Here is a 115,343-nt window from a genome sequence, read left to right as displayed (position 1 = left end):
TAAATCATATAGGTTTCCCTGCCTTTTATATTTACAGTATCGAGGATCTTATAATTATAATTTGTGATAGCGCTATTCGAGATAGGATTTTCATATTTAGTTTCGAATAATTCATATTTGTTGTCATAAATCGAAATCGACTGTAAATTAAAAGCAATAACTTCATAAATAGGGTTCTTGAAGCCCGCCATTTTGGTCCCCAGAATTGTTTCTTTGAGTTTATTGTCTGCAAACTGATATTGCGACACTTTTTCGGTTTGAAACAAATGCTGTTTGCTGATTATTTCTTTGAATTTATAATCAGATGAATCGATGTTGATACGCTTTTTGTTTAAATCTTTGTAGGCTGCAGTAGAATCAATTCTGCCATCAATAGAATCCGGGTTGGCTGTTACAATAAGTTTATTGTAGCTTTTGTATTCGAAAGTGCTCAGCTTTTTTTGCGGATCGTTCCTGCTTTTGTTTGCAATTACTTTTTTTATAATTGTTAAGGCAGGATTTTCATTAGAAATAACAACTTCTTTTAAGTCATCTGTTTTTTGAGAAAGTGAAACGGGATAAAATTTCTTGTTCGCTATAATAGCAATGCTTTTGGTTTGAAAACCGATATACGAAACAGAAAAATTGTTTGCTTTTGCCGAAGGCGTAAAAATGAATTTCCCGTCAACATCTGTAATCGTATTGATGTTGTCAGAAGTGGTTATGGTAGCAAAAGGGAGAGGCTTATTGCTGGAGTCTGTTACAATTCCGTTTATTTGAAATTGCGCCTGAATCGTAAGCGTGAAAAACAAAGTCAATAAACAAAATAGCTTCATACAGAATGTTATAGTTTCAAAAACGAAAAGAATTTGATTTTGGTATGCAAAAATAAGAATAAAAAAATCCGTCTGGTATAATTTAACCAAACGGATTCTTTATTTTGTCTTAAATACAATTAAACTTTCATAATTTCGGCCTCTTTTGCGGCCAATAATTCGTCAATTTTTTTGATGTATGTGTTCGTCAGGTTCTGAACTTCTTCTTCTGCAGATTTGCAAATGTCTTCAGAAGTCCCTTCTTTTTCCAACTTTTTAATATCTGTATTAGCATCTTTACGCACATTACGTACCCCAATTTTAGCATCTTCGGCCTCAGATTTTGCCTGTTTAGCCAAATCTCTACGGCGCTCTTCTGTCAAAGGCGGAACGCTAATAATGATAACATCACCATTGTTCATTGGGTTGAAACCAATATTGGCGACCATAATTGCTTTTTCGATAACTTGTAACATGTTTTTTTCGAAAGGCTGCAATGTAATTGTTCTGGCATCAGGAACACTAATTTTAGACACTTGCGAAAGTGGTGTTGCTGATCCGTAATAATCTACAAAAACGCTTCCCAGCATTGCCGGAGAAGCTTTTCCTGCACGAATGTTAAGAAACTCTTTCTCTAAATGCGCAATCGAACCATTCATAGATTCTTCTGTACTATCTAATATAAATTCTATTTCTTCAGTCATTTCTTTTAGATTTTTAGATTTTTAGATGATTCGATTTTTAGATTTTTAAAAATGCCAGCATCTAATTTACTAACTAATATAGTTTTTTGTTTTTTTAATGTTGTACGATTATCAAAATTTAGAGAAATCTAATGATCTAAAAATCTGATAATCTAAGGAGTCTATATGTTTACTACTGTTCCTATATTTTCGCCTTCACAGATTTTTAGTAAATTTCCAATTTTGTTCATATCAAAAACAACGATTGGTAATTTGTTTTCCTGACTTAATGTAAAAGCTGTTGTATCCATTACATTTAATCCTTTTTTAAGGACATCATCAAAGGAAATCATATCGAATTTTACTGCTGCTGCATTTTTTTCAGGATCAGAATCGTAAACACCATCAACCCGGGTTCCTTTTAAGATCACATCTGCATTGATTTCGATTCCTCTTAAAACAGCTGCAGTATCAGTGGTGAAATAGGGATTTCCTGTTCCTGCGCCAAAAATTACAATTCTTCCTTTTTCAAGATGACGATCTGCTCTTCTTTTGATGTATGGTTCTGCAATAGATTCCATTTTTAAAGCAGTTTGCAAACGGGTTTTCATTCCTTTGTCTTCCAGCGCGCCCTGTAGTGCCATACCATTAATTACGGTAGCAAGCATTCCCATATAATCGCCCTGTACTCTATCCATTCCAGCACTTGCTCCTGCAACGCCTCTAAAAATATTTCCTCCTCCAATAACAATAGCAATTTCTACTCCTTTACTGTGAATTTGCTTAATTTCTTCGGCATATTCGGCTAGTCTTTTAGGGTCGATTCCGTATTGTAAATCACCCATTAATGCCTCGCCGCTAAGTTTTAGAAGAATTCTTTTATATTTCATGTGTGTGTTGCGTTAATTTGTGCAAATATAGACATATTCTGATTTTTAAAAATAATGTTTGCAAAAATAATTTCTGTCTATATTTGAATTGGATTTTTTGTTCTTGTAAGAATTAATTGAAGTAAATAATGTTTGCAGGTAAAAGCAAAAAATAGTTACGAATTGATACCGTTAATCGTTGCAAAAACATACAGGTTAAACCGAATATAAAATAACTTTAAATATAGAATGTCAGATATGATTTGTACCCTTTATTCGCATCACATTGGTTTTGATAAAATAACCCTGATACTTCAAAACAGGTACCCCAAAGCGGTTCTTAAATTCAGTAATCAAAATGATTCCCAAATTGTTGAAATGGAAACAAAAGACGGCTTTTTTGGTTCCGGAAGTACATTAACAATACAATACAGAGAAAGAAAAGAACCCTCTTATCAGATTCCTGAAATTGACGGTTGTGCCCTAACAGGTAATTTGAGAGGTTTGTATGGATATGTAGATTCACTGCAATCAAAAAATGAAAAAGTAAAGTCTTTGTTTTTACATAAAATCCAGACCTTAAATTCAGAGTTTTCAATACAACAGGAAAAAGGGCAGACTAAGGACTTAAAAGATCTTATAAGGCAACTGGCAAATGATTTTGAAGCAGTTCTTTTTGTACAGCCCAAAACCATTATAAGTAAGTCTGATGGTCAGCATTTTTTAGATCAGCATCTTAACTTAATTTTAGATACTAACGGAGATTGTGAAATTGAGAATCTGGACGTAAACATTAACAGCATTTATTACGATAAAAACCAGACCCAAATAAGCGAGTCACAATTGGCCTGGAAAGTACAAAGTGAAAAAATCCTCGAAGAACGAAATATAAAGATCAATCAATACCTGCCATATATTGAAGCTGAAAATGAAGTTGTAATCAGAACTCCAAAAGAAATAGCAGAACGAGTATGTGTTTTAGCCATGACGAATTTGGTTGCTTTTAGTACAATTTCAGGCGAAGAAGCAAGCGAATACCTAAAAAGTTATAATCTATGGGATCTTGTTACCCCGAATGAAAAGGATTTTTTGACGAATCCCACTGATCAGAAAAAGAGCAATGAATCCTGGAAATGTGAATGTATATGGACTTTGATGTTTGCATTGAATAAAATTGATGATTTAGGTTTCCCGAATGAGTTATGTAGTTTAAATGATATTCCTGCAGATGATTATCCGGTGAGCCCCGATAAAGATCCAAATGATTTTATTAACTCGGTCTCTGAAGCAAGAAGCAAAGCAGAAATTTTAGCTTTAAACGATTTGTATTATCGACTGGATTGGGCTTGTGTTGATGCAAGAATAAACGGAATAGAAATGACAGAAGTGCATCCGGGTGTTGTTTACGAACGCCATTATGCCCTGAATTGGCTGATAAATTATAATGAAGCAGCCTGGGACGATGTAACTTGCGATACCTAGAATTTATAATTTTCTCCTGTTTAGGGAAGTTTTCTAAAAACAGGCATAATGACTTTTGTGAAGAGGGATTTGTTTCTCTTTTAATTATGACAAAAGTCATTATAGCGTTTCTGTAAAATGCTTAAATTTGAGTACCAAAACAAACATATATGAAAAGCACTGTAGCCAAAGCATTGTTCAATAGTCATTCTTATGCTGAATATCGAAAATTAGTTACCGATTTACTGTTTGAAGGAAAATCAACAGGAAACGACCAGTCTGAAAGCCTCACTAATTATTCTAAACTGAACGAAGCCAGAATGAACCGACTGGATAAAACCATTACGGTTTCTGAAGATGTTATTTCAAAATTAAGAAGTTTGGAAAATCATTATATCTGGCTGGTAATTTCGGAAGGATGGTGTGGTGACGCAGCACAGATTCTGCCCATTTTAAATAAAATGGCTCTGGCGTCTGATAAGAAGATTGATTTAAGAATTGTACTGCGTGATGAAAACGAGGACCTGATGAATCAGTACTTGACAAATGGCGGAAGGGCAATTCCCAAAGTAATTGTTATTTGTAAAGAAGCCGGAATTGTTCGCACGGATTGGGGACCAAGACCAAAAGGCGCTGCCGAATTAATGGCAAATCATAAAAGGGATTTTGGCGCTATTGATGAAAAAATAAAAACCGATTTGCAATTATGGTATTTGGCTGATAAAGGTGCTTCAGTACAGCAGGAATTGGTTGAGATTATGGAAAACATTAAATATAACCGACTGTAGCCTAATATTTTTTTTGTAATAAATGTCTGAAATCATTGGCAGGTAAAGCCTTGATTGCAAATGGTATAAGGTTTTAAAAAATTCGATAAAATATTTTTTTTAAAAGAATTTTTTGTATCTTGCTATAGCAATCCCACTTCTATTATATACTTTTTGATTTACTCTTTTTATTGGTGTCTATTTAATGTTTAACAATTAAAAAATACACTGCTATGAAAAAGTTATTCGAAAGGTTTTACGATTTTTTCTCAACATTTTTATTTGGAGGAAAAAATGTTCCTCATTATTAATTCCAAAAATAAAGTATGGAGTAACATTATTTTTAGAAGTTGGCACATTATATTTTTTATATAATGTGCTTCTTGTTTTTAGAAGTAACTAATCCGTTTTTTGTTTGTAATAAAAAAAGTCCATTAAGGTAATTCCAATAGAAATAGTTCCAACACTTTTGTCATTATGAACAGGAAAGGCATAGTCGCTGATTTCTGCAAAAAGTGTAAAATCATCAGAACCAATTCCTAGTTTTATCTTTTTATATTCCCCGTTTAAGTTGCCCCGGCCTATTGCGAAACCTTTTCCGTAGCCGGCTTGCAGCATGATTCTGGTTTCCTGACCAACCCTTGGATTTAAGCCAAAGTTTAAAAAGACAGGAACTGCCACCAGTTTATCGTCCCATTTCCAGTCGATTCCGCTGTGGATTCCCAAAGTAATCCATTTTTTATAGTGAATTCCGTATCCCACTTTTGTTCCCAAACCATTCGGAACAAAAAAAGCATTAGATGAAGCTGATCCGTCATTATTCTGGACATTATCTCTGTCCGGATTACCTGTTATGGATGCCGCAATATCAAATTGCAGGTAAGTGATTTTTTTCGCCTGAGCGTAAAGCGATGTGTTGAAATAAAAAAAGGCAAGAAAGATAAGTAAATAATATCTCATAAAATTGATTTAGGTGCCTCTTTGCTATGAAATACTACTAATTCAGTGAGCTAAGAATTCGTAAAATAATTTTTGAAAGATATTTAAAATAATCTCGATAATTCGTACAAAAAGAAGTTTATTTTTTTACTAAAAAAAGAAGTGTTTTACTGCAGGCTTTCTTCAAACAAAGTAATATCGATGGCATTTTTTACATCATAGTCGCCAATTTTAGTTCGGCGTAAAACAGTTAAATGCGATCCTGAATTCATCGTCTTTCCAAAATCAAAAGCCAGTGATCGAATGTATGTTCCTTTGCTGCATACTACCCTGAAGTCAATTTCAGGAAGTGCAATTCGGGTAATTTCAAATTCGTGGATCGTTGTTTTTCGGCTCGCAATTTCTACAGTTTCTCCGGCACGCGCATGTTCGTATAAACGAACTCCGTCTTTTTTAATAGCTGAAAAAATAGGTGGTTTTTGATCGATTTCACCCAAAAACTGTTTTACGGTTTCATGAATCAAGGTCTCGTCAATATGCGAAGTTGGAAAAGTTTCGTCGATTTCTGTTTCTAAGTCATACGATGGAGTAGTGGCCCCAATATAAAAAGTTCCTGTATATTCTTTTGCCTGGCCCTGAAGCTCAGAAATTCTTTTGGTAAATTTTCCGGTACAAATCAATAATAATCCCGTCGCCAGCGGATCTAAAGTTCCTGCGTGGCCAATTTTAAACTTTTTAGGAAGTCCAACTTTGTTGATTAAAAGATATTTTAATTTATTGACAGCTTGAAACGAACTCCATTTTAAAGGTTTGTCAATCAGTAAAACCTGTCCGTCTAAATATTCTTCAGGTGTCATTATATAATCGTAAGAGGATGAATAAAAAAGTGAATCACTAATAAAATGATTCCGGCAATGATTCGGTAATAACCAAAAACTTTAAAGCCATTTTTAGTCAAAAAGCCAATAAAAGTTTTAATTGCCAAAAGTGCTACAATAAAAGCCACTATGTTTCCGATAACTAATAAATTAATCTGATCGTGAGATAATTCAAATCCGGCTTTATAGTAATCGTAACATTTTTTTGCCGTTGCGCCCAACATTGTAGGAACGGCTAAAAAGAATGAGAATTCTGCTGCAGTAGTCCTGCTTAATTTTTGCGACATTCCCCCTACAATACTTGCTCCGCTTCGTGAAACTCCCGGAATCATGGCAAGACATTGAAATAAACCAATTTTAAAAGCCTGTAAGTATGTAATTTCCTGAGATGTTTCGGCAGTATTGGGTTTGTTGAACCATTCGTCAACTTTCAATAAAATTAAACCTCCTATTAAAAGTGAAACGGCAACCGTAACCGGATTTTCTAATAAACCATCAATAAAGTCGCTCAGTAATAATCCTAAAACTACGGCCGGAATAAAAGCAACCAAAAGTTTAAAGTAAAAATCAAAACTCTGAAAGAAACGTTTGAAGTATAAGATTACGACAGAAAGTATGGCGCCAAGCTGAATAACGATAGTAAAAAGTTTGGTAAAATCTTCGTGGGCAATCCCAAAAAAGGAAGAGGCAATAATCATGTGCCCCGTTGAAGAAACAGGTAAAAATTCTGTAATTCCTTCAATAATGGCAAGAACAATAGCTTGTAATGTATTCATTTAATTTAGATTGTTAGAGTATTAGACTTCTTAGATGTCAGACTTTTTGAAGAGATCAATCTAAAGATCTAAGTGGTCTAAGCAGTCTAAGAAAGCCTACTTAGATTTTTTGAAGATAGAATAAATCGTGATTCCAAAACCAATTAAAACAGTTGTTGGAGCTAAACGAATACGTCTGAAACTAAAAACATCCTCACTAAAAACATTTGGATCATCACTTCCGCCACCGGACATTAAGATGAAACCCAGTGCAATAACACCAATTCCGATTAATAAGATTTTATAATTGATCCCATCAAAAAGGAATTCCTGTTTTTGTGGTTGTTGATTTTCTTCTTTATAATTACTTTTCATTTTTATTTTTTTGTGTCCCTAAACCTAAGTGAAAGGGAATTGTATTTTTTTAAATCTTAAATCTAAAACCGGTGATCTGAAAATTAATAAAGATCGTCAGTTCTCAAATTCAGGAAACGTTGTGTTGCAAAGTGTGTGCTTACCCAGGTAATTAAAACGCCTAATCCGAAAACGGCTAGTAAAACCAGTCCAATTAAAGCTTTGTCTTCTAATATGCCTAATCCCGGAAAGTTGGTTTCTACATAAAATAAAACCCCAATTAAAGCCACAATTGCTAATCCCGCGCCCAACATTCCTAATTTTACACTTCGCATTACAAAAGGTTTACGGATAAACGATTTTGTTGCACCAACCATTTGCATGGTTTTTATGATAAAACGATTAGAGTGAATAGACAAACGCAATGAACTATTGATTAATAAAACGGCAATTATCGCAAGAAAACCGCTGATAATTAAAATCCACATACTTACTTTTTTGATGTTGTCGTTTACCAGATTGACCAATTGTTTGTCGTAAACAATATCTTCGATCATGGTGTTTTGACGCAAACGGCTTTCAATTTTAGTAATACTGTCTCTTTCTACATAATCAGCTTTTAAGTGAATATCGTAGGAATTCAATAACGGGTTTTCTCCTAAAAAGGTCAGGAAATCTTCGCCAATAATATCAGTATGTTCTTTTGCCGCTTTTTCTTTAGACACATAAGCATAAGATCTTGCGAAAGGCGCTCTTTTCAATTCTGTATCAAAGGCCTTCATTACACTGTCATTGGCTTCATTTTTAAAGAAAACCGTCATGGCGATTTTTTCTTTAAAGTCATTAGCCAGTTTTTTAGAATTAATAATGAATAATCCCAGCACTCCTAAAAGGAATAATACCAGAAAAACACTTAATACAACCGAAAAATAAGAGGAAATTAACCTGCGCTTTTGAAATTTATCAAAGTTAGAACTCATAGTTTGCTTAAATTATGTGGTAAAAATAATAAAGAATTTCTTTATTTGAAGTTAATAACGGCCAAACTTTTAACTTTCGTACAATAAATGTAAATTTGCGGACTTAAAACTTAGAAACTTAGTTACTCAGTAGCTTAGCAACTCAAAAAAAAATGACTCGAGTAAGCGAAAGCCTGACTCCATTAAAATAAAAATATAAACACGGAATGAAATATAATCCAATCGAAATAGACGCTAAATGGCAAAAATATTGGGCTGAAAACCAAACTTTTGCGGCAAAAAACAATTCTGAAAAACCTAAACATTACGTTTTAGACATGTTTCCGTATCCATCAGGAGCCGGATTACACGTTGGGCATCCGCTCGGTTATATTGCTTCAGATGTTTATTCCCGTTTCAAAAGACATCAGGGGTTCAATGTTTTGCATCCAATGGGTTATGATAGTTTTGGATTGCCTGCAGAACAATATGCAATTCAGACCGGACAACGTCCGGAAGATACAACACGCGTTAATATTGACGGTGGAGTGGATAAAGAAGGGAAACAAATTGCAGGTTACAGAAAACAACTGGACAAAATTGGATTTTCATTTGACTGGAGCCGTGAAGTGCGAACTTCAAATGCGGATTATTATAAACATACACAATGGATTTTTATCCAGTTATTCAATTCCTGGTATTGCAGAAAACAAGGAAAAGCTTTTGAGATTTCAGATCTTGTAACCGTTTTTGAAGAAGAAGGAAATAAATTAGTTGAAGCCGTTTGCGACGACAATGTGGCGATTTTTACTGCTGCAGAATGGAAATCCTATTCTGAAGAACAAAAAGAAAAAATCCTGTTGCAATACAGAATGACCTATTTGGCTGAAACCGAAGTAAACTGGTGTCCCGGTTTAGGAACTGTTTTGGCAAATGACGAAATTGTAAACGGAGTTTCAGAGCGCGGAGGATATCCTGTTATTCGTAAAAAAATGACACAATGGAGCATGCGAATTTCGGCTTATGCAGAACGTTTGCTGCAAGGTTTAAATGATATCGACTGGAGCGAATCTATTAAAGAATCACAAAGAAACTGGATTGGAAAATCGGTAGGTGCTTTGGTGAAATTCCAAGTCAAAAGTCAAAAGTCAAAAGTCGAAAGCGAAGCTACACTTTCAGACTTTGGACATTCGACTTTAGACTATTCTATTGAAGTTTTTACGACTCGCCCTGATACCATCTTTGGAGTCACATTTATGACTTTGGCACCGGAACATGATTTGGTGGCTAAAATTACAACTCCTGAGCAAAAAGCGGCAGTTGAGGCTTACATCGAAAAAACAGCAAAACGTTCAGAGCGTGAGCGTATGGCCGATGTAAAAACCATTTCTGGCGTATTTACCGGTGCTTATGCTGAACATCCTTTTACAAAGGAAGCAATTCCGGTTTGGATTGGTGATTACGTTTTGGCAGGTTACGGAACAGGTGCTGTAATGGCGGTTCCTTGCGGAGACGAAAGAGATTATGCTTTTGCTAATTTCTTTAAAGGTCAGAATGGTATGCAGGAAATCAAGAATATCTTCGCTAATGTTGATATTTCTGAAGCTGCTTACGGTTCGAAAGACAATGTTGAAATCGCAAATTCTGATTTCTTAAACGGATTAAATTATAAAGAAGCAACTCAAAAAGTAATTGCTAAACTAGAAGAAATAGGACAAGGAAAAGGAAAAACAAATTACCGTTTGCGTGATGCTGTTTTTTCCCGTCAGCGTTATTGGGGAGAACCTTTCCCTGTTTATTATGTAAATGGTTTGCCAAAGATGATCGATGCGCACCATTTGCCAATTATTTTACCTGAAGTAGAGAAATATTTGCCAACCGAAGATGGTTTGCCTCCGTTAGGAAATGCAACAATCTGGGCTTGGGATACTCAAAACAATGAAGTTGTCAATACTGATTTGGTTGATAACAACACCATTTTTCCGCTTGAATTGAACACAATGCCGGGTTGGGCAGGAAGTTCATGGTATTGGATGCGTTATATGGATGCACACAATGAAGACGAATTTGCAAGTAAAAAAGCATTGGCGTATTGGGAAAGCGTAGATTTATACATTGGCGGAAGCGAACACGCAACCGGACATTTATTGTATTCTCGTTTCTGGAACAAATTCTTAAAAGACAAAGGTTTCGCTCCAACCGAAGAACCATTCAAAAAACTGATTAATCAGGGAATGATTTTGGGAACAAGTGCTTTTGTTTATACAATTCCAAAATTTCATTTTTATATCTCAGAATGGTATGTTAATGATTTAGATGAAAGAAAAGTTAAGTTTAATAATATTGATGCTTTTATGGCTGAAGTTAATTTAAGAACTGATATTGATGAGTATAAGAGGAATTTATATTCATATATGTTAGGATATTTAAAGGCACATTTAGTTCCAAATCATGAATTAATCGTTGATAATCTTTTAAAGACTCATGTGGATGTCTCTATTGTTAATAGTAGTAATGAATTAGATTTAGAGAAATTCCAAAAATGGAGATATGAGGCTGGTACTATGTATGAGTTTATGGATGAAGGTAATGCTGTATTCAAAGTTGCTCGTGAAGTCGAAAAAATGTCTAAATCAAAATATAATGTAGTAACTCCAGATGATATTTGTAATGAATATGGAGCCGATACGTTGCGTTTGTACGAAATGTTTTTAGGTCCGTTAGAACAAGCAAAACCTTGGAATACTGCCGGAATTTCTGGAGTTTTTGGTTTCCTGAAAAAACTTTGGCGTTTGTATTTTGACGAAAATAACGGTTTAATCGTAAACAACGACGAACCAACAAAAGACAACTTAAAATCATTACACAAAACCATCAAAAAAGTGGCCGAAGATATTGAGAGTTTCTCTTTTAATACCTCAGTTTCTCAATTTATGATTTGTGTAAATGAATTGTCGACTCAAAATTGTCATTCAAGAGCAATCTTAGAACCGTTAGCCATTTTGGTTTCGCCTTACGCACCGCACATTGCCGAAGAATTATGGTCACAGTTAGGACATACAACTTCAATTTCAACTGTTGCTTTTCCTGTTTTTGAGGCGAAACATTTAGTGGAAACGAATAAAGAATATCCGGTTTCTTTCAATGGGAAAATGCGTTTTACTATCGAATTGCCTTTAGATTTAACTGCAGCACAAATTGAAGAAATTGTGATGAAAGATGAAAGAACACTAAAACAGTTAGATGGTAAAATACCAAATAAAGTGATTATTGTTCCCGGGAAAATTATCAATTTGGTTGGGTAACCCAATAAAATTCCAATATTTTAAAAATTCCAAATCCCAGCTTTTGTTGGGGTTTGGGATTTTTTTTATCTATTTTTTCCTCCTGAATAACGAAGGATCACACAAGACATTCCGCAAACAGAATCTCCAGCCTTAAATGTATACTATTTTCTCCGCCCCAATTTGTCCTCCTGAGGCACGAAGGATCACACAAGACATTCCGCAAACAGAATCGCCAGTCTTACATGCATACTATTTTCTCCGCCCAGTTTCTCCGCCCCAGTTTGTCTTCCTGAGGCACGAAGGATCACACCAGACATTCCGCAAACAGAATTTCCAGTCTTACATGCATACTATTTTCCCCGCCCAGTTTCTCCACCCAGTTTGTCCTCCTGAGGCACGAAGGATCACACAAGACATTCCGCAAACAGAATCGCCAGTCTTACATGCATACTATTTCCTCCGCCCAGTTTCTCCGCCCCAGTTTGTCCTTCTGAGGCACGAAGGATCACACAAGACATTCTACAAACAGAATCTCCAATCTCTGTCGGGTTACATGCTAAACAATCTCATCACTAAATTTAAAGAAGTAAACAATCAGTTTCAGTCATAAAAAAAGCTTTGTATTATGTACAAAGCTTCTTTTTAAATTAAATGAGGTGTGGTTTCTTATAGAGGGAATGCATAAGCACCAGGGACCGCTACAATAATTCCGTCACCATTTGCAGTTGCGGTTAAATCTTTAACCACTTTTCCGCCAACATATATTTTAACAGTCAGTTTTTGTCCTGAAACTCCGCCATAACCACTTGCGCTTAATCCTACTCCAAGAGTACTTGCAGCAACGGTAATATCTTTGGTCCATGGTAATGCTGTGATGTCTTCGTTAAGTGCCCCGCCTCCGGCTTCAGTATAAGTTACATCAAGTTTTCCTGTGTAATTTCCTGTTACTTCATATTTTACATCTCTTGAGCTTGATCCGGAGTTATTATCGTCGTCGCTACTGCATGATCCTGCTGTAAAAGCAAGAGTCAGTACAATTGCCATGGTTTTTAAAATTGATTTCATAATAAAATTCTTTAATAATTAATATTCGTTTATAACAAAATTAAGTGCTTATTAAAGAGAGGTCAATACCTGATAAAAGGCATTTTGCGCTACCTGATATCAGGTAAAAGAGCATATTTTTTTTTCGAATCGTTTTTTAATTTGATAAATTTGAGGAAATAACACTTTATGAAGAAAATCTACTTTTTTATACTTTTTTTATTTTTATCTGCCGTTACACATGCACAAGTTATTCTTTCCTTAGAAAATCATTCTGCTTACATTGACAGTATTGCTGAAGTCACTAAAAACATAAAGTCAGACAGTTTGAAAAGTCTTTATAGTTTTAGGTTGTCAAAAATGTATTTAATCGTTCAGGATAGTGAAAAATCTAAAAAGTACCTCGCCCAGGCAAACAGGCTCAAAAGTAAATTTCCGTACTTAAACGACATATCGCTTTATTATAACTCTTTTATCTTTATGGATGAAGGTGATGAAGACGGATTTGAGCGCGCGCTTCTTGAGGCCAATAGAAAACTTAAAAAATATAATAATACTGACGCTTACAGATTCCGCGCAAGCATTCTGCACAATTACGGCATTTTGCAGCAGCGAAGAAATAATGGGAAGGGTTATATGAAACTGATGGTCAATGAAGCTATTCCTATTGCTAAAAAAAGCCGTGATTATGAACTTATAAGCGGTTTATATAAAGCAGTTGCTGTTATTTTTATGACTACCGGTGAACGTGAAAAGGCAAGTGAATATTTAAATGAAGCGCAAAATTATATTGAAAGAGCAATAACAAAAACACCAACGGTCGCAGAGTCAAAAATGGAAACTTATATTATGAATGCGGAGAATCTCGTTGAGCTTAAACATTTTTATGATGCGAAAAAAGTATTGGACAAGGCATTTTCTACTTTGAAAAATTTTCCGGAATCTAATCTAAACGATTCTTATTTTTATTCGGAAGGATTGTATTATGCAAAACAGAATAAGAATTCTAATGCTTTGGAAAGTTATAAAAAGGGAATGGAATCTGCGGAAAAACATCAGAATGCCGTTGCTTTGAATCGCTTGAAATTTGCCGAGTATGAAGTGCTTTTTAAGCTAAAAAACTATGAAAAGGCCAAAAGTAATTTAGAATATCTTATAGAAAAAACGCCTTTTATTGTAGAGAAGAAGAATTACTATAAGGAACTGGCTAAAGTGTATAATGCGACAAAAGACTATGATAAAGCTTATTTTTATTCAAACAAATACAATACTATAAATGACAGTATAAACAATACGAAGTTTCAAAGCGAAATTGTAGAACTCGAAGCAAAATACAAAAAAGCCGAAAGTGAGAAAAAAATCAGTTTACTGCAATCGCAAAATGAGAAGGCAGTTTTAATGGTAAATAATACCCGTTTGAATACAATTCTGTTTGCGGTGCTTTCGTTTCTCTTATTTCTGACAGTATTGTTTTTGTGGATTTTTAATAAAAACCAAAAGAAACTAAGTGCCCAAAAGGAAATTAATTTAAAACAGGATTTAATCGCTTTTGAAAACCGCCATAAACTTTCGGTTTCCAAAGCTTTAATTCAGGGCGAGGAAATGGAACGAAAAAGGGTTGCCAGGGACTTGCACGATGGCCTTGGAAGCATGCTTTCGGGTGTAAAAATTCATTTGAACCTTGCAAGAAAAGAAAATGCTGAAGCGGTCAGCAATGTCGATGTCCTGTTGGATAATTCAATTAAAGAACTTCGAAACATATCACAAAATTTAATGCCCGAAAGTTTGTTGGAACTCAGTCTGGAGCATGCCTTAAGAGATTTGTGCGCGGCAAATTCAAATACCGCTACTAAAGTTGAATTTCAATATCTAATTAAAAAATCAAAACTGCCAAAAAACTACGAGATTATGATCTACAGGATTATTCAGGAGTTGCTGAACAATGCTTTAAAATATGCCCATGCCTCGCAGGTCCTGGTTTCGTGTTCTCAAAATAAGGATGTGTTTTTTATTACGGTTGAAGATAACGGACTTGGGTTTGATGTTGCACATCCGGGAAACAAAAACGGAATGGGTTTGAAAAATATTCATAACCGTGTGGAATTTCTGAACGGAAAATTAGAAATTGACAGCAAAATAAATCAGGGAACATCAGTTTATATTGAATTGAATGTAATTAATGAAAATCAGGAAAATGAGTAAAAAATATAAAATGGTTGTGGTTGATGATCATCCTATAGTGATTTCAGGCATTTCGGGATTGCTTTCAGATTTAGAGAATGTGGAGATTGCAGAGAAAATGCAATCCGGAATCGGTCTGCTTGATTATATCGAAAAGAATGGGGCAGATTTAATTTTAATGGATATTTTTTTGCCTGTAATAACCGGAATCGATTTGTGTAAGGCTATTAAACAGAAATACCCGCAAGTGATAATCATTGGTATGAGCAGCCAGTCTGAAAGAAGTCTCGTTATGCAGTTTATTCAGAACGGTGGAAATGGTTACATTCTTAAAAGTGCATCGTTTGAAGAATTTAAAAGATGTATTTATAAAGCCATAGAAGGCGAAATTGTGTTTAGTGATGAGGTGAAAACTATTATTAGCCAGCCTTTATCTGAAGATTTGGAGAAAGTACCAAGTCTGAGTCGCAGAGAAAAAGATATTGCGCTTTTGCTCTCAAAAGGAAAACAAACACAGGAAATTGCTGATGAATTGTTTCTGAGTTTTTTAACCGTTCAAACCCACAGGCGTAATATTCTGCAGAAGTATAAAACTAAAAATGTAGCGGAATTAATTACATTATTGCTGAAAAACAATTTGTTAGATTAAATGTCAAAATGTCATTTTTTTTGAATTGGTTCATAAATTGCGATTTGTTTTGTAAATTTAAGTTCAATCAAAAAAAATATAAAGATATGGGAGGCGGATATATAATTATTGCGGGACTAATTATGCTTAGCAGCTGGTTGGTTAGCGCAAGACTAAAAAGCAAATTCGAATTATACTCTAAATTGCAGTTAAGGAACAATATGAGCGGTGCCGAAATTGCTGAAAAAATGCTGGCTGATCACGGAATTACAGATGTACGCGTTATTTCGACTGCAGGTCAGTTGACGGATCATTATAATCCGGCAGATAAAACGGTCAACTTAAGCGAGGTCGTGTATTATCATCGTAATGTAGCGGCTGCAGCTGTTGCGGCTCACGAATGTGGACATGCCGTTCAGCATGCAATTGGGTATGAATGGCTAAACATGCGTTCTAAATTAGTGCCTATTGTAAGTATTGCATCAAATTACATGCAATGGGTTTTATTGGCAGGGATTTTAATGATTCAGGTGTTTCCTCACTTATTGTTAGTCGGAATAATCCTTTTTGCAGTAACAACCCTGTTTTCGGTTATTACTTTACCGGTCGAATATGATGCAAGTAACAGAGCGCTGGCCTGGTTAGAAAATAAACACATGTTAACGCAGGAAGAACAGGCCGGGGCAAAAGATGCTTTAAAATGGGCAGCAAGAACTTACCTGGTGGCAGCATTGGGTTCAATTGCAACGTTGTTGTACTATATCTCGATTTACGCAGGAAGTAATAATAGAAGAGATTAAGTTTTTTAATTTACGGATTAACTAATTAGCGAATAAGTCAATTTAGGCAAGCCCAACAGATTTTTAAAATCTGTTGGGCTTGTTTGTTTTTAGTTACAATATTTCAGCAATAAGAAAGATTGAAACCCATATTGCGGAGATGATCAAAACAGAGTTTAAATATTGTTTGTTCCCGGATTTGTAATACTTAAAAAAAAGAACCAAAGTGTAAATTATGCTTATCGGAATTAATAGTAAAAAAAGAATAGTGCTCAATCCGGGACCGTGTGGACTACTTCTTTCAATGCTTCCGGTAAAACAGGTTATGGCGATAAAACCTATATAAAATAATAGAGTTTTAATCTCGGTTCTAATGTTAATCATGGTGTTTTTCAAATGATCTCATTTTCAAATTGACACTGTTATAATTCTAAAGCTGAATTTGCCTGTCTATTTGCTGGTCTAACGAAATAAAGGTTTCAGTTCTTGAAACGCCTTCAATAGCCTGTATTTTAGTATTGAGGAGCTGCATTAAATGTTCGTTGTCCCGACAAATGATTTTGATCAAAACCGACCAGTTTCCGGTAGTATAATGGCACTCTAAAACCTCCGGAATCTTTTTTAAATCTTTTACAGCCTCAGAGTTTCTGGAAGCTTTGTCTAAATAAACACCAATAAATGCCATTGTGTTATAGCCCAGTACTTTTGGGTTTACTGTAAATTTCGAACCCGAAATTACTCCGGATTGTTCCAGTTTCTTTAAACGCTGATGAATTGCAGCTCCGGAAATGCCTATTTTATTGGCGATTTGCAAAATAGGTTTTCGGGCATCATCCATTAAGTAACGTAGAATTTCTTTGTCGATACCGTCAATTTCAATTATTAGGGAGTTGATTTTCATTTGAGTTGTAATTTGAAACTAATTATAGTTGTTTGGGTTTTAGTTAGAAATCAAATGTAGTTAAAATGCTGTAAAAAATAAAACTTCAAATTTTTTTAAATTCCAAGCTTTCACTGTAAACCAGGAAAATCAAAATTTAATATTTCTTACCATTTGAAAATCAATGTTGTTTCAATATCCCGGGGTTTCAGGCTTGCGGGACTGATGGTGATACTAGAAGGTTGTACTAATGGCGTTCTAATGGTTGAAGTCATTGTGTAGTTCTTTCATCTTTTGGGATGGTAACAAATACGAAGACTAACTTTGGTAAGATGCTTTTGATAAGGATCTTTTGCAGAATTTAATTAAAAAAAGAAAAATTCCAAATCTCAACCATAAAGTTGAAATTTGGAATTTCTAATCCCGAAGCGACGGGAATATTTTTTTAAGGATTATTTTCCTTTGTTTGCTTCGCTAATGTATTTTTCTAAAGCCATTGTCATTGAAGGGGTTTCAGGAGTTGGGGCAAGAATGTCAATTCTTAAACCATGGTCAAGAGCCTCTTTTTGAGTTGTGCTTCCAAAAACAGCAATTCTGGTGTCGTTTTGTTTAAAATCAGGGAAGTTTTTAAACAATGATTTGATTCCGGTTGGGCTAAAAAAGGCTAAAACATCATAATAAACATCTGCAAGGTCAGATAAGTCGCTCATTACAGTTTTGTAAAAAACAGCTTGTGCCCAGTCTACTTTTAAGTTATTTAATGTAATAGGTGCGTCAGCATTTAATTGATCAGATGCCGGCAACAGGAATTTTTCGTCTTTGTATTTTTTGATAAGAGGAGATAAATCTGCAAAATCTTTTGCTCCCACATAAATTTTTCGCTTTCTGTACACTACATATTTTTGCAGGTAAAAAGCAACTGCTTCAGATTGACAAAAATATTTCAATCCTTCAGGAACTTTATAACGCATTTCATCTGCTACTCTAAAAAAATGATCCACCGCATTACGGCTGGTCAAAATTATTGCAGTATAATGATTAAGATCGATTTTTTGTAATCGGATCTCTTTTGCATTAACCCCTTCCACATGAATAAATGGTCTGAAATCAATTTTTATTTTGTGTTTTTGTTGGAGCTCAAAGTAAGGAGAATTTTCCACTTTAGGTTCAGGCTGTGACACCAAAATTGTTTTCACTTTCATATTATAAACATTTACTAAGCCACCTCTTTTGTAATCCAATAATACATGAAATAATAAGGGGCTATTTCAAGAGCGCAAAGATATAAAATAAAATAAAATAACTTACCGATTATTGCATTTTGATACGTTTTTATTGAAATAAAATACGAGTATAGGCTGATAGACAGCGAAATACCTATGATTGCAAGCGGTATAATTTTGGGAATATTGTCATAATAAAACAAAATAGCATTAATAGGGAGGATTAAAACGCCAATATATGTTCTGTAAGTGACTTTTTGTAGGTTAAAAAGGTCTGCAAATTCATCAATATTAAATGAAGTCGCCACAATTTTTTCGATTAAAAATTTTCCCAAAATAAAATAAAGTAAAAACGTAGCAATCCGAATGAATAAAATATAATCAGTTTTATCTGTTTTTCCCGGATATTCAAGAATATGCATCGCAAGCTGAATGAAAAAAGCATACGAAACAATTTGTACAAAGAATAAACCAACCGTAAAACTACTTTTTAAATGGTTGTTATCCCGGTAAATTTTGGCGTATTTGTCTGAAAATATAAGTTTGCTAAATTCGCTAAATCTGGTTTCATAAGCTGATTTTGTCATAGCCACAACAGCAAAGGTCAACACAAATAAAAGCGTTGCCCAGTCTTTGTTTTCCAGAATTCGGGGGTGAAGTTGTTCAATCATAACGATGCAAAATTAGTAATTTTTTGTCTCAATAGTTTTATTATAAATTTATTATGAATCAAATGCTATAAAAAGTTTACTTTTGCGGTGAAATTACTCCGAAAAATGAATGATTGTATTGTCATAATTCCCACTTATAACGAAATTGAAAACATAGAAAGTATAGTTAGAGCCGTACTTTCACAACATAAGCCTTTTCATCTCTTAATTATTGATGATAATTCTCCTGATTTTACTGCCAATAAGGTAGTTGCACTGCAGGAAGAATTTCCGGACCGGTTGTTTTTAGAAAAAAGGGCAAAAAAATCCGGTTTAGGTACTGCCTATGTTCATGGCTTTAAATGGGCATTGGAACGCAAATATGATTTTATTTTTGAAATGGATGCCGACTTTTCGCATAACCCCAATGATCTTGAAAAATTGTTTGATGCTTGTCATTTTGGCGGAGCCGATCTGGCCATCGGATCTCGTTATGTGACTGGCGTAAACGTGGTAAACTGGCCTTTAAGCCGTGTTTTAATGTCCTACTTTGCTTCGGTTTATGTGAAATTTATTACCGGCATGAAAATTCATGATGCAACAGCAGGTTTTGTTTGTTATAAAAGGGAAGTGCTGGAAAAAATTAACCTGAACAAAATTAAATTTGTAGGGTATGCATTTCAAATTGAAATGAAGTACAGGACCTATTGTGCTAAATTTGAAATTACAGAGGTTCCGATTATCTTTACAGACAGAACAAAAGGTGTTTCGAAAATGAGCAATGCCATTATCAAAGAAGCTATTCTGGGTGTAATTTCACTTCGATTAAAAAAATTAGTCAATACATTATAAAGTAATGAAGATGAACAGGATTTTAATAAAAAATGCTAAGATTGTAAACGAAGGATCTATTTTTGAAGGTGATGTTTTGATTGAAAACGACTTAATTGTCGAGGTTTCTGACAGCATTAGCTTAAAAACATCCGATTGTAAAGTGATAGATGCCGAAGGAAGTTATTTAATTCCCGGAGCAATCGATGATCAGGTTCATTTTAGAGAACCGGGATTAACATATAAAGGTGATATAGAATCAGAATCAAGAGCGGCAGTTGCAGGGGGAATTACCTCTTTTATCGAGCAGCCTAACACAGTTCCAAATGCTGTAACTCAGGAGATCCTTGAAGATAAATATCAAATTGCAGCCGTAAAATCATTTGCGAATTATTCGTTTATGATGGGAGCAACCAATGATAATCTGGAAGAAGTTTTAAAAACAAATCCAAAAAATGTTGCCGGAATCAAGATTTTTCTGGGTTCGTCAACAGGAAATATGCTGGTAGATAACGAAGCAACTTTAGAAAAAATATTTTCAAGTACGCCTATGTTAATTGCAGTACATTGTGAAGATGAAACGACCATTAAAAATAACCTTGCAGAGTTTAAAGAAAAATACGGCGAAGATGTTCCGGTAACGGCGCATAACCTGATCCGTAGTGCTGAGGCTTGTTATATTTCATCTTCAAAGGCGGTTGCTTTGGCTAAAAAAACGGGAGCACGTTTGCATATTTTTCACCTTTCGACAGCAAAAGAAATGGAGTTGTTTACCAATAAAATTCCATTAGAAGACAAAAAAATTACAGCAGAAGTTTGTGTACATCACCTTTGGTTTACTGATGAAGATTACAAAACAAAAGGGAATTTCATTAAATGGAATCCTGCGGTGAAGACGGCTGAAGACAGAGCGGAACTTTGGAAAGCTTTGAATGACGGACGTATTGATGTAATTGCTACAGATCATGCGCCCCATACCAAAGAAGAAAAAATGCAATCCTATTTAAACGCATCGTCCGGAGGTCCGTTGGTGCAACATGCTGTTGTCGCAATGTTTGAGGCGCATCATCAGGGAAAAATTTCGGTGGAGAAAATCGTAGAAAAAATGTGCCACAATCCGGCAAAAATTTTTAAAATCGAAAAAAGAGGTTTTGTAAAAGAAGGCTATTTTGCCGATTTAGTAATAGTGAACCCAAGCTTACCCTGGAGTGTTAAGCCGGAAAATATTCTGGCGAAATGCGGATGGTCCCCTTTTGAAAATTATACCTTTAAATCGAGAATTACACATACTTTTGTAAATGGCGAAATGGTGTATAATAACTTTAAGGTAAAAGACATTCGTGCAGGAAAACGATTATTGTTTGATAGATAAAAAACTGAAATGAGAAATTGTGTAGTAATAGTATTGGTTTTGTTTCTTTCTGTAAGTTGTAAAAAAGAGTTGGTCAAACAACCTGCAAAACTTATTGAGAAAGGAAAAATGATTGATATTATGTATGATTTATCGCTTTTGGAAGCCATGAAATATCAAAATCCAATCTCTTTAGATTCAAATGAAACAAATCCTACGAAGTTTATTTTAAAAAAATACAAAGTCGACAGCTTGCAATTTGCAGAAAGCAATAAATACTATGCTACTGATTATGAAAGTTATAAAGATATGTTTGACGAAATTGGAAAACGGCTGGCTATCAAACAGAGAGCAACAGATTCAATAGTAAAAATAGAAGAGAAAAAAGCAGCAAAAGCAGCTAAAAAGAAAGGGAAAGACACTGTTAAAGATGCGGTTAAGAAACCTTTGACACAGGCAGAAATTGATGCAATAAACAGACAGCAGCCATTAGACAGGTAGTTTACAACTTCGAAACGTCTTTTATGTATTGATGCACATCCAGAAAAACCGTTCCAAGAGCGGTTTTTATCTTTTCATTCGTATACAGGTTTTTGGAATAAGAAGCTTTGGCGGTTGCTTTTGTAAGGCGTCTTTTTTGAAAAAATAAAGTAGAGAATATCCCGTCAGCAATCCAAAGGAAATTCATGAATAAGGGCTTTGCGTGAATGCCTGGTCTTTTTACTTTTAAAGTATCGGCAATGGTATTCAGGATATCCCTAAAAACAATATTGTCGGCAATCAATGTAAAACGTTCGTTTTTAATGTCGCTTTTCATTAGCTCAAAAGCAATTTTTACCACATCGTTTATAGCAATAAAGCCAGTGTTTCCAAGCGTATAAAACGAAAGTCCGTTTGCCACTTTTTGGTAGAGTTCTGCACTTCCCTGTTCGCAAATTTTTGTTTTTGGAATTGGTCCTAATATGACTCCCGGATTTAAAATGATCACATCTAAACCCTCCTGAAGTCCCCGCCAAACCTCCATTTCGGCACCATACTTAGAAATGGCATAATCACTATGGGGTTTCTCCGGATTCCAGTCTGTTTCTTCGGTGATATAAGTTTCATGTGAAGCCAGGTCGCCTAAAGCTGCTATAGAGCTTACAAAGCAAAATTTCTTTATGCCTCTCGCAATAGAAAAGTTAACCATATTCGCTGTTCCTTCAATATTGGTTTTTCGAAGGGCATCTTCATCTTTGGGATCAAATGAAATTAAAGCAGCACAATGGTAAACGTAGTCAATGTTGTCAAAAGCTATTTCTAACGAAGGAACATCCAGAATGTCGGCTTCAAGCCAGTTGATTTTTTCAAATAAGCCTCCTTTTTGATACAATTCAAAAACCGTTTTTGTTTTTTGAATGTTATTTGGGTTGCGGTAAACAGCCCGGACGTTTTCTCCATTTTCAATTAAATGAAGCAATAAATGCGAGCCGACTAAACCTGTTCCTCCAGTTACTAATACCATTTTGTAAAGATAACTTTTTGCTTTTAAAGGTGCAAAGATACAAAGGCTCAAAGTTGCAAAGGTTTTTCTTGTCTTGAAATTGATTTTTTAAAGGTGAAATTGTTTTTTGGTGTTGTTGTTGGCACTGATATTACCATTGCTTTTTGATTTTGATATTGACATTGATTACATTTGCACAAATTATTTTAAAAATGAAGAACCTAGTTGAAGAATTAAAGTGGCGCGGGTTATACCATGACAGCATGCCAGGAACGGAAGAACAATTGCTGAAAGAAGTAACAACAGCGTATATAGGTTTTGATCCAACGGCAGATTCACTACATATTGGTAGTATGGTTCAGATTATTTTATTGGTTCATTTAAAGAATTTTGGTCATCAGCCTATCGCTTTGGTAGGGGGTGCAACCGGAATGATTGGTGATCCATCGGGGAAATCTGATGAAAGAAATCTGCTGAACGAAGAAACTTTGGCTAAAAACGTTGCAGGAATCAAAAGTGTTTTATCCCGTTTCTTAGATTTTAATTCAAAAGATGCAAATGCCCCGGTTATGGTAAATAACTATGACTGGATGAAAGAATTTTCGTTTATTGATTTTGCACGTGAAGTTGGAAAACGTATCACCGTAAATTACATGATGGCGAAGGATTCTGTTAAAAAGAGATTTGCCGGAGAAGGCGAAGGAATGTCTTTTACAGAGTTTACGTATCAGTTAATTCAGGGTTACGATTTTTATCATTTATATAAAAATAACAATTGCGTTTTGCAAATGGGAGGTTCTGACCAATGGGGAAATATCACCACAGGTACAGAATTAGTACGCAGAATGGGAGGCGAAGGTGCTAAAGCTTTTGCCCTGACAACGCCATTAATTACAAAAGCAGACGGATCAAAATTCGGAAAATCTGAAGGAGGAAATGTCTGGCTGGATGCAGATAAGACTTCGGTATATAATTTTTACCAATTTTGGGTAAGAACAACTGATGTTGATGCTGAAAAATATATTAAGATTTTTACTTTTCTGGATAAAGAAATTATTGAGGCATTGATTGTAGAGCATAAAGAGGCTCCTCATGTGCGAATTTTGCAAAAAAAGTTAGCAGAACAAATTACAATTTTTGTTCATGGAGAAGAGGCGCTTGAAGATGCCATTAGAAAGTCTGAGTTTGTTTTTTCAAATTTTACTATTGAAAGTTTAAAAAATGAAGGAGAAGCGTTTTTCTTAGACATTTTTTCTGAATTCGATCAGCCGGTAATTAAAAAATCTGATGTAATGAATGGTTTGGATATTGTAGTTGCATTGTCAGACATGACCGGTGTTTTTACCTCGCGAGGCGAGGCCAGAAAAGCGCTTTCAAGTAATGCGGTTTCTATTAATAAAGAAAAAGTTCAGGTTGAGACCTTGTTGACTTTAAAGGATGTATTTTTTGATAAGTATATTTTAGTTCAATTTGGTAAAAAGAAAAAATATTTTGTGATCAATGTAGAGAATGACTAAGTAATTTTTTGTGATTATAACACCATTAAGTTACAACCGCGAATATCAGAATTATCAAAACGTCCCAATACCTCGAAAGAGTTGTTGGGATTTTTTTTGCCTAAATCCTGCGTAGCGATAAATGAACATGAATTGATGTTGGCTAAATCTATAACATTGATTCCGCCTGTTTTTCCATTTTTTACATACGTTAATGCATCCTCCGGATCGCGCACTAAAATGTGCATCCAGGACGGACATTCAAAAACACCTTCGCCTAAAGAATATGCTTGTCCCAGAAGTTCGGTCATGCCATATTCAGAGTGAACGGCATTTACGCCAAAACCTTTGCAAAGCTGGTCATGCAATTCTTCACGAATCATTTCTTTACGTCGGCCTTTCATTCCGCCGGTTTCCATAATAATAGTATGCTGAAGATTGAATTGATGTTTTTCAATCAAATCTAGTAAGGCATAAGTAACTCCGATTAAAATGACATTTTGCCCGGATTCATCTAAAGCTGTTAACTTTTTTATTAAGTCGTCGTGATTGTGTAAATAAAAGCCGCTCTCAGGCTGATTGGATAGTTTTATCAGGTCTTCGACCATATAGATTAATGAAGAGCCATTACGTTCCAGATAAGACGGCAAAAGAGCTAAAACAACATAATCTTCTATATTGCCATAAAACTGAGAAAATCCTTTGCGATAACTTTCTTCATATAGGGAAACATCGGTTACAATATGTCTGCTGGTAATCATTCCGGTAGTTCCGCTGCTGGTAAAAGTAACCTGTGCAGGATCGTTATTGGAAACTACATTATGGCTTTTAAAAAACTGAATAGGCAAGAAAGGAATTTGTGCCAGTGATTTTACCTGTTGCGGATTTACTTTTAAAAAATCACAGAAGTCACGGTAAACAGAATTATTCTCATGCTGAAAACGAAAGACTTTTAAAGCTGTTTTTTCAAATTGTTTCTGACTCGAAATCGTAAATATATCGTTGGCTGTAATCAAAACTTTTTTTGTGCAAAGGTAAGTATAATTGTAAATAGTTTTTAGTCTGAGCACCGGTTTTCAGTATGCTTAATCTGGGCTAAGTTTTTTAGAAGTTTCTTTTGGTTTTTAATGTTTTAAAAGTACACGGTAGGCCCTGATTTTGCTGAAAACGAAAAAGCTCCATGTGGAGCTTTTGATTTTATCTTGTAAATGATTTTATTTTTAATCTGAATAGGAATAATTTATGCAATTGCCCAACGATACATTGTAAGTTGTAATGCAGCCTGCCGCGCCAGATGTTTTCGTAATAATTCCTGTGGCTGGCCATGTGGTGTTATTGGCTTTTACTCTTACTTCGCAGGCGCTGCTGGAGGTATAAACTATTTCTAACGAATTGCCTGAAACTTGCCAGCTTGTATTGCTTTCATCAAAAACAGTCTGTTTTGTTCCTATTGTATATACGTTATATCGTATTGGGTCATTGTATCTGTCATAGGCACAGGTGCCTTCTGCTGGTCCGCTAAGGCGACTGTTGCAAGCTAAGCCAGGGTATAAATAATTAACAGCTGTTACATCATAAGACGAAAAACCATTCCATGAGTTCAGGGCTGTTCCTCCATTCATAACAGAATTTGCGTCTTGTGAAGGGGTATTCGGGATATAGTTTGCTCCAATAAGATTTCCGTATTGATCGTAAAGACCTTCTCCTTCCCAGTTTGTATGTCTAAAACCAATACAATGGCCAAGTTCATGAACCATATTGTATATTTTAGAGTTTTCTGATACCGTTAGATTGTTGTAAAAATCAAAATTAATCAAAATTTCATTGAACGCTTTTCCATTTGAAAGCGGGAATCCAGCCGCAGCGATAACATTAGAACCTAACGCATTGTTATCGCTTTTGATTAAAATGTCCGGATTTGGATCGTAAGAACGGACAAATGCTATTGAATTTCCTGATAAATCAGACCACTTACTCATTGCTGATGTAATAGCACTACGCCAATCATTTTTCCCGCTTTGAGGAATAGAACTATCAATTCCAACAGTAATTACACGATATTGTTGTGATACCAAATTATTTGATGAGGCATGCCTGTTGGTTTCGCCTTTTTTATAATCATTTAAATTTTTAGAAAAAATTAAATCTCCCTGTACTAAATAGAAATCTTCAGTTTCTTTAATATCTTCAATTTTGTAGCCTAATTTGAGTAGGTTTTGTACAACCGGTGAATCATGAATGGCCGATTTTGAGCTAAGGTTTGAGTCGGTTTCACTGTCTTCACAGGAAAATACCATGCACAATGTCAGCAAGCTTAGAATAATTTTTTTGATTTTCATTTTAAGGGTTTTTTAAGGTTTATAAAAAAATTCTTATATAAAAATAAAAAAACCTGTATTTTTAAGTCAATCTTTAAGTTAAGTAATAGTTAATATTAATCTTGTTAAAAAAAAATAAATTGAAGCAAAAAAAAGCCTCAGGGGTTTTCCTGAGGCTTTTTTTTATATTCTTAATGTTTATCGAATAATGAGCTTTCGTGTTGCGGAAGCATTTTCTTCACTTATTTTGATGATATAAACGCCGGGAACTAAATCTGAGACGTTTAATTCTCTTGAACTGATATGTGTTTGAAGTACTTTTTTACCTAAAACGTCAAAAATAATAATCTCTTTCTCTAAATCATTTTTAGATGAGATAAATACTTTTCCGTTCGTAACCGGATTAGGGTACAAGCTTAGACCCTCAATAGTAGTAGACTCCTGAGGTTTTGGTAATTGCTTACTGTCTTGTGCTGAAACACTTACAGTAAAGAAAAAAGCCAATAAGAATGTAATATAAAAGTAGTTTTTTGCCATCGCGTTATTTTGATTACCGTAAATATACAAAAAAAATTACAAAAATTACGCCAAAAAAAAACATCCTAAAATTTTAGGATGTTTTTAACATTTATATGTGGTATTCTTATTTAATTAAGCTAACACCATCAACTGTAGACCATGCACCAGGAGTTAAAACAGCTCCGGTAGCAGTAGTACTGATTGTCCAGTTTGAAGCAGGAACAAAACTAGCTGCAGTTACTGTGAATGAAGCAGGAACTCCTGAAATGAAAGTAATAGGAGAGTTAGTGATTCTTACATTGTTTAATTTGATTTTTCCTCCGGCAACCTGGTGATCATAAGTAGCTTTGTCTAATATTTGAATCACACCACCATTGTAAGCAGTTGGAGTAGTTTGGCTACCGTAACCATCAATTACGATGTTGCTGTAATCACCATTTCCTTCTTTTTTAAATTGGATAGCATCCAATTGAATTTCACTTTGTGCTTCTGTAGTTGTACCAGCAGCTCTTTTAAGAGTGATGTTAGTAACTTTTGGCCAGAATGCATTGTCAACACTTTTAGATTCTACTTCTAAACCGTAGTTAGCAACTCCTGTTTGGTATGCATACCAGTTTGTGTTGTCTTGACCTCTCCATCCATCTTGCCAGTCAAAAGAGTCATCACTGTTACCGTAAGAGATTGAGTTTTTCAAACTTACTGTTCCTCCGTAAAATTCAAAACCATCATCGTTACCTTTGTAAGCAACCAGGTTTTCTAATACAGTTCCTGATCCAACAGAATAGAATGAAAATCCGTTATTTTCTTTACTGTTAGTTGTGATTACTTGTCCGGCATATTCAACTCTTACATATTTCAATGAACCTCCATTGTGTGCTGCATTTGAACCTCCGTAAGTTAAATTTAAACCATCTTCTGACACTGCTGTTTGTGGAGCAGGAGCAGTTGCTGAATTTACAATTGGAGCATCTCCGTACATGATAATACCAGCCCAAGAACCTCCGATTTTTGATTTTTCAGTGAAAACGATTGGAGAATCTGCTGTACCGTTAGCAATTAGTTTTCCTCCGTTTAATATAATAAGACCATTTTCTCCTGTAGATTTATCACAAGTAATTGTACAACCAGGCTCAAAAGTAAGCGTTACGCCACTGTTAACTTTGATCATCCCTTTTAATGTATAGTTACCGTAAGCATAAGTTTTATTTGCTGTAATATTTGAAGATATTTCTCCGGTTACTGGTTGTTTTACCGGCGTATCATCTCCACTGTCACTTGAACATCCTGTAAAGATACTTCCTAAAACTGCTAAGCAGAATACTAATTTTTTCATAAGTTTTATTTTTTGTGTTTTATTTTTATTCTCCAACAAATTTAATCCGAGTCTCTTCTAATCTATTTAAGAGAATGTTATCAAATCATCACTCGTTCTTTAAGCTTGTGTTTTGTAATTGTTAAGTTTTTTTTAAAATGTATAAGATACATTCATAGAGAAACCAACTCCTTTTTTGTATTCTCTTACCGTTAAATCACTTTCGGTTATTGGAATTCTGCTATTGGCACCCATTTCTATTTTATAAGATGGGTTTAATAGGTTGTCTACAGAAAGTTTAACATCAAATTTGTCTGAAATTTTGTTTTGCCAGATAAAGTCAAGTTTACCAAACGGCATTTCGTAATAATTATCCAGACCATTTGTACCTACGGCATAGATTCGTTTGCTGTAAACATTGTATACCATAGTCATAGAGCTTTTCCATTTTTCACTAAATTCAGAATCGTATCTAAGATCAGCATTTAATATCCAAGGAGACGCTCCTTGTAGTTTTCGGGATGGATTATCATCAACGGCAATCGTTTCAGGATTATTAACTCCGTTTTCAAAAGTTTTTTCAATAGTTACTTTTGTATCCATTAATGCTGCATTAGCACCTAGAGAGAAATTAGATAATGATTTTGAAATTCTTTCTAATTGAAATAAGAACTCAAATTCAGCACCATACAATAAAGCTTTATTAGAATTACCGTATGTTATAATTTGTCCACCACTTCCTGCTGAGTTTGTGAATAATCTTTCGATAGGGTTATCTATCATTTTAGTGAAAATTGTAGCAGAAATTAATTCCTTATTCGTTGGGAACAATTCGTATTTCAAATCAAAGTTATAATTAGCACTATTAGTCAAAAATTCATTACCTCTTTCTATAGTACCATCCGGATTTACAAATTCTAGAGGATAAGACTCCATGATTACAGGTCTTGTAATTGTTTTTGAGGCTGCAAAACGTAAGTTTGAATTCTCATTTAAAATATATTTTGTGTTTAAAGACGGCAAAATATCTGTCTTGTCATTAATGATTTTTTGATATGGATCTTCAAAACTTCCTGTTGACTTGTATTTTGTTTCTCTGTGGGTCTGTTCAACTCTTGCGCCTACATTTAATTCGATTTTTTCTGAGAATTTTAAGGCTAAGTCTAAGTATCCGGCGTTAATAAACTCTTCCAACATTGCTTTGTAAGTTGAGTTTGTTCCTTCTCTGTAAGTGAAATTGTTGTTTGAAATTTCGTTATTTAAAGTAGCATCAGGGGTATTGGTTGGGAAAGTAGCACTGTTTGAGTTTAGATTTTGTGATACTAAAAATCTAAATTCAGATCCCATTTTGTTCATATAACCGCTATATCCTGCTGTAAGCTTATGCGATTTGCTTAGGTCTTCATTTCCAAATTTCCAACCGTATTCCAGTAAACCAGAGATATGTTGATCGCCTTTAAAATCAAGATATTGTCTAGTTAAACTATTCCCCGTATATGATATTGAAGTTGTATTGTCATCCATCTTAATACCTTTGAAAGATTTTCTGTCTGGAAGTTCGTATTGTGTTGTAGAGAATGAGATACCAGATTTTATAGTGTGTCTTTCATCTTCAGTTATTTTATAATTACCAAACAATTGTGTGTTTAAAAAAGTCGATTCCTGCAATTGGTTCATTCTGATAAAACCATTTGTCTGGGCTGCATTAGAATTCGTATAACCTAACTGATCTTGTATTAAATTTTCAGTCGATTTTAGATAGGTAGTGTTTGATGTAAGAGAAAGTCTTTTTGTTTTATAAGTCAAACCTAGTAATGCAGATGAGTTTGTGATAAATTTATATTGTGTTGTCACTAAATCATTGTCATAGTTTCCTTGTGCAGTATTGAAAATTCTATCGGCCCCACTTCTAATTTGAAATTTATTATCATAGTTAAGTGATATCAAATATTGAAATACATTATCTTTTTTGCCTACATTGAATTTTTCTGAATGAGTAATTCCAAAACTTGTATTTAAAGGCGATACATCGCTTTTAACGTCAAACCCTGAACCAAATCCGTTTGCCGCCTGGTCTGCAGTTAATGTTTGGTTACTTGGAGTTTTAGTCAATGCAGATGGTAAATCCCTTTCGTTACCTGAAAATCCGAAAAAATCAGATGTTGAAGTCGCGTCTTGAGAAATAAGGAACTTTTTTAGGTTGTTATTGATTGTATAACCAGCTCCAAAATTAATTTTCGTTTGACTTTTTCCAGTGGCAGTTGTTACTATGTTAAAAGTAGCTCCGGCAAAATCGCCGTATAAATTGGTATTGAAAGTCTTGTATGTTTCTAAAACACTTACAATATCGGTTGGAAAAATATCTAAAGGAATGATTTTCTTAAATGGATTGTTCGATGGAACAGCCAGGTCATTCAGTAAAAGACTGTTGTAACGATCTTCTAACCCTCTTACGAATAATCCTCTTCCTTCTACTTTTGTGATTCCTGTTATCTTTGTCAAACCTTCTTCGACATCGCTAACTCCTTTTCGGGACATTTCCTGTGCACCAATACTTTGTTTGATTACCACAGCATTTTTTTGATCTAATAATAATGCGGTTTCTTTTTCTTTGTTTGCAGTAGATTTTACCACAACATCTTTTAAAGTAAAACTTCCTGATGAAAGTACCTTGTTAACAGTAATTGTTTCGTTTGCTTTAACCGTTACAGGTTGTTCTACAGATTCATATCCAACGAAACTAAAAATAATAATATAATTTCCCGGATTTATACTCAATGAATATTTTCCGTCAATGTCAGTGTTCGCGCTTGTGTTAGTCCCTTTTACTAAAACATTTGCGAAAGGTAAAGGCTGATTGTTGGTTTCTTTGTCGGTTAATACACCAGAAATCGTACCTTTGTTTTGCGCGACCGAAATCGTACAAATAAATAGTGTGATAAGTAGAAATTTTAAATTGAATTTCATTTGTGTGTTGTGTTTGATTTATTTTTGTGCAAAGAAAGAAACGCCGTGTAAAGTCCATGTTAGGTACTTGTTATGTTTTTGTGTCTTGTAGATTATCAAATTGTTACCAGATTAAATTACCGTTAACCGCAATTTTTAACGGTTATTTTGTTAGTATATTTACGCTGTGAAATAAAAAACATCGAATGTATAATAAAGAAAATTTGATGTAAAAATCTCAATTTTTGCTATTTATGAAAAAAACACAAACCAAGATTTTATTAGTTGACGATGAACCAGATATCTTAGAAATCGTTGGCTATAACCTTGCTCAGGAAGGCTATCAAATTGTAACGGCTTCTAATGGAAAAGAAGCAATAGCAAAGGCTCAGAAAGAATTACCGGACCTAATTATTATGGATGTAATGATGGCAGAAATGGATGGAATGGAAGCCTGCGAACACATCAGAAAAATTCCTGAATTAAATAATGTTATCATAACATTCTTAACGGCCAGAAGCGAAGATTACTCACAAGTTGCTGGTTTTGATGCAGGTGCAGATGATTATATTACCAAACCAATAAAACCAAAATTATTGGTTAGCAAAGTAAAGGCTTTGTTAAGAAGGTTAAAAGAACAAGAAGTGGTTAGTGATACCTTAAATGTAGGTGGAATCGAGATTAACCGCGAGGAATATAAGATCATTAAAGGCAATGTTGAAATTGCTTTGCCAAGAAAAGAATTCGAATTATTTTATTTATTAGCTTCGAAACCAGGTAAAGTTTTTAAAAGAGACGAAATCCTGGATAAAGTCTGGGGCAATGAAGTGGTAGTAGGAGGCAGAACAATCGATGTTCATATCAGAAAACTACGCGAAAAAATAGGAGAAGACCTTTTTAAAACCATCAAAGGAGTTGGTTATAAATTTGAAGTTTAATTTTTTAAGATACTAAGTTGCTAAGGGACTAAGATCCTAAGCAATTTTTTAGATTAAAACGGATTCAATTTTTTTAAAATATTAAAAAAAAACAGACCATATAAGTAGTTAAAGATCGTATGAGCTTTAATTGCTTATATGGTTTTTGAATTAACTTTGCTTTGGGTTCAAATGTTAATTTAAGAGAAATTCATTAACTCAAAAGAGAAACTTAATTTTTCTTAATCTCTTAATGGTTCAATACTATCAATGAAAATTAATTTTAAAAAAACATACAAATTTGCTGTAAAGTCGGCATTATACATCAGTCTTTTTGCGACTGGATTTGTACTGATATTGATGCACTTATTCTATAAAAATCAATTAAATCATCAAATCGCATTTGGGATAATCTTTCTTATATCCATTTATATTTTTTCTTTTTTAGTTCTGCAATACCGTGTAGAGCGTTTTATTTACAGAAGGGTGAAGAAAATCTACGATGAGGTTTCGTTACTGGAATCTACTACCCTGATCAATCAGCCTATAACCACAGACATGGAAACACTTTCACGCGAAGTGAAGAAGTTTGCTACGGATAAAAAACTGGAGATTGAAATGCTTGAAATCCGAGAACAGTACCGAAGAGAGTTTTTAGGAAACGTTTCACATGAACTTAAAACGCCTTTGTTTACTGTTCAGGGCTATGTTTCGACTTTGCTGGACGGTGCAATGGACGATAAAACGATTCGAAAAAAATACCTGAAGCGTGCCGAAAAAGGAGTAGAACGATTAATTTACATTGTGGAAGATTTAGATATGATCACCAAATTAGAATCGGGGGATCTGGATTTGAATATGACTGATTTTAATATTGTTGAGCTTATTCAGAATGTATTTGATTTATTAGAAATGAAAGCTGATAAAAAGAAGATCAAACTGGCTTTTGAAAGCAAAAATGTGCAGTCGGTTATCATTCGCGGAGATCAGGACAGAATTCAGCAAGTACTGGAAAACCTGATTGTGAACTCTATTAAATATGGTAAAGAAGGTGGTTTAACCGAAGTTGGCGTAGTTAATTTAACCAAGAAAAAAGTCTTAATCCGTATTAGTGATAACGGAGAAGGTGTTGAAAAACAAAATATTCCAAGACTTTTTGAACGTTTTTACCGTGTAGACAAAAGCGGAACCCGTTCTGAAGGAGGTTCCGGTTTAGGTTTGGCAATCGTAAAACATATTATTGAAGCTCATAAAGAAAAAGTATATGTAGAAAGTGAGTTCGGAATTGGTTCTGAATTCTCCTTTACACTCGAAAAAGCACATAAAGCCATAAAAGCAGACGTTAAGTAATTGTAAGTTGATTTACGTAAAAGGCCTTAAAACAGAGCGTTTTAACAATTAATCAACTTTAATGAAAAGTGCATAACAATAAATTTTTATTATAGTAACATCTTGTTAATGATTTCTTAACATTGGTGATACATCTTTGTACCCTGAAATTAAGGGAATTAGAGAAAGGATGATAAAAAGAAAATTAGTTGCCGCTTTATTGCTGATCAATTTTGCAGCAAATGCTCAGGATTTAAATAAACAGGATGTAAAAAACGAAGTAATGCGTATTTTAGATTCGATCAACAAGGCGAAACTGCCGGATACTAAATCTGGTGTTAGTGGTGAAGAACACTGGTACGACAGAATCTCTTTAAGGGGTTATGCACAAATACGATACAACGGTTTGTTTTCTACAAATGATAAAGTTTCGTGCGAACAATGTGATAAATCCTGGGGAACAACTTCTACAGATCCGGATGCTAAATCCAACAACGGACTTTTTATTCGTCGTGCACGTTTAGTCTTTTCCGGACAGGTCCATCCCAATGTGTTTTTCTATTTTCAACCCGATTTTGCCAGTTCACCAAGTACCGGAATCCAGAATTTTGTTCAGATCCGGGATTTGTATTTTGATCTTTCTTTTGATAAGAAAAAGGAATATCGCGTTCGTGTAGGGCAAAGTAAAATTCCGTACGGTTTTGAAAACATGCAGTCCAGTTCTCAGCGACTGGCCTTAGATCGTAACGATGCCATGAATAGTGCCATATTAAACGAACGTGATTTAGGATTGTTTTTTTATTGGGCACCGGCCGAAATCAGAGAACGTTTTGCGATGTTGGTTAAAGACGGTTATAAAGGTTCAGGCGATTTTGGGGTTTTTGCTTTTGGAGTTTACAATGGACAAATCGCCAATAAATTAGATGGCAACAGAGATTTAAATGTGGTTGCCAGAGTAACCTATCCTTTTGTAATTGGAAGTCAGATTATCGAACCTGGAATTCAGGCTTATACCGGAAAATGGGCTTTTACGGGTGAAATTTCACCGGGAGTAAAAGTAGATGATCCGCAATATGTGAAAGACCAGAGAGTAGGGGCAACTTTTGTTTTGTATCCAAGACCTTTCGGGATTCAAACCGAATATAATGTGGGTAGAGGACCCCGTTACAATACACTTACCAATACAGTTGATGAAACTGATTTAAATGGTGGTTATGTATTACTGAACTATAAATTAGATATCAAAAAGCAGCATATATATCCTTTTGCTAAATTTCAATATTATGACGGAGGTAAAAAATATGAAAAAGATGCCAGAAGTTATGTTGTGAGAGATTATGAAATTGGTATAGAATGGCAACCGTTTAAAGCGTTTGAATTTACAGCCGAATATGTAATTGCCGACCGTACTTTTGAGGACAGTGCGCTTCCTGTCAACCGTCAGCAAGGAAATTTGCTGAGGTTACAGGCACAGTTTAATTTTTAAGGCTAATCTTCAAAAACGGTAAACAGAGCATCCCAGTCTATAGTATCGTTAAATTGAGTCAGACCTTTAAACGACTTTACTTTTGAAAGATCTTCAATGGTAAAGTCGTCTTGCAGGGCATACGGTACCAAATTTTCTTCCTGAAGTTTTATGGCTAAGTATTCCTGCTCGTATTGCCCCGGAGTTGGAATAAAAAAAGCTTTTTTACCCAGTTTTGCTAAGTCCATTACAGTTGTATAACCGGAACGACACAAAACAAAATCACTTTCATTAAAAGTTTGTTCTAATTGTTTTGAGTTCATAAAGTTGTAATAGGTAACATTTCCGGCCTGCCACTTGGTTTGTGTTTTCTCTACAATACCCTGTACAAAAACAACTTTACCTTTATAATGAGCCACCTCTTTTTGTAATTTTTCATCCAGATAGGTACGCTGCGGTTCAGGACCGGATAAAATAATCATCAAATCATATAATTTAGGAGTCTCTTTTTTGCGCATTCTGCTCAAAGGACCAATGTATTTTAAATTAAGATGATCCGTTTTAAGATGTCCGAGTTCACCCGTTAGATTTGTTTTTTCATTGGTATCCGGAACCCAGCATTCGGTATATTTTTTTATAATATGCTGATGACATTTACTGGTAAACCAGGTTGTATTTCCGGTCATCACGTTCAATTGATGTGTCATAAACACAGAGGGAACTTTTTTGCTGAAAACACCCAGTCGGTTATCTGAAATGATTCCATCAATACCATGTTTTTTGATCCAGCTTTTCACTATTTTTTTTTCGTCTAAAATAGCCACGATCATTTTAGGCAGATTCTTAATCAGTTTCCACTTAAAATTTTTGCCATTCTTCGCGTATTCAATATGATACGAAGGCAGTTCCAGACATTGAATATAAGGGAATTCTTTTCGCAATAATGCCAATGCAACACCATCAGAAGCTATTATCGGAATATAATTGTTTTCCTGAAGCGCTTTTATAATCGGGATACATCTTGTGGCATGGCCTAACCCCCAGTTTAATGGAGCAACTAAAATTGTTTTGTTCGCAGAATAGTCAATGCTCATAGTTTAACGCTTTTTGAAAACGAAGATAAAGAAATATGTTTTTTATGTTATTTCGCACATATTACTAAATTATTAACTCTATATTGGGGTTCAGGCCAGATAATCCGTTAAAAGAGTTGGATAAAAATAAGGATTGGTGTGTAAGGTTACTTATATGTTAACTGATAATCGGTTGTTTTAAAGATGTGGCAAAAAAAAAGGAACTATTGGAGTAGTTCCTTTTCTATCACATTCGATTCGTTTTAATCCTGAATGTATGTTTTGTTTCCGTTTTTATTGATGTAGTATTTTCCGCCTTTTGGTCCGGTATATACTTTTTTTCCGTTGTATTCTCCGGTAACTTTATCGGCTACTTTTGGCGCTTTTTCATTGGTTTCTTTTACAGTTTTAGTAGCTGACTTTTTAGTTGCCGTTGCCTCTTTTGTCACGCTTTTTGCAGTTTCATCAGCTTTGGCTGCTGTTTTTTTTGCTTTGGCAGCATCGCTTTTTGCCTTAGTAGCTTCTTTGTCTGCTGTTTTTTTGGCAGCATCTGACGTTTCTTTTTTGGCTTTTGCTGATGCTTCGGTAGCTTTATCTGCCGCTTTTTTAGATTTTGCCGCTTCTTTTTTTGCATCAGCTTTTGCCTTGTCGGCGTCAGCTTTTGCTTTTTTCGCAGTAGCTTCGGTTTTGCTCTTAGCTGCTTTTGCAGTTGTTTCCTGAGCATAGAAATTAGATGAGAAAACAACTAGAAAACTAAGTAATAATAATTTTTTCATAAGGTTACGGGTTTAAATTTCAATTAAAATTAATCAATTTATTGGTAGGTTTTTCGTAAAGTGTTAAAAATAAGCGCGAAGTTGGACATTTCCTGTATGAACCACGGATCCGGTCTCGCTTTTTCGACCCTGATAATTCAAATTAACATCCAAAAACTGTGTTATGTTTTTCTGTAAAAGCAATTTCCAAACTAAATTTTGCCCGGCCTGAAGCCCTTCAAGCATTTGAAAACCAACAGATGAAAACTCATTACCGTTAAATTTGTTCTGATAAAAAGAAAATTCACCATTTAAGGTTATCTTTTTCTCGCCTGCAAACGAAAACGAAGTTCCAAGCCGGTTTTGCACCAGAGTTTCAAAATTTCCAATCTGGTTTTCCTTATTCAGAAATTCATAAAAGAAATCCAGGCTGGTATTTTTCGAAAATAAATAACTCACTTTTGGTGCCAGCTGGTATCCTTTGAGATCATAATTCTTCTCGACAAAATCTTCAGAAACTAAATTGGTTTTGATGGTTTTGGTAAAGAAATTAAACAACCAGCTTTTTTGGTACAAATGGGTGTATTGCAATTGATTTGAACTGTTTCTGACATCCTGCGATCCTATAGAAAGTAAATTTTTCCCCTTATTAACGAGATAGGTATACGTAACCGAATGTTTTTGTTTTCCTCTGTTGTAATACAAACTATTTCTGAAACTTGAATTTAATCCTAAGATGTTTTCTTCAGAAGAATCAAAAGGGTTCAGCTCTAAACGTTCGCCCTGACTTTTTACTTTCCGGTCCATAATAAAAGAGGTCTGATTGTAAAAATAAGAAGCGAGTTTTTTAAAGCCTTTCTCGTTTTGCCATTGCAATGGATTTAAAATAACAGATTGTGAAAATTTATTCTGATTGGTTTTAATGTAAATCTGATTGGGTAAAAAGATCCGGACATATCGTGCCTGATCCGGAAATGCCGCTATTTCAAATTCTTCCAATTCCTGTATTCCATTACCATTATAATCATTCCAGGTATAAACCCCCTGACCGGTTGGAACTTCGACATACGTAAATTCCTGTTGTGCAATCGTTCCGGAACTGGTTTCATAAGTGGTTCCAATTTGCATGAACTGATTAAAAAAACGATCATTATACAATATTCGGGAATTTAGCGAAGGCTCATTTTTTCGGGCAGAATCGGTAAAATCTAAATTACGGTAACTGGCGTAAACTGCTAAATCTGTCTTTTTGTTCTGAATTAATTTTGACTTTAGGTAATAGGTTTGCGAATTGTTTACATGCTGTAATAATCCGTTTTGTAAACTGTCGTTTCGACGTTGCAGATATCCAATTTCAACAAAAACTTTTGTGCTGTCGCCGCGACCAATAAAAGCCCCATATTCTGAAAATCTTTGGCTTAAAGCCGAAAACTGATTCGTGACTTTATCTTTTTGCTGATTGTTTTCAAGTTGCATACTGGCGCCAATCCAATTGTTGCCAAAATGATATTTTGTTCTGGTTTGATTGCGAATAAATTTTGAAGTCGAAGTGGTGGCATCGCTATTTAAAAAACTGCCCTGATTCTCGATCGTCCAGTGTTGCAATTTAAACAAGGCAGTTGTCGTATGTCGGGCACCGGAATAACTTTCTGTATAATCCAGTTTCTCAAATTGATAGGTGAATAAACCAATATTTGAGGTCTTCTTTTGAGCAAATAAATCAAAATTTAAACCCGTTACAATTAAACTTTGATTTCCTAAAAGAGTGGTATTTAAATTCCAGTCACGATTAAATTCAATATTATACAGCCGCTCAACAGATCTGAAATCTTCCTGAACAAATTGATAATTTGCAAAAGCATCCAGAGTCCAGTCCCGCGTAAAGAGGCGTTTTTTGATATTGGTTTTAAGCGCGATTCCGCTATTGTCGCCATCATCAATCTTCGAGAATAAATTTTTATCGTTGTTGCTTATGGCAATTTCAAAATCGACCAGTGTTTTTTCATTTGGATTATATTTTCCTAAAAAAGTGGCCACCTGTAATTTTATGGGCGCAACAAGATTTACAATAGGTTCATAATTTCCTTGTAAAATGCCGTTAACTGGCGGGGCATACTGATAAATGCGTTCAACTGAATTGCTGTTCTGAATTATATAATTTCCCGCATTGTTCCCCACGAGACTAAATTTTACATTGTACAAAACATTGGTTGCATCTTTTGAATACTCGTAAACTTCAACGGAATTGAGCATTGTTTTTTTATACAGGATTTTATTATCTGCATAAGTATCTTCGTAAGCCGATGGGGCTTTCATTAAATTAGGATCATCACCTGCCTGGCTCAAAATACCCACTTGTTCTTTAGACAGATTTTGTTGCAGGGGTTGATTTTTCATGTCATTTTCAGAATAAACATAACCACCAAAACTCCAGTTTTTATTCTCATGAGTCGCGCCGGCGTAAGTGACAAGCCGATTATAATTTCTTTCGGAATATTGATATTCTACATTAATTCTCATTTCGGAAGTAATCGTAAAAAGCGAAGTAAACGTGATTTCTCCGGCATTATAGTCGATCACATAATCGTTGTTTTCGCCCCGTTTTAGCAAAACACCATTTACATAAACCCGCTCTGATCCTGAAATAACCAAAACATACAATTCGCCATTTTGGCCTTTTAGTTTATAAGGTCCCTGATTGCCTTCCTGACCTGTAAAAGTACTTTTGGCATATTGCCCCTTTACAAAAGCAACCGAGGCAAAAATGTTGGTTTTGCTTTCTTCTGTACCAAAATTAAAACTGGTCGAGAGGCCCTGGACCTTTTTATTGAAATTCAAAAATTGGGTTTTTCTGTTTTCTAAAAAAACATCCCCGGCACGAATGTTCCAGTCATCGCTGAAAAGTTCCATAAAAATATTGTCAAACTGATCCAGCTTTTGCGAATAACCGCCATCCTGCAACGGAATATTACTATCCTGAAGTGAAGCCCGCAGGCTAACTTTATCGGATATTTTTCCGGTAATCTGAAGATCTAAATTGGAGTTTAAAACCGTGTTTTGATTGTTTCCTACCGTAACGCCCCGCGTGATGCTTCCGGAAGTATTCAGCCCGTCAAAAGGAGTAACTTTTTTAGTATTTGAGTTGTCAATTTTATATAATCTTTCAGTACCAATGTCGTTGGTTACCACCTGGTTTGATTTGTAAAGACTGTATTCCCGGGTAATGAAATCAGGGTATTTAAGGTAGTTTACAATTAAAGTATCAGAAGTTGAACCTAGCTTTTCGTTTAAAATCAAAGTTCCTTTTTGAAAATTAATGGTATAAAAACTGGAATCTATTGGTTCATTTTTAGTGTTTAAAAGCTGAAAAAAACCGGAGTTGATACTAAATGGTTCTAAATGGATTGTATCCCGTGTTACGATTACTTTTTTGGTTTTGTACGATGATTCCGTTTCCTGTGCCTGAAGCCCGGAATACCAAATCAAAACCGTTAGTAACAGTAATTTTTTCAACATAAATACTTTAACTCTAAAAGATCAAAAGTAGTATTTATAATTGGGAAATGTTATGGAGGATATTTTAGTTTTATGGTTCGGAATAGATGATTAATGAATTTTTCTTCCTAAAATGATAAGGACTAACCGTAAAATAATTAATACAAAAACCGAATTAGGATTTGCAAATTGAGTTGTACAGTCCAACTGTTTTATTTTCTTTAGAGAAAACCGTCTCTTGTCTTTTGGATTATAATAGAAAATTCCCCCAGCCCAATTGTTCGGTCGTTAATCTATTTTTCTTTGGTTGCTTTGCCTGGAGCGTTTTCATTTTCCATAATTCCCGACTATTGCTAGTAGTAAAATTAGCTAATTACTTGTAAATAAGAAGATTTGGATTTTTTGAGTTGAGATTAATCCGTTGATTATAAAGTGATAAAATAAAAGGCTTCATTGCTAAACGGAAGCCTTTTATAAGATGGATTTATGTAATTAACGAATTGCTATGGGTTATCTTCTGTTTTTTATTTGAGACAGCATAGAGACAGAAATAAAAAAGGCTAAAGCAATAGAAGTCCCCATTTTTATCATATTGTCTGCACGGGTGGAATTGTAAAAAAAATAAGCCAGATAAAGACAACTCATAATGGCGACACTATACTTGAATATAAAAAGTTTCATGATATACCTGATTTAGTCAAAAGCAGTGATTTGTTTTTGAGTTAAATTATTTGGCATATTCGCTTATGATCATCAGGATTCCAATTAGAATGATGACCAGAAATACAGAATTAGGATTGGCAAAATTAATCGTCCATCCCATTTCTTTAATTCTTTTGGGAGGAAACAGCCTATTGTCTTTTGGATTATAATAGAAAATTCCCCAGACCCAATTGTCGGGGTCGTTGTTCCATTCGTTTTGGGGTTGTTCATTAGGATTATGGTTTGAATTCATGAGGGGCAGGTTAAAATAATTTGAGGGTTGCAGATAGAAACTAATCAGGGGTGTTTTTTACTAAATCGGTAACCTAATGCTACTATAATTACAAGAAGGCATAGAAGTAATGCTGAATCGGTCATATGTTTTTGGGGTTAATGGCTCCTTTTTTTCAGATTTGGATGCTGATGGTGAGGAATTATTTATTTTTTTTTGTAAGGCTAAAGTTACTGTTTTGCCAGTGTATGTATTATTCGATTATCGGGTAATTTTAAAAAATTATAGAGGGAATAATTTTTATCAAAAAATAATGTGGTTTTTATGAGTATATATTTACAAAACTGTCCTCTATTGTTTTTGTATGGAAAATCCGATTTATTATGAATATTGTTGTAGCAAATAAAATTAAGGCACTTCGTAAAAACAAGAATATGTCGCAGGAAGAAATGGCCGATTATCTTGAGATATCGCAATCGGCTTACGCCAGAATGGAAACGGGTGAAAGTCATTCATGGGCTATTCATATTTTAAAAATCTGCAAAATCTTTGAAATAACTCCTGATGAATTATTGAGAACAGATTATAAAAAGTCAAAACCGAATCAAAAGCAAATGAAGACTACAGCTGTTCTTATCGAATTATCAGATAAGGTCATCCAACAATATGAAGAGAGGATAAAGGAATTGAAAAAGGTTATTAAAGATTTGAAGAAGGAAAGGAAAGCATAAAAAAGCTTCACTAAGTACGTATAAAAGAAACAAAAAGTGACGAAAGATTTGAAAAGGAATAAAATATCCTAAAAGCCGTAATTTTTTTTAGCTTTGTTTCGATATAATAAATTCAAATCATGGATACTAGTAAGGAACTTTTATTCTTTTTTAGTGCTTTAGGAGCTTTCAACGGAATCATTTTGGGGATATATTTCTTTTTCTTTACCAGGAAAAAATACCTGACCAATTATTTCTTAGGCGCCCTTTTATTTGCATTGAGCATAAGAATCGGAAAATCTGTATTTGTTTATTTTGATCCGGCCTTACCCAAAATGTATTTACAGTTTGGGCTCACAGCTTGTTTTTTTATAGGCCCGTGTTTGTATTATTTTCTAAAATCAGCTGTTGAAGAAGTTGATGTTATGCCAAAGTCCTGGAAACTTACGCTTCTGTTTTTTGGGTTGGTTATTATTTCCGTCGGTATCATATTTCCATACGAGTACTATCCAAAACTTTGGAGATTTTATCTGATTAGAATAATTTATTTTCAATGGTTCTTTTATATAATTCTCTCCGGTTTTGCGATCAAAAAAATATTGACGAAAATCCTCAACAGAAAACACCAAACAACTCCGTCTGAAATGTGGTTTGGGATGCTTTTTTTGGGGAATTTCCTGCTGTTCCTTTTTTATTTTCTTTCTATAATGGGCGCTTCTGCGGCAACTTATATAAGCGGCGCGGTTGTTTTTTCTTTTATTCTGTATTTAATTATTTCCATCCTTTTATACCGAAAAAGAACCGATGATTTGTTTTTGCTAAATGGCCCTAAGAATGCCGGCAAAAAAATAGATTCGGCCGAAGCAGCGATTTTATCTCAAAAACTGGAAAGGATCATGACTGAAAAAGAATGGTATAAAAACTCCAATTTGACTTTACCGGATCTGGCAAAAGAAATAAACATTTCAAGCCATCAGTTATCACAGTTTTTAAACAACAATCTGAACAAGAATTTTACCAGTTTTGTCAATGAGTTCCGGATCAATGAAGCGTGTAAAATCATAACTTCAAACGATAAACTGACTTTGGAATCCATAGGTTATGATGTAGGTTTTAATTCCAAATCAACTTTTTTTGCAGCCTTTAAAAAACAAACCGGAACGACACCTTTAAATTACCAGAATCAGGCTTTACAGGCCTGAAACGAAGTGTGAATTTATAAATTCGTACTCCTGATTTCTGTTTCGATTACCTCATTTGGCCATTTAGAATAGACTTTTGTCTCCAACAAAATCAAATTTTAAATGGTCAAATCTATGAGATTCCTAGTTTATGTTTTCATTTTTATATACAGTCTGATACTGCATTCTGTTTCAGCAAACGGTCAGTCCAAACAAACAATTCCGGAGAAAGCTGTAGATCAGCATAATGAGTTAAATGAAGTTGTCATTAAAAGGCAGGCTGCGTTACTGAAATACTCGTCAGATGGGAATATAGATGTGAATGTTGCCAATACGTTACTTTCGACCAGTAGTTCTGTAAACGAGTTATTGGGCCGGGTTCCCAATGTTATCGTAGCCGAAGGACAAATAAGCGTCCTCGGAAAAGGGGAAGCGATTATTTACCTGAACGGAATACTGATTAATTACGAACGTTTCGCGGCAATTCCGGTGTCGCAAATTTCAAAAATAGAAGTCATCTCAAATCCATCCTCAAAATATGATGCCGAAGGAAAAGCGGTGATCAATATTATTACCAAAAAAAATATCGAAAACGGTATGATAGGAACAGCGAGCCAGCAAGTTACAGTTTCAGAATTTGCCGGAATAAGCACCAATACACTGCTGGATTTTAATTATACAAAAGGCCAATTTTCATTTATAACCAATTACGGGCTACAATTGGGCAAAGGCCGGGAATTGTTATATACAACCAGAACAAGACCCAATCCTGATGAATATATGCAATCTGTATTAACAACAGACTGGCAAAGACAATTTAATAATTATTCCAATTTTGGATTTGGATTACAATATGCTTTTTCTGAAAAGAATTATATCTCATTAGCTTATAGCGGTAATATTGAAGATTTGGGTGGAGTAGTAGAAAGCCGAAATTCAATAACAAACAATATGGGAAATAGTTTTTACGCCACTGATATTGATAAAAATGATGTGCTCCTCAATCAGTTTATTAATCTAAATTATAATGCCATAACAGATAGTAAGGGGTCTTCTTTATTTATAGGAACGCAGTATTCTAATTATAACGGAACGATAAAGGATTTTATTGATGAAAATAGTTTGGTTGACGAACGAAATGCTGAAAAGTATTTGAAGAATAATGTTGACAATACAATTGATATTATAAGCATTCAGGCAGATTATTCTAAAAAGATAAATGAAAATACAAAGCTTGAAACCGGAGCAAAATTTAGCAATGCAAAAGTGCAATCAGGAACAGATTTCCTGATTTCTGATGCAGAAAATGACGGCTTTGAACTTGATGATCAACTTTCGAGTGATTTTAAATACGTTGAAAAAATCAGTGCTGCTTATTTTAATTATGGAAGTTCATTAGGAAAGAAGTTTAATTTTTCTTTTGGCGTCCGAGGCGAATGGACGAGCTATAATTTGTATAGTACAGCAGACGGAATTCAGGAATTCAAAAAAAATTATGGCAATTTTTTTCCTAATGTGTTGCTGAATATTGATGTTTCGGATGATTTGAAAGCGCATGTATCGTATGTTTCCAGAATAACAAGACCAAGATATCAGGCTTTGAATCCGTATGTTATTTATCAGGATCCGTTTACCACTATAGAAGGAAACCCGAATTTGTTTCCTGAGAAAACACATGCTTTTGAAATTGGTACAATGTATAAAAAGTTTGATTTTAAAATAGGGTATACTTATAAAATTGATCCCATTTCGGGTGCTGCTTTGCGAGGAGATACGCCAAACAGTTATATTTTAAAGGCCATAAATCTTGAAGCCGGACATGTGTTTTTTAGTTCACTTTCAAGGTCTTTTAATGTCAAATGGTGGAACTCAACAAACACGGTAAGTGTTAACTTAACAAAATCAATAGACCATTATTATTCGTATGTTTTTAGTCCGGTAAAACCTCAATTTTACTTTTATTCTAATAATACATTTACAATTCCTAATGTTTTTAAAATCCAACTTCTTGCCTGGTATTTGGGAGACAGAGGCTATGGATTGGGAAGTGATAACAGCCGTTCAACGGTAACAGTAGGAATCGAAAGAAACTTTTTTAAAGAGGCGCTAAAACTCAATTTTACAGCAAATGATATCTTTCATGACTTTATGGTTTCCGGTAATTATGACGTAGGACAAACTGAAATCTATTATCACAGAACGTATACAACCAATTATTTTAAACTGATAGCAACCTATAGTTTTGGAAATTCAAAGAAACAGACTTTTAAGAAAGCTGAAATTGAACAGACGGAGAATAATAGGGCGAGGTAGATTTATTAATGTTATAGATCGTCTTGCTTTGTAGTGTTTTTCTTTTTTTTAATTTCTTCTTTATAGCTTAAAAAGACAGCAATAAATGTCAAAAAAGGTCCAATAGAAAATCTAAAATCTAAAAATGAAATGTCTTTTATACTTTCTTTTTGAAGAATTTGATTTAGATCATAACCAATAAATAATAGAGTAAGAATTAAAAAAATGAGTAATTTTTTTTTTTGAGTTGACATATAATTATAAAAAATGGATTAGATTATCTTTTTACAGCCTCACATAAAATCATTAAAATCAGAATCATAATAACGCAAAGAAAAACCGAATTTGGATTAGCAAAGTTAATTGTCCATCCCATCTGCTTTATTCTTTTAGGAGGAAACATTCTTTTGTCTTTTGTATTATAATAGAAAAGGCCCCAAACCCAATTATTAGGATCCTGGCTCCAATTGTTTTTTTCTTCTTCTGAGGGTTCGTTGTTGTATTGCATTTAAAATTTAGATTTTAAAAAAAAAATTGCTAAATCGATATCTTGATGAAATCCTGAGTTATTCATGGTTTTTAGATTTCTTTGTTACTTTTTGGAAATTTCATTCCCCACCGTATGAAAATCCAGCTAATGATTGCAAGTATAAATGCGAGGTACATCATAAGATCGTTTTTATATGCAATAATTTTTTCCGTAAAAGATTCATAGCCTTCAAAAAAAGTAATCCTAAAAATTACTAGTATATAGACAGGGCCTAAAATATAATTGATAAAAAAACGTGTTTTTTTAGTTTTGGGTTTCATGTTTATTTTTTTTCGGGCGTTATTTGTTTTAATTTTTTTTCGGTTTTATATATAACAATCCCAAAAGATAATAGCCAACATGTAATTATTGATAAGTCAATTAATGCAGTACTGCTGTAGATAGCGTATAATAAGATTTGAAATAGCAATAAAGGAAATAGTAATATTAAAGAAAGGTTTGCACTATATCCTTGAGCAAAATCCCAGTTTGGTTTGCTTGTTCTTGATTTAGCGGTACGATATCCATACCAGGAATTTATACTCTTGGGTGGGAATGATTTGAAAATTGTCATTATAAGTAATGAAATAAGAACTACAGGGTTCTTAATGATAAGAATTATTGTTTCCATATTTTTAGTTTTAAATCTTTGTTTTTTGGAATTAAATATAAGATTAATGCTCCTATCATTGTAAGCATAAAGCTTATTAGCCCATGTATGAAGGCAATTGAAAAATGAAATAATACTCCTAGTAAAAATAATAATTTCCAATTCCAAAGATTTCGTTTCATAAATAACCAACCAAATAAAATTATTTCAAAAATAATAGTTCCCCATGTTAGTGAAACAACAATAAAGGAATTTGATAAAAATGGTTGAATTAAAAATTTAAGATATTCTGAAACACCAAATATATTATGTGTGAACCAATAGTAAGTTGCTGTCCCGTTTAACCATTCTTTTGAAAAAAGTTTCGCAATTGCAGCATGAAAATATATTATTGAAATTTGCAATGTAATTATAAAATAAATGCTCCAAATAAGCATTTTTGTCTTTTTTCTATCGGAGTTTCTTTGCTTATGCCAATGATTAATTCGATTATCTGTTAGTGTAACAGGAATCAATAAAAGAGTCAGTATTGCAGCAATTTGATCACCACCTTCTATCAGTATTGATGATGTCATATAACTGTAAGTAATGTACCAATGTAGTATGCCAGTAATTTGTGGTAAATAGCCCGTTATTGTCATTAGCAGGATTATGATACTAATTATGCATGCTAAATGAATATTTTTATCTAAGACTGAAAATATACTTACTTTTTCAAAATCAAATATCAGTTGTCTTAATTGAATGTTATTATTTGTAGGAAATAAATATGTATGTCCAGTAAATATTAGATTAACTAATAAACTTAAAGCTAAAAAGGTTCGGGATAATCCATAAACATTAGTCCAAGGGTTAACTGTATAAGTTTGGTTTATAGTATTGTCTATAGAATTTTTAATTTGTTTTAACATAAACTTTAGCATATTTATAAGGCATAACGATAGTATGCAAATTTTTTGACCAAGCCCATGGAACTCTTTCTTGTTCAACTATAAAAAGATTCCCTTTTATATTACATGGATTAAGTGAATTTAATATTGTATCTGTATGGATTTTTTTATCTAAAATTAATTTACCACCTTTCATATTTATCCACGATGAAGTATGTATTTGAGAAACTAATAGGCCTAACTCTATACTAATAAGTCTGTTTTTTCTTGAAGCTCCATAGAAATTATTTAGATTTCCATTTGTTTGTGTAACTTTTATAGCTGTGTTATTTAAGATTTGATAGGTCCATATTTCATTTTCCCTCGGATCCCTTGTGAAAAATCCCCAACCCTGTGGAATAATATTAAAAAAAGTTGCCTTACGTTTGAAAGTTTCATTGCTAGGTATGGGAATGCTAGCCTCAAAAATATAGCTAAGGAAGATAATCCAGAAACCAACTATTAGTGTTGGGTAAAGATACTTTTTCATGGAGATAAATTTTATTTCATATGTATACTTAAGGAATATCTACTATAGCCTCAATTAATAGTTCTTCTTGGATATCATATATGGTAATTATTTCATGAGATGGATTTGGATCTGGCATGTCACTATATCTGGTTATAGTCTTTGCTCTATCTACTGCGGCATATGCTTCTGCAACCCATGCAACTGCAACGTATGTCATTGCGGCTGCTGCATGTACAACTAATACATATGCTGCAGCAACGAGTACTACACCTGCAAACCAACATGATCCTTTTCCTGTTTGATTTAAAGAAAAATTATTACTATGAGTTATTGCCTTCTTTAATTTTTCTTTATCAATTATCCCATTCTCATTCGTGTACGTATTTATATCTATTTGGGATAATAGATTTTTTAAGTCAGTTTTTTCAGTTTTTGACAAGTATAGATCTAACGCGGTATTATATATTAGTTGCGAGGTACTTGTTAAGGTTTCTCGAATTTTAATATGATTCTTACTAGTTATGTTTTTTTTGAAGTCGTCGAAATAATGTGGATTTTCGTTTTCAATAAAATTTAATAGATCATTCGTTTTATTGTCAAATTCTTTCTTGGAATCGTCATCAATACTATTAATCTCATAGTAACTATATGATTGTCTAATGGGCTGAAGAAGATTAGCAACTTCTCCTTTAGCGAAGAGAATACCTTCAAATAGTTCTCGCCCATTGTAATTTTTTAAGGATACTTCTGTTCCTTTTTTATTATATTGATCTTCTTCACAACTTGTGAATACTATAAAGATGAAAAGTACAAAGAATATTTTTTTCATAATTATATTAAATTATTGGTTACTATTTGATTTATTATCCTTACAAATATATATGGGTTTAAAAAAAAGTCTTATTCGATAATAGGGTATTTTAAACCGAAATTCGCATAAAAATAAAACCTTTCTTACTTTTGATGCAATAAAGGCTTGATAAGTGAATATAATAGTAGGAAATAGACTGGTTAAATTGCGTAAGACAAAAAAATGGTCCCAAGAACAGGTTGCAGTTTCTTTGCACATATCTCAATCGGCATATGGGCGAATGGAACGTGGAGAAAGCGCTTCCTGGGCAATTCATTTAATTAGAATTTGCCAGATTTTTGAAATTAGCCCGGAAGATTTAGTCAGCAAAGACAGTGATTATATGATGAACAAAAAACGTTTAACTGAAACCGGATTGTTTGCTGTTTACAGAAAAATAATAAAACGATATGAACTACAGATAAAAGAGATGGAAGAGATTATTAAGGACTTGAAGAAAGAATAGAAATTAAAAAGGCTTCACCATCCAGTGAAGCCTTTTTAAATATATTTGAATTGTATAATTAACGAATAAAAAAGATCTAGTTTAATTCTTTCGTCACGATTTGCATCGTTTCTCTACTGACTTGTTTCAGTAGAACTTCTTTGTTGTCTTCGACTGTTTGTGCTGCTTGTTCTGTAAAGTGACGGATAGTATAGAGAGTTACATTTTCGCTATAATCGACTTTGAATTTTTTAGATAAAATCGCGTTCAGTTCATTGAAATTTCCAAATTTATCTTCGACGCAAACAGAAAAACTAATAGCCGAATTCTGAATCAGGTTTACTTTTATCTTGAATTCATGAAACAAAGCAAAAATCTCGCTGATGTTTTCTTCCATTATAAAAGAGAAATCTATTGATGAAAGTGAAATCAAAAGCTGTTCTCTTTTTACGATAAAACAAGGATATTGTGGTTCCAGATCTACACCTTTAGATACACAGGTTCCTTTTAATAAAGGGTTGATAAAAGATTTTACGTATAATGGAATCTCTTTTTTCTGTAACGGTTGTAACGTCTTTGGGTGAATTACCGTTGCGCCGTAAAACGCTAATTCAATAGCTTCACGATACGAAATCTGGTTTAATAAACTTGCGTTTTCAAAATAACGGGGATCGGCATTCATAACTCCAGGAACATCTTTCCAGATCGTTACACTTTCGGCATTTAGGCAATAAGCAAAAATTCCGGCAGTATAATCAGACCCTTCACGACCTAAAGTGGTTGTAAAGTTATTCTCGTCAGCACCTAAAAATCCCTGTGTAATGTTTAATATTTTTCTCGGTACATTTTTGCTGATCAGTTGTTGGGTTGTTTCCCAGTCTACTTCGGCATCTCTGTAATTGGCATTGGTTTTGATAAAATTACGAACATCAAGCCATTGTGTCTGAATTCCTCTGAAATTCATATAATAACTTAGGATCGTAGTCGAAATTAACTCTCCAAAACTCACAATCTGATCATAAACAAAGTTGTAATTTGGTGATTTGTTATGCGCCAGAAAATACTCCAATTCAGAAAACTGCGCTTTTACAGCAGTAAAAACAGCATGTTTTTCATCTTCAAATAAATCCAGTAAGATTTGATTGTGGTATTTTTTTATTTCCTGTACAGATGAATTCAACTCTGACGATTTATCAAAATAATTCTTGATGACAACTTCAAGAGCATTTGTAGTTTTTCCCATCGCCGAAACGACCAAAATCACATCTTCGTAACCTACTTTTTGTAAAACGTCGTATACGTTTTTAATTCCATCGGCATCTTTAACTGATGCTCCACCAAATTTAAATACTCTCATTTTTATATATGCTGTTTTTTTATAAATACCAATTTTTCAAATTGCAATTGCATTGGATTGTACAGGCGCACCACAGTGCCTCTTTTTTATGCCACAGATTAAACGGATTTTAAAAACCTATGTCTTTTAGCCACGAATTATGACAAATATAATTAGTGAAATTTGGGACTAAAAAATCAGTAAGAATCATTTTAATCTGTGCCGGAATATTTTTTATTTTTCTAAAAACGAATTGATTCCATTTTCGTCCATTTGAACTACTTGCCATCCGTCCAGGATTTTTGCTCCGGAATTTTTGTAAAAATTCACAGCAGGAGTATTCCAGTCCAGGACATTCCATTCTACTCTTCGCACGTTGTCTTTTTTTCCCTGTTTCATGATTTCGGCATAAAGGGCAGATCCTAATCCGGTACCACGCATTTTTTCTTTTACAATCAAATCCTCAAGATGTATTGTTTTTCCTTTCCAGGTAGAATATCTGTAATAGTATAATGCGATTCCAACTATTTCTTTGTTACTGGATTCGTCCTGAATTTCTGCTACAAAAACATGAAAGAGTGGTTTTTCACCAAAACCATCACGTATCAAATCATCAACAGTTATTACAACAGCTTCCGGTTCTTTTTCGAATATTGCCAGCTCCTGTATTAATCCTAAAACCGACTTCATGTCTTCTGGATTTCCTTTTCTAATATTCATAATTCCTATTATTAATCACTTATTAGCTAAAAAAGCATTTATTTATCAGATACTTTTTGCCTTTAATTAGCAAATATACAATAGTAGCAAACTAACAAAATAATTTTTAAATCATTCTCACAAAATAAGCGATATTTGTGACTTAAAATTAAAACTATAACGATATAGCAATGGAAGAACGCAATAAAACACTGGGAGAGTTTATTATTGAGAACCAAAAAGCATTTCAGTATTCGTCGGGGGAGCTTTCCCGAATTATCAACTCTATACGTTTGGCGGCAAAGGTCGTGAACTATAAAGTCAACAAAGCGGGTTTAGTGGATATCATTGGCGCTGCCGGTGAACAAAATATTCAGGGCGAAGACCAGCAAAAATTAGATGTGTATGCAAACGAAGTATTTATCCAGACGTTAATAAACCGTGAGATTGTCTGTGGAATTGCTTCAGAAGAAAACGACGATTTTATAACTGTTCAGGGGAGCGACAACAGTCATAATAATAAATACGTGATCTTAATGGATCCGCTTGACGGATCTTCAAACATTGATGTGAATGTTTCTGTAGGGACCATTTTTTCGGTTTTTAGAAGAATTACACCAATTGGTACCCCGGTAACCAGCGAGGATTTTTTACAACCGGGAGTAAACCAGGTCGCAGCAGGATATGTAATCTACGGAACATCGACCATGTTAGTGTATACAACAGGTCATGGTGTAAATGGATTTACACTGAACCCGGCGATCGGAACCTTTTATTTATCACATCCAAATATGAAATTCCCTCAAAACGGAAATATCTATTCGGTAAACGAAGGAAATTATGTTCATTTTCCGCAAGGGGTAAAAAATTACATTAAATATTGTCAGAGAGAAGAAGAGGACCGGCCTTATACTTCAAGATATATTGGAAGTTTAGTTTCTGATTTTCATCGAAACATGATCAAAGGCGGCATTTACATATATCCTACCAGTTCAAAAGCGCCAAAAGGAAAATTACGTTTATTATACGAATGTAATCCAATGGCATTTATAGCAGAACAGGCAGGAGGTAAAGCAACAGATGGTTTTGGAAGAATTATGGAAATCCAGCCAACAGAACTGCATCAAAGAGTTCCTTTTTTCTGCGGAAGTTATAATATGGTAGAAAAAGCCGAGCAGTTTATGGCGGCTGAATAAGTAGTCAGTTTTTTACTTTTCAGTCATAGTCACAATGAACCTAACAGGTTTTTAAAACCTGTTAGGTTTTTTTATTATTTCAGGTTTCAGTTTAATATAAAAAGTAAACCCGACAGATTTTTAAAATCTGTCGGGTTTATTTATTAAGTTAGTAAACGGTCTGCTGTGACTGAGACTGTAAACTATTTGTTCATATTTTCCATTTCGAAAAGGAAAGTATCTAAATCTACTTTTTTATCAATTAAAGACAATGCTTTTGAAATGATATAATTTACGTTTCCCGGGGTAAATCCTAATGCCAGGCCCATACGGGTTAACATAACTTCTTGTTGGTCCCCTAAATGATGGTCAACATGAATCATTCTTCCTAAATCATACAAACGCTCTAATCGCTGAGAGTATAAGTAAGGAGGGTTTATTGGATATTTTAAAGGATTTTTAAGAATTTCAGTGTATTCATCTTCAGATATTTCTAATCTTGAAGCTAATTTGTCTAAAAAGTCTTTTTCTTCCGAACTGATATGTCCGTCAGCAAAAGCTACACGCACAATTGCAGAGAAATGACCTCTGTTTCTTTGTTTGAATTCGTTATCAAATAATTCTGAAAATGGCATAATTAATACGGTTTTTATTGCGCAAAGATAAATCTTATTTTAATTTAACAAATTTAAATTTCTCATAAAATTTAACTTATTTTTATTCGTTGATTTAAACAGGGACTTCCGTAATTTTTCAAAATAAATCGTAAGTTTACAACCCCTAATCATTTAATAGTATTACCCGTATGTCAGAATTTTGGATTTATTTTCAAATAGGATTAAAGCACGTTTTAGATATTCACGCTTATGATCACGTTCTTTTTTTAATTGCATTAACAACCCCTTATTTGTTTAAAGACTGGAAACGCATTTTGTTATTGGTTTCTGTTTTTACCATTGGTCACACATTGGCATTATTGCTTTCAGTGTATGGGATTATTGCCATAAAAGTGAACACAGTTGAATTTCTAATTCCGATTACAATTTTAATAACAGCGACTTTTAATCTTTTTACAGCAGGGAAAACAGCTAAAAATGATGGTTTGAATTTAGTGTTCTTTGTCACCTTGTTTTTTGGGATCATACACGGACTTGGATTTTCTAATTATTTCAAAACCATTTTAGGAGGGTCACCTAATTCAAAATTACTACCTTTAGGCGAGTTTGCATTAGGGATCGAAGCGGCTCAGCTGGTTGTGGTGTTTGTAGTATTGGTATTATCCTATATTGTACAAACCGTATTTCGTTTTTCAAAACGGGATTGGGCGCTTGTAATGTCGGCTTTCATTATTGGAGTTGTTGTTCCAATGATTATCGAAAGCCCAATTTGGAACAGATAAATAAATGAAAACAGAAAAGTTAAATAAATACGATAAAGCTTATTTGAGAATTGCGACGGAGTGGGGAGCACTTTCGTATTGCAAACGAAAAAAAGTAGGTGCCATTATCGTAAAAGACCGGATGATCATTTCTGATGGATACAATGGTACGCCATCAGGATTTGAAAATTGCTGTGAAGACGAAGACGGATTAACACGATGGGACGTTTTGCATGCCGAGGCAAATGCAATTCTTAAAGTGGCAAGATCGACGCAATCCTGTGAAGGCGCAACGTTATATATAACACTTTCGCCTTGCAAAGAATGCAGTAAATTAATACATCAGTCGGGTATAAAAAGAGTGGTATATCACAACGGATATCGTGACGATTCCGGAATTCAGTTTTTAATAAAAGCAGGTGTCGAAGTCGAACATATTCCTGTTTTAGAAGAGTAAATGAAATTTAATCCTAAATATCTGCCCATAGTGATCGGAGCAACCTTTGCTCTTGGAACCGTAGCCGGAAGCTTAATGAATGCTCCCGTCGATGATCAGTTTTTGGCTAAAAATTACTCCAAAACCAAACTCAATAAGTTAATTGATTTTATCAACAATGAATATGTTGACAGCATCAATACTGATTCTATTGTAAACCTTACCGTAGATAATATTCTGTCAAAATTAGATCCGCATTCTGTTTATATTCCGCCAAGCGAACAAGCAGAAGTGGCCGAAAGTATGAAAGGCGATTTTGTGGGAATTGGAATTAATTTTTACATGTACAAAGATTCTGTTGCGATTATAAAACCAGTCGAAAACGGACCTTCAGCAAAAGCGGGATTAAAATCAGGAGACCGGATCCTGTTTGCAGGAAAAACCAAATTGTACGGCAGAAAGCTGCCTTCAGACAGTTTATTTTCTAAATTAAAAGGAATTAAAGGTTCCGAAATTGAACTCACCGTCTTTAGAAAATCTGAACAAAAGAAATTAACGTTTAAAATCAAAAGAGATATTATTCCAATTAAAAGCGTTGATGCTGCTTTGCTAATTGGAAATAATACGGGATACATTAAAATCAATCGTTTTGCTGAAACCACTTTTAATGAATTTAAAACAGGTTTAGAGCGGTTAAAACAAAAAGGCATTCAGTCGCTTGTAATTGATCTTCGCGATAATGGCGGGGGCTATATGGAAGAAGCGATCGCTATTGCAGATGAATTTTTAAAAGACAAACAACTGATTGTTTTTACAAAAAATAAAAACGGAACAACAGAGAAAACATTTGCCACAAAAGCAGGAAGTTTTGAAACCGGAAAAGTCTATGTTTTAATCAATGAAAACAGTGCTTCGGCAAGTGAAATTCTGGCTGGGGCGATTCAGGATAGTGATCGGGGAACTATTGTTGGACGCCGTTCTTTTGGAAAAGGTCTCGTACAGCGCGAAATGGATTTCAACGACGGATCGGCAGTACGATTAACAGTGGCCCGATATTATACGCCAACCGGTAGATCAATTCAGAAGCCCTACAAAAAAGGAAACGAAGAATATTATAAAGAATCAGAATTGCGTATAAAATCAGGTGAGCTTTATGCAAAAGACAGTATTAAGGTAGCCGATTCGTTAAAATTTAAAACACCAAAAGGTAAAATCGTTTATGGCGGTGGCGGAATAGTTCCGGATGTTTTTGTTCCTATGGAAGCAGAACACGGAAATGAAAATGTCGCTTACTTACTTCAAACCGGAATTGTAGGCCATTTTGTTTTTGAAGAACTGGATAAAAACAGAGAAGCATTTACGGGTCTTCATTTTAATGATTTTATGACTAAAATGACGAATTCAGATGTTTATTTTAAAAAGTTCCGAAACTATATTCTGATGACCGGTTTAGATTTAAAACTGGATAAAACCAAAGCTTTGGTCAATCGTTATATTACTGCAGAATTTGCCAGACAATTGTATGGCGAAATATATTATTATGATGTCATTTTAAAAGAGGACGCCATGATTAAAGCTATTTTGAATCCGAAAAAATAATCCTTAATTTTTGTGTCAGATGAAAGTAGAAACTATAGTAAATGCTGAAATCGAGCTGTTAACCGCAATTAAAAACGCAGACATTTCAACTTTGGAAAAAATGCTGCATGATGATTTGCTTTTTAATTTACCGGACGGACAAACCATTACCAAAGAACTCGATTTAGAGTCGTATCGCTCCGGAAAAATGAAAATCGAAACATTGGAAGCTTTTGATCAGATTATTAATGTGATAGAGGATACCGCGGTTGTGAGTGTGGTCGTTTTGTTAAAAGGAGTTTATGATAATAATCTCATTGCCAATTCGTTTCGTTATATAAGAGTTTGGAAACAATTTGAGGAAAACCTGAAGGTAATTGCCGGAAGCTGTATTGCTCTGCAATAAAATAATACTAATTTAAAACAGAACTTAGCAAATTTAGCCCGGATCTTAGGGAACTTTGCAGTTGATAAAAAAAAATATGAAAAATCTAAAAAAAATAAGTTTGTTAGTGCTGTTAATGGCTTTTGTGATTTCTTGCGCAACTATGAAAAAGGATAATACAGTAACAGGAAAAGTAGATTCGATAGAATCCGGAAAAGACGGTTATACGGCAAAAATTACAACTGCTGAAAAGGAAGTTTATTTTGCAACCATTAGCATTGTAAATGTGGGCGGACCCCAAAATTACAAACAATTAAAAATTGGAGATCAGGTTTCGGTAAAAGGGGAAATCTGGAAAACGGATGACGAAAAACATATTAAAGTACAACAGATTGTTTCGGTTAAATAAGAAGTAAACCATTAAAATTTTTAAAACCATTAAGAGATTAAGTTTAGCGAGCTTTGCGGCTAATTTCCTTAATCTCTTAATGGTTTAATTTTTTTATATAATGCTGTCTTTTGCATTTAGTGGGTTAAGTTTAGTTTGCGTCATCTGCTTAATAAACTTAATATCTTACGGAGAAAAAAACTATGTTTTATCGAATGCTGTCGTGCGCATGAGTTTGCACGCCGTTATTCCATAAAGTAAGAATATCGGTAGCGACAGCAGCTCCGCTTCCGGCGGCAATTGCCAATTGACTTCTCCAGCCGGCTAAAGTTCCGGTCACATAAATACCGTCGGCTACTTTATGATCGTCGTTTTTAAGCTGGATACGTTGTTTCTCGGGCAGGGCTTTTTTATGGGGCTCGATATATTGTGTCAAACCTTCAATATCAAAAGTATTGGCAGAACCAATCCCAACCACAATATTTTGGGTTGTATAAGAGTCTTTGTTTGTTATAACGGTAAATTCAGGATAAGAGCCTTCAACTTTAATTACCTTCTCATTTGGGATCTGGGTAATATGCGGATAAGTCGTAGCCAGATCCTGTATACTTTCTTCAAGTAATTCAGAACCTAATTTGCCTGGGCTGATGCCATAAGCATTGTAGAAAATAGCTTCTTGTAAAGAAGAACTTTTCTGATGTGTAAAAATTCCGATCTTTTTATCGGTAACAAAAGCTTTGTTTTTGGCTGATCCCAGAACGAGAGCGCAAGACATTCCCGAAACACCTCCGCCAATAATTAAAACGTCGAACATATTAACGACCGTTTGTTTTTTCTTCAATTCTTTTTGAAATTCTAAAAATCAAAAGAATTAAAACGGCACAAAATGAAGCTGCAATTCCAATAAAAGCAACTACACTGTCTCCCTGAAAAGGATTTTTGAAGTCTAGCAACGTAATATTAAAAACAATTAAAGCTAATGCCAGAAGCACTAAGATTGAAGTAAAGATTTTCATAATGGTTGTTTGTTTGCCTAAAATAATAAAGTAAAACTCTTAGACGTAAAAAAAATGTCTTTAAAATAGTATTTAGAAATTTTGTGGGGTAAATTTATAAAAATAATTGTTAGACAAACAAACCTTTAACATTAGCAGCAAATAATTTAACAGCAATGGCTAAAAGTATGACTCCAAATGTCTTGCGAACTACACCAAGTCCGTTTTCTCCTAATAAATTTTCGATTTTCTTAGAAGATTTCAGTACGATATAAACCAGTATAATGTTTAATAGAATGGCAATAACGATATTGATGGTGTGAAATTGAGATCGCAATGAAAGTAAAGTGGTCATAGTTCCTGCTCCTGCAATTAACGGAAATGCCAGAGGGACTATAGAAGCTGACCCCGGTTCTTCGTCGCGATAGATTCTGATTCCTAAAATCATTTCCAAAGCAAGGAAAAATAAAACAAAAGATCCCGCAACAGCAAATGAATGTACATCAATACCAATAAGGCTTAAAAAGCCTTCTCCCACAAAAAGAAAAACGATCATAATAAGTCCCGCAACTATCGAGGCTTTCTCAGATTCAATATGTCCCACTTTTGATCTTAAATTCACAATGATCGGAATAGATCCTACGATGTCAATTACTGCAAAAAGTACCATCCCGACAGTTATAATTTCCTTAAAATCAATTTCTAACATAATTTTTTTATTTAGGGTTTAAAGATGTGCAAAAGTAGATAATAAAGTTAGGTGTTTTTTTAATACAATGTACTTTTGTTATAAAAACATGGTTTAGTGATTAAAAAAGTGATATTTATAACAAATGTTCTTTTTTACCGCAAAAATTCGCAAAGATTTACGCAAAGTTTGGAAAGTATAAAATGTGATCCGGCTTTGCGAATCTTTGCGTAAATCCCTGCGTGCTTTGCGGTTAATATTTTAGAGTGTTTTATCTGCTTTCTTTGTCTATCTTTGCACTTTATAAATTTCAGTACTTTATTATCATGTTTCAATTAGGGAAAACTATTATTTCAGAAGATATTCTGGAGAAAGAATTTGTGTGCAACTTGTCAGCTTGTAAAGGGGCTTGTTGTGTTGACGGAGATGCCGGAGCGCCATTAAGCGAAGCAGAAACTAAAATAATGGAAGAGATTTACCCAAAAGTCAAACCTTTTTTGCGAAAAGAAGGAATTGCAGCTATCGAAGCACAGGGAACCTGGGTAAAAGGAACCGATGGAGATCTTGAAACCCCTTTAATTGATGAAAAAGACTGTGCCTACGTAATTTTTGATGGTAAAACCGCACTTTGCGGAATTGAGCAAGCCTACAATCAGGGAATCGTAGACTGGAAAAAACCGGTTTCCTGTCATTTATACCCAATCCGTGTAAAAGACTTTACCGAATTTGCTGCGGTGAATTATGATAAATGGGATATTTGCGATGACGCCTGTTCTTTAGGTAAAGAACTTGAAGTTCCGGTTTATAAATTTGTCAAAGAAGCGTTAATTCGCCGTTTTGGTCAGGACTGGTATCTGGAACTTGAAAAAGTGGCCGAAGAACTCAAAAAATCTTAAAAATCCAGGCGCTTTAGTTACCGCTTTTTGAGGATATTTTTTAACTCAAAAAATAAAGTTTTAACTCAAAAAAAACTTTTTAAAAACAATTAAAAAATTCTTGCTTTTTATTACAAAAAGTCTATATTTTACGGGGATTTAGAGCTAAAGGGCAGTATTAAATGTCTCATTTACAAATATTTAATTATTGTCTGAAAAATATCTCATTTTCCCTGCGTTGTTAAAAACTACGCCGAATTGTGAATAAGTTTGGCTTTCATTTTTAGCGATAAATGACAATCTTTGTAGTCTATTGAATTAGCAAAAATTCGGTATAAAAATTTAACAAAAATTGTCATGTCACAAGTCGAACCAATATTACAAGAAAACAAGAATCGTTTCGTTATTTTTCCAATCAAACATCATGACATTTGGGAATGGTATAAGAAAATGGAGGCTAGTTTCTGGACAGCTGAAGAAATCGATTTGCACCAAGACCTGACAGACTGGAATAACAAATTAAGCGACGACGAAAGATATTTCATTAAACATATTTTAGCCTTTTTCGCGGCTTCTGACGGAATCGTAAATGAGAATCTGGCTGAGAACTTTGTAAACGAAGTACAATATGCCGAGGCGAAGTTTTTCTATGGTTTTCAAATCATGATGGAAAACATTCACAGTGAAACCTATTCTTTATTAATCGACACTTACGTGAAAGATGAAGCAGAGAAAGCGGAGTTGTTTAATGCTTTGGAAGTTTTTCCTGCCATTAAGAAAAAAGCAGACTGGGCTTTAAAGTGGATCGAATCTGATTCGTTTGCCGAAAGACTAATCGCTTTCGCTGCGGTTGAAGGGATTTTCTTCTCTGGTGCTTTCTGTTCTATTTATTGGTTGAAAAAACGTGGTTTAATGCCAGGCTTAACTTTTTCTAACGAATTGATTTCCCGTGACGAAGGTGTACATTGTGACTTTGCAGTACACTTGCACAATCACCACTTAATTAATAAAGTGCCAAAAGACAGAATTAAAGAAATCATAGTTGATGCCCTGGATATCGAAAGAGAATTCGTTACAGAATCCCTTCCGGTAAGTTTAATAGGAATGAATGCTGTTTTAATGACGCAATATTTAGAATTTGTTGCTGATAGATTATTAGTAGAACTAGGTTGCGAGCGTGTGTACGCATCAGCGAATCCGTTTGACTTCATGGACATGATCTCACTTCAGGGAAAAACCAATTTCTTTGAAAAACGTGTTGCCGAGTATCAAAAATCGGGTGTGATGAACACTGATAGTGATGCTCAGAAAATTTCATTTGATGCAGATTTTTAGCCAACAGAAATAGTTTAGCGTTCCCTAATAAACGCTAAAAAAGAATAAATTTTTAACAGTACAATTTTTTAAGATTGAATCTCTTCCCAAATCGCAGATTCAATAACAATTTTTAATGCCTTTTCGGTCTATTTTTCAGACTGGAAACAGATAACTATTGAGAATCCTGCAATTCTCAAAAAATAATTTAAAAACACGCAATGTTTAAGTACTAGGATTCGTTTTCTAGTGTCTTTCATTTTTTCAATAACTAAAATAGTAAGCTTATGTATGTAGTAAAAAGAGATGGCCACAAAGAGCCCGTAATGTTTGATAAGATTACAGAAAGAATCAAAAAATTGTGTTACGGCTTGAATGAGCTTGTAGATCCTGTTAAGGTAGCCATGAGGGTTATTGAAGGATTGTATGATGGGGTTTCAACTTCTGAACTGGATAATCTTGCGGCAGAAACGGCGGCTTCTATGACAATTGCGCATCCTGATTATGCACAGTTGGCAGCACGTGTGGCAATTTCAAACCTACATTCAAACACTAAAAAATCGTTCTCAGAAACGATGAAAGATATGTACCATTACGTAAATCCAAGAAATGGACAAGAAGCGCCATTGCTATCGGATGAAGTATTCAAAGTAATTCAGGAAAATTCTGCTTTCCTTGATTCTCATATCATTTACACAAGAGATTTTAATTACGATTACTTTGGCTTTAAAACCTTAGAGCGTTCGTATTTGCTAAAAATAAACGGTAAAATCGTCGAAAGACCGCAACACATGTTGATGCGTGTTTCGGTTGGGATTCACCTTGACGATTTAAAATCAGTAATTGAAACGTACGATTTAATGTCTAAAAAGTTCTTTACGCATGCAACGCCAACGTTGTTCAATGCCGGAACTCCAAAGCCTCAAATGTCTTCTTGTTTCCTTTTGGCTATGCAGGACGATAGTATTGATGGTATTTATGATACTTTAAAACAAACGGCTAAAATCTCGCAATCAGCGGGAGGAATTGGTCTTTCTATTCATAACGTTCGTGCAACAGGATCTTATATTCGTGGTACAAACGGAACGTCAAACGGAATCGTGCCAATGTTGAGAGTGTTCAACGATACGGCTCGTTACGTAGACCAGGGTGGTGGAAAACGTAAAGGAAGTTTTGCGATTTATATCGAAACCTGGCATGCGGATATCTTCGAATTTTTGGATTTAAAGAAAAATACAGGAAAAGAAGAAATGCGTGCAAGAGATTTGTTCTTCGCAATGTGGACTTCAGATTTATTCATGAAACGCGTTCAGGAAGATGCATCATGGACTTTAATGTGTCCTAACGAATGCCCTGGATTGTACGATGTTTACGGAGAAGAATTCGAAACCATGTATTTGGATTATGAATTTAGAGGAAAAGGTAGAAAAACCATTCGTGCACGTGAATTATGGGAGAAAATCTTGGAATCACAAATCGAAACAGGAACGCCTTATATGTTGTACAAAGATGCGGCAAACCGTAAATCAAACCACAAGAACTTAGGAACCATTCGTTCCTCTAACTTGTGTACAGAGATTATGGAGTTTACTTCTAAAGATGAAATTGCAGTTTGTAACTTAGCTTCGATCTCATTACCAATGTTTATTGAGAATGGTAAATTCGATCATCAGGCACTTTACAACGTTACAAAACGTGTAACCCGTAACCTGAACAAAGTAATCGACAGAAACTATTACCCGGTAAAAGAAGCTGAAAATTCTAACTTACGTCATCGTCCGGTAGGATTAGGTGTTCAGGGCTTAGCAGATGCTTTTATCATGTTGCGTATGCCGTTTACAAGCGATGAAGCAAAAGCATTGAACCAGGAAATTTTCGAAACTTTATACTTCGCAGCCGTAACCGCTTCTATGGAAATGGCAAAAGAAGAAGGACCATATTCTACATTTGCAGGTTCTCCAATGTCACAAGGAGAATTCCAATACAATATGTGGGGAATGAAAGATGAAGAATTATCTGGTCGTTGGGACTGGGCATCCTTAAGAAAAGAAGTAATGGAACACGGAGTTCGTAACTCATTATTAGTTGCGCCAATGCCAACAGCTTCGACTTCACAAATTTTAGGAAACAACGAAGCTTTCGAGCCTTATACATCAAATATCTACACACGTCGTGTATTGTCTGGAGAATTTATTGTCGTAAACAAACACTTACTTCATGATTTAGTTGACAGAGGTTTGTGGAACGAAACGTTGAAACAGGAAATCATGCGTCATAACGGATCAGTTCAGAATATTGATGTGATTCCGCAAGACCTGAAAGAATTATACAAAACAGTTTGGGAAATGTCAATGAAAGACATTATCGATATGTCACGTCAAAGAGGTTACTTTATTGACCAGTCGCAATCATTGAACTTGTTCATGCAGGATGCCAACTATTCTAAACTGACGTCAATGCACTTCTATGCTTGGCAATCAGGTTTAAAAACAGGAATGTATTACCTAAGAACAAAATCTGCAGTTGATGCGATTAAATTCACCCTGAACAACGATAAAAAAGAAGAAGATGCACCGGTAACGTTAGTTCCGGAAACAGAAGCAATCAGCGTTGAGGATTATAAAGCAATGCTTTTAAAAGCGCAAGCAGCAGAGCCTGATGATTGTGAAATGTGTGGGTCTTAAATTTTTTTAGAAGAAAGAAAATAGAATAAAGAGGAAAGGTTTTATTCTTAATTTAATAGAAAGCAGTTGTCGTAATGATAGCTGCTTTTTTGTTTTTTAGGAGCTATTTTCCGCTTTTCGTTTTAATTTTTTTGTTTTTTGGCAGCAAAAATAAAAAAGGATTTCCACTTCAATCGGATCTAGTGATTCTCCGGTTTTAACTTTTACGCGATAAAATGAATTTATTTAATTTGAATATTGAAAACAAAGATGAATACTATAATCATGCAATTGAGTATTTTAATAAAATAACTGTTGAAGATCATAACTGCGGGAATTTTGATAATATTGTTCCAAAATCTATCTCAATTTTAATACATCACGATTTTATTCCGGCTCCATGTGTAGAAATTAAATTGGATATTCTTCAAAACCAAAAAAAGATTGGGAACTATTTTTTATATATCAGCGAGCAAAAGGAATTTATCGATGAGTTTCTTATTTTTTAACAAATTTCTATTTGTTGTCAATTTGGAGAAAAAAGGAATCTTTAATCTTTCAGTATAGCCCAATGTTTCAATCTTGGGAATTCAATCCAGTGTATTATCCGATCTGATAAATATTCAAAAGGTTGAAATGTTCGGCTATTGTTATTATGATTGTTCGTATAAAAATTGAGCCTTATAAAGATACGTGTTTTGGTTTCTGGTTTAATTAGCTTCATCTGTTTCGTGGCATTCAAATGGAACAATATCTCCAAAAAATCCCCGTTTAGATATTAGTAAAGACTTTTAGTACTTAGCGTCTAAGAAACTCAGGGCATTCCTCAAATTAAACCTTTCATAAAAAACAAAGTCTTATTGCTAAACAAATTCCTGTGTTATGAAAAAAAGCAATCTTTGGTCGTTACGATTGGGTTTTTCCGGAAAAGAATCAGATAAAATTGAAAAACTAGGATTAGAAAAATTTCTAAAACATTCCTATGATTCAAAATTCGATACACAACTTCCTACTTTTTTAAACGATGATCCCAAAACACTTATTGAACTTAAGGAATTACGAGAATCTATAAAAACGGCAGATTCAGAAGCCAAAAAGAAAATTCTCAAACAGGAAATCTATTCTGCAACGGAATTAAAAAAATGGTGGATTGCGAAAATGCGAAACGATGAATTCCCGTTACGCGAAAACATGGTTTGTTTCTGGCACAATCATTTTGTTTCTACAACCCAAAAAGTAAAAGTAAATTACTGGATCTACCAGCACAATATGATTTTGCGCGAACATGCTTTTGGAAATTTCAAAGAACTCACCAAACAAATCGTAAGATCGAATGCAATGGTGAAGTACTTGGACAATGTCGATAACAAAAAAGGAAAATACAACGAAAACCTAAGCCGTGAATTACTCGAATTATTCACGATCGGGATTGGAAATTATACCGAAAGTGATATTAAAGAAGGAGCAAGAGCTCTCGCAGGATTAAATTACGGAGACGATGGCGCAATTTACAGAAGCCTTGCTCAGGATAATACCAATAAAACGTATTTTGGGAAAACCGGAAACTGGAATTCAGATGATTTGGTCGATATTATTTTTGAACAGAAAAATATTCCGTATCTCATTACCAGAAAAATTCTCAAATGGTTTGTTTATGATAATCCTTCCGAAGAATTAGTCACATATTATGGTGATTATTTCCGAAAAGTAAAATTTGAAATCCAGCCCTTATTGACTAAAATTTTTACCGAAGAATATAAGAAAGAGGTTTCGGGAACCAAAATCAAAGATCCGCTGGTTTATATTTTACAGCTTTTGGATGAATTGCATATCGACGATCTTGAGGATGGTATAGTGCTGTTTTTCCTGAAACAGCAAGGAATGGATTTATACAATCAGGTCAATGTAAAAGGCTGGGACGGTGGAAATTCGTGGCTGACTTCTCAGATCTATTTGCAGCGCAACAATACATCCGATTTGCTTTGCAGCGGAAGAAGTATTACCAGAAAAGTATTGAATACGATGACTGCTGATACTGATAAACCAAAGACAGAATTGGAGAAAATCGACGTAAAAATAGATTTTGATCCTGAGGGAAATAATAAAACCATAATTACCGAATTGTCTAACCGATTATTATTCAAAGTAAATGATTCGATGCAAAAAGACATGGAAAATTTGCTGAAATACGATTTTGACCCCAAAGAGGAACACGCCAATTTTGCCGTAATAAGACTCTTTGATTACATCACGAAACTACCCGAATATCAATTAATTTAGAAAGCTACAGCTATGAACAGAAGGAATTTTCTAACGCTTACAGGAACTTTTACCGGCGGAATGCTGGTGCTTCCTGATTTTTTACACGCTTTTGGTACGCAAAATAATTTGGTAATCGGGGAGCAGTGTATTGTATTTGTTCAATTGAATGGAGGAAACGATGGTTTGAATACTTTTATTCCGTATGATAATCCGTTGTATTATGATTTGAGAACTAAAATTGCTTTGAACAAAGATGTCGTTATCGGAAAAAATAACGGGATGGCCTTTCATCCCTCGTTAAAAGATTTTGCCCAAATGCAGCAAAACGGAGATTTAACCGTAATTCAGAATGTGGGATATCCGGAGCCTATTCGGTCTCATTTCAGAAGTCAGGAAATCTGGCAAACTGCAACAGATTCGAATAAATATATAAATGAAGGCTGGTTAGGACGTTATCTGGATTTACAATGCAACGGTCATCAGGCAACGGCAGGAATAAATCTGGATTCGATCGATAACCTCGCATTAAAAGGAATGGAGCCCAATTCGATAACCGTAAAAGACCCAAACCGATTTAAGGTGAAATCAGATAAAGAAGAAAATGTAACCTTGTCCGATAATCCGCAATTGGATTTTGTTCGAAAAATCGCCAACTCTGTTACAGAAGGATCTGATGAAATCCAGAAAGCATTGGCGAAATCAAAATCAGAAATCAGTTATCCTAAAACTGATTTGTCTAAAAACCTGGAATGGATCGGCAGATTAATTAAAGGAAATCTAAACTCGAAAGTATATTATACCTCATTGGGCGGATTTGATACGCATGATAACCAATTGGCAATTCATGAGAAAAAATTAGCCGATTTAAATGATGCCTTATATGCTTTTTATCAGGATTTAAAACAAGCGCAATTGCTTCAAAATGTTACCGTGGTGGTTTTTTCTGAATTCGGGCGACGGGTCAAAGACAATGGAAACGGAACCGATCACGGAACTGCAGCGCCCATGTTTATAATTGGAGGAAATAATAAAGGAACAATTTTAGGAAATAATCCCGATTTATCTAATTTGGATAATGGTGATTTAAAATATGAAATTGATTTCAGAAGTGTATATGCTTCATTATTACAGCAAAAAATGAATTTTGATTATGCTAAAATCGGGATTAGGAATAAACCGGTTTCGGGATTGTTTGCTTAAAATAATATAGATATAGTTTTTCTTATGGTTTGACTCATGCCATTTTTGAAATAAATAAATGGATTTCATAAGAAAACTTTAAAAATTGAAAAAAAACCAAAACATACAAAAACCAAAATAAAAATAATATGGCAACACAAAGTAAAAACATTATAAGGTTAGAGGATTTTAAAGAAAAAAAACACAAAAAAAAAGAAACACCCAAAGCAGGTGAATTAGCAAGCGGTCATAAGAATTTCAATATTGGAGCAATGATTCATAAAGCAAGACTTCAAAAAGGAATGACACAAGAGGAACTTGCAGAGAAAACAGGTACAACAAAATCTCATATTTCTAAGATTGAAAATAATTTAAAAGAAGCAAGGTTTTCGACACTTAAAAAAATTGTCGAACTGGGCTTAGGCGGGGATCTGGAGCTGTCAATTAAATTTTAGAGAATTAAACCTTTTCATTATAACGTTCAAAAATTGTAATTACGGACTAAAACACAATTACTTAAATCGCATTTTAAGGCTCATTTATTCAAATATCTTACAAAAGACAGGTAATTTGTTAAGAAATCCTTTTTTGTTTCATAAAATGCATTATTTTTTTTGGTGCAGTAGAAATAATTTATACATTCGCAGAGAATTTATTGAAAAACACAAACAAAATGTCTAATAACCGTTTTTATTTTAGCAACTCTTTTTATTTCTTCTTTAGTAGAAGTGAGGATTGTGCTATGGTTATTTGAGAAAATTAAAACGACAAATAAAACTAATATACAATCCTGATGAAAATCAGGATTTTTTTTTGAATATATGACAACTAAAATTGCAATACAAGGTATAAAAGGTTCTTTTCATCATCAGGTAGTGAAAGAGTATTTCTCTGAAAAAGTGGAAATTGATGAGTGCTTGTCTTTTGAAGAATTAATTGACAGCCTGCTTTCAGGAAAATCGGATCAGGCAGTGATGGCAATAGAAAATTCAATTGCAGGGCCAATTATTCCGAATTATGCTTTGATTGACAAGAATAATTTACACATAATTGGAGAGCATTATTTAAATATTAGTCAAAATTTAATGACTTTAAAAGGTCAGAAAATCGAGGATATAAAAGAAGTTCATTCGCACCCAATGGCAATTTTGCAATGCATGGATTTCTTAAAACAATATCCAAACATTAAGTTGGTTGAAGATAAAGATACAGCTGAAACGGCAAGGAGAATTCAGGAAAAACAATTAACCGGAATTGCAGCCATTGGAAGTAAAGTAGCTTCTGAAATGTATGATCTGGATATTATTGCACCGGAAATCCAAACGATCAAAAACAATATGACCCGTTTCGTGATAATCAAAAAGCAAAATTCATTTTTGCCGGAAAACGAAATCAACAGAGCGTCAATCAAATTTGAACTGGATCATAAAAGAGGAAGTTTAGCCGCAGTTTTGAATGTAATGAGTGATTGCAAACTGAATTTAACCAAAATTCAGTCGCTTCCAAAAATTGAAACGCCCTGGAAATATTCATTTTTCGTAGATGTAACATTTGAAAAATACGAAGATTTTGCAAAAGCCAAATCGTTATTGAATATTATGGCTGAGTATTTCAAAGTATTGGGAGAATACAAAAACACAAAACCTTTAAGTCATTCTTAAAGTTAGAAAGTCTTAAAGTCAAAAGAAAGAGTATAAAGCTTACGGCATAAAGCCTACAGCATTTTTTAATAAAAAATAGAAATGATTACAACAGCAAAAAGATTAGATACAGTTGAAGAATACTACTTCTCCTCAAAATTGAGAGAAGTTCGTCAACTACAATCTGAAGGAAAGTCTATCATCAATATGGGAATTGGAAGCCCTGATTTGAGTCCGTCGAAAGCAGTAATTGAGGCAGTCGCTGCTGCAATTCTGGATGAAAACGGGCATGGTTATCAAAGCTATCAGGGATTACCGGAATTAAGAAAAGGGATGGCAGATTTTTATCAGAATCAATTTGGTGTTGAGTTAAATCCGAATAATGAGATTTTGCCTTTGATGGGTTCAAAAGAAGGAATTATGCACATTTCGTTAGCCTTTTTAAATGAAGGCGATCATGTTTTGATTCCGAATCCGGGTTATCCAACGTATACTTCGGTTACTAATTTGGTTGGAGCGGTTCCGGTTTATTATGACCTGAAAGAAGCAAATGCCTGGGAACCGGATTTTGAAGCTTTGGAAAAATTAGAGCTGAAGAAAGTAAAAATTATGTGGCTGGGATATCCGCATATGCCAACAGGAGCAAGAGGAAGTTTAGCGTTATTTGAAAAATTGGTTGCTTTTGCTAAAAAACACAACATATTATTGGTTAACGATAATCCGTATAGTTTTGTTCTGAATGATAACCCAATGAGTTTATTGCAGGTTGAAGGAGCGAAAGAAGTGGCTTTAGAATTGAATTCCCTTAGCAAAACGTTCAACATGGCAGGCTGGAGAGTGGGAATGGTTTTAGGGAAACCTGAAATTATCGATGCAGTCCTAAAAGTAAAAAGCAACATGGACAGCGGTATGTTCTACGGAATTCAGAAAGGCGCAGTTGCTGCTTTGAATTGTGATAAATCCTGGTTCGAAGACCAAAACAAAATTTACAGACGCCGTAGAGAACTAACAGAAAAATTAGCCGAAAAATTAGGCTGCGAAGTTTACAAAGAAGGTGTTGGGCTTTTTGTCTGGGCAAAATTACCGGAAGGAATCGAATCAGCAGAAAAGTTCATTGACGAAATATTATACGAGAAACATATTTTTATCACTCCGGGAACAATCTTCGGAAGCAATGGTGAAGGATATATCAGATTCTCGTTGTGTGTGAAAGAAGAAAAAGTACAGGAAGCTATTGACCGATTTTAGTGTTGAGATTTTAGAAGCAAGATATTAGATTTTTCCTTCGTCGAAATGACAAAACTAAATTTGAAAAACTAAAGGTCTTGAGAAAACGTGAAGCCTTAGCCCTGATAGAAGTGGAAATCCTTTTTTGAGGTTTTTACTGAAAAAAAGATTGAAACGGATAGCAGGAATTAGCTTCAAATAAAAAGAATTATGAAAGTATACGTAATAGGAATAGGGTTAATAGGCGGTTCGATGGTGCTGGACATCAAAGACCAACATCCTGATGCCACTATTTTTGGGATTGACAGTAACGAAAAACACTTGCAGGAAGCAATTGATTTAGGCGTTATCGATCAGGCAGGAAGCTTTGAGGAATTGGCCGATGCTGATTTTGTCATTGTTTCGGTTCCGGTTGATGTGGCGCTGGTGGTTTTACCTAAAGTGCTGGATTTGGTTGGAGATAAAACAATTGTTTTTGAAGTAGGTTCGACTAAAAAGCCAATTTGTGATGTCGTGGCGAGTCACCCAAAAAGAAGAAATTTTATTGCAACACATCCAATTGCAGGAACGGAGTTTTCAGGACCTTCGGCGGCGATAAGAGGTTTGTTTAAAGGAAAGACAAACATCATTTGCGAGGTGGAAAAAACCACTTTTAAATTGCAGGAAAAGGCACTAAAGCTTTTTAGCGAAATAGGAATGAGGATTCGATATATGGACCCCATTTCGCACGACAAACACATTGCTTACGTTTCGCATTTGTCGCACATTAGTTCGTTTATGCTCGGAAAAACGGTAATGAACAAGGAAAAGGACGAACAGGATATTTTTGATATGGCGGGAAGTGGATTTGAAAGTACCGTTCGTCTGGCAAAAAGTTCTCCCGCAATGTGGACACCAATTTTTAAGCAAAACAAAGAACATGTTATTGAAACATTAGAAGAATATATTTCAAACCTGAGTCGGTTTAGGGATTTGTTAAAAGAAGAAAATTACAATGCCATTTTTGAAGAAATGGAAAGCACAAATAAGATTAAAGAGATATTAAACGGATTAACAATTAAAAAATAAAAAATAAACTAAAAATTAAGATGGAAAATAAGAAAGAAATGAGAAAGTGGCTAGAAGATTTCAATTTAAATCACCCACTTGTGATAGCTGGACCATGTAGTGCAGAAACGGAAGATCAGGTTTTGAAAATTGCGCATGAATTAAAAGATTCAAAAGTTAGTGTATTCAGAGCCGGAATCTGGAAACCAAGAACGCGTCCGGGAGGATTTGAAGGTGTTGGGGAAATTGGTTTAAAATGGTTGCAAAAAGCTAAAAAAGAAACTGGTTTATTAATGGGTACTGAAGTTGCAACTGCAGCGCATTGTAAACTGGCTTTAGAACATGATATCGACGTTTTATGGGTTGGAGCCCGTACAACTGCAAATCCATTTGCTGTTCAGGAAATTGCTGATACTTTGAAAGGAACTGATAAAATCGTTTTGGTTAAAAACCCTGTAAACCCGGATTTAGCTTTATGGTTAGGTGGTGTTGAACGTTTACACATGGCTGGAATCGAGAAATTAGGAGTTATTCACAGAGGTTTCTCTACTTACGAGAAAACAAAATACAGAAACATCCCGGAATGGCAGATTGCTATCGAATTGCAAAATAAATTCCCTGATTTACCATTAATCATCGATCCATCTCACATTACAGGAGATCGTAAAATGATTTTTGAAGTAACGCAAGAGGCTTTAGATTTGAATTACGATGGTATGATTATCGAAACGCACTACGATCCGGACAATGCCTGGTCTGATGCTGCTCAACAAGTTACACCTGATGCTTTGAAACAAATCATTAAAGATTTGACGATCAGAAAAACGGATGATACTACAGATGAGTACAGCAATAAAATGACAAAATTAAGAGCAAATATCGACGTTCTTGATGCTAACTTGTTAGAGTTATTAGGAAAACGTATGAAAGTGGCTGACGAAATTGGTCAGGTGAAAAAAGATGCAAACGTAGCGATTCTTCAAAACAACCGTTGGAACGAAATCTTAGGAAAAATGATTTTGGAAGGGGAGAAAAAAGGTCTTACTGAAGAGTTTGTTTTAAGAATGTTCAAAGCAATTCACCAGGAAAGTATTGGTCACCAGGAGAAAATTTTCAACGCATAATTTTTTCTCAACCCTATAAGTGATATAAGTTAATTTAAGTTTTTTTAAAATTAGCTCGTAAGTTTTCTTATGTCACAATGTTAAAATTAGATTGTTTTTTTATATTAAATCTCCATTGCTTTCGGGCTTTGGAGATTTTTTTTTGGAAATAAGTATTATCTTCCCAACCTTTTGATCTTTTTCGTTCTCTATAACAATATAAACCTTAATTTTTGTGTCATGAAGCTAAAATTGTTTTCATCTGCGCCAGGCAATCTTCAAATAAATTTGAATATATTGCTTTTCTTTCTGTTTTTTATAGTGTCAAAAACTTTCGCACAAAGTCCAGAACTAACCGTTAAGGGCGATGATGCTGAAAAAGTAAGAATGAACAAACTTTTCGTCAATGTAAAAGTGGTGGGTAACATTGCCTATACCACTGCCGAAATGCACTTTTTTAATTCGGGAACCCGTCAGATGGAAGCAGAACTTATTTTTCCACTACCGGAAAATGTTTCGGTTTCCAGGTATGCTATTGATATAAATGGTAAAATACGTGAAGCAGTTCCGGTAAATAAAAATAAAGGGAAACAAGTTTTTGAAGCCATCGAACATCGTCGTGTTGATCCGGGATTGTTAGAGAAAGTAGATGGAAATAATTTTAGAACCAGAATTTATCCTTTAATGCCAAATGGAGAGCGAACTGTAATAATTGGTTACGAAGAAGAGCTTTCTGCTTTTGATAAAAACAATCTGGCTTATCAATTGGTGAGTCATTATCCTAAAAAGCTGGATAAATTTTCAGTTAAGATTTCTGTTATTGGAGTTTCAACTTCTCCAAAAATTACCGAAAAATCAACCAGAATTTCTTTCTCAAAATGGAATCAGTCTTTTGAAGCTTCTTTCGAAAAAGAAAATTATCAGCCGGATGAAAAATTAGTTTTTGAAGTTCCAATACAAAATAATGTACCGAGTGTTTTGACCCAGGATGCAGGTGGTCAGTATTATTTCTACGGAAATGTTTTTATTGAAGGGAATACTAAATCACGAAAAATACCTTCTTCAATCGGTTTAATCTGGGATAATTCTTTGAGCTGTCAAAATCGTGATTTGAAAAAGGAACTGGATTTATTGGAAGCTTATTTTCAAAAAATAAAGAATACAAAAGTGACTTTGTACTTTTTGAATTACACTTTCGGGAAACAAAAAGAGTTTGTTATTTCTAATGGAAATTGGAGTGAGTTAAAAACGGTCTTAGAAAATACAAAATACGATGGAGGAACCCGTTATTCGCAGTTAAATTTTGCAAATCATGATCAGTATTTGTTTTCTACAGACGGCTTATCTTCATTAAGTGAAAACTCATTTCCAAAAACTAAAAAAGCAGTGTTTACTATTTCGTCTTCTGTTTCGGCTGACTTTGCTTTTTTAAATTACTCATCTTCACCAACGGGAGGGAATTTCATCAATCTAAATCAATTAAGCACCGAAAATGCTTTAGATAAATTGATTAGTACAAATCTGAAATTTTTGGGAATAAAGGAGAATCTTTTAATTACGGATTTGTTTCCAATGGAAGGAACCTCTGTTTCAGGAAATTTTAGTTTTTCAGGAATAGCATTAAATCCGAAAAATGAAATTACGTTGTTGTTTGGTAACGGAGATGATGCTGTTTTAGAAAAAAAAATAACTTTTGATGCTGCAAATCAAAATGAAAGTGACGTTAATATTGAAAAACTTTGGGCGCAGAAGAAAATCGCAAATCTTGAATTGCAATACGACAAAAATGCTGAAGAAATTGAAACTTTAGGAAAGAAATACGGAATCATTACCAAAAACACATCGCTGATTGTTCTGGAAAATCTTCAGGATTATATCCTGTATGATATTATTCCTCCTGCAGAATTACGCGCAGAATTTGACAGAATAAAAAAACAGGAACGAGACAATCGTCTGGCAAAACAAAATAGTAACTGGGAAAATGTAGACCGTTATTTTACAGCATTGAATTCTTGGTGGAAACTAGATACAAAATATGTGGCGCCAAAAATTTTGCCTAAGTCAAAGAAAAAGAAAGGTTCTGAGACCATAAGAGGTGATGCTGATGCTGTTTTGACAGTTGATGCACCTGTTGCAGCAGGGCGAGGAAGTGAAATGGTGATACAGGAAGATAATGCTATATATAACGCAGCACCAGTATCGGCAATGAAATTGGAGGTTGCAGAAAATCAAGCTAAAAAGGAGAAATCGTACCGACCTGCAAGAAATATTGTTCCAGGCTTGACTAATACCATAGCACAATCTGATGGTAAACGTGAAGGAGCCAAAACAGAGCAGGAAGACAATTATAGTAGAGCTGTCGTGAGAGGGTATTTGTCTGATAGTAAAAACAAGGAACTTTTAATAATTGTTGATGGACAAATTTTTGACGGAACACTCGAAGATGTAGTAAATGCAAATATGCTTTCGGTGGATAAAATTACAGATCCTTCTATTGCTTCTATGTATGGCAGCAGAGCGGTAAATGGGATTATTAGCATTACTACAAAAAATCCGAACAAGTTTAAAACCTGGAATCCGGACAGATTGTATTTAAAAGCTTTGGCTGCAGCTCCAAAAGAAAAACAATATGATTTGTATTTTGAATTAAGAAAAGCACAGGAAAGAAACCCAAGTTTTTATTTTGATGTAGCACACTTTTTTTACAATCAGGGCGATGTTAAAAAAGCATTGCAGATAATCAGTAATATTGCCGATTTAGGTTTAGAAAATCATCAGCTATATAAAACATTAACTTATACTTTACGTCAGTGGCGGGATTATGATGACACAGTATTTACAGCGAAACAAGTCGTGAAATGGAGGTCGCATGAGCCTCAGAGTTTACGCGATTATGCATTGACTCTTGAAGATGATGGAAAATATCAGGAAGCTTTTGATGAATTGATCAAAGCGCTGGAAGTAAATTATTATGGCGAAATGCGCAGCCATTATGAGGGAGTTGAGGATATTATTTTGATGGATTTGAATCGAATGATTATGGAACATACGGGATTGAAAACCGAAAAATTAGATAAAAAATATCTTGACAAAATGCCTGTTGATATTCGAATAATAATGAACTGGAATCAAATGGATGTTGATTTAGATCTTCATGTAATTGAACCAAATGGTGAAGAATGTTATTACAGTCATACTAGTACTGAGGCGGGTGCGAGATTTTCAAAAGACTTTACACAAGGCTACGGACCAGAACAATATATAATCAGGAATGCGATAAAAGGCAAATACCAAATTAAAAGCAATTTCTTTGGTGAAACAAAATTAACAGAGAATGGTCCTGCAACTGTTATGGTAGAAATATACACCACAAGAGAAGGAAAAACAACCAAAACTTTAAAAACAATTCAGTTAGGGAAAATCAGGGAAAATGAAATTTTAGCTGAAATAGTTTGGTAAACGATATGATTTTTACGGTCTGTTCTTAATTTTAAAAGGCGAAGTTGCGTTGTTCAATTCTAAAAACGTAATTTTGCCTTTTAATATTTTTTAGTTTTCAGCATAATTGGAAATCTAAAATAAACAATCTAAAATTTGAATGACAGGACTCGTATATAAATCTACAGGAAGTTGGTACACTGTAAAATCTGAAAAAGGCGATTTTATAGAATGCCGTATGAAAGGGAAGTTTAGGATGAAAGGAATTAAAAGTACCAATCCTATTGCTGTAGGTGATATTGTCGATTATGAACTCGAAGAAACCTCTGATGCGTTAACGGGAACGATTTTTAACATTCACGAGAGAAAGAATTACATCGTTCGTAAATCAGTTAATTTATCGCATCAAATGCATATTATTGCGTCAAATATTGATCGTGTATTTTTATTGATTACAATTAATAACCCACCCACAACTTTCAACTTTATAGACCGTTTTTTGGTTACGGCCGAAGCCTATAATATTGAAACGATTTTGGTTTTTAATAAAATAGATACTTTTGATGAGCCAACACTTGAAGATCAATTGTATATGCAATATGTTTATCAGCAAATTGGTTACAAATGTCTTCGTGTTTCTTCTACCGAGATGAAAGGAATTGAGGAGCTGAAAGAAATGATGATTGGTAAGGTAAGCATGTTCTCAGGACATTCCGGAGTTGGTAAATCGACTTTGGTCAATGCTATGGAACCTTCTTTACACCTTAAAACCAAAACGATTTCTGAGGCCAGCAAACAAGGTCAGCATACCACGACTTTTGCAGAGATGTATGATTTGTCTTTTAATGCCAAAATTATCGATACGCCTGGAATTAAAGGTTTCGGAATCGTCGATATGGAAAAAGAAGAAATAAGCGGTTATTTCCCTGAGTTTTTCAAATTAAAAGATCAATGTAAATTTAACAATTGTCTGCATAAGGAAGAACCGCATTGTGCAATCAAAGCAGCTTTAGAACGAGATGAGATTGCCTGGTCACGATACAACAGTTACCTAAAAATCCTTGAAGGAGATGACGAAAATTACCGTACAGATTCTTATGACGAAGATCGAAAAGCAAGCGATGAACTGAGAAAGTAATTGTGAATTATGGCTGATAACGTTATAAAAACAAAATCCTTTAATTTTGCTCTTAGAATCATTAATCTTTTTCAACACCTGAAAGAAGATAAGAAAGAGTATATTTTGAGTAAGCAGTTACTTCGTAGCGGTACATCAATTGGAGCTTTAGTTCGTGAATCTGAACAGGCAGAAAGTAAAATAATCACTACAAAGCAAAAACTCACAGTTAAATAAATTCACCATTCACCGTTAATATGAAAATTGTTCTTCAAAGAGTTTCCCAAGCATCTGTAACTGTTGATCATAAAAAAGTTGCTGATATTCAAAAAGGATTATTGGTTCTAGTTGGAATTGAAGAGCTGGATACTCAGGAAGATATTGACTGGCTCGTTGGTAAAATCATTAAAATGAGAATTTTTGGAGACGAAAATGATGTCATGAACTGCTCTGTTCAGGATATTGATGGTGATATTATTGTCGTTAGTCAGTTTACACTTCACGCATCGGTAAAAAAAGGAAACCGCCCCTCCTACATAAAAGCAGCAAAACCGGACTTTGCCATACCTGTGTATGAAAATTTTGTAAAGTCTTTAGAGAACGAATTTAAGAAGAAAGTACAAACCGGAATTTTTGGCGCAGACATGAAAGTTAACCTTCTAAATGATGGCCCTGTAACGATTTTGATAGACAGCAAAAATAGAGAGTAAAATTTCATGAACAATTGTTAAGTATTTCTAAAAATAATATATATTTGGCGAAATTACTTACTAAATGAGAAACCCATTTTTTGCATTCTTTTTTTTATTGTTTACCCTTATTACTTCTGCTCAGAAGAATGAATATGCCATAACAACAATTTCGGATAGTTTAAAAGAAAACGCCAATGCTGTAGTTCGCTTTGATCAGACTGATATACTAATTTCGTCACAGCGAAGCATGAATATAAAAAATCGTCGTGCCGTAACGGTTCTCAACGAAAAAGGATTTGATGCTACAGAAGCTTATGAGTTTTATGATAAATCAACATCAGTAAAAAATATTGAGGCTGTAGTTTATGATGCCTTTGGTAAAGAAATCAAAAGAATTAAAAGAAAAGATTTTAAAGACCAGAGTGTTGTTGGCGGAAGCACCCTTTTCTCAGAAAGCAGGTATATTTATTTAGATTATACTCCAATCTCTTATCCGTTTACTGTTGAGTTTACCAGTGAAGTCCAGACTTCCTCAACTGCGTTTATACCCAGATGGATGCCGTTAAGAGGTTTTTATACCAGTATAGAAAAATCATCCTTAAATGTTACTTATCCCGCTGATTTAGGATTTAAAAAGAAAGAGTTTCAGTTCTCTGGTTTTAACCTGAAAAAAAATACTGATACCAATACACAGTTATCGTATGTTGCGACCAATATTTTAGCACAAAAGAAAGAAGATTATAGTCCAAATTACAAAGATCTTTTTCCAAAGGTGATGATGGGATTAGAGCGTTTTCATTTGGAAGGTGTCGATGGTACAGCCACAAACTGGACTGATTTCGGTAAATGGTATTCAGAAAAAATATTGGCAGGAACAACTGATTTACCTGAAGAAACCAAAGTAAAAATCAAAACAATTGTGGGAGACGAAAAAGATCCGATAAAAAAAGCAAAATTAGTTTATGATTTTGTGCAAAAAAAATCACGATATGTCAGCATTCAGGTAGGCATTGGCGGTTGGAAACCCATGCTGGCTACAGATGTCGACAGATTAGGATATGGTGATTGCAAAGCATTGACCAATTACACCAAAGCACTTTTGCAGGTAGTGGATGTGCCTTCTTATAATACAGTTTTGTATGGTGATAGCTATAAAACGAACATAGAATCTGATTTTGTCTCGATGCAGGGAAACCACATGATCTTGTCTATTCCAAATGGCAATCATTACACCTGGTTAGAATGCACAAGTCAGGATGATCCTTTTGGATATCAGGGAACTTTTACAGATGACAGAGATGTTTTAATTATTAAACCGGAAGGTGGAGAAATTGTCAGAACAAAAGTTTATGAAGATGCGAGTAACACCCAAAAAGATTCAGGAACTTATACTATAGATGAGAAAGGTAATTTTTCCGGTTCGGTTTCGATCGTTTCCGAAGGTTCGCAGTACAGTTCAAAAGCGAGAATAGAGCATTTGCAGCCAACAGAAAAAGAATCGCATTATAAAGAATATTGGGACAATATCAATAATCTGAAATTGGGCAAAATCAATCTTACTAATAACAAGGAGAATATTCGTTTTACAGAGGAGGTTCAGCTTAGCGCCACAAACTACGCGACACTTTCAGGAAATAAAATGATTTTTACAGTAGATGCTTTCAATCAAAATTCAGGTAATGTTAAAAGAATCCGAAACAGGAAAAGCCCATTTCAGATTCAAAGAGGGTATTTAGATTCAGATGAAATCGAAATCAATTTACCAACAGGTTTTACTATTGAATTTTTACCCTCAAATTTTGAATTAAAAGGGAAATTCGGAGAATACAAAACTGAAATCATCAAAAAAGAAAATAATAAACTGATCTACAAGCGCTCCATATTTTTATATCAGGGAAAATACACCAATAAAGAATACGATGATTATCGCCTTTTTATGGAGCAGGTAGCAAGAAATGATAACGCCAAAATTATATTAACCAAGAATTAACCAAATGAAACCAATCAATTTTTTAAGTCTTCTAATTGTGTTCTCGTGTATGTCTGCAGTAACAGCACAGGAATTTAAATTAGGAAAAGTATCTATTGCCGAATTAGAACAAAAAGTACATCCTAAAGATTCATCAGCTGCTGCGGCAGTATTGTATAAAAAAGGAAGCACAAGGATAGAATACGATCCTAGTGACGGTTTTATTACTTTGACAGAAGTAGAAACCAGAATTAAAATTTACAAAAAAGAAGGATACGACTGGGCCAATCAAAAAGTCTGGTATTATTATGCGAGTAGTTTCAGAGAAAGGGTATCTTTTTCTGATGCTGTGACTTACAATTTAGTAAATGGTAAAATCGAAAAAACAAAGCTAAAAAGCGATGGAACTTTTGATGAGGTAATTAATAAATTCAGAGGGCAAAAAAAGATAACAATGCCTAATGTCAAAGAAGGTTCCGTTATAGAATTTAGTTATCAGGTTAGAAGCCCTAGTGACCGAATGATCAGAGACTGGGATTTCCAGACCAGTATTCCGGTAAATTATTCTGAATATAAAACGTATGTTCCGGAATATTATGTGTTTAATGTGAAGCAAAAAGGATATGTTTTTCCTAAAGTAACTACAGATAAAAAACCAAGAGAAATTGTTTTTAATAATAAGGAACGTTCCGGAGGTCTGGGTGTCGCGCAAACTAATTTTACGCAAGACAGAGTGCCTTATACAGAAACACAAACGACTTATGTGGCTACCAATTTTCCTGCAATGAAAGACGAAGTTTATGTGAACAATATTGACAACTATACTTCAAGTGTTCAGCATGAACTATCGATGACAAAATTTCCAAATGCACAAATGAAAACCTTTTCGACAGATTGGAATTCAGTAGTAAAAACAATTTATGATTATGATGATTTTGGCCCTGAATTAAATAAGACGGGTTATTTTGAAGAAGATGTAAAGAAAATACTAGTAGGGAAAAATACAATTGAAGAAAAAATCCTGGTTATTTTTAATCACGTAAAAGCGAATGTAAAATGGAACGATTACACCGGCTACAGTTGTGATAACGGAGTTAAAAAAGCGTACAAAGAAAAAACAGGAAACATTGCCGATATTAATTTAATGCTTACCGCAATGTTGCGTTATGCTGGCTTAACGGCAAATCCGGTTTTGGTCAGTACACGTTCTAACGGGATTTCAATTTTTCCAAACAGAACTGCTTTTAATTATGTAATCGCTGCTGTTGAAACTCCAAATGGGAATGTCTTGTTAGATGCTTCTGATAAGTTTACAACTCCAAATATTTTGCCTTTCAGAGCATTAAACTGGTCAGGAAGACTGATTAGAAAAGACGGAAGTTCAGAAGAAGTAGATTTGATGCCCAAAAAAGCTTCAAATGATATTGTTTTTATGACTTACAGTATAGATCCTGACGGTAAGGTGACAGGAAAAACAAGAAGACAATGTACAGATTATATTGCCATGTTAACCAGAGACAAAATTGATGGTGTAAAAGAAGAGGAATATTTAGAAAAACTGGAAAATCAAAACAGAAAAATTGAAATAAGTGATTATACCAGAACAAATGAAAAAGACATTCTGCTGCCAACAATTGAAACTTATTCGTTTACAGGAAACAATTTGTGCGATGTAATTGGTGGGAAAATATACGTAAATCCGATGTTGTTTTTTACAGAAGAAAAAAATCCGTTTAAACAGGAAGTGAGAGAATACCCGGTAGACTTTGGATTTCCATTTGCAGACAAGTATAATATTACACTTAAAATACCAGAGGGGTTTACACCTGAAGTTTTACCGGCACCGGTTGTGATTAATATGCAGGATAATTTGGGAAGCTTTAAGTTTAATATTGCTGTAAACGACAATGTGCTGCAAATCAATATTCAGCATCAAATCAATGAAGCAATTGTATCTACAGAACAATACGAAATGCTTAAGGAATACTATAAGGGGATGATCGCAAAAGAAACAGAAAAAATTGTTTTAAAAAGAATCTGACATGAAGTTTCAACGTTTAGTAATAGTTGCTTTTCTGTTTTTTGGATTTTTAAAAATTTCAGCTCAAAACTATGAACTCGGAAAAGTGACCATTGCTGAATTAAAAGAAAAAACAAACCCAAAAGATACCACTGCACCGGCTGCAATTTTGTTTAAAAAAGGAAGAACTTTTTTTACTTTTCATAAGGACAAAGGCTTTTCGGCGAACCATGTTTATGAATTTAAAATCAAAATTTATAAAACAGAAGGATTAAAATGGGCAGATCAAACCGTTCGGTTTTATATTGGCTATGAAACTCTTAGTGAAGACCGGTTAGAGTTTTCAAATGCGGTTACGTATAATTTAGAAAACGGATCAATTGTAAAAACAAAACTCGATAATCAGGGGACTTTCAGGAAAAAAGTAAATAAATTCTGGAAGGAAAAAACAATAACATTACCCAATGTAAAACCAGGTGCTATTATAGAATACAAATACATTTTAAAATCAGAGAATATTGTAAAACTTCCCGATTTTGATTTTCAGTATGATATTCCGGTAAATTATTTTGAGTATAAAACAGATATTCCGGAATACTATGTTTATAAGCCAATCTTGGTAGGAAACCATAAAATCGAAACAGAATCAAAATTCACCAATGGAAATCAGAGTTTTGAAGACGATTACAACAGATCAACAGCAATTTCGTACAAACAAATAAGTGCTTTTTATAAAGGAAAAGACATTCCCGCTTTAACAGATGAACCTTATGTTGATAATATGGATAATTACAAAGGTTCGGTTCAGTATGAGTTAGAAAGAGTTCGTTATCCGGATCAGCCTGTAAAAGATTATGCCATGACCTGGGAAGGTGTGGCAAGTACTATTTTTAAAGATAAGAGTTTTGGAAAAGAACTCGATGAAAAGAGTTTTTTACTGGAAGATGTTAAACGATTATTGACGAATGTTGATTCGCAAACGGAGCGGTTAAATATCATCTTTAAATTCGTTCAGAATAAAATGAACTGGAACGAAAAGAATGATTATTATACGGATAAAGGTGTCATAAAAGCATATGCCGATCAAAGCGGAAATGTTGCCGAAATCAATTTTATTCTGATCAATATGCTGAAATTAGCAGGAATAGAAGTAAATCCCGTTTTGGTAAGTACGATAGAAAACGGAGTTCCTGTCTATCCCACAAGAACGGGGTTTAATTACGTAATTGCGGCAGCAGAAATTGATGGAAATCAAATTTTGTTAGATGCTACACACAAATTTACCTATCCGGGAATTTTGCCTTTAAATGTTTTGAACTGGAAAGGAAGATTGATTAAAGATGACGGGACCTCAAAAGAAATAAATCTGGTGCCCATTATAACATCAAAAGATTTTTCAAATATTATAGCAAAAATTGATAATCTTGGCCAGATTGAAGGTAAAATCAGAATACAAAGAACAGATTATGAAGCCTATCGTTTTAGGATTGAAAATGCCAGCAAAAGTGAAGAAAACTATCTGGAAAAATTAGAAGAAAGGATGGGGGATTTGAAAATTTCAAATTACAAAATTGAAAACAGGAAAACGAATCTTTCAGATGCTGTTATAGAAATATTTTCATTCGTTTCAGATAATAGAGTAGAAATTATTGGAGGTAAGATCTTCATAAATCCGTTATTGTTTTTTACCAGAACTAAAAATCCGTTTAATCAGGAAGTAAGGCAAATGCCGGTTTGCTTTGGATATCCAACACACGAAAAATTCAATTTAAATGTAGAAATCCCCGAAGGCTATATCGTAGAATCATTACCTACAGCTGTTAAGATTTCATCTGAAGACAGAGAGATCATTTATTTCTTAAATATTTCCAATGAAGGAAACAAAATTCAAATAAGTAGTTCAAAAGAAATTAACAGTAGTATTTTTGCAGCTGATCAGTATAATGGATTAAAAGATCTTTTCCAGAGGATGATCGTGAGTCAAAATGAAAAAATTGTTCTTAAAAAAATATAACTATGGACTTGAAAAATGCACAACTTGATGTAGATACCTGGATTAAAGAGCACGGTGTTCGCTACTTTAACGAATTGACCAATATGGCACAACTTACAGAAGAAGTTGGCGAAGTGGCCAGAATTATTGCGCGCAGATACGGAGAACAATCAGAAAAAGAAAGTGATAAAAATAAAGATTTAGGCGAAGAATTGGCCGATGTTGTTTTTGTAGTTTTATGCCTTGCCAACCAAACCGGAATTGATTTACAAGCCGCTTTTGATAAAAAAATGGACTTAAAATCGGTTAGAGATAAAGACCGTCATAAAAACAACGATAAATTAAAATAATGTGATAAGTCACGGCAAAGTTTTGGTGTGTCCTTTATTTAAAATAAATTTGCCAAAATGCATAATTTAATTACCTAAAATGAATTTACTACTTCATACAACCCAACATAATTTACAAGGACAAATTGCAGTAACAGGATCAAAAAGCGAAACGAACCGTTTGTTGTTACTAAAAGCATTATTTCCGAATATTACACTGGCGAATACTTCAAACTCTGATGACAGCGAGGTCATGCAAAAAGCCCTTATTGGCAATGACGAAATTGTAGACATCCACCATGCCGGGACAGCAATGCGTTTTTTAACCGCTTATTTTGCTGTAAACGAAGGCCGCGAAGTGGTAATGACAGGTTCAGGCAGAATGCAGGAACGTCCGATCAAGATTTTAGTGGAAGCTTTAGGACAATTGGGAGTGGAGATTTCTTATGAGAAAGAAGAAGGATATCCGCCAATTCGAATCAAAGGAAAAAAAGTAACCGCTTCAAAAGTTACTTTGGCAGCCAATGTTAGCAGTCAATATATTTCGGCTCTTTTATTAGTAGCTTCAAAATTAGAAAATGGTTTAGAACTGACTTTAGAAGGAGAGATAACTTCGATTCCGTATATCAAAATGACTTTGGCTTTGCTAAATGATTTGGATATTCAGACTAGTTTTGAAGGAAACGTAATTAAAGTTTTTCCAAAAGCTGAGGTAGCTTCAAAAGAAATGGTTGTAGAATCGGATTGGAGTTCAGCGTCTTACTTTTTTAGCTTGGTAGCTTTGGCCGATACAGCTTCAATCACATTGAGCAGTTATAAAGAAAACAGCTTGCAGGGAGATTCGGAATTAGTTTCGCTTTATGAGAAACTGGGAGTTCAGACCACTTTTCAGGACAACAAAATGACTTTGGTTAAACAGGAGAATTTTAAATACGAAACCGTAAACTTTGAATTAAACAATACACCCGATATTGCACAGACAATTGTGGTAACGTGTTTAGGTTTGGGAATCGGTTGTCATTTAACGGGTCTTCATACCTTGAAAATTAAAGAAACTGACAGACTTGAAGCACTTAGAATTGAGCTGACAAAATTAGGAGCCAATATCTCTGTTACGAATGATAGTTTGACTTTAGTGGCTTCGGAAAACATCAATCATAAGGTGAAAATTGGAACTTACAACGATCACCGTATGGCAATGGCATTTGCACCTTTAGCCTTAAAAGTGCCCATTATTATAGAAGATGCTGAGGTAGTTTCTAAATCATACCCTGATTTCTGGAATGATTTAAAAGAATTAAATTTCCAGATTTCAGAATTGTAATTTTTAAACCATATACGTTCATTTAAATAATAATGAACATAATTTGCATAGCCCCTGTTTAAAACCAGGGGCTTTTTTACGTTTAGATTTTCGGCTTTAGCCAAATAAAAACCAGGGCAATTTTTAAAAGAATCCAGTTTAAATGAACTTATACTGCTTATATGGCGAAAAAAAGCAGTAAAACTTCATTTTTTATCAACTCTAACGGGCAGTAAATCAACGGCTTTTGAAAATAAACAGCAAAACACTTGACAACGCCTATCTCACAGTCGTATATTTGCACACGATTAAAAATCAGGTATTCAAATAATCCTGACTTAAATCTATAACTCATAACTTTCTCAAATGAAATTATCACATTTTCAATTTAATTTACCGAAAGAACTTTTAGCAGAATTCCCGGCAGAAAACAGAGACGAATCTCGTTTAATGGTAATCGATCGTCAAAAACAAACTATAGAGCATAAAATGTTTAAAGATGTTATCAATTATTTTGATGACGGAGATGTTTTGATTCTTAACAATACTAAAGTTTTCCCTGCACGTTTGTACGGAAACAAAGAAAAAACAGGAGCAAGAATTGAAGTTTTCTTATTAAGAGAATTAAATTCAGAGCAACGCCTTTGGGACGTTTTAGTTGATCCGGCTAGAAAAATCCGTATTGGTAACAAACTTTATTTTGGTGATGACGATTCGTTAGTTGCTGAGGTAATTGACAATACTACTTCCCGTGGCAGAACTTTACGTTTTTTATATGATGGTTCTTACGAAGAATTCAGAAATAAATTGACCGAACTGGGAGAAACTCCAATTCCTAAATACATCAACAGAGAAGTTACTGCTGAAGATGCTGAAAGATATCAAACCATCTATGCAAAAGAAGAAGGAGCTGTAGCTGCACCAACTGCAGGTTTACACTTCTCAAAACACCTTTTGAAAAAATTAGAAATCAAGGGAGTAAACTTTGCTGAAGTTACACTTCATGTTGGTTTAGGGACTTTTAATCCGGTTGAGGTTGAAGATTTATCGAAACACAAAATGGATTCTGAAGAATTGATTATCAAACAAGAAGCCTGTGATATTGTAAACGAAGCCAAAGCAAAGAAAAAACGTATTTGTGCTGTTGGAACAACTTCGATGCGTGCTATCGAGAGTTCGGTTTCATCACAAAACACTTTGAATCCGTACGAAGGCTGGACAAATAAATTTATTTTTCCTCCTCACGATTTTAGTATTGCAAACTGTATGATTACAAATTTTCACACACCAAAATCAACATTGTTAATGATGATTTCTGCTTTTTGTGGTCATGATTTAATGAAAAGAGCTTACGAAGAAGCGATCAAAGAAGAATACAAATTCTATTCTTACGGAGATGCGATGTTAATTATCTAATGAGCTATTTAGAATAAAAATATAAAACCTGTCAGCGATGACGGGTTTTTTTATTTAAAATTGGTTTCACGTTTCACGTTTCAGGTTTGCAGAACGTTAAACTTGAAACCTGAAACTTGAAACAAAAAAACTATTTCCTATTTTTACGATTCAAAACAAAAACAATGACTTTTCAAAATACACGCGAATTCGCGAAGCAACTGGATTCAGAAGATACTTTAAATCATTATCAGGATCAATTTATATTTCCTAAAGTAAATGACAAACGTGTAATTTACTTTACAGGAAACTCATTAGGATTACAACCAAAACGTACCAAAGCCTATATCGATGAAGTAATGAACGATTGGGCAGATCTTGCTGTTGAAGGGCATTTTTATGCTCAAAAACCATGGTGGGATTATCAGGAAAGATTTGCAGAACCGTTAAGTAAAATTGTTGGGGCATTACCATCAGAAGTTACGGTGATGAATACCCTGACAGTGAATCTTCATTTATTGATGGTTTCTTTTTATCAGCCAAAGGGGAAACGTTACAAAATTATATGTGAGGAAAAAGCTTTCCCATCTGATCAATACATGTTTCAGAGTCAGGTACATTTTCATGGATATAAAACCGAAGATGCTATTGTAGAAATCAAACGTCGTGAAGGCGAGCACAATATTCGTCTTGAAGATGTTCTGGCTAAAATTGAAGAAATAGGCGATGAGCTGGCTTTAGTATTAATTGGCGGAGTCAACTATTATACCGGACAGGTTTTCGATATTAAAACCATTACCGAAGCCGGGCAAAAAGCCGGAGCAAAAGTAGGCTGGGATTTGGCACATGCTGCCGGAAATATCAAACTGGAGCTTCACGATTGGAATGTCGATTTTGCTGCCTGGTGCAGTTATAAGTATATGAATTCAGGGCCAGGAAATGCGTCTGGTTGTTTCGTACACGAAAAACATCATAATAATCCGGATCTGCCTCGTTTTGCAGGCTGGTGGGGACACAATAAAGAACGCCGTTTTAAAATGGAACCAAATTTTGATCCGGTTCACGGTGCCGATGGCTGGCAGATTAGTAATTTACCGGTACTTTCTCTGGCACCTTATTTAGCATCGGTAGAAATGTTTGCAGAGGTTGGAATGGATGCTTTAATAAAAAAGAGAGATCATATTACTTCATATCTGGAATTCATTTTGCATGAAATCGATAAAGAAGTTTCAGGAAATTTTGAAATCATTACACCTTCAAATCCAACAGAAAGAGCATCTCAGTTATCCGTCTTTTTACACGGAGAAGGAAGAAGTTTATTCGATTATTTAATGAAAAACGGAGTCATTACAGATTGGCGTGAACCCAACGTAATTCGTCTGGCACCAGTTCCATTATATTGTTCCTATGAAGATATGTATGATTTTGGACAAATCCTGAAAAAAGGAATTTTAGGGAAGTAATAAAATAAAGAGTTAAAAATGAATTAATCTCGCAAAGACGACAGGTTTTTTTGTTTCACACAGATTTTACAGATTTAAGCAGATTTTTTTAATCTTTTAATCTGTGGCGAAATAAGACTTTGCGACTCTGCGTCTTTGCGGGATTATTTTTTAGATAGTAATTTAAAAAACGTTTTTAATATGCGTCTTGATGTAGCAATCCGTTTTCATCCGTACCTGATTTTAACTGCAACCTTCAAATTCTATAATCTTTCCGGTAAATCATGTAACTTGAACAAAAGAGATATTCTTTAATTTGTAGTGTAATAATTTTTAAAAACTACAATCATGAAAGCCTTATATATATTATTCGCCGCTTTGTCAATCGTTTCTTGTCAAAATCAAGGGAAAGCCGATTTAAATAGAGCCAAACAAGCTAGTATTGATTCTATGAAAGTTGAAATTAATAAACAAAAGGTTATTGATTCAATGAAAACAGAAATGGCAAAAATTAAAGAAGAACAACAAGAACAACAAAAAGTAGAATCGCAAAAAGTGGTAGTGGTACATCAACAAGCCGATGGAACAGCAACTTCTACAACGACAACCAAAAAGAAAGGCTGGAGTGCCACAGCTAAAGGAGCCGTAATTGGTGCCGGAGTTGGTGCTGCAACCGGAGCAATTGTGAGTAAGAAAAAAGGCGAAGGTGCTATTATTGGTGGTTTGGCCGGTGCTGCTTTAGGAACCGGAACTGGTGCTGTTATTGATAGCAAAAAGAAAAAAGAGTAAATCAGTCTCTGTATAAATAAAAAAACCCGATTTAGATCTAAATCGGGTTTTTGTGTTTTATGCCAGTTCTAAAGTGGGAATATTAATTTTAGATAATGCTGCTTTATAAAAATCGAAATCGTTTTTGATTTTATTTAAATCGTTTTTGAAATATAAACCAGGAAAAAGTAGAGATTGGTAATATTCAATTCCTTCGAGAAGGTTGTTTTTAAAAGTGTTCCACTTTTTAAGCTGCGCATTAGTAATGTCACCTGAAATATTTTCGATTTCATTCCTGAAATAGTCGACATACATTTTTAGTTCTTTCACAAATAAATTGGGACGTTCCTTAGTGCTTAAAACAGACTTGTTTCCATAAATATGACCCAGCATATCGCTAAGTGAAACTTCGTGGTCAAAATAAGCCATATTGGGCCCGGGACAGATAACAACGCCCTGTGCCTGTCCTTTTATTTTAATATCATTTTCTAAATACGAGGCATTGGCCAGCCCAACACATAAACAGGACTTCACAGTAATAGCAAATTTTGCTTTTTCAAAAGCTTCGGGTGAAAGTGTATCTTTTGTACTTTCTAATTCGGCCAGTTTTATATCCTGAAATTTTTTAGATGCTGTACAAATGCCATGTGGATCATACTCTTTACTTAACGCTAAGAATTTTTTTGGACAGGAACTACCTGCTTTATTTTCCTGGATTCTTTTTTGCTTTACAATTTCATTGGTAGTTCCCCGTAAAGTATTAAACGGAACTCCTAAAGGCGAAATATGACTTAGGTACAAGTCATCTTCTGTAGCATTCATCAATAATTCACGAGTGGCCTTATCAACAGAAGTAGCTTCGGGAACCAGTAAAAAAGGAGACCCCCAACCCACAGAATCTACCTGGTAGTTTTCTAGTAAAAAGCCATGTTCTTCGGCAGTTCCTACGCCACCCTGAACGGTAATTTTTAAGGGTAAAGGATTTTCAGGCGCATAAACTTGTTTTTGCTGTAATACTTTTGTCATCAACTCATGCGCTGATTCAATAAGCTGATTTTTTTTCTGTTTGAATTCTTCTAAGATGGGGCCTAACAAAAGTCCGTCAGTAGCAAAAGCATGTCCGCCGCAATTTAGTCCGGATTCAATTCTGTATTCTGAAACCCAAAGACCCTTCTTGGCTAAAAAATTCCCCTGAATCATAGCAGATCTAAAATCACTAACTTTTAAAATGATTTTCTTCTTCAATTCGTTATTAAGATTGGGGAAAAAATCCGGAAAATTCTCAAAATAACTAAACAATCTGGGATTCATTCCCGCAGAAAGCACAACTGATGATTCAAGATTGCTTTTGGCAAAACCTCTTAATGCCGCATGGGCATCATTAAATTCGATGGGTAATTGTTCGTTTTTGACAAAATTATCTTTATCTAATTTGGTCATGATATTTACGTCGATATCTCCGGGAAAAAGATGCGATTCAATATAATTTTGAATGTTTTCTTTAAAAGAAATTCCATCTTCCAATAAATTTTGGAACCCTTTTTTAATGTCCGAAGAATTAGGAAGCATTGAAATGAAATTTTCCACAGCAGTTTTGCTTTCTGCTAGTTCTGTTTTAAAACTTTCAAATTTGTCTTTTACGATTTTGTCCACTAAATTTAAGTAAGAACTGATTCTTTCAGCCCGGTAATCGTGAAATTTCTGAGTTATTTCTTCGTATGGAATATTGAATTTGGTGCTGTAAAAATTACGCATCTTTTCAATTAAGTCATCATCTGCTATAGATATTACCGATGAAATCCCATACTGTGCTACTCTAATGGGGCTGTCTATGGTATAAGCAAGCCCCATAACAGGAATATGAAAAGTATGTAAGGGTGGTTTTGTCATTTGTTTTTAAATTAAAATAAAAGCAAATGTTGGAAAATAAACGATCAAAAAACCTGATAAATGTCAGGTTTTAAAATAGTTGAAAATAATAGGGTGAGAAAAATGGTTACCATGAATCAGTCGTCTCGTAAAATTCGTGGTGAAAAAATAATTCGTGGTGAAAAATATTAAATCAAAATCTTTTTTAAAGACTCTGCGATGCTTCTCCAGAGAAAATTATATAATGACTTTTCCTGAATGCGGTCTAATTCAACATCGGCCTTTTTGGTTTCGTCGCCAGAGTCATTTTTGAGTAATAAATTGGCAACAGCCGTTTTTAGTTTGGCTTCTTTCTCGCGATTTTTCTTTTTGAACAGTTTTACTTTTAAATCTTCATAATCCAGTGTTGCATTTCCTTTTGCAGTGGCATCATTTCCATAAAAATTAAAATGGTACTTATTGAATTTTCCTGTAAACGTAGTATTGATATATGGTTTTGTAAATCGTTCCATCGCCATGACATTAAAATTCGATATCGTTCCCTGAATATGAAAACTGTCTTTTAGGTCCAGAACATTAAAATTCCAATTTACATCAAGAGGTGATGTTTTCATGAACAGACAATTGACTTTGATTTTTACATCGTCCATTTTTTTAAAGCCAAAACCGCTTTTTAGATTGGTAACCTGCATATTAAAACGATCAAAATTTAAAATCCCCGGACCTTTCGAAAAATCTATTTCTTCCTCATAAACCAGTTTCGATTTTAGGATTTGTATGGTGTCTATTTGAAGCGGAAATTTAATTTTACGTAATAAATGGTTGTACAGGTATTTTTTGCTCAAATCATCTTTAGGGATTTTGTTGCGGTAAATAGTAGCATCAACATGATTGGCAATTAATGCATTTGCTTTGAAGAAAAAACGTTCGTTTTTAAATCCCCAATCCATTTTTTCGATGTGGGCTGAGTCTAATTTGATGGTGTAGATATCTTTTTCCGTATCTAGTTTTTTCACAAATTCTTTTCGGCTAAATTCAGGTAAATATGCAAAGTTTTTAATCTTTAAAAAATTATTTTCGGTACTGATTTGACCAATATTCATGTGGTAAAATGCACTCGGTTTATAATATAGACTATCACAAACCAGAACATATTTATCAAAATGCATCGGGATTTTCTCTTTCAGGGTGGCATCAGTAAGTAAAATGCCTTCAAGCTTTAAAATGATTTTTTTAACGCTTAGAATGGGTTTGTCAGTATCTAAAGAAACTACATCAACTGTTCCTTCATTTAGGTAAATATTCGATACAGCAACAATTTTCCGGAAGGGCTCAATAATTTCGTCTTTTATGCTTTTGCTGTTATTGAGAAGTTTTTCACCTTTTTTGTATAAAATTACGTGAGGTTTGTTGATAATAATACTTTCGGCCTGAATAATATCGTGAAAAGCCAGGTCCCAGATATTAAAATGTTTAATGGTAATGGATTCAATTTTAGAGAAAAGACCATTTTTACTGTCTTTTGGTTGGTTTTTTGGGCTTACCAGTAAGGTTGTAGCGTTGATATTTCGGGAGATCAGCGAAACTTCTATTTTTTCATAATGAATGTTGTATGCCGTTGTGTTTTTCTCGTTTATAATAATGGGTAATTGCTTTTTTATCCAATAATTGAGGCCAATATTGATAAAAATTACAAAAAGGAACAAAGAAATTACACCGATCGCTATTTTTTTATAGATTGACATTTATAGTATTGATTTTAAATACATAAATTTAGACTTTTAAACGCGATGTTTTTTACAGGATTATATCTTAAAGTTACATCATTACAGAATCATTTATCATTATACTTTTTTTTGAATATGAGAAGAATTAAAAAAATCCTACTGGTTTTATTCGTGTTGATTGTTGTTCTTGGAATAGGATTATGTGCCTATATTTTTCACTTGAAACCCAAATATGAAGGGGAAGTACAACTGAAAAATCTTCAGTCAGAAACCATTGTTTATTTTGATGATTTTGGAGTGCCTCATATTTATGCCAATTCAGAAAAAGATGCGATGACAGCTTTAGGTTATGTTCATGCGCAGGAAAGATTGTGGCAAATGGAATTGCTTCGCCGAATTGCACCCGGAAGATTGTCTGAAATCTTTGGATCTGTAGCACTCAAAAATGATAAATTTTTCTCTGGAATTGGTATTGAAGAAGCTTCGGCGAAAGCCATTGCCAAATTAGATAAAAACAGTCAGAGTTATAAAATGGCGATGGCATATTTAGACGGGATTAACCAATATTTAGAAGAAGGGGTAACACCAGTCGAGTTTACTTTGGTAGGTGTTAAAAAGGAAAAATTTACCATAAAAGACATTTATAATATTTTCGGTTATATGTCCTTTAGTTTTGCGATGGCTCAAAAAACAGATCCTTTGCTGACCGATATTAAAAATAAATATGGTGCTGCATATCTGAAAGATTTAGGAATTGAGGGCGAGTTTAACACCACACAAATTAAAAGTTCAAAAGAGAATATTGAAGAATATACTACAATTGCAAAATCTGTAGCGGCTTTGTTGGATAATTCTCCAATCCCGCCATTTGTGGGAAGTAACAGTTGGGTTGCAGGACCTAATAAAACCAAAAGCGGCAAAGTAATTTTTGCCAATGATCCGCATATTGGGTTTTCGCAGCCCGGAACCTGGTATGAAGCACATTTAATAACTCCTGATTTTGAGTTGTATGGCTGTTATCTGGCCGGAACTCCGTATCCGTTACTGGCACACAATCGCGATTATGCTTACGGATTAACCATGTTCGAAAACGATGATATCGATTTTTATCAGGAAAGAACTTTAGGGGGCGATCCAAATCAATATGAAACGCCAACCGGTTTTGGCAAATATGAAATCAGAAAAAAAACAATCAGGGTAAAAGATACTTCAGATGTGGTTTTGACCGTTAAATCAAGTCGTCATGGCCCAATCATGAATGATTTACTGGATCGTTTAGATAAAAAAAGTCCTATTGCCATGTCGTGGATTTATACACAACAACCTATTCAGATTCTGGATGCCGTTTATGGGCTATCACATGCAAAAAGCAAAGAAGATTTTAAGAAAGCAGTTCAGTTAGTAGCTGCGCCCGGACTGAATGTGATGTATGGTGATGCTAAAGGAAATGTAGCCTGGTGGGCAACGGGAAAATTGTATAAACACAATAAAGGTGTAAATTCTTTTTTAATACTCGACGGCGCAAAAGGGAACGATGATATTACGGAATACTTAGATTTTTCGAAAAATCCTTCGGCAGAAAATCCAAAATGGGGATATGTCTATTCAGCCAATAATCAGCCGGAAGCTATTGACGGTTATTTGTATCCGGGATATTACTTGCCGGAAGATCGTGCCAAAAGAATTTCAGGTTTAATGGATGCAAAATCAGATTGGGATAAGGAGACAATCAGTAAAATGATCTTTGATAATACGTCACCAGTTGCACCAGGCGTGGTGCAGCGTTTAATTTCGAATGTAAACAGTACTTCACTTTCATCAAAAGAAAAAGAAGTAATAACCGTTTTAAAATCCTGGAAAGGAACGAATAATCTGGAAGACGTAGGGCCAACAATTTACAATAAATGGATTTACCTGTATCTCAAAAACACCTTTGAAGATGAAATGGGAGAGGATAATTTTAATCTCTATTTAGGCACCAGTGCCGGAAAACAAATTATTGCGAGACAAATTGAGAATAAAAATTCAGTTTGGTGGGACAATATTAAAACTAAAAATGTAAAAGAAACCAGAAGCGAAATTATTTCAAAATCGTTTCATGAATCTGTAAAGGAACTTCAGGAACAATTAGGGGATCAGGTTGCCGACTGGAACTGGGGGAAAGTTCATACCGTAGAACACGAACATCCCTTGGGTAAAATTGCTGCTTTACGCAAACTTTTTGATGTGGGACCTTTTGCAGCTCCCGGATCAAACGAAGTTATAAACAATCAATTCTTCGGATTTAATAAAGAAGGCAAATATTATGTAAAAGGCGGGCCTTCAACAAGAAGAGTTGTTGATTTCTCAGACATTGAAAACAGCTGGAGTATTTTGCCAACAGGACAATCCGGAAATCCGTTCAGTAAACATTACGACGATCAGGCTGAAATGTACAATGCAGGTAAATTCAGAAAAATGAAAATGAATAAAGAAGAGATTATAAAAACATCAACCAAATTGGTTTTTAAACCGGCAAAGGAGTAGTTTTGTTACAGGTTTCAGGTTTCAGGTTTCAGGTTTTTGGCTGGTGTGATTTTACCGCAAAGCACGCAAAGTTTTTTACGCAAAGATTCGCAAAGTTTTTTTTGTGTTAGGGCAAAGAGCACAAAGATTTCGGCATTAAAGAAACCTTTGTTCCTCTGAGCCTTTGCAACTTTGAACCTTCTTAAAAATACCTTTGTCCCTTTGAGCCTTTGCTACTCTGAACCTTATTTATATTTCCCCCGAACAATATCATTAGCAAAAATCTCCAGATTATAACCCAGAGCATCGTTGGTCACCATAACGTTTGTAGTTTGATAGGCAGTATCTTCTTTATAAGTTTTCAGCAACGTTTCTAATTCTATTTCGTTGTAAAAAGCAAACATGTTGTAAACGGCATCTCTGAAGTTTTTATAATTGATAGTTTCAGTGATTTCGACCGTTTTTTGATCGTTCCATTTTTCTTTAAGGGCAGCTTCGTTTATTGTAGCGAGACAAAAATCGATAACATAGTTTTTGTAATGTGCTGCTTCAACAATTTTATCGATTATAATTTTGTTTTGCTGGGTAGGCATTGGAACTGTTTTGGCAGCTGTTTGAGAAATACAAAGCGTTGGAATAAACAGACATAGTAATAATACTAAAAGAGATTGCTTCTTTAATTTTTTCATAGGTTAATTAAAACTGATTTACACCTTTGCAGGTTATAAATTAGATTGATTTGGGGTTTTTAAAATTGTCTTTTTTGGGCAGCGCTAAATTAGTTTTTTTATGCTAGATATGGAATTAGAAAAACATTTTTGAGACAAAAAACTCCGATAATTTTGGTTTTAAACCAGAACTATCGGAGTTGGTAAGATAAAGATTACCGCTGTTCAGCGTTTCCTTTTTTTAAGGCATTATTTTTTCAAAAGTTCTTCTAAGGCTTTTTTTCCGTCTTCATTTTTTGGGTCGAGTTCTATCGCTTTTTTATAATTACTAATGGCTAATTCCTTATTACCATCTGTCAAATATGCTTCACCTAAACTATCATACACATTTCCGGATTTTGGATATGTTTCTGCATTTATTTTGAATACTTCTATAGCTTCTTTTGTTTTTCCGGTTTGTAGTAATTGATATCCCACTCTGTTCATATCGCCTTCTAAAATGACATAAGTGGGATCATTTTTAAGTTTATTATATGTTTTTAGACCATTTGCAACTCCTTGTTCGGAAAAGGAATCCAATAACTCAAATGCTAAAGATTTTTTGGGAGCATTAAAAGGCTGATTGTACAAAATAGCACGAATTGATGCGCTCATCTCATTTAAACCGGTTGATCCTGTATTATTCAATAAAACAATTAGATTTTTATCTGAAGGAATACGATAAATGATAGTATTAAAACCGTTAATTCCGCCGCCGTGTTCTGTAACTTTTACTTTGCCTGAAGAGCCATTATCGGCTTCACTGATAAACCAGCCATAGCCATAAGACGCTTTTCCGGTTTTGATATACGAATTAAATAAAGATTCCATTGATTTTGACGATAGCAATTGATTCGTATAAAGCGCCTGATCCCAAAGATAAAGATCTTCTACAGTAGAGTATAAAGAACCTGCGGCATACGGAATACTCATATCGAGATAAGCAGAATTCGTAATTTTTTTGCCTCTTTTTTCATAACCTGCGGCTCTGTTTTTTAAAATAACATCACTGTGGTCATAACCGGAATTTACCATTTTTAAAGGAGTGAAAATCGTTTCTTGTAAATATTGCTCGTATGTTTTTCCGGAAATTTTTTCGATAATGTATCCTAATAAAAAATATCCCGAATTACTGTAATTAAATTTCTCTCCGGGAGTAAATTCCAGTGGTAAATCAGAAAATGTTTTTACAAATTCTTCCGGAGTATAGGGATTTCTGCTTTTATCCTTAAAGAAATTTGGAGAAGAAGTATAATTTGGAATGCCCGAAGTATGGGTTAACAGCTGATGAATCGTTATTTTATCACCGTTTGCTTTTGGGTAGTCGGGTAGATAAGTGGAAATTGGAACATCTAATTTTATTTTGCCTTCTTCAGCCAGTTTCACAATTAAAAAAGCTGTAAATTGTTTGCTGATGGAGCCTAATCTAAATTTAGTGTCAGGCTGATTTGGAATATTCCACTCCATGTTCGCAGAGCCAAATCCTTTTTTTAAGATAACTTTTCCGTTTTCAGCAATTAATGCAGATCCGTTAAATTGTCCGTATTGATTGTATTGGTTTAAAAGCGCATCAATTTGTCCGGCTTTGTCCTGCGCAAACGCAATGTTTAAGAAAAAGAGCTGAAAAATAATACTGAGAACAACTAGTTTGATTGATTTTTTCATAGTGATTGATGATTAGAAATTATGATTAACGAATTGATTTTTGATTGATGACTGAAACTCCATAATCAGCTAAGATTATGTTGGCGTCTTTTGGTTAGACGATTATTTTTCAGATAAGTTTCAATATCAGTCCGTTATTTTTGTTTTCTTCAAAAAAGAAGAAACAAAGCATAGGCTAAAAGCTATTTTTTAATCGGTCTATGCTCGTAACTAACAATTCTTTTTAATTTCCAGTCTTTATCTTTTCTTTCCCAAATATGAATAAATTTACCGGTTCCTTCGGGAATGCCGTTAACATAAAAGGTATGTTCACCTAATTGTACGGCTCCAAAATCACCTAATTTATCTACGGTACAAGAGTTTAATTTTCTGGTTAGTTTTTCTGGTCTGACGCATTTTGCAGTTAATGATTTTATTTCATTCTCTTTCGAAAGGTTTAAACCAAAACGATCATCATAAAATTCAACATCATCAGCAATTATTTTTTTAAATAGTGCCGCATCACATTGATTGAAAGCGACCTCAAAAAGCAAGCTGTCCATCTTCAGGATTTCATTTTTTAGAAGATCTGTCTTTAAAACCTGACTATTGGTTTGTGCTATCGCTCCCCTGCTTAAAAACAGAATAAAAAGTGCTAATATATTCATCATAGGTGCCATAATTGTATCTTTTTTAGTATTCATTTTACTTCGTTTCGATATCAATTATTTTTCTGCCATTTTCTCCCAGATAATGGGCGACGATTTTTTCATAGACTTTATAACCATCATCTACATTGGTAAAAATGAGCAGTCCTTGTTTGGTTTTTGGAAGTAATAAAAAAATGGTTTGCACACCTTGGTCTGCTCCGCCATGCGATAAGGCAAAATTGTTATTCCCTAAATCATATATTTCAAAGCCCAATCCAAAATATTTATTTTTCTTTGTCTCGACCTGATGTGCAATCATGTCATCAAAAACTTTTTTACTTAAACCGTCACTGTTCATTACGCTGCACAAAAAGGTTCCGTAATCTTCAATTGTCGTCACTAAATCATCAGCTGCATTGGCGGTCTTATTTTTAACAGGCTCGTAAGCGTTGCCTTTATTGTCATAACCAATAGCAAATCTCGAAACATCGGTTATGTCATTCCGGATAAACTTCGTATCGGTCATTTTTAGTGGTCTGAAAATTAATTCATCTGCTAATTGCGGTAAGGTTTTGTTGAATTTCTTTTCAAGTACTTTTCTTAAATATTCAAATCCTTCTCCGGAATATTGATATTTTGTTCCCGGTTTGAATTTAAAGTCCAGTTTACCGGATTCGTTCATGAATCTCCAATTAGGGAAACCGGTTTGATGACTTAAAATGATTCTTGCGGTTAAAAGTTTCGTATTAGGATCGTTTGCAATATCCGGATCTGTCCAGTATTTATATAGCGGTTCGTCTAAATTGAGTTTTCCTGAACTGGCCAGTTTCAATGCAACCATTGCCGTAACTGGTTTGGTTAAAGAAGCAACATTCCAAATGGTATTGTAAGGTGCTGTAACTCCTTTTTTAAGTTCGCCAAATACTTTTATTTGCTGTACTTTTCCGTTATTGATAATGCCAATTCCAAGAGTAGGAACATTATTTTCTTTCAGCCATTTTTCGGTTGCTGCTTCATTATCAAAAAGATTCGGTTTATCTGAGGTCGTGCTAATCATTTTATGATCGTAACTAAGCGATCGTGCTAATTTCCATTCTTTGTTTTGCAACAACCAAAGATGGGTGAATTTAGCAAAACTTCCTGGTTCCTCTGGTTTTCCGGGTGATTTTTCATAAAAACGATGCGTTGACATTTGTATCGCACCATATAAAATTCCGTTTTTATTATGAAGTGGATAAATTTCCGTGCTTCCTTCGATTAATTCCCTGCGGTAATTGTATTTTCTTGTTGGTGAACAGATCCCGTTTTTCAGATTGTACAAAAACTTAGTTTTGTCTGAAACGCTGTCTTTATCATGATAAAATTCGAAATCTTCAGTATATAAGTTTTCGAATTGCTTTATATCGCAAGTATTAAATCCAATGCTGAAAAGAAGACTGTCTTTTGACATAATTGTCTTGTACAGTTTAGAGTTTTTTTCTTCCTGAGAAAATCCAATATGGAACTGGAGAAGTAGTATTCCTGCTAAAATTACTTTTAACCGGAAAAATGATTTGATGATTTTCATTTTGATTGATTTGATTGATTGATGATTTTGCAATATTAATGCAATCAAATGTAGCAAAATTGTACAAATGCGAAATGTTACCTTTTTTTAGAAAGAAAATAAGAATCTGAGTTGAACATTTTTGGTGTAGTTTTCGTCACATCTTTAAATTTTTTTATAAAATGGGACTGATCGAAGTATTTGTTGTAAAGCGCAACATCGGTGAGTTTTAATTTTTCTAAATCAGAATGCACCATTTGATCGACCGATTTTCTGAATTTCAGGATTTGAATATAGTTTTTAATGGTAAGGCCTGTGGCTGTCTTAAATTTAATTTGCAACGAACGCTGTGATACATCCAGACTTTTTCCAATTTCCGAAACTGTAATTTCTTCTTGATGAAGTTTTATGATTCCGCAGATTTTTTCGGTCAGATTTTTGTTTGGATTGCTGGTGTTTAAATCTTCAAAATAAGAATTAAGGGTGTTTAGCAATAAAGTAATTTCACTGTTTAGACCTGTATCGATTTTACTTTTAAAAGGCAATTCAGCCGAATCAATTTTGATGATAGAATCCGTAAAATTGCTCAAATCGTAATTCGGAAACATCGAAATCGTCCAGGCGTGCAGTTGAATTATAGTAACTTTAGTTTTGGGCTTAATGTTGACCAAAACTTTATTGGTCATTTGAGAACAAAAGTAAAATCCTTCGTTCATTTCATATTTACTTTTACTGGTATGAACTTCTATAGCATTTCCGCTTACAATCGCCAGATTAAAACAGCCATTGGGTAAAACAAGTTTGTTTTCGATCAGGCTTTCGCCGATGTTGTTATCCAGACACCAAATTTTGTTAACAAATCGTTCTGATTTTTCACTTACATAATATTCTGAATATAGGTTCATTTGGAGTTATTATGTTAGTTGCAAAAGTCTTTTTTAACTATTTGCTGGTGCTAAAATAATAATTTTTTACCTTGATTTTTTTAATAACCGGAGATTTTACCAGGTTTTAGTATCATCATAATCGGGTTTGTCTAAATATTCAATAACATAATAACTCATTTTGGGCTTTAGTTGCGTGTATACTTTTTGATAGACAGGAGATTTGTATTTGTGAATCGCCCTAAAAACATTATCCTGATTGTATTTAAAGTAATCATTAACAGACTGATTCGATTTGTCTAATATAGCCATGAGTAGCGATAAACTCTCTTCATTTTTATACACTGCGACTGCCCTGCAAAAATATTTCAAATCATCTGAAGAGAATTGTTTTCCTTTTTTAATTACCGTATCGTAATATTTTTTGAGAATAGGAAAGTAAATTTCTTGAGGATTTTCCTCAATAGATTTAAAAACCCAATCCTCACAGGGGTTTTCTAATTTGTTAAATGTTTCTTTTAATAAGGCTAAATCTTCTTTTTTCCTAAATTTTGACAAAGCATAGCAAGCACTCAGTTGTTCACCGCACCGGTTGGTTTTTATTTTGCATTTTTCTTTTATAATGGCATAATATTTTTCTTGCGGCTCAATATCTTGTATCATCCACATCGCGGTTTCTAAATAGGGATGCTTTAGTAAAACACTATCAACTAAGATCTTTTTTTCGTTTTTTGAAAGTTTGTTTCCATCCACAGCCTTTCTTATTAATAAATCTGAAACCGTAAACTCTCCAGCGGCATCCTCGTAATACCACCAAACAATTTTAGTAGTGTCATTAAGATGGCCTAAAAGAATTTTAAAATAATCTGTCTCTTTCCTATTTACAATTGCACGGTAAGCCACAACCCTTAATAACGGATTGTTGCAATTTAATACTTGTAATAATTCTTGTTTTGAGCTATGATCTCTTATATAATTCTGGGCAATTGTGTCTTTAATCGGAAGTTCTTTCTCTGTTGCTAGTTTTTTAAGTGGTCCTTCCAATTCGGTTCTAAAATCTGAAACTTTATAAGGATAACGATCTTTGTTAACACAGCTAAGAAAAGTTAAAATGATTAAAACAAAGATTACTTTTTTTATAGTATACATGATAAGTTTCGTTAGCTGTTTAAAAGATAATTATCTAAAATAGTATTTTTAGGCATACTGTGAGAAATATTCTCGTTTAGTCTTCTCCCATTCCTCCAAAATCACACTATAATAAACATCATCTTTACTCTTTCCTTCAGAGTCTACATAGTTATTTCTAAAAATCCCTTCTTTTACGGCACCTAGTTTTTCGATTGCTCTTTGAGATTTTTTGTTTTCAAAATCAGCGCTGAATTGTATTCTTTTAAACTGAATATTTTCGAAACCAAAATTCAGTAATTCGTATTTGCAGGCTTTGTTTAAACCAGTTCCCTGAAATTCTTTTCCGTACCAGGTCCAGCCAATTTCGCATTTTTGGCTTGCGTGGTTTAAGTAGCCATAACGTGTGCTTCCTGCAACTTTATTAGTAGCTTTATCTATAATTAAAAACGGATAACAAATTCCGTCTGCTTTTTGTTTTAGCGTATTTTTGATATAATGTTCAAAGTCGGTACCGTTTCGAACATACATTCCCATGTATTTCCATATTTCATCATCAAAAATAATTTCTTTGAGTTCGATGTTTCTTTCGTTTTCGAAAGGAAGCAATAGTACGTTTTCATTTTCCAGAATGATATCAGATTGTAATAGTTCGCTTTTCATAATATTTATTTGAGTACAGGCAGAGTTGTATAGTAATTCGTTTATGCACACGGATCTGGCGGTGTGAAAGAATTTGCGCTAATTTTTTAAGGCATGCGTTTTAGGGTTTTGTAAAAAAAAATCTGCAAAAATCAGTTTAACCCGTCATGTCCGTGGGCTGGATTTTTCTTATCAGCGAAAGTAGGCTTTTTCGGATTTCTAATAAATCTTTAAAAAACAGAATTTGTTATGAAAATGAGTGTTGCATGAGGGATAGTAACGGCATCCTTTTGTGGCGGGGTTCGCCACAAAAGATATAGTGAATAGCCCGACCCGCTCCCGAGGCTTCGGAATTAGCGGGTCATGCCACATAAATAACCCTCTTGTATCATAAATATTTCTTTTATTTTAAAGCTGTTGTGTATTTATTACTTATTTTTACGATCTTATATTTAGATTTTTCTTGATGCAAACTTCACTAAAAATTGCTGTTGTAGGTTCTGGATTAGTAGGATCACTGTTGGCAATTTATCTCAAAAAAGCAGGTCACACCGTTCATGTTTATGATCGTAGTCCTGATATTCGCAAAATTAATTTTTCGGGTCGTTCTATTAATCTGGCTATGTCTAACCGTGGCTGGAAGGCACTTGATGGCGTTGGCGTTGGCGATTCGGTTCGTGAAATCGCTATTCCAATGGACAAACGTGCCATTCACCTGGTCGATAAACTGAATTTTCAGAATTATGGTCAGGAAGGCGAATCTATCTATTCGATCTCGAGAGGAACACTGAACCGCAAAATGATTGACCTGGCCGAACAAGCCGGGGCTGAGTTTTATTTTGAGCAAAAAATCTGGGATGTTACGCTAAGCGACGCTACTTTGCATATTGGCGAAACCGAAAGAGGCGAGTGGCAGGAAATAAAATATGATATGGTTTTTGGTGCCGATGGTGCTTTTTCGAGAATTCGTCACAGAATGCAGCGTCAGAGCATGTTCAATTATTCGCAGGAATTTTTGAATATGGGATATAAAGAATTAAATATTCCGGCAAATTCGGATGCAACGCATAAACTGGATAAAAATTCATTCCATATCTGGCCACGGGGTGAGTATATGTTAATTGCACTTCCTAATTTAGACGGAAGTTTTACCTGTACCTTATTTATGCCTTTTGAGGGCGAAAACTCATTTGCTTCCCTGACAGATCGTAAAATGGTAGAAGATTTTTTTGAGAGAAATTTTCCGGATTCTATTGAAGTGATTCCTAAACTGGCCGAAGATTTCTTTAAAAATCCAACCAGTACTTTGGTTACAATGAAGTGTTTTCCGTGGACTTATGAAGATAAAATTGCTTTAATTGGAGATGCCTGTCATGCTATTGTTCCATTTTACGGACAAGGAATGAATGCAGGTTTTGAAGATATTACTGTTTTAAATGAAATGATCGAAAAATACGGAAATGACTGGAAAAAGATTTTCTCTGAATATCAGATTTCACGTAAACCAAATGCCGATGCCATTGCTGAACTGTCGTACCGAAATTTCATGGAAATGAGTACAAAAACGGCAGATGAAAAATTCTTGTTACAAAAGAAAATAGAAAAAATCTTTTCTGATAAACATCCTGATAAATGGATTCCGCTTTATAGTCGTGTAACTTTTAGTGACCGGCCTTATGCCGAAGCTCTGGCAATTGGGGATTTCCAAAACGGAATTATGGAAGAAATTCTAAAACTGGATAATATCGAAAATATCTGGAACACGCCCGAAATCGAAAATAAGATTTTGGAGTTATTGGAAAAGTAAAAATCAATGTCAATTACAATATCAAAAATCAATTTAAAATTTGACATTGATATTGTAATTGATTTTTGATATTGAATTTATTTCTTGAAGATTTTAGACAAAACGCCAAAAACACCTCTTATAAAAGTAGCACTTGTTACGACTTTCAGAACAGATTTTGTTACAACACTTGTAGTGCTTGGTTCAGTTTTTGAAGCTTTTGCCGGTGTTTGTTCTTCTTGTTCGGCAGCGGCCTGATTTGCTGCTTCAATTTTCTTGTTTAGAATTTCATAAGCACTTTCACGGTCAATTTCTTCCACATATTTTCTAACGAGTTTCGATTTGCTGTTAATAGCTTCGATTTCGTCTGTAGTCAAAACGTCCATTCGGCTTTCCGGTGCTCGCATCATGGTTGCAACCAACGGCGTTGGAATCCCTTTTTCGTTTAAAGCGGTTACCAAGGCTTCTCCAATTCCCAAACTGGTTAGCAATTCATCTGTTTTGTAATAAGGTGAAGTAGGATAATTGTCGGCTGTTTTTTTAATCGCCTGACGATCATTTGCAGTAAAAGCTCTTAAAGCATGCTGGATTTTTAATCCTAATTGTGCCAGCACCCCACTTGGTACATCCATTGGATTTTGAGTGACAAAATAAATTCCGATACCTTTAGATCGTATCAGTTTTACAATTGTTTCAATTTGTTCCAGAAGAGCTTTGCTGGCTTCGTTAAAAATTAAATGTGCTTCATCAATAAAGATTACTAATTCAGGTTGTGCCACATCTCCTTTTTCAGGCATTTGCTGATAAATTTCGGCTAATAAGCTCAACATAAAAGTTGAAAACAGTTTTGGTTTATCCTGAATGTCAGTCAGTCGAATGATGTTGATGTATCCTTTTCCGTTTTCGTCAATTCGCATTAAATCATCAATTTCAAACGAAAGTTCACCAAAGAATAAATCACCGCCCTGCTGTTCCAGTTCTATTATTTTTCGTAAAATAGTCCCGGTTGTGGCAGTTGAGATTTTACCATAATTAGCAGCAATTTCCTCTTTGCCTTCTTCTGTGATATAATTAATTACTTTCTTGATATCTTTTAGATCTAACAGGGGCATCTGGCTGTCATCACAATATTTAAAAATAACGGCAACAACACCAGCCTGAGTATCATTTAAGTCTAAAATCCTGGAGAATAAAACAGGGCCAAATTCAGAAACAGTTGCCCGCAAACGAACGCCGTTTTGTTTAGAAAGGGACATTAATTCAACTGGAAATGAGGCTACATTATAAGGTATATTAATTTTAGCATGTCGCTCAGTGATAAAGCTTTCCTCTTTTCCCTCTTTTGCTATTCCGCTAAAATCCCCTTTTATATCCATCATTAAAACAGGAATTCCGGCATTAGAAAGTTGCTCAGAAAAAACCTGAATTGTTTTTGTTTTTCCTGTTCCGGTTGCGCCGGCTATAAGGCCATGACGGTTTAATGTTTTTAATGGAATTTTGACATGAGCTTCGGCAAGCGGTTCTCCGTCAAGAATAGCACCTCCCAGAATGATGCTATCCCCTTTAGACATATAGCCATTGTTTATATCCTGAATGAAATTGTCCTTTTTATTCATGTTTTATTTGTAATTTAGATGATTATAAGAGTATTGCTCGTTTTTTTAACACTTTAGGTTCGTTTTTTTTAGTAAGAAAAAGCCTTTTTTGATTGAAAAAAATATAAAAAATAATTTCGCAACTTTTTAAGAAGATATCAAAGGAATGTTTGAATATTTACTAAAACGTTGTAATTTTCCCATTAATAGGCCTGTTTTTTGTTTTATCTAAAAAATGATAGCGGCAATTTAATGAGATATTTTTTAAATTGACGTTAAATTTCCTTCAATAAAATTAAAAAAAGTTTTTTTATTTAAACTAAACGTATAAATTTGCTCCTCTACAAGTTAAATATAACTAAAAAATAAAAATTATTTAAAACTATTAAAATTAAAAAAAATGGCAAACGTTAAAGTTAAAAAAGAAAGCACTTCAAATGGAGGAGGAATGATTACTGGAATCATTATTGTAGCGTGTATCTTAGTTGGGGTGTTTATTTGGAAAGTAATCATGGGGGATTCAGCTAACTTCGAGGGAGGTAATCCTGAAACAGGTCACCCGATCAATACATTAGGTCAAGTATATAAAGGAGGTTTTATCGTACCAGTATTATTAGGTATGTTTTTAATGGTTGTTGTTTTTTCTATTGAAAGATTTATCGTTATCGGTAAAGCTGCTGGTAAAGCTAACTTGGATGCATTTATGAAAAATGTTCAGGCAAGTATTAAAGAAGGAAACATCGAAGCTGCAATCGCTGCATGTGACAAACAACAAGGTTCAGTTGCAAATGCAATTAAATCTGCTTTGGTAAAATACCAAGATGTTAAAAAAGAAGGTTTCAACAGTGAAGAAGCTGCAGAAGTAATCCACAAAGAAATCGAAGAGGCAACTTCATTAGAAATGCCAATGTTAGAAAAAAACATGACTATCATCTCTACTTTAGTATCATTAGGAACTTTAGGAGGATTATTAGGAACTGTATCAGGTATGATTAAAGCGTTTGGTGCGTTAGCTTCTGCTGGAACTCCAGATCAGGCAGCTCTTGCAACAGGTATCTCTGAAGCACTTATCAATACTGCAACAGGTATCTCTACTTCAATCTTAGCAATTGTTTCTTATAACTTCTTTACAGCTAAAATTGATGATTTAACTTACTCTATCGATGAGGCTGGTACTACAATTGTAAATACTTACAGAAGATTCAGAGGAAGTTTGAAACAATAATTAATTTTTGATATTAATAATTACAATTAATTATATCAAAATATAAAATAAAAGAGAATGGCTAAAATAAAAATGAAAAAAAAGTCAACATCGACAGATATGACTGCCATGTGTGATGTTGCGTTCCTTTTGCTTACGTTCTTTATTTTGACCGCTACTGCTAAGGTGCCTGAAGCACTTCCTGTAGATATGCCTTCTTCTACTGTTCAAAGTAAATTACCAGATACAGATTTGGCGATTATTACGATTGGTAAAGGAGCAGATGGAAAAAGCAAAGTGTTTTTTGACATTAAAGGAAGAGAGATCCGTAAAAAGACTCTTGAAGGAATGGGCGCTAAATTAGGTGTGAATTTTTCAGAAGATGATAAAGATAAATTTGCTTTAATGGATGACTTTGGTGTTCCATTAGAAAACCTAAAACAAATCATTAGCTTAAAAGCTTCTGATAGAGTTAAGGCGGATCAACCTGGAATTCCAATCGATTCTTTAAACAATCAATTAAAAGACTGGCTTTTGGTTTCAAGAAGAGCTGCAATTGACCTTGATAATAAAGAATTACAGATTGCAATAAAAGGTGATGCTAAAGAACAATATCCACAAATCAAAAAGATTATGGATATTTTACAAGATCAAAAAATCAACTCCTTTAACTTAGTTACAGGTATGAGAGGAAAAGACTTTTAATTAAAAAAGATACACTAAAATGGCTGAATTAAATACCGGCGACGGTGGTGGCGGAAAAGGTGGCAAAGTAAGAAGTAAAAAGCAAAACTCGAAAGTCGATTTAACGGCGATGGTAGATTTGGCATTCTTATTGATCACATTCTTTATGTTAACCACATCGTTGTCAAAACCTCAATCGATGGATTTGTCGTTGCCAGATAAAGATCCGAAGAAGGATGAGATACCAGTTAAAGTAGATGAGAATCGTACAATGACTGTGATGTTAGGTGCAGATAATAAGATAATTTATTATATGGGTTTACTTGCGACTCCTATTGCTGGCCCTAAAGATATTGCATACGGTAAAGACGGGATTCGTAGAGAATTGCTTAAAAGAAAGAAAACTGTTTTAGAATATTCTGCTGCAAAAGGGGATCCTAAAAAAGGAATCATTGTTATTATTAAACCAACTAAAAAATCAACTTATCGTAATTTAGTTGATATTTTAGATGAAATGGCGATCACCGGAGTTGATACTTATGCTATTGTTCCTGAGTTTTCACCAGAAGAATCAAAATTGATAGATAAGCCTGAACAAAAGTAATTTTGTTTTAATACACTAAAATCTAAAAAAATGAAGTTAGATATAATCAAAAATCAGTGGCTTGATATCGTATTCGAAGGGCGTAATAAGATATATGGTGCGTATGAGTTAAGAAAAGCGAACGGCAAAACTACGGTAAAAGCACTTATCATAGGGTCGATCATTTTTAGCTTTGCTGTTGCTGCCCCTCTTATTGCAAGCTTTTTACCAGATTCAAATGAAGATGATGTAAATACAGATATTAAGATTGCTACAGTAAAATTACCTCCTAAAAAAGAGGAAGTAAAGCCTAATGAACCACCACCTCCACCGCCACCACCAAAAGTGGATCAGGTTAAGTTCGTGAAACCAGTGGTTGCTAAAGCAAATGAAGTAACTGAAGACCCTCCAAAAATTGAGGATCTTAAGGATAAAAAAGTGGGTAACGAAACCATCAAAGGAGATCCGGATGCAGTTTTAACTGTTGATGAGCCAGTTGGGAAAGGACCAGTTACAGAGATCATTCAGGAAGATAACAATGTTTATAATACTGCAGGTATCGAAGTAAAACCAGATTTTCCTGGAGGAATCGAAAAATTCTACAAGTTCGTAGGAAACAATTATAAGACTCCGGAAGAAGAAGGTTTAAAAGGTAAAGTTTATGTTACTTTTGTAGTTGAAAAAGACGGTTCATTAACCGACATTAAAGTTTTAAGGGATATCGGTTACGGTACAGGAGCAGAAGCAATTCGTGTTCTTAAAAAATGTCCAAAATGGACTCCCGGCGAGCAAAATGGTAAAAAAGTTAGGGTTCTTTACTCTCTGCCTATTACTATTCAATCTGCAGAATAATGTTAAAAGATATGCTTAATAATATTCAGAAGAAATCGCTCAAAGAGCGATTTCTTCTTGTTTTAGGAATACTGTTTTTTTTAATATATCTTGTACTGGGTTTAATGATTATGTTTTGGAAGAAACTTCCATTAGATATGGAACCAAAATACCGATATGCTTTTGGCGGATTGCTAATCGTTTATTCGGCAATACGTTTCTTGAGGTTAATTAATTCAAATGCAGAATAATTATGTTAAAATATAGTAAGATTGCAGGTTTGGCTGTTCTTGTTTTTTTGTTTGCGATGTGTAACCAAAAAAGCAAAAATGAGGCAAATGAGGAAACAATTTTAAAAGGTACAATGGATATTACTGTTGATGAAACAATAAAACCAATTGTAGAAGATGAAGTAGTCGTTTTTGAAGGAACTTACTATGGAGCTAAAATTACGGTTAAACCAAAGTCAGAAGCTGAGCTTGTAAATGATTTGTTAAATCAAAAAGCTAAAGTAGTCGTTATGGCAAGAGATCTGACAAAAGAAGAAAAAGCTAAATTTGATAAAAGTAAAATCAATCCAAGAGTAACTCCTTTTGCAACAGATGCAATTGCATTTATTTCAAAGAAGGGCAATAATGATACATTAATTGCGTTGAAAACGGTAATTGATTTTATGCAGGGTAAATCTGATTCAAAAATAAAAGGTCTCGTCTTTGATAATCCAAATTCAAGCACCGTACGTTATATGAAAGAACTGGCTAAAGTAAAAGATATTCCTGCAAAAGGTGTTTTTTCTTTTAAAACTAACGATGAAGTTATTAAATTCGTATCTGAAAATGATGGAATGATTGGAGTTGTTGGTGTGAACTGGCTTTCACAACCCTCTTCAGGAATGGCTGATGTTGTTAAAAATATAAATGTTTTGAGTGTTAAAGGTCTTAATGATGATAAATATTACAGTCCTACTCAAAATGATCTTGCTGAAAAGAAATATCCTTTGGCACGTGATTTGTTTATTATAAATTGTCAGGGATATACTGGTTTAGGAATGGGGTTTGCCTCTTTCATTAGTGGAGATATCGGACAGCGTATAGTTTTGAAATCAAGTTTATTGCCCGTGAGAACTCCGGGAAGAAAGCTTAAAATTAGAAATGAAATTATTAAAGATAAAGAATAAATTAATTACAATTAAAGATGAATAAATTTAAAATTTTTAGTCTTGCCTTAGTTGCTTCAGCTTCTGTTGCAAAAGCGCAAGATATCAAAGAAGCTAAAAAAGCAATTGATGCTGAGCAATTTCAGAAAGCAAAATCATTGCTAAAATCAATCATCAAAGCAAAACCTTCTGATGGAGAAGCTAATTTTGTTTTAGGTAATGTGTATTTAAATCAAGCTATTGTTGATTCGGCTAAAATTTATTACTCCAATGGATTGCAGGCATCAGAGAAGAAAAACTTAAACTACATTGGTTTAGGTCAATTGGATCTTGACGCTAAAAATGCAACTGCTGCTCAGGCTAATTTTGGTTTAGCTACAAAAGATATGAAACGTAAAGATGTTGATGAGTTTATTTACATTGGTAGAGCTTACATCAACTCAACTTCACCTGATTATACAAATGCAATTGCAAGTTTAAAACGTGCTTTGTTAATTGATCCGCAAAATGCAACTGCTCTTTTAGCAATTGGAGATGCGTACTATGGTGCAAATAATCAAAATGATGCCTATAAGGCTTATCGTGACGCATTTACTGCTGATCCAACACTTTTAAGAGCAAAAATGCAATTGGGAGTTTTATTAAAAGGAGCAAAATCTTATGATGAGGCTATCAAATCTTTTAATGAAGTTATTGCTTTAAATGCTAATTATGGTCCTGTATACAGAGAATTAGCTGAAACGTATTATAAATGGGGAAGAAATAAACCTTCTACAGCTAAAGTTAATTTGCAAAATGCAATCACAAATTATGAAAAATACTTAAGCCTGACGGATTATTCATTAGATTCTAAAATGCGTCATGCTGATTTCCTGATTTTGGTAAAAGATTATAAAAGCTTAGAAACTGTAGCAAATAAAATGATTGCAGAGGATAAGGTTAATCCAAGAATTTATAGATATTTAGGATATGCTGCTTACGAGAATGGTAATGTAGATGTAGCTATTAAATCTATTGAAGATTTTATAAAAGTGCCTTCAAATAAAGTAATTGGAAGAGATTATTTGTATTTAGGTTTATCAAAAATCAAAAAAGGAACAAATGCTGAAGGTATTGTTGATCAGGCAGCTTTTGATGCAGGTGTAGCTGATATCAAAAAAGCAATTGAACTAGAGCCGTTGGTAGTAGAGGAACTTGCTGATTTAGGAAAAGGTTTGTTTGGAAAAAAACAATTTGCACAAGCAGCAGCTATTTTTGAACTTGGAACAGGTAATAAAGAATCTAAGAATTACTTGGACGATAATGTTTATTATGGTATCTCTCTTTATTATGCGAATGCTAATAAAACAAATGGTGCTGCAGATCCTGTTGCTTTAGGAAAAGCGGATGCTGCTTTTGATAGAATTTTAGAGGCTTCTCCAACGTATGATGAGGCTTACTTGTATAAAGGAAGAATTAACAATCTGTTGGAAAAAGACGATTTAATTATTAAAAACTACGAAGAATATGTTACCAGAACTACTGCAAAAGGTGCTGAAGAATTAGCTAAACCTGCTACAGTGAAAAAAGTAATAGAAGCTTACAACAGTATTGGAGCTAGTTATGCTAATACAGATAAAGCTAAAGCTGTTGAGTATTTTAATAAAACGTTAGTTTTAGATCCGGCAAATGCTTATGCTTCGCAATCTGTGAAAGCTTTAAAATAAGATCAGAATCTTGAATAATATAAAGGCCGATAGTTTCAATGACTATCGGTTTTTTTTGTTCCGTATTTAATTGACTATCTTTGCACTTTAAAATAAAATAATGTTATCAAAAGAAATACAGTTAGAAGTAAATAAAGGAGCAATGTTGCCTTTGATGGAAGAGTTTTATACGATTCAGGGAGAAGGATTTCATACAGGGACTGCTGCTTACTTTATACGAATTGGAGGATGCGATGTTGGTTGTCACTGGTGTGATGTGAAAGAAAGCTGGAATGCAGAATTACATCCGCCAACAAGTGTTGATTTGATTGTAAATAATGCTTCAAGTCAGGCCGATACAGTAGTAATTACTGGTGGAGAGCCTTTAACCTGGGATATGAGCCTGCTGACTCAGGAATTAAAAAATAAAAATTTAAAAGTACACATCGAAACATCGGGTGCTTATCCATTAACAGGTACCTGGGATTGGATTTGTCTTTCGCCTAAAAAAAATAAATTGCCAACACAAACGGTGTATGATAATGCGCATGAGCTAAAAGTGATTATTTATAATAAACATGATTTTATTTTTGCTGAAGAACAAGCTGAATTAGTAAATGATAATGCAATTTTATTTCTTCAGCCGGAATGGAGTAAAAAGGAAGAAATGACACCCTTAATAGTAGATTATGTAATGAACAATCCTAAATGGAGAGTTTCTTTGCAAACGCATAAATACTTGAATATTCCTTAGATTGTATAGTAATAAAAAAAATCTCTTCTTATGAAGAGATTTTTTTTATGGGTAAATAATACACACTGTGTAATAAAGTAAATTCTTTATTTCCAGTTTTTATGTTTTTTCAAAGTAGTAATATGTGCCAGATGATGTTCCCCATGCCAGGCATAAGTTCCTGTTATTTGTTTAATGCGATATTCGGAATTATTTTCAGGATGAATAAAAGACTTTTCTAAATCAGAGGGCGATAAATTTTTCATAATGTAGGCTAGTCTAAAGTGCAATCCTTCCAGCAAAGCTAGTGTTGACTCAATTGGCATAGTTAAATTATCGTGCAGTTCTGACCATAATACTTCATCGTAAGGTTTGATTACAGGGTTATTTTCAGTCAAAGCCCATTTAATCCTGATGAAACAATTCATATGACTTTCGGCGCAGTGATGAATTACCTGACGAACCGTCCATCCGTCTGGTCGATAGGGAGTGTCTAATTGTTCATCATTTAAATGAATAGTTTCCCTTTTTAATTTTTCAGGGAAAGATTCGATGTTTTTAATTCCGTCTGAAATGTATTCAGTAGTGTATTCTTTTGGGGCTTCAAATTTCCCAATAGGATATTTTAGTTTTTCTAAATTTAATTCGCTCATAGGGATGAATTTTAAAGTATAGAAAGTTTTGCCAGATAATCATAATGGTCACCTTCTAGAATAAGTTCACATTTTAAGCCATTTGCCACAGCAGCATTTTGAAGGGTATTGTAATCTAAATATAACCAATCAAAAGGTTCTTCTTTTTCTCCTTTATATGAGATGTTAAAAACCAGTTCACCGTAGTAAGCGTTGCTGGAGGGAATCCATTTTCCGCCATCCTCGTCTTCGTCAAACATGTAAATTATGTCGGAGCTGTCTAGTAAAATCTGACCGTTGGGATTTAAAAGTGATTTTAATTTCGATAAATAAGTATTGCACTTTTCTAATTTTCCAAAAATTCCAACGCCATTCATTAATAATATAATGGTATCGAATTTTTCACCTTCAAAATCTAAAATATTTTGCACTTTCGCATTATTTACACCTCGAAGACGGCAGGTTTCGATTGCTTTTGTAGAGATGTCAATAGAAGTAACCTCTAAATTTCTGTCATTTTGCAAAGACAAACTATGGCTCCCTGCACCACAGCCTACATCGAGAGTTTTTCCAATAGCCAGTTGAAGTGCCTTTTGTTCTAGTTTTGGCATTTCGTTATAGGAACGGAATAAATAATCAACGCTCATTTCGTCTTCTTCAGAAATAGACGTCTCAGTTATAATGTCTTCCGGCGAATTATTGGTTTGAAAGTCGAACATCGCTTTTCCAAAAAGATCTTTCATTGTATTTTAGTTCAAAGTTTACGGTTTCAAGTTTAAAGTTGTTTAATTTTGCAGATCAACTTTAAATTTTAAACTTGAAACAAATTTTAAATAACTTAAATAAGTTAGCCAAAGATAAGCATATCGAAAACAAAAAGTATTTTGATAAGCTGAAAAAGAAACAGCCTAAAAATCTGGATTACGTGATGCAGGATTTACATGACGCTGAATTTAAAAGAACGGATTGTTTGCAATGTGCTAATTGCTGTAAAACCACAGGTCCATTGTTTACCCTGGCTGATATCGAAAGAATAGCTAAATCATTTAGGCAAAAGCCACAGCAATTCATAGAGCAATACCTTCGAATTGATGAGGATAAGGACTATGTTTTAAAAAGCGTGCCTTGTACGTTTTTGGATAATGAGAATTATTGCATGATTTATGACGTTCGGCCAAAAGCATGTAGAGAATTTCCGCATACAGACCGTAAAAAATTTCATCAAATAGCCGATCTTACTTTGAAAAATGTAGCGATTTGTCCTGCTGCATTTAATATAGTCGAAGAAATGAAAAAGAAATTGCCTTTATAAAGTCTTAGTGTATTTTTAATTGTTTTTAGAAGCGATTTTTTTTGCTTTTTTAAACGTATTTTTGATTCGGGTGAAAATTGCCCCCTATAATTAATAATCTTAAGATAATTTAAAATTTGAATTTAGAATATTTCATAGCTAAAAGGTTGATTACTGCCAGGGATTTCAAAAGCAGTATCTCAGCTCCTATTATAAAAATTGCTATTTCGGCTATCGCCATTGGTATTATTATGATGATAGTATCGGTTGCAACGGGAATTGGCTTGCAAAAAAAAATACGGGATAAGGTTTCTGCTTTTAATGGTCAGATTATAATATCAAATTATGATAACAATAATTCTGATGTTACGTTAATCCCGATATCTAAGAAACAAGATTTTTATCCCAATTTTAAGTCTGTTCCGGAGGTAAGTCATATTCAGGCAATCGCGACTAAAGCTGGAATTATTCGGACAGAAAATGCTTTTGAAGGAATTGTTTTTAAAGGTGTAGGCGCGGACTATGATTGGAACAATATAAAAGAATATCTTGTTGAAGGCAGGTTGCCTGATTTTTCGAAATCTCTAAACGAGGAAGTTTTAATTTCCAGATTTCTGGCAGATCGTCTTAATCTTAAAATAGGGGATCGTTTCAATACGTTTTTTATAAAGGAAGAACAGGGTAAAATGCCAAACAGCCGCCGATTTAAAATAGCAGGAATTTTTAACTCCGGTTTTCAGGATTTCGATGCAACCTATATACTAGGTGATATTCGTCACATTCAGCGAATCAATAAATGGAATTCGGATCAAATAGGGGCTTTTGAGGTTTTTGTTAAAGACTTTGATGATATCACAACGACTGGTGACAAGATTTACGACCAAACTTCATCGAGTTTGGATACAAAGACAATAAAAGAAAAGTATAGTTATATATTTGATTGGTTGAAGCTTTTTGATTTTAATATCGTTGTGATTCTGGCTGTAATGATTTTAGTTGCGACGATTAACATGGTTGTGGCTTTATTGGTTCTTATTCTGGAACGTACTCAGATGATAGGAATTCTTAAAGCATTGGGAGCAAACAATTGGACTGTCCGCAGGATATTTCTTTACAATGCCTTTTACCTTATTATACGCGGATTATTTTGGGGCAATCTAATTGGTATTGCTTTATTACTAATTCAGCAGCAATTTGGCGTGATTCACCTGAACCCTGAGAATTATTATGTAAATCAGGCTCCTGTTTATTTGAATTGGGGTTATATTATCTTATTGAATTTACTTACTGTTACGGTTTGTTTTATAGTGTTATTAATTCCTTCTTATATTATAACAAAAATCTCGCCTGTAAAAGCTATTCGTTTCGATTAATGCGATAAGGTATAAGGTTTGATTATATAAGCGACCCGCCTGGTTTTAAAAAACCAGGCGGGTCATTTTTATATTAAGTAGAAGTTCGTACTATGATAATATGTTCCTTTTGGTGTGGCAGGGCAGGGTTGGTTTTTTTGGGATTTGATCAAGTAGCTAATCCCGCTATTCGTTTCAATCTTTTGTGCCGAACCCCGGCACAAAAGGATTTCCACTACTATCGGGGCTAGGGCAGTGGTTTTTAGAACAGCTGTTCTTTATATAATGTATAAGGAAGAGGT

104 protein-coding genes and 1 pseudogene (1 of these 105 running past the window's edge) are annotated in these 115,343 nt (G+C 34.2%); 58 read left to right on the top strand and 47 right to left on the bottom strand.

The window, feature by feature from the left end; genetic code table 11:
* From ACHRWY_RS11810 to pyrH, 3 genes are all read right to left on the bottom strand, one after another.
* On the bottom strand, nt 1–815 hold the beginning of the coding sequence (locus ACHRWY_RS11810) for a DUF5686 family protein (RefSeq protein ID WP_395354784.1). 1,681 nt of this gene lie to the left of the window's left edge; only the first 815 of its 2,496 coding nucleotides appear in the window; its start codon is at nt 813–815; its stop codon lies off the left edge, out of view.
* A 119-nt stretch (nt 816–934) separates the two neighbouring features.
* Nucleotides 935–1,498: a ribosome recycling factor gene (frr, locus tag ACHRWY_RS11805; protein ID WP_395354782.1), complete on the bottom strand. Its 564-nt coding sequence runs from the start codon at nt 1,496–1,498 to the stop codon at nt 935–937.
* Nucleotides 1,499–1,659: 161 nt separating this feature from the next.
* Entirely contained in the window at nt 1,660–2,367 is a 708-nt protein-coding gene (gene pyrH, locus ACHRWY_RS11800) for a UMP kinase (RefSeq protein ID WP_395354780.1), read from the bottom strand.
* 237 nt (nt 2,368–2,604) lie between these two features.
* Here pyrH and ACHRWY_RS11795 point away from each other — a divergent pair, with 237 nt between their 5' ends.
* Together ACHRWY_RS11795 and ACHRWY_RS11790 are read left to right on the top strand one after the other, a co-directional pair.
* Nucleotides 2,605–3,828 carry a DUF4272 domain-containing protein gene (locus ACHRWY_RS11795; protein ID WP_395354778.1) on the top strand — a complete coding sequence of 408 codons (1,224 nt, stop codon included), beginning with the start codon at nt 2,605–2,607 and terminating at the stop codon, nt 3,826–3,828.
* A 149-nt stretch (nt 3,829–3,977) separates the two neighbouring features.
* Nucleotides 3,978–4,595, top strand: coding sequence for a thioredoxin family protein (locus ACHRWY_RS11790; RefSeq protein WP_395354777.1), 618 nt, complete (start codon nt 3,978–3,980; stop codon nt 4,593–4,595).
* A gap of 378 nt (nt 4,596–4,973) precedes the next feature.
* Here ACHRWY_RS11790 and ACHRWY_RS11785 read toward each other — a convergent pair whose 3' ends face one another.
* The 5 genes from ACHRWY_RS11785 to ACHRWY_RS11765 all read right to left on the bottom strand — a co-directional run bounded on the left by ACHRWY_RS11785 (nt 4,974) and on the right by ACHRWY_RS11765 (nt 8,480).
* Nucleotides 4,974–5,534 (bottom strand): hypothetical protein, encoded by a 561-nt coding sequence (locus ACHRWY_RS11785; RefSeq protein WP_395354775.1) that lies wholly within the window; start codon nt 5,532–5,534, stop codon nt 4,974–4,976.
* Between the two features lie 146 nt (nt 5,535–5,680).
* A complete protein-coding gene (gene truB / locus ACHRWY_RS11780) occupies nt 5,681–6,370 on the bottom strand; it encodes a tRNA pseudouridine(55) synthase TruB (protein ID WP_395354774.1) in 690 nt (229 codons plus the stop codon).
* Nucleotides 6,370–7,167 carry an undecaprenyl-diphosphate phosphatase gene (locus tag ACHRWY_RS11775; RefSeq protein WP_395354772.1) on the bottom strand — a complete coding sequence of 266 codons (798 nt, stop codon included), beginning with the start codon at nt 7,165–7,167 and terminating at the stop codon, nt 6,370–6,372. The genes truB and ACHRWY_RS11775 overlap by 1 nt, the downstream gene beginning before the upstream one ends.
* Before the next feature lie 96 nt (nt 7,168–7,263).
* Nucleotides 7,264–7,521 (bottom strand): DUF3098 domain-containing protein, encoded by a 258-nt coding sequence (locus ACHRWY_RS11770; protein ID WP_395354770.1) that lies wholly within the window; start codon nt 7,519–7,521, stop codon nt 7,264–7,266.
* 83 nt (nt 7,522–7,604) lie between these two features.
* Nucleotides 7,605–8,480 (bottom strand): cell division protein FtsX, encoded by an 876-nt coding sequence (locus ACHRWY_RS11765; RefSeq protein ID WP_395354769.1) that lies wholly within the window; start codon nt 8,478–8,480, stop codon nt 7,605–7,607.
* Nucleotides 8,481–8,686: 206 nt separating this feature from the next.
* Here ACHRWY_RS11765 and ACHRWY_RS11760 point away from each other — a divergent pair, with 206 nt between their 5' ends.
* On the top strand, nt 8,687–11,764 hold the full coding sequence (locus ACHRWY_RS11760; protein WP_395354767.1) for a leucine--tRNA ligase: 3,078 nt from the start codon (nt 8,687–8,689) through the stop codon (nt 11,762–11,764).
* A gap of 648 nt (nt 11,765–12,412) precedes the next feature.
* Here the strand turns inward: ACHRWY_RS11760 and ACHRWY_RS11755 are convergent.
* Nucleotides 12,413–12,811, bottom strand: a complete 399-nt coding sequence (locus ACHRWY_RS11755) for an MmpS family transport accessory protein (protein ID WP_395354765.1) — start codon at nt 12,809–12,811, stop codon at nt 12,413–12,415.
* 168 nt (nt 12,812–12,979) lie between these two features.
* On the opposite strand from ACHRWY_RS11755, the gene ACHRWY_RS11750 reads away from it, so the two are divergent.
* The 3 genes from ACHRWY_RS11750 (at nt 12,980) to ACHRWY_RS11740 (ending at nt 16,399) form a co-directional block, all read left to right on the top strand.
* The gene (locus tag ACHRWY_RS11750; RefSeq protein WP_395354763.1) at nt 12,980–14,992 is read left to right on the top strand and encodes an ATP-binding protein; all 2,013 of its coding nucleotides are present in this window, start codon (nt 12,980–12,982) and stop codon (nt 14,990–14,992) included.
* On the top strand, nt 14,985–15,620 hold the full coding sequence (locus ACHRWY_RS11745) for a response regulator (RefSeq protein WP_395354761.1): 636 nt from the start codon (nt 14,985–14,987) through the stop codon (nt 15,618–15,620). The genes ACHRWY_RS11750 and ACHRWY_RS11745 overlap by 8 nt, the downstream gene beginning before the upstream one ends.
* 86 nt (nt 15,621–15,706) lie before the next feature.
* The gene (locus ACHRWY_RS11740; RefSeq protein WP_395355093.1) at nt 15,707–16,399 is read left to right on the top strand and encodes a zinc metallopeptidase; all 693 of its coding nucleotides are present in this window, start codon (nt 15,707–15,709) and stop codon (nt 16,397–16,399) included.
* Nucleotides 16,400–16,808: 409 nt separating this feature from the next.
* Here ACHRWY_RS11740 and ACHRWY_RS11735 read toward each other — a convergent pair whose 3' ends face one another.
* From ACHRWY_RS11735 to ACHRWY_RS11725, 3 genes are all read right to left on the bottom strand, one after another.
* Entirely contained in the window at nt 16,809–17,279 is a 471-nt protein-coding gene (locus ACHRWY_RS11735; RefSeq protein WP_041518480.1) for an Lrp/AsnC family transcriptional regulator, read from the bottom strand.
* A gap of 431 nt (nt 17,280–17,710) precedes the next feature.
* Entirely contained in the window at nt 17,711–18,460 is a 750-nt protein-coding gene (locus tag ACHRWY_RS11730) for a uroporphyrinogen-III synthase (protein ID WP_173965978.1), read from the bottom strand.
* 14 nt (nt 18,461–18,474) lie between these two features.
* Complete coding sequence (locus tag ACHRWY_RS11725) at nt 18,475–19,152, bottom strand: DUF4271 domain-containing protein (protein WP_395354760.1); 678 nt, start codon at nt 19,150–19,152, stop codon at nt 18,475–18,477.
* Nucleotides 19,153–19,257: 105 nt separating this feature from the next.
* Between ACHRWY_RS11725 and ACHRWY_RS11720 the strand changes: the two genes are divergently transcribed.
* From ACHRWY_RS11720 to ACHRWY_RS11710, 3 genes are read left to right on the top strand one after another with little or no spacing between them, the layout of a single operon-like run.
* Nucleotides 19,258–19,983 carry a polyprenol monophosphomannose synthase gene (locus tag ACHRWY_RS11720; RefSeq protein ID WP_395354758.1) on the top strand — a complete coding sequence of 242 codons (726 nt, stop codon included), beginning with the start codon at nt 19,258–19,260 and terminating at the stop codon, nt 19,981–19,983.
* 10 nt (nt 19,984–19,993) lie between these two features.
* The gene (locus ACHRWY_RS11715) at nt 19,994–21,334 is read left to right on the top strand and encodes a dihydroorotase (protein ID WP_395354756.1); all 1,341 of its coding nucleotides are present in this window, start codon (nt 19,994–19,996) and stop codon (nt 21,332–21,334) included.
* Between the two features lie 9 nt (nt 21,335–21,343).
* Nucleotides 21,344–21,814: a DUF4296 domain-containing protein gene (locus ACHRWY_RS11710; protein WP_395354755.1), complete on the top strand. Its 471-nt coding sequence runs from the start codon at nt 21,344–21,346 to the stop codon at nt 21,812–21,814.
* A 1-nt stretch (nt 21,815) separates the two neighbouring features.
* On the opposite strand, the gene ACHRWY_RS11705 is transcribed toward ACHRWY_RS11710, so the two are convergent.
* The gene (locus ACHRWY_RS11705; RefSeq protein ID WP_395354753.1) at nt 21,816–22,817 is read right to left on the bottom strand and encodes an NAD-dependent epimerase/dehydratase family protein; all 1,002 of its coding nucleotides are present in this window, start codon (nt 22,815–22,817) and stop codon (nt 21,816–21,818) included.
* A gap of 191 nt (nt 22,818–23,008) precedes the next feature.
* On the opposite strand from ACHRWY_RS11705, the gene tyrS reads away from it, so the two are divergent.
* Nucleotides 23,009–24,313: a tyrosine--tRNA ligase gene (gene tyrS / locus ACHRWY_RS11700; RefSeq protein WP_395354752.1), complete on the top strand. Its 1,305-nt coding sequence runs from the start codon at nt 23,009–23,011 to the stop codon at nt 24,311–24,313.
* Nucleotides 24,314–24,327: 14 nt separating this feature from the next.
* On the opposite strand, the gene ACHRWY_RS11695 is transcribed toward tyrS, so the two are convergent.
* The 5 genes from ACHRWY_RS11695 to ACHRWY_RS11675 all read right to left on the bottom strand — a co-directional run bounded on the left by ACHRWY_RS11695 (nt 24,328) and on the right by ACHRWY_RS11675 (nt 31,408).
* Complete coding sequence (locus ACHRWY_RS11695; RefSeq protein WP_395354751.1) at nt 24,328–25,308, bottom strand: acyl transferase; 981 nt, start codon at nt 25,306–25,308, stop codon at nt 24,328–24,330.
* A 204-nt stretch (nt 25,309–25,512) separates the two neighbouring features.
* A complete protein-coding gene (locus ACHRWY_RS11690) occupies nt 25,513–26,631 on the bottom strand; it encodes a M57 family metalloprotease (protein WP_395354750.1) in 1,119 nt (372 codons plus the stop codon).
* 177 nt (nt 26,632–26,808) lie between these two features.
* A complete protein-coding gene (locus tag ACHRWY_RS11685) occupies nt 26,809–27,147 on the bottom strand; it encodes a T9SS type A sorting domain-containing protein (RefSeq protein ID WP_395354748.1) in 339 nt (112 codons plus the stop codon).
* Between the two features lie 106 nt (nt 27,148–27,253).
* The gene (locus ACHRWY_RS11680) at nt 27,254–28,462 is read right to left on the bottom strand and encodes a hypothetical protein (protein WP_395354746.1); all 1,209 of its coding nucleotides are present in this window, start codon (nt 28,460–28,462) and stop codon (nt 27,254–27,256) included.
* A 132-nt stretch (nt 28,463–28,594) separates the two neighbouring features.
* Entirely contained in the window at nt 28,595–31,408 is a 2,814-nt protein-coding gene (locus ACHRWY_RS11675; protein ID WP_395354745.1) for a TonB-dependent receptor domain-containing protein, read from the bottom strand.
* 233 nt (nt 31,409–31,641) lie between these two features.
* On the opposite strand from ACHRWY_RS11675, the gene ACHRWY_RS11670 reads away from it, so the two are divergent.
* The 3 genes from ACHRWY_RS11670 (at nt 31,642) to ACHRWY_RS11660 (ending at nt 35,119) form a co-directional block, all read left to right on the top strand.
* Complete coding sequence (locus ACHRWY_RS11670) at nt 31,642–32,325, top strand: response regulator transcription factor (protein WP_041518469.1); 684 nt, start codon at nt 31,642–31,644, stop codon at nt 32,323–32,325.
* A 249-nt stretch (nt 32,326–32,574) separates the two neighbouring features.
* Nucleotides 32,575–33,654: a sensor histidine kinase gene (locus ACHRWY_RS11665; RefSeq protein ID WP_395354743.1), complete on the top strand. Its 1,080-nt coding sequence runs from the start codon at nt 32,575–32,577 to the stop codon at nt 33,652–33,654.
* A gap of 169 nt (nt 33,655–33,823) precedes the next feature.
* Nucleotides 33,824–35,119 carry a porin gene (locus ACHRWY_RS11660; RefSeq protein WP_395354741.1) on the top strand — a complete coding sequence of 432 codons (1,296 nt, stop codon included), beginning with the start codon at nt 33,824–33,826 and terminating at the stop codon, nt 35,117–35,119.
* 2 nt (nt 35,120–35,121) lie between these two features.
* Here ACHRWY_RS11660 and ACHRWY_RS11655 read toward each other — a convergent pair whose 3' ends face one another.
* From ACHRWY_RS11655 to ACHRWY_RS11635, 5 genes are all read right to left on the bottom strand, one after another.
* Nucleotides 35,122–36,192: a glycosyltransferase gene (locus ACHRWY_RS11655; protein ID WP_395354740.1), complete on the bottom strand. Its 1,071-nt coding sequence runs from the start codon at nt 36,190–36,192 to the stop codon at nt 35,122–35,124.
* A gap of 242 nt (nt 36,193–36,434) precedes the next feature.
* On the bottom strand, nt 36,435–36,947 hold the full coding sequence (locus ACHRWY_RS11650; RefSeq protein ID WP_395354738.1) for a hypothetical protein: 513 nt from the start codon (nt 36,945–36,947) through the stop codon (nt 36,435–36,437).
* 63 nt (nt 36,948–37,010) lie between these two features.
* Nucleotides 37,011–40,442: a hypothetical protein gene (locus tag ACHRWY_RS11645; protein ID WP_395354736.1), complete on the bottom strand. Its 3,432-nt coding sequence runs from the start codon at nt 40,440–40,442 to the stop codon at nt 37,011–37,013.
* A 489-nt stretch (nt 40,443–40,931) separates the two neighbouring features.
* Nucleotides 40,932–41,102 carry a hypothetical protein gene (locus ACHRWY_RS11640; RefSeq protein ID WP_395354734.1) on the bottom strand — a complete coding sequence of 57 codons (171 nt, stop codon included), beginning with the start codon at nt 41,100–41,102 and terminating at the stop codon, nt 40,932–40,934.
* 46 nt (nt 41,103–41,148) lie between these two features.
* Nucleotides 41,149–41,376, bottom strand: a complete 228-nt coding sequence (locus ACHRWY_RS11635) for a DUF5808 domain-containing protein (protein WP_395354733.1) — start codon at nt 41,374–41,376, stop codon at nt 41,149–41,151.
* A 362-nt stretch (nt 41,377–41,738) separates the two neighbouring features.
* Between ACHRWY_RS11635 and ACHRWY_RS11630 the strand changes: the two genes are divergently transcribed.
* From ACHRWY_RS11630 to ACHRWY_RS11620, 3 genes are all read left to right on the top strand, one after another.
* On the top strand, nt 41,739–42,086 hold the full coding sequence (locus tag ACHRWY_RS11630; RefSeq protein WP_395354732.1) for a helix-turn-helix transcriptional regulator: 348 nt from the start codon (nt 41,739–41,741) through the stop codon (nt 42,084–42,086).
* A 119-nt stretch (nt 42,087–42,205) separates the two neighbouring features.
* Nucleotides 42,206–43,267 carry a helix-turn-helix domain-containing protein gene (locus tag ACHRWY_RS11625; RefSeq protein WP_395354730.1) on the top strand — a complete coding sequence of 354 codons (1,062 nt, stop codon included), beginning with the start codon at nt 42,206–42,208 and terminating at the stop codon, nt 43,265–43,267.
* 114 nt (nt 43,268–43,381) lie between these two features.
* Nucleotides 43,382–45,559 carry a TonB-dependent receptor domain-containing protein gene (locus ACHRWY_RS11620; protein ID WP_395354728.1) on the top strand — a complete coding sequence of 726 codons (2,178 nt, stop codon included), beginning with the start codon at nt 43,382–43,384 and terminating at the stop codon, nt 45,557–45,559.
* A gap of 11 nt (nt 45,560–45,570) precedes the next feature.
* Here ACHRWY_RS11620 and ACHRWY_RS11615 read toward each other — a convergent pair whose 3' ends face one another.
* From ACHRWY_RS11615 to ACHRWY_RS11590, 6 genes are all read right to left on the bottom strand, one after another.
* Nucleotides 45,571–45,792, bottom strand: coding sequence for a hypothetical protein (locus ACHRWY_RS11615; protein WP_395354727.1), 222 nt, complete (start codon nt 45,790–45,792; stop codon nt 45,571–45,573).
* Between the two features lie 23 nt (nt 45,793–45,815).
* Nucleotides 45,816–46,046, bottom strand: coding sequence for a DUF5808 domain-containing protein (locus ACHRWY_RS11610; protein ID WP_395354725.1), 231 nt, complete (start codon nt 46,044–46,046; stop codon nt 45,816–45,818).
* 304 nt (nt 46,047–46,350) lie between these two features.
* Nucleotides 46,351–46,698, bottom strand: a complete 348-nt coding sequence (locus ACHRWY_RS11605; RefSeq protein ID WP_395354723.1) for an SdpI family protein — start codon at nt 46,696–46,698, stop codon at nt 46,351–46,353.
* On the bottom strand, nt 46,686–47,588 hold the full coding sequence (locus ACHRWY_RS11600) for a sporulation-delaying protein SdpB family protein (protein WP_395354722.1): 903 nt from the start codon (nt 47,586–47,588) through the stop codon (nt 46,686–46,688). The genes ACHRWY_RS11605 and ACHRWY_RS11600 overlap by 13 nt, the downstream gene beginning before the upstream one ends.
* Nucleotides 47,572–48,096 carry an SdpA family antimicrobial peptide system protein gene (locus ACHRWY_RS11595; protein ID WP_395354720.1) on the bottom strand — a complete coding sequence of 175 codons (525 nt, stop codon included), beginning with the start codon at nt 48,094–48,096 and terminating at the stop codon, nt 47,572–47,574. Before ACHRWY_RS11595 ends, ACHRWY_RS11600 begins: the two co-directional genes overlap by 17 nt.
* 28 nt (nt 48,097–48,124) lie before the next feature.
* Nucleotides 48,125–48,907 (bottom strand): hypothetical protein, encoded by a 783-nt coding sequence (locus ACHRWY_RS11590; RefSeq protein WP_395354719.1) that lies wholly within the window; start codon nt 48,905–48,907, stop codon nt 48,125–48,127.
* Between the two features lie 154 nt (nt 48,908–49,061).
* Here ACHRWY_RS11590 and ACHRWY_RS11585 point away from each other — a divergent pair, with 154 nt between their 5' ends.
* On the top strand, nt 49,062–49,394 hold the full coding sequence (locus tag ACHRWY_RS11585) for a helix-turn-helix domain-containing protein (RefSeq protein WP_395354718.1): 333 nt from the start codon (nt 49,062–49,064) through the stop codon (nt 49,392–49,394).
* Nucleotides 49,395–49,470: 76 nt separating this feature from the next.
* Here the strand turns inward: ACHRWY_RS11585 and ACHRWY_RS11580 are convergent, their stop codons facing one another.
* Nucleotides 49,471–50,730 (bottom strand): aspartate kinase, encoded by a 1,260-nt coding sequence (locus ACHRWY_RS11580; RefSeq protein ID WP_395354717.1) that lies wholly within the window; start codon nt 50,728–50,730, stop codon nt 49,471–49,473.
* Between the two features lie 213 nt (nt 50,731–50,943).
* Entirely contained in the window at nt 50,944–51,429 is a 486-nt protein-coding gene (locus ACHRWY_RS11575; protein ID WP_395354715.1) for a GNAT family N-acetyltransferase, read from the bottom strand.
* 170 nt (nt 51,430–51,599) lie between these two features.
* Between ACHRWY_RS11575 and fbp the strand changes: the two genes are divergently transcribed.
* On the top strand, nt 51,600–52,604 hold the full coding sequence (gene fbp / locus ACHRWY_RS11570) for a class 1 fructose-bisphosphatase (protein ID WP_395354711.1): 1,005 nt from the start codon (nt 51,600–51,602) through the stop codon (nt 52,602–52,604).
* A gap of 182 nt (nt 52,605–52,786) precedes the next feature.
* Here fbp and ACHRWY_RS11565 read toward each other — a convergent pair whose 3' ends face one another.
* Nucleotides 52,787–53,218: a TerB family tellurite resistance protein gene (locus ACHRWY_RS11565; RefSeq protein ID WP_395354710.1), complete on the bottom strand. Its 432-nt coding sequence runs from the start codon at nt 53,216–53,218 to the stop codon at nt 52,787–52,789.
* Between the two features lie 170 nt (nt 53,219–53,388).
* On the opposite strand from ACHRWY_RS11565, the gene ACHRWY_RS11560 reads away from it, so the two are divergent.
* From ACHRWY_RS11560 to ACHRWY_RS11540, 5 genes are all read left to right on the top strand, one after another.
* Entirely contained in the window at nt 53,389–53,982 is a 594-nt protein-coding gene (locus ACHRWY_RS11560) for a HupE/UreJ family protein (RefSeq protein ID WP_395354708.1), read from the top strand.
* Between the two features lie 4 nt (nt 53,983–53,986).
* Nucleotides 53,987–54,418 (top strand): deoxycytidylate deaminase, encoded by a 432-nt coding sequence (locus tag ACHRWY_RS11555; RefSeq protein WP_395354707.1) that lies wholly within the window; start codon nt 53,987–53,989, stop codon nt 54,416–54,418.
* Nucleotides 54,419–55,996 carry a S41 family peptidase gene (locus ACHRWY_RS11550; protein ID WP_395354706.1) on the top strand — a complete coding sequence of 526 codons (1,578 nt, stop codon included), beginning with the start codon at nt 54,419–54,421 and terminating at the stop codon, nt 55,994–55,996.
* Between the two features lie 19 nt (nt 55,997–56,015).
* Nucleotides 56,016–56,381, top strand: a complete 366-nt coding sequence (locus tag ACHRWY_RS11545) for a nuclear transport factor 2 family protein (protein ID WP_395354705.1) — start codon at nt 56,016–56,018, stop codon at nt 56,379–56,381.
* 76 nt (nt 56,382–56,457) lie between these two features.
* Nucleotides 56,458–56,769, top strand: a complete 312-nt coding sequence (locus ACHRWY_RS11540) for a hypothetical protein (protein ID WP_395354703.1) — start codon at nt 56,458–56,460, stop codon at nt 56,767–56,769.
* A gap of 187 nt (nt 56,770–56,956) precedes the next feature.
* On the opposite strand, the gene ACHRWY_RS11535 is transcribed toward ACHRWY_RS11540, so the two are convergent.
* The 3 genes from ACHRWY_RS11535 to ACHRWY_RS11525 all read right to left on the bottom strand — a co-directional run bounded on the left by ACHRWY_RS11535 (nt 56,957) and on the right by ACHRWY_RS11525 (nt 58,452).
* Nucleotides 56,957–57,562 carry an FAD-dependent oxidoreductase gene (locus ACHRWY_RS11535; protein ID WP_395354701.1) on the bottom strand — a complete coding sequence of 202 codons (606 nt, stop codon included), beginning with the start codon at nt 57,560–57,562 and terminating at the stop codon, nt 56,957–56,959.
* 1 nt (nt 57,563) lies between these two features.
* A complete protein-coding gene (locus ACHRWY_RS11530; RefSeq protein ID WP_017496183.1) occupies nt 57,564–57,764 on the bottom strand; it encodes a hypothetical protein in 201 nt (66 codons plus the stop codon).
* Nucleotides 57,765–57,873: 109 nt separating this feature from the next.
* Nucleotides 57,874–58,452, bottom strand: coding sequence for a MarC family protein (locus ACHRWY_RS11525; protein ID WP_395354700.1), 579 nt, complete (start codon nt 58,450–58,452; stop codon nt 57,874–57,876).
* A 305-nt stretch (nt 58,453–58,757) separates the two neighbouring features.
* Between ACHRWY_RS11525 and ACHRWY_RS11520 the strand changes: the two genes are divergently transcribed.
* The 23 genes and pseudogenes from ACHRWY_RS11520 (at nt 58,758) to ACHRWY_RS11410 (ending at nt 88,228) form a co-directional block, all read left to right on the top strand.
* Nucleotides 58,758–59,327 (top strand): DUF3109 family protein, encoded by a 570-nt coding sequence (locus ACHRWY_RS11520; protein ID WP_056248837.1) that lies wholly within the window; start codon nt 58,758–58,760, stop codon nt 59,325–59,327.
* 336 nt (nt 59,328–59,663) lie between these two features.
* Nucleotides 59,664–60,641 (top strand): ribonucleotide-diphosphate reductase subunit beta, encoded by a 978-nt coding sequence (locus tag ACHRWY_RS11515; RefSeq protein WP_395354698.1) that lies wholly within the window; start codon nt 59,664–59,666, stop codon nt 60,639–60,641.
* A 266-nt stretch (nt 60,642–60,907) separates the two neighbouring features.
* Nucleotides 60,908–63,304: a ribonucleoside-diphosphate reductase subunit alpha gene (locus tag ACHRWY_RS11510; protein WP_395354696.1), complete on the top strand. Its 2,397-nt coding sequence runs from the start codon at nt 60,908–60,910 to the stop codon at nt 63,302–63,304.
* Between the two features lie 215 nt (nt 63,305–63,519).
* Nucleotides 63,520–63,792: a hypothetical protein gene (locus tag ACHRWY_RS11505; protein ID WP_395354694.1), complete on the top strand. Its 273-nt coding sequence runs from the start codon at nt 63,520–63,522 to the stop codon at nt 63,790–63,792.
* A gap of 373 nt (nt 63,793–64,165) precedes the next feature.
* Nucleotides 64,166–65,563, top strand: coding sequence for a DUF1800 domain-containing protein (locus tag ACHRWY_RS11500; RefSeq protein WP_395354692.1), 1,398 nt, complete (start codon nt 64,166–64,168; stop codon nt 65,561–65,563).
* Nucleotides 65,564–65,575: 12 nt separating this feature from the next.
* On the top strand, nt 65,576–66,745 hold the full coding sequence (locus ACHRWY_RS11495) for a DUF1501 domain-containing protein (protein ID WP_395354691.1): 1,170 nt from the start codon (nt 65,576–65,578) through the stop codon (nt 66,743–66,745).
* A 128-nt stretch (nt 66,746–66,873) separates the two neighbouring features.
* A complete protein-coding gene (locus ACHRWY_RS11490) occupies nt 66,874–67,179 on the top strand; it encodes a helix-turn-helix domain-containing protein (protein WP_395354689.1) in 306 nt (101 codons plus the stop codon).
* 366 nt (nt 67,180–67,545) lie between these two features.
* On the top strand, nt 67,546–68,385 hold the full coding sequence (locus ACHRWY_RS11485; RefSeq protein WP_395354688.1) for a prephenate dehydratase: 840 nt from the start codon (nt 67,546–67,548) through the stop codon (nt 68,383–68,385).
* An 81-nt stretch (nt 68,386–68,466) separates the two neighbouring features.
* Nucleotides 68,467–69,612, top strand: coding sequence for a pyridoxal phosphate-dependent aminotransferase (locus tag ACHRWY_RS11480; RefSeq protein WP_395354686.1), 1,146 nt, complete (start codon nt 68,467–68,469; stop codon nt 69,610–69,612).
* 189 nt (nt 69,613–69,801) lie between these two features.
* Entirely contained in the window at nt 69,802–70,659 is an 858-nt protein-coding gene (locus ACHRWY_RS11475; protein ID WP_395354684.1) for a prephenate dehydrogenase, read from the top strand.
* A 20-nt stretch (nt 70,660–70,679) separates the two neighbouring features.
* Nucleotides 70,680–71,762, top strand: coding sequence for a bifunctional 3-deoxy-7-phosphoheptulonate synthase/chorismate mutase type II (locus ACHRWY_RS11470; protein WP_059117682.1), 1,083 nt, complete (start codon nt 70,680–70,682; stop codon nt 71,760–71,762).
* 219 nt (nt 71,763–71,981) lie between these two features.
* On the top strand, nt 71,982–75,200 hold the full coding sequence (locus ACHRWY_RS11465) for a VIT domain-containing protein (RefSeq protein ID WP_395354681.1): 3,219 nt from the start codon (nt 71,982–71,984) through the stop codon (nt 75,198–75,200).
* A 139-nt stretch (nt 75,201–75,339) separates the two neighbouring features.
* Nucleotides 75,340–76,317: a ribosome small subunit-dependent GTPase A gene (gene rsgA, locus ACHRWY_RS11460; protein ID WP_083692665.1), complete on the top strand. Its 978-nt coding sequence runs from the start codon at nt 75,340–75,342 to the stop codon at nt 76,315–76,317.
* A 9-nt stretch (nt 76,318–76,326) separates the two neighbouring features.
* Nucleotides 76,327–76,497 (top strand): annotated as a pseudogene (locus ACHRWY_RS11455) (four helix bundle protein); the annotation flags it as partial.
* A 56-nt stretch (nt 76,498–76,553) separates the two neighbouring features.
* Nucleotides 76,554–77,006 carry a D-aminoacyl-tRNA deacylase gene (dtd, locus tag ACHRWY_RS11450; protein ID WP_395354679.1) on the top strand — a complete coding sequence of 151 codons (453 nt, stop codon included), beginning with the start codon at nt 76,554–76,556 and terminating at the stop codon, nt 77,004–77,006.
* 64 nt (nt 77,007–77,070) lie between these two features.
* Nucleotides 77,071–78,978, top strand: a complete 1,908-nt coding sequence (locus ACHRWY_RS11445) for a DUF3857 domain-containing protein (protein ID WP_395354678.1) — start codon at nt 77,071–77,073, stop codon at nt 78,976–78,978.
* A gap of 4 nt (nt 78,979–78,982) precedes the next feature.
* Nucleotides 78,983–80,998 carry a DUF3857 domain-containing protein gene (locus ACHRWY_RS11440; RefSeq protein WP_395354676.1) on the top strand — a complete coding sequence of 672 codons (2,016 nt, stop codon included), beginning with the start codon at nt 78,983–78,985 and terminating at the stop codon, nt 80,996–80,998.
* A 1-nt stretch (nt 80,999) separates the two neighbouring features.
* Nucleotides 81,000–82,991, top strand: coding sequence for a DUF3857 domain-containing protein (locus ACHRWY_RS11435; RefSeq protein WP_395354675.1), 1,992 nt, complete (start codon nt 81,000–81,002; stop codon nt 82,989–82,991).
* 2 nt (nt 82,992–82,993) lie between these two features.
* Nucleotides 82,994–83,320, top strand: coding sequence for a nucleotide pyrophosphohydrolase (locus ACHRWY_RS11430; RefSeq protein WP_012022600.1), 327 nt, complete (start codon nt 82,994–82,996; stop codon nt 83,318–83,320).
* Between the two features lie 79 nt (nt 83,321–83,399).
* Complete coding sequence (locus ACHRWY_RS11425; protein WP_395354674.1) at nt 83,400–84,623, top strand: 3-phosphoshikimate 1-carboxyvinyltransferase; 1,224 nt, start codon at nt 83,400–83,402, stop codon at nt 84,621–84,623.
* A 345-nt stretch (nt 84,624–84,968) separates the two neighbouring features.
* Nucleotides 84,969–86,018, top strand: coding sequence for a tRNA preQ1(34) S-adenosylmethionine ribosyltransferase-isomerase QueA (gene queA / locus ACHRWY_RS11420; protein ID WP_395354673.1), 1,050 nt, complete (start codon nt 84,969–84,971; stop codon nt 86,016–86,018).
* Between the two features lie 164 nt (nt 86,019–86,182).
* Nucleotides 86,183–87,460 (top strand): kynureninase, encoded by a 1,278-nt coding sequence (gene kynU, locus ACHRWY_RS11415; protein WP_395354671.1) that lies wholly within the window; start codon nt 86,183–86,185, stop codon nt 87,458–87,460.
* Between the two features lie 327 nt (nt 87,461–87,787).
* Nucleotides 87,788–88,228: a YMGG-like glycine zipper-containing protein gene (locus tag ACHRWY_RS11410; protein WP_395354669.1), complete on the top strand. Its 441-nt coding sequence runs from the start codon at nt 87,788–87,790 to the stop codon at nt 88,226–88,228.
* A gap of 57 nt (nt 88,229–88,285) precedes the next feature.
* Here the strand turns inward: ACHRWY_RS11410 and ACHRWY_RS11405 are convergent, their stop codons facing one another.
* Together ACHRWY_RS11405 and ACHRWY_RS11400 are read right to left on the bottom strand one after the other, a co-directional pair.
* On the bottom strand, nt 88,286–90,097 hold the full coding sequence (locus ACHRWY_RS11405) for a hypothetical protein (RefSeq protein WP_395354667.1): 1,812 nt from the start codon (nt 90,095–90,097) through the stop codon (nt 88,286–88,288).
* Nucleotides 90,098–90,264: 167 nt separating this feature from the next.
* Complete coding sequence (locus tag ACHRWY_RS11400; protein ID WP_395354666.1) at nt 90,265–91,821, bottom strand: hypothetical protein; 1,557 nt, start codon at nt 91,819–91,821, stop codon at nt 90,265–90,267.
* A 117-nt stretch (nt 91,822–91,938) separates the two neighbouring features.
* Here ACHRWY_RS11400 and ACHRWY_RS11395 point away from each other — a divergent pair, with 117 nt between their 5' ends.
* On the top strand, nt 91,939–94,329 hold the full coding sequence (locus tag ACHRWY_RS11395) for a penicillin acylase family protein (protein WP_395354665.1): 2,391 nt from the start codon (nt 91,939–91,941) through the stop codon (nt 94,327–94,329).
* A gap of 224 nt (nt 94,330–94,553) precedes the next feature.
* Here ACHRWY_RS11395 and ACHRWY_RS11390 read toward each other — a convergent pair whose 3' ends face one another.
* The 7 genes from ACHRWY_RS11390 to ACHRWY_RS11360 all read right to left on the bottom strand — a co-directional run bounded on the left by ACHRWY_RS11390 (nt 94,554) and on the right by ACHRWY_RS11360 (nt 101,530).
* On the bottom strand, nt 94,554–94,997 hold the full coding sequence (locus ACHRWY_RS11390; RefSeq protein WP_395354664.1) for a hypothetical protein: 444 nt from the start codon (nt 94,995–94,997) through the stop codon (nt 94,554–94,556).
* A gap of 228 nt (nt 94,998–95,225) precedes the next feature.
* Entirely contained in the window at nt 95,226–96,680 is a 1,455-nt protein-coding gene (locus ACHRWY_RS11385; protein ID WP_395354662.1) for a serine hydrolase, read from the bottom strand.
* Between the two features lie 182 nt (nt 96,681–96,862).
* Nucleotides 96,863–97,363: a nuclear transport factor 2 family protein gene (locus ACHRWY_RS11380; RefSeq protein WP_395354660.1), complete on the bottom strand. Its 501-nt coding sequence runs from the start codon at nt 97,361–97,363 to the stop codon at nt 96,863–96,865.
* 1 nt (nt 97,364) lies between these two features.
* Nucleotides 97,365–98,876, bottom strand: a complete 1,512-nt coding sequence (locus ACHRWY_RS11375; RefSeq protein ID WP_395354659.1) for a serine hydrolase — start codon at nt 98,874–98,876, stop codon at nt 97,365–97,367.
* Nucleotides 98,877–98,953: 77 nt separating this feature from the next.
* Nucleotides 98,954–99,760: a helix-turn-helix domain-containing protein gene (locus ACHRWY_RS11370; RefSeq protein ID WP_395354657.1), complete on the bottom strand. Its 807-nt coding sequence runs from the start codon at nt 99,758–99,760 to the stop codon at nt 98,954–98,956.
* 96 nt (nt 99,761–99,856) lie between these two features.
* On the bottom strand, nt 99,857–100,888 hold the full coding sequence (locus ACHRWY_RS11365; RefSeq protein WP_395354656.1) for a hypothetical protein: 1,032 nt from the start codon (nt 100,886–100,888) through the stop codon (nt 99,857–99,859).
* Nucleotides 100,889–100,936: 48 nt separating this feature from the next.
* Nucleotides 100,937–101,530 (bottom strand): GNAT family N-acetyltransferase, encoded by a 594-nt coding sequence (locus ACHRWY_RS11360; protein ID WP_395354655.1) that lies wholly within the window; start codon nt 101,528–101,530, stop codon nt 100,937–100,939.
* Between the two features lie 445 nt (nt 101,531–101,975).
* Here ACHRWY_RS11360 and ACHRWY_RS11355 point away from each other — a divergent pair, with 445 nt between their 5' ends.
* On the top strand, nt 101,976–103,316 hold the full coding sequence (locus ACHRWY_RS11355) for an FAD-dependent oxidoreductase (protein WP_395354653.1): 1,341 nt from the start codon (nt 101,976–101,978) through the stop codon (nt 103,314–103,316).
* A gap of 77 nt (nt 103,317–103,393) precedes the next feature.
* On the opposite strand, the gene ACHRWY_RS11350 is transcribed toward ACHRWY_RS11355, so the two are convergent.
* The gene (locus ACHRWY_RS11350; protein WP_395354652.1) at nt 103,394–104,911 is read right to left on the bottom strand and encodes a helicase HerA-like domain-containing protein; all 1,518 of its coding nucleotides are present in this window, start codon (nt 104,909–104,911) and stop codon (nt 103,394–103,396) included.
* A gap of 379 nt (nt 104,912–105,290) precedes the next feature.
* Here ACHRWY_RS11350 and ACHRWY_RS11345 point away from each other — a divergent pair, with 379 nt between their 5' ends.
* The 8 genes from ACHRWY_RS11345 (at nt 105,291) to ACHRWY_RS11310 (ending at nt 111,787) form a co-directional block, all read left to right on the top strand.
* The gene (locus ACHRWY_RS11345; RefSeq protein WP_395354650.1) at nt 105,291–106,115 is read left to right on the top strand and encodes a MotA/TolQ/ExbB proton channel family protein; all 825 of its coding nucleotides are present in this window, start codon (nt 105,291–105,293) and stop codon (nt 106,113–106,115) included.
* Between the two features lie 57 nt (nt 106,116–106,172).
* Nucleotides 106,173–106,799 (top strand): ExbD/TolR family protein, encoded by a 627-nt coding sequence (locus ACHRWY_RS11340; protein ID WP_395354648.1) that lies wholly within the window; start codon nt 106,173–106,175, stop codon nt 106,797–106,799.
* A gap of 19 nt (nt 106,800–106,818) precedes the next feature.
* A complete protein-coding gene (locus ACHRWY_RS11335; RefSeq protein ID WP_395354647.1) occupies nt 106,819–107,382 on the top strand; it encodes an ExbD/TolR family protein in 564 nt (187 codons plus the stop codon).
* A gap of 30 nt (nt 107,383–107,412) precedes the next feature.
* On the top strand, nt 107,413–108,213 hold the full coding sequence (locus ACHRWY_RS11330) for an energy transducer TonB (RefSeq protein WP_395354645.1): 801 nt from the start codon (nt 107,413–107,415) through the stop codon (nt 108,211–108,213).
* Nucleotides 108,213–108,443: a hypothetical protein gene (locus tag ACHRWY_RS11325; protein ID WP_026983456.1), complete on the top strand. Its 231-nt coding sequence runs from the start codon at nt 108,213–108,215 to the stop codon at nt 108,441–108,443. Before ACHRWY_RS11330 ends, ACHRWY_RS11325 begins: the two co-directional genes overlap by 1 nt.
* A 2-nt stretch (nt 108,444–108,445) precedes the next feature.
* Nucleotides 108,446–109,369, top strand: a complete 924-nt coding sequence (locus ACHRWY_RS11320; protein WP_395354643.1) for a PstS family phosphate ABC transporter substrate-binding protein — start codon at nt 108,446–108,448, stop codon at nt 109,367–109,369.
* A 17-nt stretch (nt 109,370–109,386) separates the two neighbouring features.
* Entirely contained in the window at nt 109,387–111,054 is a 1,668-nt protein-coding gene (locus ACHRWY_RS11315; protein WP_395354642.1) for a tetratricopeptide repeat protein, read from the top strand.
* 100 nt (nt 111,055–111,154) lie between these two features.
* Nucleotides 111,155–111,787: a 7-carboxy-7-deazaguanine synthase QueE gene (locus tag ACHRWY_RS11310; protein WP_395354640.1), complete on the top strand. Its 633-nt coding sequence runs from the start codon at nt 111,155–111,157 to the stop codon at nt 111,785–111,787.
* A gap of 86 nt (nt 111,788–111,873) precedes the next feature.
* Here ACHRWY_RS11310 and ACHRWY_RS11305 read toward each other — a convergent pair whose 3' ends face one another.
* Entirely contained in the window at nt 111,874–112,419 is a 546-nt protein-coding gene (locus ACHRWY_RS11305; protein WP_395354638.1) for a YfiT family bacillithiol transferase, read from the bottom strand.
* Between the two features lie 11 nt (nt 112,420–112,430).
* Nucleotides 112,431–113,141, bottom strand: a complete 711-nt coding sequence (locus ACHRWY_RS11300) for a class I SAM-dependent methyltransferase (RefSeq protein WP_395354636.1) — start codon at nt 113,139–113,141, stop codon at nt 112,431–112,433.
* A 74-nt stretch (nt 113,142–113,215) separates the two neighbouring features.
* Between ACHRWY_RS11300 and ACHRWY_RS11295 the strand changes: the two genes are divergently transcribed.
* Both ACHRWY_RS11295 and ACHRWY_RS11290 read left to right on the top strand, forming a co-directional pair.
* Entirely contained in the window at nt 113,216–113,710 is a 495-nt protein-coding gene (locus tag ACHRWY_RS11295; RefSeq protein WP_395354635.1) for a YkgJ family cysteine cluster protein, read from the top strand.
* 116 nt (nt 113,711–113,826) lie between these two features.
* On the top strand, nt 113,827–115,062 hold the full coding sequence (locus tag ACHRWY_RS11290; protein ID WP_395354634.1) for an ABC transporter permease: 1,236 nt from the start codon (nt 113,827–113,829) through the stop codon (nt 115,060–115,062).
* Nucleotides 115,063–115,343: the final 281 nt, after the last annotated feature.

The sequence above is a fragment of the Flavobacterium sp. FlaQc-48 genome, from assembly GCF_044007335.1.
Lineage (GTDB): Bacteria > Bacteroidota > Bacteroidia > Flavobacteriales > Flavobacteriaceae > Flavobacterium.
Note: the sequence above shows the minus strand (reverse complement) of the source record. Positions and strands in the feature narration are given on the sequence as shown.

Coding starts and splice junctions, on each gene's coding strand:
- frr (WP_395354782.1), bottom strand. CDS start 1,498: ATGACTGAAGAAATAGAATTTATATTAGATAGTACAGAAGAATCTATG.
- pyrH (WP_395354780.1), bottom strand. CDS start 2,367: ATGAAATATAAAAGAATTCTTCTAAAACTTAGCGGCGAGGCATTAATG.
- ACHRWY_RS11795 (WP_395354778.1), top strand. CDS start 2,605: ATGATTTGTACCCTTTATTCGCATCACATTGGTTTTGATAAAATAACC.
- ACHRWY_RS11790 (WP_395354777.1), top strand. CDS start 3,978: ATGAAAAGCACTGTAGCCAAAGCATTGTTCAATAGTCATTCTTATGCT.
- ACHRWY_RS11785 (WP_395354775.1), bottom strand. CDS start 5,534: ATGAGATATTATTTACTTATCTTTCTTGCCTTTTTTTATTTCAACACA.
- truB (WP_395354774.1), bottom strand. CDS start 6,370: ATGACACCTGAAGAATATTTAGACGGACAGGTTTTACTGATTGACAAA.
- ACHRWY_RS11775 (WP_395354772.1), bottom strand. CDS start 7,167: ATGAATACATTACAAGCTATTGTTCTTGCCATTATTGAAGGAATTACA.
- ACHRWY_RS11770 (WP_395354770.1), bottom strand. CDS start 7,521: ATGAAAAGTAATTATAAAGAAGAAAATCAACAACCACAAAAACAGGAA.
- ACHRWY_RS11765 (WP_395354769.1), bottom strand. CDS start 8,480: ATGAGTTCTAACTTTGATAAATTTCAAAAGCGCAGGTTAATTTCCTCT.
- ACHRWY_RS11760 (WP_395354767.1), top strand. CDS start 8,687: ATGAAATATAATCCAATCGAAATAGACGCTAAATGGCAAAAATATTGG.
- ACHRWY_RS11755 (WP_395354765.1), bottom strand. CDS start 12,811: ATGAAATCAATTTTAAAAACCATGGCAATTGTACTGACTCTTGCTTTT.
- ACHRWY_RS11750 (WP_395354763.1), top strand. CDS start 12,980: ATGAAGAAAATCTACTTTTTTATACTTTTTTTATTTTTATCTGCCGTT.
- ACHRWY_RS11745 (WP_395354761.1), top strand. CDS start 14,985: ATGAGTAAAAAATATAAAATGGTTGTGGTTGATGATCATCCTATAGTG.
- ACHRWY_RS11740 (WP_395355093.1), top strand. CDS start 15,707: ATGGGAGGCGGATATATAATTATTGCGGGACTAATTATGCTTAGCAGC.
- ACHRWY_RS11735 (WP_041518480.1), bottom strand. CDS start 17,279: ATGAAAATCAACTCCCTAATAATTGAAATTGACGGTATCGACAAAGAA.
- ACHRWY_RS11730 (WP_173965978.1), bottom strand. CDS start 18,460: ATGAAAGTGAAAACAATTTTGGTGTCACAGCCTGAACCTAAAGTGGAA.
- ACHRWY_RS11725 (WP_395354760.1), bottom strand. CDS start 19,152: ATGATTGAACAACTTCACCCCCGAATTCTGGAAAACAAAGACTGGGCA.
- ACHRWY_RS11720 (WP_395354758.1), top strand. CDS start 19,258: ATGAATGATTGTATTGTCATAATTCCCACTTATAACGAAATTGAAAAC.
- ACHRWY_RS11715 (WP_395354756.1), top strand. CDS start 19,994: ATGAACAGGATTTTAATAAAAAATGCTAAGATTGTAAACGAAGGATCT.
- ACHRWY_RS11710 (WP_395354755.1), top strand. CDS start 21,344: ATGAGAAATTGTGTAGTAATAGTATTGGTTTTGTTTCTTTCTGTAAGT.
- ACHRWY_RS11705 (WP_395354753.1), bottom strand. CDS start 22,817: ATGGTATTAGTAACTGGAGGAACAGGTTTAGTCGGCTCGCATTTATTG.
- tyrS (WP_395354752.1), top strand. CDS start 23,009: ATGAAGAACCTAGTTGAAGAATTAAAGTGGCGCGGGTTATACCATGAC.
- ACHRWY_RS11690 (WP_395354750.1), bottom strand. CDS start 26,631: ATGAAAATCAAAAAAATTATTCTAAGCTTGCTGACATTGTGCATGGTA.
- ACHRWY_RS11685 (WP_395354748.1), bottom strand. CDS start 27,147: ATGGCAAAAAACTACTTTTATATTACATTCTTATTGGCTTTTTTCTTT.
- ACHRWY_RS11680 (WP_395354746.1), bottom strand. CDS start 28,462: ATGAAAAAATTAGTATTCTGCTTAGCAGTTTTAGGAAGTATCTTTACA.
- ACHRWY_RS11675 (WP_395354745.1), bottom strand. CDS start 31,408: ATGAAATTCAATTTAAAATTTCTACTTATCACACTATTTATTTGTACG.
- ACHRWY_RS11670 (WP_041518469.1), top strand. CDS start 31,642: ATGAAAAAAACACAAACCAAGATTTTATTAGTTGACGATGAACCAGAT.
- ACHRWY_RS11665 (WP_395354743.1), top strand. CDS start 32,575: ATGAAAATTAATTTTAAAAAAACATACAAATTTGCTGTAAAGTCGGCA.
- ACHRWY_RS11660 (WP_395354741.1), top strand. CDS start 33,824: ATGATAAAAAGAAAATTAGTTGCCGCTTTATTGCTGATCAATTTTGCA.
- ACHRWY_RS11655 (WP_395354740.1), bottom strand. CDS start 36,192: ATGAGCATTGACTATTCTGCGAACAAAACAATTTTAGTTGCTCCATTA.
- ACHRWY_RS11650 (WP_395354738.1), bottom strand. CDS start 36,947: ATGAAAAAATTATTATTACTTAGTTTTCTAGTTGTTTTCTCATCTAAT.
- ACHRWY_RS11645 (WP_395354736.1), bottom strand. CDS start 40,442: ATGTTGAAAAAATTACTGTTACTAACGGTTTTGATTTGGTATTCCGGG.
- ACHRWY_RS11640 (WP_395354734.1), bottom strand. CDS start 41,102: ATGAAACTTTTTATATTCAAGTATAGTGTCGCCATTATGAGTTGTCTT.
- ACHRWY_RS11635 (WP_395354733.1), bottom strand. CDS start 41,376: ATGAATTCAAACCATAATCCTAATGAACAACCCCAAAACGAATGGAAC.
- ACHRWY_RS11630 (WP_395354732.1), top strand. CDS start 41,739: ATGAATATTGTTGTAGCAAATAAAATTAAGGCACTTCGTAAAAACAAG.
- ACHRWY_RS11625 (WP_395354730.1), top strand. CDS start 42,206: ATGGATACTAGTAAGGAACTTTTATTCTTTTTTAGTGCTTTAGGAGCT.
- ACHRWY_RS11620 (WP_395354728.1), top strand. CDS start 43,382: ATGAGATTCCTAGTTTATGTTTTCATTTTTATATACAGTCTGATACTG.
- ACHRWY_RS11615 (WP_395354727.1), bottom strand. CDS start 45,792: ATGTCAACTCAAAAAAAAAAATTACTCATTTTTTTAATTCTTACTCTA.
- ACHRWY_RS11610 (WP_395354725.1), bottom strand. CDS start 46,046: ATGCAATACAACAACGAACCCTCAGAAGAAGAAAAAAACAATTGGAGC.
- ACHRWY_RS11605 (WP_395354723.1), bottom strand. CDS start 46,698: ATGGAAACAATAATTCTTATCATTAAGAACCCTGTAGTTCTTATTTCA.
- ACHRWY_RS11600 (WP_395354722.1), bottom strand. CDS start 47,588: ATGTTAAAACAAATTAAAAATTCTATAGACAATACTATAAACCAAACT.
- ACHRWY_RS11595 (WP_395354720.1), bottom strand. CDS start 48,096: ATGAAAAAGTATCTTTACCCAACACTAATAGTTGGTTTCTGGATTATC.
- ACHRWY_RS11590 (WP_395354719.1), bottom strand. CDS start 48,907: ATGAAAAAAATATTCTTTGTACTTTTCATCTTTATAGTATTCACAAGT.
- ACHRWY_RS11580 (WP_395354717.1), bottom strand. CDS start 50,730: ATGAGAGTATTTAAATTTGGTGGAGCATCAGTTAAAGATGCCGATGGA.
- ACHRWY_RS11575 (WP_395354715.1), bottom strand. CDS start 51,429: ATGAATATTAGAAAAGGAAATCCAGAAGACATGAAGTCGGTTTTAGGA.
- fbp (WP_395354711.1), top strand. CDS start 51,600: ATGGAAGAACGCAATAAAACACTGGGAGAGTTTATTATTGAGAACCAA.
- ACHRWY_RS11565 (WP_395354710.1), bottom strand. CDS start 53,218: ATGCCATTTTCAGAATTATTTGATAACGAATTCAAACAAAGAAACAGA.
- ACHRWY_RS11560 (WP_395354708.1), top strand. CDS start 53,389: ATGTCAGAATTTTGGATTTATTTTCAAATAGGATTAAAGCACGTTTTA.
- ACHRWY_RS11555 (WP_395354707.1), top strand. CDS start 53,987: ATGAAAACAGAAAAGTTAAATAAATACGATAAAGCTTATTTGAGAATT.
- ACHRWY_RS11550 (WP_395354706.1), top strand. CDS start 54,419: ATGAAATTTAATCCTAAATATCTGCCCATAGTGATCGGAGCAACCTTT.
- ACHRWY_RS11545 (WP_395354705.1), top strand. CDS start 56,016: ATGAAAGTAGAAACTATAGTAAATGCTGAAATCGAGCTGTTAACCGCA.
- ACHRWY_RS11540 (WP_395354703.1), top strand. CDS start 56,458: ATGAAAAATCTAAAAAAAATAAGTTTGTTAGTGCTGTTAATGGCTTTT.
- ACHRWY_RS11535 (WP_395354701.1), bottom strand. CDS start 57,562: ATGTTCGACGTTTTAATTATTGGCGGAGGTGTTTCGGGAATGTCTTGC.
- ACHRWY_RS11530 (WP_017496183.1), bottom strand. CDS start 57,764: ATGAAAATCTTTACTTCAATCTTAGTGCTTCTGGCATTAGCTTTAATT.
- ACHRWY_RS11525 (WP_395354700.1), bottom strand. CDS start 58,452: ATGTTAGAAATTGATTTTAAGGAAATTATAACTGTCGGGATGGTACTT.
- ACHRWY_RS11520 (WP_056248837.1), top strand. CDS start 58,758: ATGTTTCAATTAGGGAAAACTATTATTTCAGAAGATATTCTGGAGAAA.
- ACHRWY_RS11515 (WP_395354698.1), top strand. CDS start 59,664: ATGTCACAAGTCGAACCAATATTACAAGAAAACAAGAATCGTTTCGTT.
- ACHRWY_RS11510 (WP_395354696.1), top strand. CDS start 60,908: ATGTATGTAGTAAAAAGAGATGGCCACAAAGAGCCCGTAATGTTTGAT.
- ACHRWY_RS11505 (WP_395354694.1), top strand. CDS start 63,520: ATGAATTTATTTAATTTGAATATTGAAAACAAAGATGAATACTATAAT.
- ACHRWY_RS11500 (WP_395354692.1), top strand. CDS start 64,166: ATGAAAAAAAGCAATCTTTGGTCGTTACGATTGGGTTTTTCCGGAAAA.
- ACHRWY_RS11495 (WP_395354691.1), top strand. CDS start 65,576: ATGAACAGAAGGAATTTTCTAACGCTTACAGGAACTTTTACCGGCGGA.
- ACHRWY_RS11490 (WP_395354689.1), top strand. CDS start 66,874: ATGGCAACACAAAGTAAAAACATTATAAGGTTAGAGGATTTTAAAGAA.
- ACHRWY_RS11485 (WP_395354688.1), top strand. CDS start 67,546: ATGACAACTAAAATTGCAATACAAGGTATAAAAGGTTCTTTTCATCAT.
- ACHRWY_RS11480 (WP_395354686.1), top strand. CDS start 68,467: ATGATTACAACAGCAAAAAGATTAGATACAGTTGAAGAATACTACTTC.
- ACHRWY_RS11475 (WP_395354684.1), top strand. CDS start 69,802: ATGAAAGTATACGTAATAGGAATAGGGTTAATAGGCGGTTCGATGGTG.
- ACHRWY_RS11470 (WP_059117682.1), top strand. CDS start 70,680: ATGGAAAATAAGAAAGAAATGAGAAAGTGGCTAGAAGATTTCAATTTA.
- ACHRWY_RS11465 (WP_395354681.1), top strand. CDS start 71,982: ATGAAGCTAAAATTGTTTTCATCTGCGCCAGGCAATCTTCAAATAAAT.
- rsgA (WP_083692665.1), top strand. CDS start 75,340: ATGACAGGACTCGTATATAAATCTACAGGAAGTTGGTACACTGTAAAA.
- dtd (WP_395354679.1), top strand. CDS start 76,554: ATGAAAATTGTTCTTCAAAGAGTTTCCCAAGCATCTGTAACTGTTGAT.
- ACHRWY_RS11445 (WP_395354678.1), top strand. CDS start 77,071: ATGAGAAACCCATTTTTTGCATTCTTTTTTTTATTGTTTACCCTTATT.
- ACHRWY_RS11440 (WP_395354676.1), top strand. CDS start 78,983: ATGAAACCAATCAATTTTTTAAGTCTTCTAATTGTGTTCTCGTGTATG.
- ACHRWY_RS11435 (WP_395354675.1), top strand. CDS start 81,000: ATGAAGTTTCAACGTTTAGTAATAGTTGCTTTTCTGTTTTTTGGATTT.
- ACHRWY_RS11430 (WP_012022600.1), top strand. CDS start 82,994: ATGGACTTGAAAAATGCACAACTTGATGTAGATACCTGGATTAAAGAG.
- ACHRWY_RS11425 (WP_395354674.1), top strand. CDS start 83,400: ATGAATTTACTACTTCATACAACCCAACATAATTTACAAGGACAAATT.
- queA (WP_395354673.1), top strand. CDS start 84,969: ATGAAATTATCACATTTTCAATTTAATTTACCGAAAGAACTTTTAGCA.
- kynU (WP_395354671.1), top strand. CDS start 86,183: ATGACTTTTCAAAATACACGCGAATTCGCGAAGCAACTGGATTCAGAA.
- ACHRWY_RS11410 (WP_395354669.1), top strand. CDS start 87,788: ATGAAAGCCTTATATATATTATTCGCCGCTTTGTCAATCGTTTCTTGT.
- ACHRWY_RS11405 (WP_395354667.1), bottom strand. CDS start 90,097: ATGACAAAACCACCCTTACATACTTTTCATATTCCTGTTATGGGGCTT.
- ACHRWY_RS11400 (WP_395354666.1), bottom strand. CDS start 91,821: ATGTCAATCTATAAAAAAATAGCGATCGGTGTAATTTCTTTGTTCCTT.
- ACHRWY_RS11395 (WP_395354665.1), top strand. CDS start 91,939: ATGAGAAGAATTAAAAAAATCCTACTGGTTTTATTCGTGTTGATTGTT.
- ACHRWY_RS11390 (WP_395354664.1), bottom strand. CDS start 94,997: ATGAAAAAATTAAAGAAGCAATCTCTTTTAGTATTATTACTATGTCTG.
- ACHRWY_RS11385 (WP_395354662.1), bottom strand. CDS start 96,680: ATGAAAAAATCAATCAAACTAGTTGTTCTCAGTATTATTTTTCAGCTC.
- ACHRWY_RS11380 (WP_395354660.1), bottom strand. CDS start 97,363: ATGAATACTAAAAAAGATACAATTATGGCACCTATGATGAATATATTA.
- ACHRWY_RS11375 (WP_395354659.1), bottom strand. CDS start 98,876: ATGAAAATCATCAAATCATTTTTCCGGTTAAAAGTAATTTTAGCAGGA.
- ACHRWY_RS11370 (WP_395354657.1), bottom strand. CDS start 99,760: ATGAACCTATATTCAGAATATTATGTAAGTGAAAAATCAGAACGATTT.
- ACHRWY_RS11365 (WP_395354656.1), bottom strand. CDS start 100,888: ATGTATACTATAAAAAAAGTAATCTTTGTTTTAATCATTTTAACTTTT.
- ACHRWY_RS11360 (WP_395354655.1), bottom strand. CDS start 101,530: ATGAAAAGCGAACTATTACAATCTGATATCATTCTGGAAAATGAAAAC.
- ACHRWY_RS11355 (WP_395354653.1), top strand. CDS start 101,976: ATGCAAACTTCACTAAAAATTGCTGTTGTAGGTTCTGGATTAGTAGGA.
- ACHRWY_RS11350 (WP_395354652.1), bottom strand. CDS start 104,911: ATGAATAAAAAGGACAATTTCATTCAGGATATAAACAATGGCTATATG.
- ACHRWY_RS11345 (WP_395354650.1), top strand. CDS start 105,291: ATGGCAAACGTTAAAGTTAAAAAAGAAAGCACTTCAAATGGAGGAGGA.
- ACHRWY_RS11340 (WP_395354648.1), top strand. CDS start 106,173: ATGGCTAAAATAAAAATGAAAAAAAAGTCAACATCGACAGATATGACT.
- ACHRWY_RS11335 (WP_395354647.1), top strand. CDS start 106,819: ATGGCTGAATTAAATACCGGCGACGGTGGTGGCGGAAAAGGTGGCAAA.
- ACHRWY_RS11330 (WP_395354645.1), top strand. CDS start 107,413: ATGAAGTTAGATATAATCAAAAATCAGTGGCTTGATATCGTATTCGAA.
- ACHRWY_RS11325 (WP_026983456.1), top strand. CDS start 108,213: ATGTTAAAAGATATGCTTAATAATATTCAGAAGAAATCGCTCAAAGAG.
- ACHRWY_RS11320 (WP_395354643.1), top strand. CDS start 108,446: ATGTTAAAATATAGTAAGATTGCAGGTTTGGCTGTTCTTGTTTTTTTG.
- ACHRWY_RS11315 (WP_395354642.1), top strand. CDS start 109,387: ATGAATAAATTTAAAATTTTTAGTCTTGCCTTAGTTGCTTCAGCTTCT.
- ACHRWY_RS11310 (WP_395354640.1), top strand. CDS start 111,155: ATGTTATCAAAAGAAATACAGTTAGAAGTAAATAAAGGAGCAATGTTG.
- ACHRWY_RS11305 (WP_395354638.1), bottom strand. CDS start 112,419: ATGAGCGAATTAAATTTAGAAAAACTAAAATATCCTATTGGGAAATTT.
- ACHRWY_RS11300 (WP_395354636.1), bottom strand. CDS start 113,141: ATGAAAGATCTTTTTGGAAAAGCGATGTTCGACTTTCAAACCAATAAT.